112 protein-coding genes and 4 tRNA genes (1 of these 116 cut by a window edge) are annotated in these 112531 nt (G+C 70.0%); 55 read left to right on the forward strand and 61 right to left on the reverse strand.

The features are described 5' to 3' along the window. Positions 1-388: 388 nt before the first annotated feature. On the forward strand, positions 389-1432 hold the full coding sequence (locus tag AB0E90_RS41350) for a serine hydrolase domain-containing protein (RefSeq protein WP_360417778.1): 1044 nt from the start codon (positions 389-391) through the stop codon (positions 1430-1432). Between the two features lie 167 nt (positions 1433-1599). Here the strand turns inward: AB0E90_RS41350 and AB0E90_RS41355 are convergent, their stop codons facing one another. The 8 genes from AB0E90_RS41355 to AB0E90_RS41390 form a co-directional block, all read right to left on the reverse strand. Next, positions 1600-1965, reverse strand: a complete 366-nt coding sequence (locus AB0E90_RS41355) for a UTRA domain-containing protein (protein WP_360417779.1) — start codon at positions 1963-1965, stop codon at positions 1600-1602. Between the two features lie 88 nt (positions 1966-2053). After that, positions 2054-2127: transfer RNA gene (locus tag AB0E90_RS41360), tRNA-Phe, on the reverse strand. 12 nt (positions 2128-2139) lie between these two features. After that, positions 2140-2213 (reverse strand) — tRNA-Asp (locus AB0E90_RS41365). Between the two features lie 61 nt (positions 2214-2274). Further along, positions 2275-2347 (reverse strand) — tRNA-Glu (locus AB0E90_RS41370). Between the two features lie 138 nt (positions 2348-2485). Then, entirely contained in the window at positions 2486-3448 is a 963-nt protein-coding gene (locus AB0E90_RS41375; protein ID WP_360417780.1) for a MerR family transcriptional regulator, read from the reverse strand. After that, positions 3438-4046 (reverse strand): isopentenyl-diphosphate Delta-isomerase, encoded by a 609-nt coding sequence (gene idi / locus AB0E90_RS41380; RefSeq protein ID WP_360417781.1) that lies wholly within the window; start codon positions 4044-4046, stop codon positions 3438-3440. Before idi ends, AB0E90_RS41375 begins: the two co-directional genes overlap by 11 nt. Continuing rightward, positions 4043-5524: a phytoene desaturase family protein gene (crtI, locus tag AB0E90_RS41385; protein ID WP_360417782.1), complete on the reverse strand. Its 1482-nt coding sequence runs from the start codon at positions 5522-5524 to the stop codon at positions 4043-4045. Before crtI ends, idi begins: the two co-directional genes overlap by 4 nt. Positions 5525-5532: 8 nt before the next feature. After that, on the reverse strand, positions 5533-6669 hold the full coding sequence (locus AB0E90_RS41390; protein WP_360417783.1) for a polyprenyl synthetase family protein: 1137 nt from the start codon (positions 6667-6669) through the stop codon (positions 5533-5535). A 63-nt stretch (positions 6670-6732) separates the two neighbouring features. Here AB0E90_RS41390 and AB0E90_RS41395 point away from each other — a divergent pair, with 63 nt between their 5' ends. After that, positions 6733-7590, forward strand: coding sequence for a phytoene/squalene synthase family protein (locus tag AB0E90_RS41395; RefSeq protein WP_360417784.1), 858 nt, complete (start codon positions 6733-6735; stop codon positions 7588-7590). After that, on the forward strand, positions 7590-8915 hold the full coding sequence (locus tag AB0E90_RS41400) for a deoxyribodipyrimidine photo-lyase (RefSeq protein ID WP_360417785.1): 1326 nt from the start codon (positions 7590-7592) through the stop codon (positions 8913-8915). The genes AB0E90_RS41395 and AB0E90_RS41400 overlap by 1 nt, the downstream gene beginning before the upstream one ends. Before the next feature lie 111 nt (positions 8916-9026). On the opposite strand, the gene AB0E90_RS41405 is transcribed toward AB0E90_RS41400, so the two are convergent. The 3 genes from AB0E90_RS41405 to AB0E90_RS41415 form a co-directional block, all read right to left on the reverse strand. Further along, on the reverse strand, positions 9027-9539 hold the full coding sequence (locus AB0E90_RS41405) for a hypothetical protein (RefSeq protein ID WP_360417786.1): 513 nt from the start codon (positions 9537-9539) through the stop codon (positions 9027-9029). Positions 9540-9607: 68 nt separating this feature from the next. Then, complete coding sequence (locus tag AB0E90_RS41410; RefSeq protein ID WP_360417787.1) at positions 9608-10060, reverse strand: hypothetical protein; 453 nt, start codon at positions 10058-10060, stop codon at positions 9608-9610. A gap of 5 nt (positions 10061-10065) precedes the next feature. After that, on the reverse strand, positions 10066-10695 hold the full coding sequence (locus AB0E90_RS41415; protein WP_360417788.1) for an HAD family hydrolase: 630 nt from the start codon (positions 10693-10695) through the stop codon (positions 10066-10068). A gap of 23 nt (positions 10696-10718) precedes the next feature. Between AB0E90_RS41415 and AB0E90_RS41420 the strand changes: the two genes are divergently transcribed. After that, on the forward strand, positions 10719-11027 hold the full coding sequence (locus AB0E90_RS41420) for a hypothetical protein (protein WP_360417789.1): 309 nt from the start codon (positions 10719-10721) through the stop codon (positions 11025-11027). Here AB0E90_RS41420 and AB0E90_RS41425 read toward each other — a convergent pair. Both AB0E90_RS41425 and AB0E90_RS41430 read right to left on the reverse strand, forming a co-directional pair. Continuing rightward, the gene (locus AB0E90_RS41425; protein ID WP_360417790.1) at positions 11024-11413 is read right to left on the reverse strand and encodes a hypothetical protein; all 390 of its coding nucleotides are present in this window, start codon (positions 11411-11413) and stop codon (positions 11024-11026) included. The two genes, AB0E90_RS41420 and AB0E90_RS41425, sit on opposite strands and share 4 nt — an antisense overlap. Positions 11414-11475: 62 nt before the next feature. Next, entirely contained in the window at positions 11476-11892 is a 417-nt protein-coding gene (locus AB0E90_RS41430; RefSeq protein ID WP_360417791.1) for a hotdog fold thioesterase, read from the reverse strand. Positions 11893-12014: 122 nt separating this feature from the next. Between AB0E90_RS41430 and AB0E90_RS41435 the strand changes: the two genes are divergently transcribed. Then, a complete protein-coding gene (locus tag AB0E90_RS41435; RefSeq protein WP_360417792.1) occupies positions 12015-12263 on the forward strand; it encodes a hypothetical protein in 249 nt (82 codons plus the stop codon). 4 nt (positions 12264-12267) lie between these two features. Here AB0E90_RS41435 and AB0E90_RS41440 read toward each other — a convergent pair whose 3' ends face one another. The 4 genes from AB0E90_RS41440 to AB0E90_RS41455 form a co-directional block, all read right to left on the reverse strand. Beyond that, on the reverse strand, positions 12268-13524 hold the full coding sequence (locus AB0E90_RS41440) for a PrsW family intramembrane metalloprotease (protein ID WP_360417793.1): 1257 nt from the start codon (positions 13522-13524) through the stop codon (positions 12268-12270). Continuing rightward, the gene (locus tag AB0E90_RS41445; RefSeq protein WP_360417794.1) at positions 13521-14087 is read right to left on the reverse strand and encodes a hypothetical protein; all 567 of its coding nucleotides are present in this window, start codon (positions 14085-14087) and stop codon (positions 13521-13523) included. The genes AB0E90_RS41440 and AB0E90_RS41445 overlap by 4 nt, the downstream gene beginning before the upstream one ends. Positions 14088-14159: 72 nt before the next feature. After that, on the reverse strand, positions 14160-14726 hold the full coding sequence (locus AB0E90_RS41450; RefSeq protein ID WP_360417795.1) for an RNA 2'-phosphotransferase: 567 nt from the start codon (positions 14724-14726) through the stop codon (positions 14160-14162). Next, positions 14723-15502: a class I SAM-dependent methyltransferase gene (locus AB0E90_RS41455; protein WP_360417796.1), complete on the reverse strand. Its 780-nt coding sequence runs from the start codon at positions 15500-15502 to the stop codon at positions 14723-14725. The genes AB0E90_RS41450 and AB0E90_RS41455 overlap by 4 nt, the downstream gene beginning before the upstream one ends. Before the next feature lie 18 nt (positions 15503-15520). On the opposite strand from AB0E90_RS41455, the gene AB0E90_RS41460 reads away from it, so the two are divergent. After that, positions 15521-15892 carry a PPOX class F420-dependent oxidoreductase gene (locus AB0E90_RS41460; protein ID WP_360417797.1) on the forward strand — a complete coding sequence of 124 codons (372 nt, stop codon included), beginning with the start codon at positions 15521-15523 and terminating at the stop codon, positions 15890-15892. Positions 15893-15981: 89 nt separating this feature from the next. On the opposite strand, the gene AB0E90_RS41465 is transcribed toward AB0E90_RS41460, so the two are convergent. Beyond that, complete coding sequence (locus AB0E90_RS41465; RefSeq protein ID WP_014687221.1) at positions 15982-16191, reverse strand: BldC family transcriptional regulator; 210 nt, start codon at positions 16189-16191, stop codon at positions 15982-15984. A gap of 293 nt (positions 16192-16484) precedes the next feature. Then, positions 16485-17324: a hypothetical protein gene (locus AB0E90_RS41470; protein WP_360417798.1), complete on the reverse strand. Its 840-nt coding sequence runs from the start codon at positions 17322-17324 to the stop codon at positions 16485-16487. 151 nt (positions 17325-17475) lie between these two features. On the opposite strand from AB0E90_RS41470, the gene AB0E90_RS41475 reads away from it, so the two are divergent. Continuing rightward, complete coding sequence (locus AB0E90_RS41475) at positions 17476-18555, forward strand: Glu/Leu/Phe/Val dehydrogenase dimerization domain-containing protein (RefSeq protein ID WP_360417799.1); 1080 nt, start codon at positions 17476-17478, stop codon at positions 18553-18555. Between the two features lie 180 nt (positions 18556-18735). Then, positions 18736-18948: a DUF3073 domain-containing protein gene (locus AB0E90_RS41480; RefSeq protein ID WP_360417801.1), complete on the forward strand. Its 213-nt coding sequence runs from the start codon at positions 18736-18738 to the stop codon at positions 18946-18948. Positions 18949-19078: 130 nt separating this feature from the next. On the opposite strand, the gene amcA is transcribed toward AB0E90_RS41480, so the two are convergent. The 5 genes from amcA to AB0E90_RS41505 all read right to left on the reverse strand — a co-directional run bounded on the left by amcA (position 19079) and on the right by AB0E90_RS41505 (position 23715). Continuing rightward, a complete protein-coding gene (gene amcA, locus AB0E90_RS41485; protein WP_360417802.1) occupies positions 19079-19300 on the reverse strand; it encodes a multiple cyclophane-containing RiPP AmcA in 222 nt (73 codons plus the stop codon). Then, a complete protein-coding gene (amcB, locus tag AB0E90_RS41490; RefSeq protein ID WP_360417885.1) occupies positions 19269-20372 on the reverse strand; it encodes a cyclophane-forming radical SAM peptide maturase AmcB in 1104 nt (367 codons plus the stop codon). The genes amcA and amcB overlap by 32 nt, the downstream gene beginning before the upstream one ends. 136 nt (positions 20373-20508) lie before the next feature. Beyond that, positions 20509-21663 carry a phosphoribosylformylglycinamidine cyclo-ligase gene (gene purM / locus AB0E90_RS41495; protein ID WP_360417803.1) on the reverse strand — a complete coding sequence of 385 codons (1155 nt, stop codon included), beginning with the start codon at positions 21661-21663 and terminating at the stop codon, positions 20509-20511. Positions 21664-21687: 24 nt separating this feature from the next. Beyond that, complete coding sequence (purF, locus tag AB0E90_RS41500) at positions 21688-23274, reverse strand: amidophosphoribosyltransferase (protein ID WP_360417804.1); 1587 nt, start codon at positions 23272-23274, stop codon at positions 21688-21690. Between the two features lie 96 nt (positions 23275-23370). Further along, positions 23371-23715, reverse strand: a complete 345-nt coding sequence (locus tag AB0E90_RS41505; RefSeq protein ID WP_360417805.1) for a sterol carrier family protein — start codon at positions 23713-23715, stop codon at positions 23371-23373. Positions 23716-23930: 215 nt separating this feature from the next. Here AB0E90_RS41505 and AB0E90_RS41510 point away from each other — a divergent pair, with 215 nt between their 5' ends. Beyond that, on the forward strand, positions 23931-25904 hold the full coding sequence (locus AB0E90_RS41510; RefSeq protein WP_360417806.1) for a carboxypeptidase-like regulatory domain-containing protein: 1974 nt from the start codon (positions 23931-23933) through the stop codon (positions 25902-25904). Positions 25905-26019: 115 nt separating this feature from the next. Here the strand turns inward: AB0E90_RS41510 and purL are convergent, their stop codons facing one another. The 6 genes from purL to AB0E90_RS41540 form a co-directional block, all read right to left on the reverse strand. After that, a complete protein-coding gene (purL, locus tag AB0E90_RS41515) occupies positions 26020-28677 on the reverse strand; it encodes a phosphoribosylformylglycinamidine synthase subunit PurL (RefSeq protein ID WP_360417807.1) in 2658 nt (885 codons plus the stop codon). Beyond that, on the reverse strand, positions 28677-29387 hold the full coding sequence (gene purQ, locus AB0E90_RS41520; RefSeq protein WP_360417886.1) for a phosphoribosylformylglycinamidine synthase subunit PurQ: 711 nt from the start codon (positions 29385-29387) through the stop codon (positions 28677-28679). The genes purL and purQ overlap by 1 nt, the downstream gene beginning before the upstream one ends. Next, positions 29384-29626, reverse strand: a complete 243-nt coding sequence (gene purS, locus AB0E90_RS41525) for a phosphoribosylformylglycinamidine synthase subunit PurS (RefSeq protein WP_360417808.1) — start codon at positions 29624-29626, stop codon at positions 29384-29386. The genes purQ and purS overlap by 4 nt, the downstream gene beginning before the upstream one ends. Before the next feature lie 339 nt (positions 29627-29965). Continuing rightward, positions 29966-31387 carry an adenylosuccinate lyase gene (purB, locus tag AB0E90_RS41530; RefSeq protein WP_360417809.1) on the reverse strand — a complete coding sequence of 474 codons (1422 nt, stop codon included), beginning with the start codon at positions 31385-31387 and terminating at the stop codon, positions 29966-29968. Continuing rightward, entirely contained in the window at positions 31384-32742 is a 1359-nt protein-coding gene (locus AB0E90_RS41535; RefSeq protein WP_360417810.1) for an MFS transporter, read from the reverse strand. The genes purB and AB0E90_RS41535 overlap by 4 nt, the downstream gene beginning before the upstream one ends. After that, the gene (locus AB0E90_RS41540; RefSeq protein WP_360417811.1) at positions 32739-33275 is read right to left on the reverse strand and encodes a helix-turn-helix domain-containing protein; all 537 of its coding nucleotides are present in this window, start codon (positions 33273-33275) and stop codon (positions 32739-32741) included. Before AB0E90_RS41540 ends, AB0E90_RS41535 begins: the two co-directional genes overlap by 4 nt. Before the next feature lie 132 nt (positions 33276-33407). Between AB0E90_RS41540 and AB0E90_RS41545 the strand changes: the two genes are divergently transcribed. Next, positions 33408-33860: an SCP2 sterol-binding domain-containing protein gene (locus AB0E90_RS41545; RefSeq protein ID WP_360417812.1), complete on the forward strand. Its 453-nt coding sequence runs from the start codon at positions 33408-33410 to the stop codon at positions 33858-33860. Positions 33861-33895: 35 nt separating this feature from the next. Here AB0E90_RS41545 and purD read toward each other — a convergent pair whose 3' ends face one another. Further along, complete coding sequence (purD, locus tag AB0E90_RS41550; RefSeq protein WP_360417813.1) at positions 33896-35137, reverse strand: phosphoribosylamine--glycine ligase; 1242 nt, start codon at positions 35135-35137, stop codon at positions 33896-33898. 117 nt (positions 35138-35254) lie between these two features. Between purD and AB0E90_RS41555 the strand changes: the two genes are divergently transcribed. The 3 genes from AB0E90_RS41555 to AB0E90_RS41565 are packed head-to-tail and all read left to right on the forward strand — an operon-like array spanning position 35255 to position 39328. After that, the gene (locus AB0E90_RS41555; RefSeq protein ID WP_360417814.1) at positions 35255-36544 is read left to right on the forward strand and encodes an adenylosuccinate synthase; all 1290 of its coding nucleotides are present in this window, start codon (positions 35255-35257) and stop codon (positions 36542-36544) included. A gap of 4 nt (positions 36545-36548) precedes the next feature. Then, positions 36549-37523, forward strand: coding sequence for a hypothetical protein (locus tag AB0E90_RS41560; protein WP_360417815.1), 975 nt, complete (start codon positions 36549-36551; stop codon positions 37521-37523). A 53-nt stretch (positions 37524-37576) separates the two neighbouring features. Next, positions 37577-39328 carry a ParA family protein gene (locus AB0E90_RS41565; protein WP_360417816.1) on the forward strand — a complete coding sequence of 584 codons (1752 nt, stop codon included), beginning with the start codon at positions 37577-37579 and terminating at the stop codon, positions 39326-39328. A 10-nt stretch (positions 39329-39338) separates the two neighbouring features. Here AB0E90_RS41565 and AB0E90_RS41570 read toward each other — a convergent pair whose 3' ends face one another. Then, positions 39339-39761 (reverse strand): DUF3151 domain-containing protein, encoded by a 423-nt coding sequence (locus tag AB0E90_RS41570; protein WP_360417817.1) that lies wholly within the window; start codon positions 39759-39761, stop codon positions 39339-39341. Between the two features lie 42 nt (positions 39762-39803). Beyond that, positions 39804-40814, reverse strand: a complete 1011-nt coding sequence (locus AB0E90_RS41575) for an ADP-ribosylglycohydrolase family protein (RefSeq protein ID WP_360417818.1) — start codon at positions 40812-40814, stop codon at positions 39804-39806. Between AB0E90_RS41575 and AB0E90_RS41580 the strand changes: the two genes are divergently transcribed. Further along, positions 40813-42009 carry a hypothetical protein gene (locus tag AB0E90_RS41580; RefSeq protein WP_360417819.1) on the forward strand — a complete coding sequence of 399 codons (1197 nt, stop codon included), beginning with the start codon at positions 40813-40815 and terminating at the stop codon, positions 42007-42009. The genes AB0E90_RS41575 and AB0E90_RS41580 overlap by 2 nt on opposite strands. 1 nt (position 42010) lies before the next feature. Here the strand turns inward: AB0E90_RS41580 and AB0E90_RS41585 are convergent, their stop codons facing one another. Both AB0E90_RS41585 and fbaA read right to left on the reverse strand, forming a co-directional pair. Then, positions 42011-42532 (reverse strand): hypothetical protein, encoded by a 522-nt coding sequence (locus AB0E90_RS41585; RefSeq protein WP_360417820.1) that lies wholly within the window; start codon positions 42530-42532, stop codon positions 42011-42013. A 103-nt stretch (positions 42533-42635) separates the two neighbouring features. After that, a complete protein-coding gene (gene fbaA, locus AB0E90_RS41590) occupies positions 42636-43661 on the reverse strand; it encodes a class II fructose-bisphosphate aldolase (RefSeq protein WP_360417821.1) in 1026 nt (341 codons plus the stop codon). Between the two features lie 198 nt (positions 43662-43859). Between fbaA and AB0E90_RS41595 the strand changes: the two genes are divergently transcribed. The 4 genes from AB0E90_RS41595 (at position 43860) to AB0E90_RS41610 (ending at position 48844) form a co-directional block, all read left to right on the forward strand. Further along, the gene (locus tag AB0E90_RS41595; protein WP_360417822.1) at positions 43860-44039 is read left to right on the forward strand and encodes a hypothetical protein; all 180 of its coding nucleotides are present in this window, start codon (positions 43860-43862) and stop codon (positions 44037-44039) included. Positions 44040-44084: 45 nt separating this feature from the next. Then, positions 44085-45446: a 3' terminal RNA ribose 2'-O-methyltransferase Hen1 gene (locus AB0E90_RS41600; protein WP_360417823.1), complete on the forward strand. Its 1362-nt coding sequence runs from the start codon at positions 44085-44087 to the stop codon at positions 45444-45446. After that, entirely contained in the window at positions 45443-47920 is a 2478-nt protein-coding gene (locus AB0E90_RS41605; protein WP_360417824.1) for a polynucleotide kinase-phosphatase, read from the forward strand. The genes AB0E90_RS41600 and AB0E90_RS41605 overlap by 4 nt, the downstream gene beginning before the upstream one ends. A 96-nt stretch (positions 47921-48016) precedes the next feature. Continuing rightward, positions 48017-48844, forward strand: a complete 828-nt coding sequence (locus AB0E90_RS41610; RefSeq protein ID WP_360417825.1) for a DedA family protein — start codon at positions 48017-48019, stop codon at positions 48842-48844. A gap of 62 nt (positions 48845-48906) precedes the next feature. Here the strand turns inward: AB0E90_RS41610 and AB0E90_RS41615 are convergent, their stop codons facing one another. The 4 genes from AB0E90_RS41615 to AB0E90_RS41630 all read right to left on the reverse strand — a co-directional run bounded on the left by AB0E90_RS41615 (position 48907) and on the right by AB0E90_RS41630 (position 54012). Further along, a complete protein-coding gene (locus AB0E90_RS41615; protein ID WP_360417826.1) occupies positions 48907-49584 on the reverse strand; it encodes a class II aldolase/adducin family protein in 678 nt (225 codons plus the stop codon). 114 nt (positions 49585-49698) lie between these two features. Beyond that, positions 49699-50076, reverse strand: coding sequence for a metalloregulator ArsR/SmtB family transcription factor (locus AB0E90_RS41620; protein ID WP_092549981.1), 378 nt, complete (start codon positions 50074-50076; stop codon positions 49699-49701). A 57-nt stretch (positions 50077-50133) separates the two neighbouring features. Beyond that, positions 50134-50331: a hypothetical protein gene (locus AB0E90_RS41625; protein WP_360417827.1), complete on the reverse strand. Its 198-nt coding sequence runs from the start codon at positions 50329-50331 to the stop codon at positions 50134-50136. 2979 nt (positions 50332-53310) lie between these two features. Continuing rightward, complete coding sequence (locus tag AB0E90_RS41630; RefSeq protein ID WP_360417828.1) at positions 53311-54012, reverse strand: hypothetical protein; 702 nt, start codon at positions 54010-54012, stop codon at positions 53311-53313. A 407-nt stretch (positions 54013-54419) separates the two neighbouring features. Here AB0E90_RS41630 and AB0E90_RS41635 point away from each other — a divergent pair, with 407 nt between their 5' ends. Further along, positions 54420-54596 (forward strand): hypothetical protein, encoded by a 177-nt coding sequence (locus tag AB0E90_RS41635; RefSeq protein WP_360417829.1) that lies wholly within the window; start codon positions 54420-54422, stop codon positions 54594-54596. A 56-nt stretch (positions 54597-54652) separates the two neighbouring features. Here the strand turns inward: AB0E90_RS41635 and clpB are convergent, their stop codons facing one another. After that, entirely contained in the window at positions 54653-57241 is a 2589-nt protein-coding gene (clpB, locus tag AB0E90_RS41640) for an ATP-dependent chaperone ClpB (RefSeq protein WP_360417830.1), read from the reverse strand. Between the two features lie 148 nt (positions 57242-57389). Here clpB and AB0E90_RS41645 point away from each other — a divergent pair, with 148 nt between their 5' ends. The 4 genes from AB0E90_RS41645 to AB0E90_RS41660 all read left to right on the forward strand — a co-directional run bounded on the left by AB0E90_RS41645 (position 57390) and on the right by AB0E90_RS41660 (position 60954). After that, on the forward strand, positions 57390-58610 hold the full coding sequence (locus AB0E90_RS41645) for a sugar efflux transporter (RefSeq protein ID WP_360417831.1): 1221 nt from the start codon (positions 57390-57392) through the stop codon (positions 58608-58610). A 40-nt stretch (positions 58611-58650) separates the two neighbouring features. Then, positions 58651-59148, forward strand: a complete 498-nt coding sequence (locus AB0E90_RS41650) for a cation:proton antiporter regulatory subunit (protein ID WP_360417832.1) — start codon at positions 58651-58653, stop codon at positions 59146-59148. 13 nt (positions 59149-59161) lie between these two features. Next, positions 59162-60370 (forward strand): cation:proton antiporter, encoded by a 1209-nt coding sequence (locus tag AB0E90_RS41655; RefSeq protein ID WP_360417833.1) that lies wholly within the window; start codon positions 59162-59164, stop codon positions 60368-60370. A 140-nt stretch (positions 60371-60510) separates the two neighbouring features. Continuing rightward, positions 60511-60954, forward strand: coding sequence for a hypothetical protein (locus AB0E90_RS41660; protein ID WP_360417887.1), 444 nt, complete (start codon positions 60511-60513; stop codon positions 60952-60954). 10 nt (positions 60955-60964) lie between these two features. Here the strand turns inward: AB0E90_RS41660 and AB0E90_RS41665 are convergent, their stop codons facing one another. The 5 genes from AB0E90_RS41665 to dnaK form a co-directional block, all read right to left on the reverse strand. Continuing rightward, complete coding sequence (locus AB0E90_RS41665) at positions 60965-62062, reverse strand: NAD(P)/FAD-dependent oxidoreductase (RefSeq protein ID WP_360417834.1); 1098 nt, start codon at positions 62060-62062, stop codon at positions 60965-60967. A 149-nt stretch (positions 62063-62211) separates the two neighbouring features. Next, on the reverse strand, positions 62212-62646 hold the full coding sequence (locus AB0E90_RS41670) for a MerR family transcriptional regulator (protein ID WP_360417835.1): 435 nt from the start codon (positions 62644-62646) through the stop codon (positions 62212-62214). A 21-nt stretch (positions 62647-62667) separates the two neighbouring features. Further along, complete coding sequence (dnaJ, locus tag AB0E90_RS41675) at positions 62668-63870, reverse strand: molecular chaperone DnaJ (protein ID WP_360417836.1); 1203 nt, start codon at positions 63868-63870, stop codon at positions 62668-62670. A gap of 67 nt (positions 63871-63937) precedes the next feature. Continuing rightward, entirely contained in the window at positions 63938-64582 is a 645-nt protein-coding gene (gene grpE, locus AB0E90_RS41680) for a nucleotide exchange factor GrpE (RefSeq protein ID WP_360417837.1), read from the reverse strand. Beyond that, positions 64579-66462 carry a molecular chaperone DnaK gene (gene dnaK / locus AB0E90_RS41685; protein ID WP_360417839.1) on the reverse strand — a complete coding sequence of 628 codons (1884 nt, stop codon included), beginning with the start codon at positions 66460-66462 and terminating at the stop codon, positions 64579-64581. Before dnaK ends, grpE begins: the two co-directional genes overlap by 4 nt. An 831-nt stretch (positions 66463-67293) precedes the next feature. Between dnaK and AB0E90_RS41690 the strand changes: the two genes are divergently transcribed. The 3 genes from AB0E90_RS41690 to AB0E90_RS41700 are packed head-to-tail and all read left to right on the forward strand — an operon-like array spanning position 67294 to position 71856. Then, complete coding sequence (locus AB0E90_RS41690) at positions 67294-68931, forward strand: GTPase domain-containing protein (protein ID WP_360417888.1); 1638 nt, start codon at positions 67294-67296, stop codon at positions 68929-68931. Next, positions 68928-70610 carry a GTPase gene (locus AB0E90_RS41695; protein WP_360417840.1) on the forward strand — a complete coding sequence of 561 codons (1683 nt, stop codon included), beginning with the start codon at positions 68928-68930 and terminating at the stop codon, positions 70608-70610. The genes AB0E90_RS41690 and AB0E90_RS41695 overlap by 4 nt, the downstream gene beginning before the upstream one ends. Positions 70611-70644: 34 nt before the next feature. Next, a complete protein-coding gene (locus AB0E90_RS41700) occupies positions 70645-71856 on the forward strand; it encodes a hypothetical protein (protein ID WP_360417841.1) in 1212 nt (403 codons plus the stop codon). Between the two features lie 6 nt (positions 71857-71862). On the opposite strand, the gene AB0E90_RS41705 is transcribed toward AB0E90_RS41700, so the two are convergent. Continuing rightward, on the reverse strand, positions 71863-72123 hold the full coding sequence (locus tag AB0E90_RS41705) for a hypothetical protein (protein WP_360417842.1): 261 nt from the start codon (positions 72121-72123) through the stop codon (positions 71863-71865). 250 nt (positions 72124-72373) lie between these two features. Here AB0E90_RS41705 and AB0E90_RS41710 point away from each other — a divergent pair, with 250 nt between their 5' ends. The 7 genes from AB0E90_RS41710 to AB0E90_RS41740 all read left to right on the forward strand — a co-directional run bounded on the left by AB0E90_RS41710 (position 72374) and on the right by AB0E90_RS41740 (position 83717). After that, positions 72374-72823 (forward strand): hypothetical protein, encoded by a 450-nt coding sequence (locus AB0E90_RS41710; RefSeq protein ID WP_360417843.1) that lies wholly within the window; start codon positions 72374-72376, stop codon positions 72821-72823. Positions 72824-73348: 525 nt separating this feature from the next. Continuing rightward, positions 73349-74488 carry a pyruvate dehydrogenase (acetyl-transferring) E1 component subunit alpha gene (gene pdhA, locus AB0E90_RS41715; RefSeq protein ID WP_360417844.1) on the forward strand — a complete coding sequence of 380 codons (1140 nt, stop codon included), beginning with the start codon at positions 73349-73351 and terminating at the stop codon, positions 74486-74488. Beyond that, entirely contained in the window at positions 74485-75474 is a 990-nt protein-coding gene (locus AB0E90_RS41720) for an alpha-ketoacid dehydrogenase subunit beta (RefSeq protein WP_360417889.1), read from the forward strand. The genes pdhA and AB0E90_RS41720 overlap by 4 nt, the downstream gene beginning before the upstream one ends. 5 nt (positions 75475-75479) lie before the next feature. Further along, positions 75480-76949: a dihydrolipoamide acetyltransferase family protein gene (locus tag AB0E90_RS41725; protein WP_360417845.1), complete on the forward strand. Its 1470-nt coding sequence runs from the start codon at positions 75480-75482 to the stop codon at positions 76947-76949. 174 nt (positions 76950-77123) lie between these two features. After that, on the forward strand, positions 77124-77261 hold the full coding sequence (locus AB0E90_RS41730; protein WP_360417846.1) for a hypothetical protein: 138 nt from the start codon (positions 77124-77126) through the stop codon (positions 77259-77261). Between the two features lie 363 nt (positions 77262-77624). After that, the gene (locus tag AB0E90_RS41735; protein ID WP_360417847.1) at positions 77625-81866 is read left to right on the forward strand and encodes a hypothetical protein; all 4242 of its coding nucleotides are present in this window, start codon (positions 77625-77627) and stop codon (positions 81864-81866) included. A 63-nt stretch (positions 81867-81929) separates the two neighbouring features. After that, positions 81930-83717, forward strand: a complete 1788-nt coding sequence (locus tag AB0E90_RS41740; protein ID WP_360417848.1) for an NHL domain-containing thioredoxin family protein — start codon at positions 81930-81932, stop codon at positions 83715-83717. Here AB0E90_RS41740 and AB0E90_RS41745 read toward each other — a convergent pair. From AB0E90_RS41745 to AB0E90_RS41755, 3 genes are read right to left on the reverse strand one after another with little or no spacing between them, the layout of a single operon-like run. Then, positions 83714-84478, reverse strand: a complete 765-nt coding sequence (locus tag AB0E90_RS41745) for a 5-oxoprolinase subunit PxpA (protein WP_360417890.1) — start codon at positions 84476-84478, stop codon at positions 83714-83716. The two genes, AB0E90_RS41740 and AB0E90_RS41745, sit on opposite strands and share 4 nt — an antisense overlap. Continuing rightward, entirely contained in the window at positions 84474-85307 is an 834-nt protein-coding gene (locus tag AB0E90_RS41750) for a biotin-dependent carboxyltransferase family protein (protein ID WP_360417849.1), read from the reverse strand. Before AB0E90_RS41750 ends, AB0E90_RS41745 begins: the two co-directional genes overlap by 5 nt. Continuing rightward, positions 85304-85909 (reverse strand): allophanate hydrolase subunit 1, encoded by a 606-nt coding sequence (locus AB0E90_RS41755; protein ID WP_360417850.1) that lies wholly within the window; start codon positions 85907-85909, stop codon positions 85304-85306. Before AB0E90_RS41755 ends, AB0E90_RS41750 begins: the two co-directional genes overlap by 4 nt. Before the next feature lie 67 nt (positions 85910-85976). On the opposite strand from AB0E90_RS41755, the gene AB0E90_RS41760 reads away from it, so the two are divergent. Then, positions 85977-86657, forward strand: coding sequence for a hemolysin III family protein (locus AB0E90_RS41760; RefSeq protein ID WP_360417851.1), 681 nt, complete (start codon positions 85977-85979; stop codon positions 86655-86657). Here AB0E90_RS41760 and AB0E90_RS41765 read toward each other — a convergent pair. After that, positions 86633-86995, reverse strand: coding sequence for a helix-turn-helix domain-containing protein (locus AB0E90_RS41765; RefSeq protein ID WP_360417852.1), 363 nt, complete (start codon positions 86993-86995; stop codon positions 86633-86635). The genes AB0E90_RS41760 and AB0E90_RS41765 overlap by 25 nt on opposite strands. A 115-nt stretch (positions 86996-87110) precedes the next feature. Between AB0E90_RS41765 and AB0E90_RS41770 the strand changes: the two genes are divergently transcribed. Further along, on the forward strand, positions 87111-87947 hold the full coding sequence (locus AB0E90_RS41770) for an SDR family oxidoreductase (RefSeq protein WP_360417853.1): 837 nt from the start codon (positions 87111-87113) through the stop codon (positions 87945-87947). Positions 87948-88017: 70 nt separating this feature from the next. Here the strand turns inward: AB0E90_RS41770 and AB0E90_RS41775 are convergent, their stop codons facing one another. Further along, positions 88018-88290: a DUF6458 family protein gene (locus AB0E90_RS41775; protein WP_360417854.1), complete on the reverse strand. Its 273-nt coding sequence runs from the start codon at positions 88288-88290 to the stop codon at positions 88018-88020. Between the two features lie 89 nt (positions 88291-88379). Here AB0E90_RS41775 and AB0E90_RS41780 point away from each other — a divergent pair, with 89 nt between their 5' ends. After that, complete coding sequence (locus tag AB0E90_RS41780) at positions 88380-88898, forward strand: histidine phosphatase family protein (protein ID WP_360417855.1); 519 nt, start codon at positions 88380-88382, stop codon at positions 88896-88898. Between the two features lie 113 nt (positions 88899-89011). Here AB0E90_RS41780 and AB0E90_RS41785 read toward each other — a convergent pair whose 3' ends face one another. Beyond that, complete coding sequence (locus tag AB0E90_RS41785) at positions 89012-90868, reverse strand: acyl-CoA dehydrogenase (protein ID WP_360417856.1); 1857 nt, start codon at positions 90866-90868, stop codon at positions 89012-89014. A 262-nt stretch (positions 90869-91130) separates the two neighbouring features. Here AB0E90_RS41785 and AB0E90_RS41790 point away from each other — a divergent pair, with 262 nt between their 5' ends. Continuing rightward, positions 91131-91283: a hypothetical protein gene (locus AB0E90_RS41790; protein ID WP_360417857.1), complete on the forward strand. Its 153-nt coding sequence runs from the start codon at positions 91131-91133 to the stop codon at positions 91281-91283. On the opposite strand, the gene AB0E90_RS41795 is transcribed toward AB0E90_RS41790, so the two are convergent. Then, a complete protein-coding gene (locus AB0E90_RS41795) occupies positions 91280-92410 on the reverse strand; it encodes a PP2C family protein-serine/threonine phosphatase (protein ID WP_360417858.1) in 1131 nt (376 codons plus the stop codon). The genes AB0E90_RS41790 and AB0E90_RS41795 overlap by 4 nt on opposite strands. Before the next feature lie 123 nt (positions 92411-92533). On the opposite strand from AB0E90_RS41795, the gene AB0E90_RS41800 reads away from it, so the two are divergent. Beyond that, positions 92534-93070, forward strand: a complete 537-nt coding sequence (locus AB0E90_RS41800; protein ID WP_360417859.1) for a phosphoribosyltransferase — start codon at positions 92534-92536, stop codon at positions 93068-93070. Positions 93071-93077: 7 nt separating this feature from the next. Here the strand turns inward: AB0E90_RS41800 and AB0E90_RS41805 are convergent, their stop codons facing one another. After that, positions 93078-93338 carry a YciI family protein gene (locus tag AB0E90_RS41805; RefSeq protein ID WP_360417860.1) on the reverse strand — a complete coding sequence of 87 codons (261 nt, stop codon included), beginning with the start codon at positions 93336-93338 and terminating at the stop codon, positions 93078-93080. Between the two features lie 193 nt (positions 93339-93531). Here AB0E90_RS41805 and AB0E90_RS41810 point away from each other — a divergent pair, with 193 nt between their 5' ends. Both AB0E90_RS41810 and AB0E90_RS41815 read left to right on the forward strand, forming a co-directional pair. Next, entirely contained in the window at positions 93532-93702 is a 171-nt protein-coding gene (locus tag AB0E90_RS41810) for a hypothetical protein (RefSeq protein WP_360417861.1), read from the forward strand. A gap of 149 nt (positions 93703-93851) precedes the next feature. After that, complete coding sequence (locus AB0E90_RS41815) at positions 93852-94253, forward strand: YcxB family protein (RefSeq protein WP_360417862.1); 402 nt, start codon at positions 93852-93854, stop codon at positions 94251-94253. 49 nt (positions 94254-94302) lie between these two features. On the opposite strand, the gene dcd is transcribed toward AB0E90_RS41815, so the two are convergent. Next, entirely contained in the window at positions 94303-94881 is a 579-nt protein-coding gene (gene dcd, locus AB0E90_RS41820; RefSeq protein ID WP_360417863.1) for a dCTP deaminase, read from the reverse strand. Positions 94882-94970: 89 nt separating this feature from the next. On the opposite strand from dcd, the gene AB0E90_RS41825 reads away from it, so the two are divergent. After that, a complete protein-coding gene (locus AB0E90_RS41825; RefSeq protein WP_360417864.1) occupies positions 94971-95471 on the forward strand; it encodes a pyridoxamine 5'-phosphate oxidase family protein in 501 nt (166 codons plus the stop codon). A 54-nt stretch (positions 95472-95525) separates the two neighbouring features. Next, a tRNA-Gly gene (locus AB0E90_RS41830) sits at positions 95526-95596 on the forward strand. A 140-nt stretch (positions 95597-95736) separates the two neighbouring features. Here the strand turns inward: AB0E90_RS41830 and AB0E90_RS41835 are convergent. Both AB0E90_RS41835 and AB0E90_RS41840 read right to left on the reverse strand, forming a co-directional pair. Continuing rightward, a complete protein-coding gene (locus AB0E90_RS41835; RefSeq protein WP_360417865.1) occupies positions 95737-95877 on the reverse strand; it encodes a hypothetical protein in 141 nt (46 codons plus the stop codon). Positions 95878-96357: 480 nt separating this feature from the next. Further along, entirely contained in the window at positions 96358-97464 is a 1107-nt protein-coding gene (locus AB0E90_RS41840) for a hydrolase (RefSeq protein ID WP_360417866.1), read from the reverse strand. A gap of 196 nt (positions 97465-97660) precedes the next feature. Here AB0E90_RS41840 and AB0E90_RS41845 point away from each other — a divergent pair, with 196 nt between their 5' ends. Then, positions 97661-98866, forward strand: coding sequence for a helix-turn-helix transcriptional regulator (locus AB0E90_RS41845; RefSeq protein WP_360417867.1), 1206 nt, complete (start codon positions 97661-97663; stop codon positions 98864-98866). A 20-nt stretch (positions 98867-98886) separates the two neighbouring features. Here the strand turns inward: AB0E90_RS41845 and AB0E90_RS41850 are convergent, their stop codons facing one another. After that, positions 98887-99633 carry an alpha/beta fold hydrolase gene (locus tag AB0E90_RS41850; RefSeq protein WP_360417868.1) on the reverse strand — a complete coding sequence of 249 codons (747 nt, stop codon included), beginning with the start codon at positions 99631-99633 and terminating at the stop codon, positions 98887-98889. 70 nt (positions 99634-99703) lie between these two features. Here AB0E90_RS41850 and AB0E90_RS41855 point away from each other — a divergent pair, with 70 nt between their 5' ends. Together AB0E90_RS41855 and AB0E90_RS41860 are read left to right on the forward strand one after the other, a co-directional pair. Next, a complete protein-coding gene (locus AB0E90_RS41855; RefSeq protein WP_360417869.1) occupies positions 99704-100141 on the forward strand; it encodes a helix-turn-helix transcriptional regulator in 438 nt (145 codons plus the stop codon). Positions 100142-100151: 10 nt separating this feature from the next. Further along, positions 100152-100559: a VOC family protein gene (locus AB0E90_RS41860; RefSeq protein WP_360417870.1), complete on the forward strand. Its 408-nt coding sequence runs from the start codon at positions 100152-100154 to the stop codon at positions 100557-100559. Here AB0E90_RS41860 and AB0E90_RS41865 read toward each other — a convergent pair. Next, the gene (locus tag AB0E90_RS41865) at positions 100546-100938 is read right to left on the reverse strand and encodes a LamG domain-containing protein (RefSeq protein WP_360417871.1); all 393 of its coding nucleotides are present in this window, start codon (positions 100936-100938) and stop codon (positions 100546-100548) included. The genes AB0E90_RS41860 and AB0E90_RS41865 overlap by 14 nt on opposite strands. Positions 100939-101593: 655 nt before the next feature. Here AB0E90_RS41865 and AB0E90_RS41870 point away from each other — a divergent pair. The 10 genes from AB0E90_RS41870 (at position 101594) to AB0E90_RS41915 (ending at position 110319) form a co-directional block, all read left to right on the forward strand. After that, a complete protein-coding gene (locus tag AB0E90_RS41870) occupies positions 101594-102295 on the forward strand; it encodes a 4-carboxy-4-hydroxy-2-oxoadipate aldolase/oxaloacetate decarboxylase (RefSeq protein WP_360417872.1) in 702 nt (233 codons plus the stop codon). Next, complete coding sequence (locus AB0E90_RS41875) at positions 102288-103331, forward strand: 4-oxalomesaconate tautomerase (protein WP_360417873.1); 1044 nt, start codon at positions 102288-102290, stop codon at positions 103329-103331. The genes AB0E90_RS41870 and AB0E90_RS41875 overlap by 8 nt, the downstream gene beginning before the upstream one ends. A 14-nt stretch (positions 103332-103345) precedes the next feature. After that, positions 103346-104299 (forward strand): VOC family protein, encoded by a 954-nt coding sequence (locus AB0E90_RS41880; protein WP_360417874.1) that lies wholly within the window; start codon positions 103346-103348, stop codon positions 104297-104299. Continuing rightward, a complete protein-coding gene (locus AB0E90_RS41885) occupies positions 104296-105282 on the forward strand; it encodes an amidohydrolase family protein (RefSeq protein ID WP_360417875.1) in 987 nt (328 codons plus the stop codon). The genes AB0E90_RS41880 and AB0E90_RS41885 overlap by 4 nt, the downstream gene beginning before the upstream one ends. 7 nt (positions 105283-105289) lie before the next feature. After that, a complete protein-coding gene (locus AB0E90_RS41890; RefSeq protein WP_360417876.1) occupies positions 105290-105940 on the forward strand; it encodes a GntR family transcriptional regulator in 651 nt (216 codons plus the stop codon). Continuing rightward, the gene (locus AB0E90_RS41895) at positions 105937-106686 is read left to right on the forward strand and encodes a DUF1932 domain-containing protein (RefSeq protein WP_360417877.1); all 750 of its coding nucleotides are present in this window, start codon (positions 105937-105939) and stop codon (positions 106684-106686) included. The genes AB0E90_RS41890 and AB0E90_RS41895 overlap by 4 nt, the downstream gene beginning before the upstream one ends. A gap of 287 nt (positions 106687-106973) precedes the next feature. After that, entirely contained in the window at positions 106974-107939 is a 966-nt protein-coding gene (locus tag AB0E90_RS41900) for an ABC transporter substrate-binding protein (RefSeq protein WP_360417878.1), read from the forward strand. Further along, complete coding sequence (locus AB0E90_RS41905; protein WP_360417879.1) at positions 107936-108742, forward strand: ABC transporter permease; 807 nt, start codon at positions 107936-107938, stop codon at positions 108740-108742. The genes AB0E90_RS41900 and AB0E90_RS41905 overlap by 4 nt, the downstream gene beginning before the upstream one ends. Continuing rightward, positions 108739-109518, forward strand: coding sequence for an ABC transporter permease (locus AB0E90_RS41910; protein WP_360417880.1), 780 nt, complete (start codon positions 108739-108741; stop codon positions 109516-109518). The genes AB0E90_RS41905 and AB0E90_RS41910 overlap by 4 nt, the downstream gene beginning before the upstream one ends. A gap of 9 nt (positions 109519-109527) precedes the next feature. After that, positions 109528-110319 (forward strand): ABC transporter ATP-binding protein, encoded by a 792-nt coding sequence (locus AB0E90_RS41915; RefSeq protein ID WP_360417881.1) that lies wholly within the window; start codon positions 109528-109530, stop codon positions 110317-110319. Here AB0E90_RS41915 and AB0E90_RS41920 read toward each other — a convergent pair. Together AB0E90_RS41920 and AB0E90_RS41925 are read right to left on the reverse strand one after the other, a co-directional pair. Then, positions 110316-111347, reverse strand: coding sequence for a hemolysin family protein (locus tag AB0E90_RS41920; RefSeq protein ID WP_360417882.1), 1032 nt, complete (start codon positions 111345-111347; stop codon positions 110316-110318). The genes AB0E90_RS41915 and AB0E90_RS41920 overlap by 4 nt on opposite strands. Beyond that, on the reverse strand, positions 111344-112531 hold the 3' portion of the coding sequence (locus AB0E90_RS41925) for a hemolysin family protein (protein WP_360417891.1). Its footprint extends 144 nt past the window's final position; the window shows 1188 of its 1332 coding nt (coding positions 145-1332); the start codon falls outside the window, past its right edge; it ends in the stop codon at positions 111344-111346. The genes AB0E90_RS41920 and AB0E90_RS41925 overlap by 4 nt, the downstream gene beginning before the upstream one ends.

A 112531-nucleotide genomic window follows, 5' to 3' on the forward strand; every position in this document is an offset into this window, starting at 1 on the left:
GGCCAGGGATAAAACTTTTGGCACTGGCTTATCTAGCACCCTGTTGAGTTCTCAAAGAACAACCGCACCCGAAGCAATCTTGCCCTCGGGGCACTCGATCAACCTTACTAGGCCTTCTGGACCGTGTCAACCGGTATCTCCCGGTTGGTGTCCTTCTGCCCTACTACATCCCGCGGCTCAGGCGCGCAGCATGGCTGCGATCCAAAGTTCGTAGGATTTGGCAGGACGGCCGCTGCGAATCTCTCCGCTGCTTCGTCCGCGTCCCTGCCGGCTCGGAAAACATTACAGGCTCGTTCCCCGGGCTCCAAATCGGCCCCCAGTGTCCCGCATCTTCGCAGCTCAGCGCGGGTAAACCGACAATGTCGTACCGGCGGCTTACGGTTCGCTCATGCTCGCTCCAGGCTTCGAAGCAGTCGGCGAAGCGTTCGCCGCCGACCCGCGCGGCGGCTCCGCGCTGACCGTCCTGCACCACGGTCGCCCCGTGGTGGACCTCCACGAGGGTTGGCGCGACTCGGCCCGCACCATCCCCTGGGACGAGCACACGCTCGTCAACGTCTACTCGGTCGGCAAGCCGGTGATGGCGGCCGCGGTGATGCAGCTGGTGCAACGCGGCCAGGTGTCACTGCCGGCGCCGACGGCAGCCTACTGGCCGTCGTTCAAGACCACCGCTTCCGTACGGGATCTGTTGTCGCACCTCGCGGCCCTGCCGTCCTTCCCGGTCGCGAGGCCGGTCGAGGCCTGGTCCGACTGGGACCTTCTCTGCACCGACCTGGCCGAGGCGACCGCGGAATGGGAGCCGGGCACGGTGGCGGCCGAGCATGCCCTCACCTACGGACATCTGCTGGGCGAGCTGGTCCGCCGGGTCGACGGCCGCCCGCCGGCCCGATTCGTGGCCGAGGAGATCGCCGCTCCATTCGACCTCGACCTGGCGTTCGCACTGTCCGACGAGGACATTGCCCGCTGCGCCGAGCTCGAGTTCGACGCCCCCGACTGGCCGGCCCGCATGCTCGGCGCTCCCGATTCGGTTCACGCGCGAGCGGTCTCCAACCCACCGGGCGCCCGCGACCTCGCCGTGGTCAACTCCCCGCTGTGGCGCCGCGCGGCCGTCCCGGCGGTGAACATCCACGCCACGTCCATGGCGATAGCCCGCTTCTACGCCGCGATCCTGGACGGCCGCCTCCCCGACCTGGCCGTCCCACAGCACACCGGCACCGACCTGTTCCTGGAGTCCGAGGTGACATGGGGCCTGGGCGTGCAGATCGAACCCGACGGCACCTGGGGCCAGGGCGGCCTGGGTGGCAACGCCGGCTGGGCCGACCCAACCCGAGACCTGGCAATCGCCTACGTAACGCGCCGCCTGGGCGACTTCACCACCGTCGACCGAATCGAAGAGGCTCTCAAGAAAGCCGAACCCAAAACCGCGAACTTCTAAAGCAACCCCCGCCCCCGCCGATTCTCACCGTCGCGGAAGAGGGATCAAGGAGGCGGGAATGAGGGGGCGAACAGCGGACCTGGCTGGTGTCCGCTGACCTCATCCCGCCGACCCGGCGCCGTCCAGAAGCCGAAAGGCCAAGGACGGCGCCGGCGTCCCGCTTCCGGTCACCGCCTCTCAGCACGATAGGCAAGTGACAGCCGACCCTTGATCTTCTTCATCTCAGCGAGAGCACTTCCGCGTGCGATCTCGGTTGGGTAGTACGTCCCCACGAGTTCGGCCGGCTCATCGTCCAGCCTGAGCAGTTGGTGACGCGCCACCACCGGCGTGCCTTTTTCGATCCCGCAGGCGGCAGCGACTTGCGCTGGGGCTGGGGTCTCATGAACAGAGACGAGATCGCTGCTGCCAGATCGCCCGGTCCTGGCACGCGCCGCGATCCAGGGGTTCAGCCTCGTCACGATCGGGAGGCGGTCTTGATCGCAGTCCTCGAACCGATCGACATCCAGCCAATGTTCGACCTCGGCCGACGACACCCGCCGAGATGGCCGCAGTCGATCCCAGGGTCAATCAAGAGAAACAAAAAGCCCCAGACCATCGGTCCGGGGCTTACGCATTAACTCGTGGCCAGGGGCGGGGTCGAACCGCCGACCTTCCGATTTTCAGTCGGACGCTCGTACCAACTGAGCTACCTGGCCAGGTGTTGCTTGCGGTCCTGACGGGACTTGAACCCGCGACCTCCGCCTTGACAGGGCGGCGAGCACTCCAACTGCTCCACAGGACCTTGCTATTCAACTATCTGTCTTGCTCCGGCTGGTCGGTAGCTTGCGCCACTAACCTACCAGTACCCCCAACGGGATTCGAACCCGTGCTACCGCCTTGAAAGGGCGGCGTCCTGGGCCACTAGACGATGAGGGCAACTCCGCCAGTATTGCATGTCTGCTTTACATAGCGGCGTAGACCCCAACCGGGCCCCGCTTGAGGCTTGGAAAGCATACGTGATCCACCGCGTCCTCTCCAAACCGGTATCCGAAATGACTCTGACCAGGTAAAACGTCAGCCGGCCACGGCTCGGAGCAGATCGAGGGCCGGAACCAGGGCGTTGAAGTGGAGCACGCCTTCGGGCAGATCGGCAGCGGGCCAGCCGGGGCCGGCGGTCGCCAGCAGCAGGGGTGGGTGCGGGTTTGCCGCCACCCGAGCAAGTTGAGCGGGGTCTCCGGTTCGGGGCATCGACGACCAGAGGAGCACGGCGGCGGGGCCGGTGCGGATGATGGCGTCCTCGAGGGCCTGGGGCGGCACCCGGGCGCCCAGCAGCCGGCTGGGGATCCCCGCCTCGGCAAGCGCGGCGGACAGCGCCTCCAGCGGCAGGGTGTGCTGTTCCTCGTCGGCGGCGGCGAGCAGCACGCGTGGGGTCAACGAGGACGGCGGCCGGGGCACGGCGCTCAGCACCTCGGTGATGCAGCGCGAGATCAGGTGCTCGACCTCGATGAAACGCCGAGTGGTCTCGTACCGCTCGCCGATTCCCAGCAGCACCGGCATGGCGACGTCGTTCCAGGCGTCGATCACCCCGCTTTCCACGATGGCGGTGGCGAGGATGTCGCGCATCAGGGACGCGTCGAGCCGCATCGCGGCACGAGCGAGCCCTCGCGCGGCCGGCACGACGTGACCGAGCGGAATGGCAAGCCCACCGCCATCCGGCCCATGGCCAGGAAGAACGCCGGCGGCAGGAGCGGAAAGATCAGGAGCGGAAGGGCCAGGAGCGGAAGGGCCAGGAGCCAAATCCAAGGCCGCGGGTGTACGTCGAGCCCACGCGGCCGCCTCCGCCGGCGCCACTCCCCGTGACGTGAGGCGGAGCATCACCTCGAGCCGGTTGAGATCCTGGGCCGTGTATCGCCGGTGCTGCCCGGGCACGTGGCGGCTCGGCCCCAGCCCGTACCGCTGATGCCAGGTCCGCAGGGTGGTGACCGCCACGCCAAGCCGCCGCGCGACGGCGCCGGCGCTCAGCGCCTCATCGGCCACCCGACCGCTCCGGAGCATCGTCAGTAAACGCCACCGAGTGATCGGCAGCGGCAGGTTGGGAGGGGATGGCGGAGGCCAGTTGGGCGGTCACGCCCGGAAGCCAGGGCGCGAACGGCCCCGGGTCGGCCGAGATCTCGGCGAGTAGTTCCGGCACCGACACCCACCGCAGGTCGGCGACCTCGTCCGGGGCGGGCGCCGGCCGCACCCCGGCGGGCAGATCCCCGAGGAGCACGTGGTCGTACTCGTGCTCGACCCGCCCACTGGCCGGGTCCTCGGCCCGATAGGTGTGCACACCCACCTCGACCAGGTCCGGCGCGGGAAGCCCGAGCTCCTCGGCCAACCGGCGCTGCGCGGCGACGGCCAGGTCCTCGCCGGGGCCGGGATGCCCGCAGCAGGTGTTGGCCCACCGCAGCGGGAACCGGGTCTTGACCGCGGCCCGCTGTTGCAGCAGAACCCGCCCGTCGGCATCCCGCAGGAACACCGAGAACGCCCGATGCAGCCGGCCCGGAGCGCGATGGGCCGATTCGACGGTGTCCGACCCGACGGCCGCGCCGTCCGCGGAGACGAGCTCGACGACGTGCGCTTCGCGGGCGGTCACCGGCGCCCCTCGACGATCCGCGACGCGGCCAGCTTTCCGGAGATCAGCACCATCGGCACGCCGACGCCGGGCTGGGTGCCGGAGCCGGTGTAGACCACGTTCGGATAGACGGGGTGCAGGTTGGACGGCCGGAACGGGCCGGTCTGGCCGAACGTGTGCGCGGCCGCGAACGGCGTGCCGGCCGCCATCCCCTGATCCGCCCAGTCGGCCGGCGTGATCACCTGCTGCACTTCGATGCTGTCCCCGAATCCCACATATCCGCGCTTCTCCAACGTTTGGACGAGCGACGCCGCATATCGCTCGGCGAGGCCGCCCCGCCAGTTCATCGGGCCGGAGTCGAGGTTGGGAGTCGGCGCGAGCACGTAGTAGGTCTGTCGCCCGGCCGGCGCCACCGACGGATCCGTCAACGAGGGATTCGTCACCAACAGTGACGGGTCGCTCATCAACAATCCGTCCCTGATCACCTCGTCGAAGGTGCGCTTCCACTGCGTACCGAAATGGATGTTGTGGTGGGCGATCTTGCCGTACGTCTGCTTGGAACCGATGTGCAGCACCACGCAGGAGGGTGAGTAGCGCAGGTGGCGTTGCCGCCGTGGCGGCAGGAGATCGCGGTTGGCGATCGGCAGATCGGGGTTGAGCACGACGACGTCGGCGGGGATACGGGAGCCGTCGGCGGTGATCACGCCGGTGGCGCGGCCGTTGGTGATCTCGACGCGCGTGACGGTGGTGTCGTAACGGAAAGTCACGCCGTGCTTCTCGGCCGCGCCGGCGAGTGCCTTCGGAACGGCGTGCATGCCGCCCTTGGGGTGGTAGACGCCGGCGACCGAATCGAGGTAGGCGATGACCGCGTAGATCGCGAGGGCGTCGTGCGGGGCGAGGCCGGCGTACATCGCCTGGAACGAGAAGATCCGCTGGGTGCGCGGGTCGCGGAAGAACGATGCGATCTTGGGGTGCAGCCGGCGGAACCCGCCCATGCCGAGGAGTTTCAGCAGGTTGAGGTTGACCAGGTCGACCGGGGTGTCGAGGTTGCGGCCGATGAAGTGGTCGCGTTCCAGCTCCCACAACTGGCGGGCGAACTCGACGAAGCGCAGGTAGCCGTCGGCTTCGCGGGGCCCGCACACCCGGGAGATCTCCGCGGCCATCGCGACCGTGTCGGTGCGAACATCCAGAGTGGAGCCGTCGGGATAATAAGCCCGGTATGCCGGGTCGAGAGAGGTCAGCTCCAGCCAATCGGACAATCGCTCACCGACCGCGGCGAGCGGCTCCTCGATCAGCGACGGCATGGTCAGCACCGTCGGGCCGGTGTCGAACTCGTAGCCCGACAGCGACAGCCGCCCGGCACGACCGCCGGGAACCGACTCGCGCTCGACGACCGTGACCTGCCGCCCGGCCCCGGCCAGGTGCAGCGCACAGGCCAGCCCGGCGAGTCCGGCGCCGACGACCACCACGCGTTCGGTGGGACCAACAACGGTTCGCATGCCGGACATCATGCCGGGCGCTGCGTGGCGCGAACGGCCAGCTCGGTCAGAGTGCTGCGGGCCTCGGCATCCATCGGGGTGTCGGCCAGTAACGCCACCGCGGTCGCGACCCGCTCCTGGATCATGTCCTCGACCTGCGCCAGTGCGCCGGTCTCCCTGATCAGATCAGCCATTCCCGAAAGGCTTGGCCCGCCGGAGCCGTCGGCGGGGTTGACAGCTCCGGCGGGGTCCAGGGCCAGCTCCGCTCGCTGCGCGGGGGTAGCGAGCTGTCTGGCTAGCAACAGCAGGGTGGTGGGCTTGCCGGCGCGCAGGTCGTCACCGGCCGGTTTCCCGGTGACTTCCGGGTCGCCGAAGACACCGAGCAGGTCGTCGCGCAGTTGGAAGGCCTCGCCGACCAGCTCGCCGTACCGGCCGTAGACGTCATGTAGGTCGGAGTCGAGCGGGCCGGCCAGCGCGAGGCCGAACTGAAGCGGCCGCTGCACGGTGTAACTGGCCGTCTTGAGCCGGGCGACCAGCATCGCCCGCTCGGCGGACCACGCTTCCGGCTCGTGCTCGCCGAGAACGTCGAGGTATTGCCCGGCGACCGCCTCGACGCGCATGCGGTCGTAGCAGGAGCGGACCGCGAACACCGTCGCGGTCGGCAGCGGGGTGCGGGCCAGCAGCTGATCGGCCCAGACCAGGCACAGGTCGCCGACCAGTATCGCCGCGGTGGTGCCGAAGCGGCCGGCATCGCCGATCCGCCCGGCCCGGCTGTGCTGGCCGGCGAAGAGCCGGTGCGCGGTGGGCCGGCCGCGGCGGGTGGCCGACTCGTCCATGACGTCGTCGTGCACCAGCGCGAACGTGTGCATCAGCTCGAGGGCGGCCAGCGCCGGCAGCACCGGGCCGAGCGTTTCGCCCGGGCCGGTCGCCCCACGCCACCCCCAGTAGGCGAACGTGGGGCGCAGCCGCTTCCCACCTGCCAGCACCAGATCCCGTGTGGTGCGGGCGAGGCCGCCGAGGGCCGGGTCGACGGCGTCGAGCCCGATGATCTGGGCGGCCAGGAAGTCGGCGAGGGTGCCCTCGACGGCATCGATCAGGGTGGAATGCCGGCTGGCCTGGCGGGGTAATCCGCGGCGCCGGTTTCCCTCGAGCGTGTCGTGAACCACGAGACGTACCGTACCCTGGTTCTGGGGTTGCGTCGATTCGTGCGTCGATTTTGGGAGAGAAAAGTGGATCTCGCCGGTGCCTACGAGCGCTGCCGCGTGCTGCACAAACAACATGGCCGCACCTACTACCTGGCGACCCGGCTGCTGCCGGCCTGGAAGCGCCGCCACGTGCACGCCCTCTACGGCTTCACCCGCTACGCCGACGAGATCGTCGACCGCACCGAGGACCGAAAGGCCGAGCGGCTGACCGAATGGTCCGAGCGCTTCGTGGCCGGCCTACGCGGTGAGAAGGTCGACGACCCGCTGCTGCCGGCCGTGCTGCACACCATCGCGGTGTTCGATCTCGACGTCGACGACTTCGCCACGTTCCTGCGCTCGATGGCGATGGACCTGACGATCACGTCCTACGACACCTACCACGACCTGCTCGAATACATGGACGGCTCGGCCGCGGTGATCGGCACGATGATGCTGCCTATCCTCGGCTCCACCGATCCGGCCGCCGCGCGCGAGCCCGCTCGCCAGCTCGGCTTCGCGTTCCAGCTCACCAACTTCATCCGCGACATCGCCGAGGACCTCGAACGCGGCCGCGTCTACCTCCCCCGGGAAGATCTCGACCGCTTCGGCCTCACCCCGGATGACCTCAAACCCGGAAACCCTAAGGTCAAGCCACTGATTGCGTACGAGGTGAGCCGTGCCCGCGAGCACTATCGCCTGGCCGCCCCCGGCATCCCGCTCCTCGAACCGGCGTCGCAAGCCTGCATGCGCACCGCCTACCTGCTCTACGGCGGCATCCTCGCCGAGGTCGAAGCGAACGATCACGACGTCTTCACCCGCCGCGCGACCGTGCCCAACTCCCGCCGGGCCGCGGTTGCGGTGCGCAGCCTGCTCACCCGCCCCGGCACCCCGGTGGCCGCCTGATGCGAACCGCAGTCGTCCTGCTCACCCGCGACCTGCGGGTCCACGACAACCCGGCCCTCGCCGCGGCCTGCGCGAACGCCGACCGGGTCGTCCCGCTGTTTGTCCTCGACCCCGCGCTGTCCACGCTCTCGCCGAACCGGAACCGCTTCCTGCACCAGGCCCTCGCCGACCTGTGCGAATCATTGCGTGGCCGGGGCGGCGACCTCGTGCTGCGCAGCGGAGATCCGGTGGCCGAGACGATCAAACTCGCCGGCGAGGTCGGGGCGACCATGATCGGGATGGCCGCGGACGTCACGACGTACGCCAAAAAGCGCGAAACCCGGCTGCAAGAAGAATGTGATCGGCAGCGCATCGCGCTGCGCCTCTTTCCCGGCGTGACCGTGGTCGATCCGGGCACCTTGCGACCGGGCGGAGGCGGGCCGGCCTATCGGGTCTTCACCCCCTATTTCCGGTCCTGGCAGTCGGCGAAATGGCGCGACGAGGTGGCCACCCCACGTAAAATAGAACTGCCTTCGGGCCTGGCGGCCGGGCGTCTGCCGGCGATTCCCGGCGGGCATTCACCGGAAGCCGCCGAGGGCGGCGAAACCGCGGGCCGGCGGCGGCTTTCGTCGTGGTTGCACGCGATTGACGAGTACGGGGACAGGCACGACGACATGCCCGGCGATGCCACGAGCCGGCTCAGCCCGTACCTCCGCTTCGGTTGTCTCTCGCCCTTGGCCGTCGCCGAGGCGGCGAAGAAGCGCAGCGCCGAGCCGTTTGTCCGCCAGGTGTGCTGGCGCGATTTCTATTACCAGGTCGTCAACGCTTTCCCGCGAATCTCGACCGAGGCCTATCGCCCCGGCGCCTCCGACGAATGGCGAGACGATCCGGATGCGCTGAAGCATTGGCAGGACGGTCTGACCGGGGTGCCGGTCGTCGATGCCGGGATGCGGCAGTTGCGCGCCGAGGGCTGGATGCACAATCGGGCCCGCCTGATCACCGCCGCGTTCCTGACCAAGCACCTCGGGATCGACTGGCGGCTCGGCCTGCAGTGGTTCTTCCGCTGGCTGCTCGACGGGGACGTTCCGAACAATTCCGGCAATTGGCAGTGGGTGGCCGGCACCGGCAACGACAGCCGCCCTTACCGTCGCTTCAATCCGATCCGGCAGGCCCACCGTTTCGACCCCGAAGGCGTGTACGTTCGGCGCTACATACCCGAACTCAAGGCGATCGAGGGCCCATCGGTCCACGAGCCGTGGCGACTGCCCGACGAGGTTCGCAACGGTCTCGACTACCCGGGCCCCCTGGAGTCACACCGGGACGAGGCGGTGTGGCTGCGGCCGTGACCCCCGCCTGGTACGCCTGGGCGGGTCCAGCGGGGTCCGCCGGCCCGTTGCGTCCGTCTTAACGCCGGGGCCGGCGGACCCCGCGCCCGCTCAGAAGCCCGCGCCGGCCGGCTACTTCAGCGGCGGGGGTGGGATCACCTCGGTCCAGCGGTTTCGCTGGTCGGTGCCCAGTTGGTCGCAGGACATCAAGGTGCCGTCCGAGGTGTGGCCGACCGCGCCCTCCGGGGCGCATGGCTCGTCCGCCTCCACGTCTTCCTGATAGGACGGGGCCGGGGCGGCGGTGATCGTCCTGGTCGGGATCGGCTTCTGCGGCGGCGGTGGGAACTCGCTGTCCCGGGCGGGCTTGGACGTGGTCGGGCGCTTGGTGGTCGGCGCGGTGGTGCGCGTGCGAACCCCGGTGGCCGTCGCCGCCGGGTCGGCCGGGTCGAGCTCGATCGACGGCGGGATCTCGGCGGGCGGCACCGGGTTTCCCGCGGACGATATGTCCGCAGCGGCCGAAGCGGGTCTCGGATTGGCGCCGGCGAAGGCGTTGAAGGTCGCTGCGCCGGCAGCGCCCACGGCGAAGACGCCCAGCGCCACCATCGATGCCACCAGGACCGGGCGGCGGGAATGCGGTTCAGTCACCGATACACCATTACCGCGTTACACAACGTCGTCGATGGGCCGTTAGTCCAAACCAGCCCTTCGAACGACTAGGCAACCCGTAAGACCAAGTGAGCCCGCCCTGAGCCGCGGGACGCGTTGACGGTCCAGCAACCCGACCGGGGGAAGATCCACCCCGTGCCCCACTCGTCGCCGGGGCGGGTGTAGGAGCTCCCGCCGTGCGCCTCCGGGCCCCAGGCCGGTTTCCGGATGATGCCGTCGGGGCCGGTCGCGGTCATCGTCAGGTCGCCGGCGCCGGTCATCCGCCAGACGACTTTGATCTCCTGGCCGGCGACCGCCCGGCCGGCGAAGAAGAGCGCCCACAACGTCACACCGTCACCGACGCCCTGCCGCTCACCGTCCGCCGGCAGGTCAGCCGTGGACGGACACGACTGCGCAACGGTCGGCGTCGGGGCGGGCGGCGACGAGGTCGGGGCGGGCGACGGCGTCGCGGAGCAGCCCGCCACCAGGACGAGCAGCAACAGGGTGCTCAGCCGACGCACCCTGCTCACGCTAACCGGATTACCTGTTCGAGCAAGGTGGCGCAATTTGCCGCGGTCGCGGTGGGGCGGTAGGCCAGGTGGGCGGGCCACTCGCGGCCGTTGGCGACCCATCCCGTACGCAATCCGGCCGTTGCGCCACCGCCCACGTCGTTCTCCTCGTTGTCGCCCACCATCCAGCCGTCGGCGGAGAGGGGAAGGCCGGCCGCCGCGGCGGCCGTCTCGAAGATGCGCCGGTCCGGTTTGCGCGCCCCGGCGCCCTCGGAGATGGTCCAGCCGGCGACGAGCCGGTCGAGGCCGGTACGCCGCAGCTTGGACTCCTGTTGAGCCACGGCGCCGTTCGTGACTACAAAGGGGACATATCCCGCGGCCGACGCGGCGACCAGCGCCGATTCCACCGCCGGGTCGAGCGTCAGGTAGTCGACCATCCCGGCTCGCAAGTCATTAAGGATCTCTCGCTCGTCAACGCCAAAACGGGCAGCGATCCGGGCCGCGACCACCTCCCTCGGGGTGTAGCCGTTACCGTCCGCATCCGCCAGCCACGCCACGTGTGACCGGCCGAACCGGGCCTCCGCCCAGCTCTTGAAGGCCGCCGTGCGGTCAACGAGAGTGTTGTCCAGGTCGATGAGCAGCAACATCGATCGATGATAGGAGGAACAGTGTGCTGACGTTCACCAGCGCCGCGGAGCAGGCGGCGTGGAGCTTGGCCGAGGCGCTCAGCGAGAAGGGCTTCGCCGCCATGAAGACGGCGGAGGAGGCGGCCGAGGCGTTCCGCTCCGGGAAGATGGCGTTGCGGCGGCAGTTCAAGGCCCGCGGCCTGTCCGAGATAGACGCCGACATCCGCTGGTCGGCCACCACGCAGGCGAAGAAGGCGCTGTCCGACAACGAGTGGTACATGGCGCAGGCGTCGATGTACAACGAGGCGGCCGCCGCGCAGTACGCGAAAGCGCTCTACCTCAAGAAAAACTAGGCGGCGCGGTGCCGCAGGGTGGCGACCGTCGAGCCGGCGAGGGCGAGCAGGCAGTCGGGCAGCTGGCCGTCGGCGATCGCCGCGCCGAACAGGGCTTCGCCGGTGGAGATGTCGCCGTTCACATACGCGCTGACGAACCGGGCGACCCAGCGTTTGTCGTAACGCGCGTCGTCGATCCCCGGGAAGTCGAGGGTCCATGCCCCACCGATCGGCACCTGGCCGACCATGGTGGCGGCCAGGCACCAGGCCACGTCATACGCCCCGACCACGCCGGAGCGATCGACTACCGCGTCGAACGTGCCGACCACCGCGTCGCTGTCGCCGCTGAGCGCACTCTGCAGGACGAGCGCCGCGTCGTCGAACGCGTGCTGTGGTACCTCCGTCACGTGAAGAAAGGTACGTGGACCGGTCAAGGCGCGCTCGCTGACGGCTCAGCTGGCACGGAAATTCACGCTCCGCGCAGAAGACAGGTGATCCGCGCCGTGCACACCCGTTCCCCGGAGTCGTCGGTGATGACGATCTCGTAGGTGGCCATCGTGCGCCCGCGGTGCACCGGCGTCGCGACCCCGGTGACGACCCCGGAACGGGCGCCCTTGTGATGGGTGGCGTTGATGTCGACGCCCACCGCGAACGGACGGTCGACGGTCTGCCCGTGCAGCACCGCGCCCACCGAGCCGAGCGTCTCGGCCAGCACGCAGGAGGCGCCGCCGTGCAGCAGGCCGTACGGCTGGGTGTTGTTCTCGACCGGCATGGTGCCGACGATCCGCTCCGGCGAGGCCTCGGTGATCTCGATGCCCATCCGCTTGCCGAGCTCACCACCGCCCCCGCTGAAGAGGTCCTTGATGCTCTCGGCCGCGATATCCATGACGGGCAACGTTACCTGCCGGTGCGCGGCTTTCCTGCGACTTCGATCACAACGGCCGGCTCGCGCAGGTGGCCGGGTAGCCCTACTGTTCGCATGACCGAACAGCCCCTTGAGGAGATCACATGACCGAGCCGCAGGAGACCGTCGAGACGCGTGGCGACGACCGCGTCGACCTCATCGCCAACGACACCACCGGCGACGGCAAGCCGGACGTGTGGGTGTCCGACACCGATGGCGACGGCAAGCCCGACCTGTTCCAGTTCGACACCGACGGTGACGGCAAGGTCGACATCACGATGGTCGACCTCGACCAGGACGGCAACCCGGAAACCATCGTCGACGGCGACGGCGGCCTTCCGCCCGCGTCCTGAGCCCTTAAGCGCCGCCCAAGGCGGACAGCGCCACCCAGAGGACGGCGATCGCCACCAGCGTGGTGGCGACCGTGGAGGCCGTATGGCGCCACGATCGCGGGCCGGCGATCGCCTCCGGATGGCCCAGGCCGCGCAACACCTGGCGCTGCACCCGGATCTGCTCGCAACTCAGTGAGGCGGTCGGCACCTCGCGGCTCAGCTCGACGGCCAGCCGGGCCTGCGCGCGCTGCAGACGGCGTACGGCATGGCGGCCCGCGGCACCGGCCCGCTCCCCGGCGAGACGGCGGGCGGAAGCCCGCGCCGAACCCGAGCCCAGCACCTTCATCTCGCCGTCCGTGATCAGCTCGGGATCGCCGAGCGTAGCGAGCCGGGCGACGTAGTAATCCGCCTCGCGATCGTGCGCGAGCCGCACCAGCCACAAGATCAGAAGCAGCGGCGGCAGGCCCTTGAGCACCAGCACGGCGAGCAGCGCGACCGCGCCGTTGCCGAGGCCGTCGCTGAGCAGCGGCGAGTTCCACAGCGCGTGCGAGGCCCACGCGCCCAGCAGGGCCAGCGCCGCCACCCCGACGCGGCGGGCGAGCCCCCGGTCGCGGCGCACCACGAGATAGCCGATGCCGGCGCCGGCCAGCGCGCCGAACAGCGTGTGACTCCACACCCCGGCCAGGAAGCCACGCAGCAGGAACGTGGTGATCACCGGCTGCACCCGGTCGCCCTGGCCGGCCAGCGCGACCGAGCCGACCGCGAAGACGATGTCCTCGGCGATCTGGAAGCCGAGACCCACCATCGCGCCGTAGACCACGCCGTCCAGCACGCTGTTGATCTGCTGCCGGGCGATCAGCACGATCGCGACCACGCCCAGGGTCTTGGCCGCCTCCTCGACCGCCGGCGCGGCCAGCGCGGCGCCCCAGCCCGCGGCCAGTTGTGGCGAGCCGAGCTTGGCGACGAGGTTCTCCAGGGCGGTGCTGCCGGGGATGGAGACGCTGGTGGCGACCAGACCACCCCACGCGAAGGCCAGCACCAGCAGCTCGGTCGGTTCCCGCTCGAGGAAGTCGAGCTCCTGGACGACCAGCCAGAACGGCACGGCTAGCGCGGCGAAAAGCAGCACGGCAACAAGCGTCGCGATGGGGTACGCCGTGACGAAGCGGCCGGTGATCTGCACCATCCGCACCGCCCCGGCGATCAGCAACGCGGCCACCACCCAGAAAGCCGGAACCCCGGCGAGCGCCGCCGCCCGGCCCGGGCGAACCTCGTCCGCGATCACTTGGCCGTCCCGTCGATCCGCAGGGTGCGGGTGCTCGCCTCGATCTGCGGCAGGGTGCGGCCCAGGTCGAGGTCGTTGCCGCTGATCAGGATCTCGATGGTGCGGCGGTCGCCGACGAAGACCGCGTACCGTCCGCCGCGGCCGGGTGCGGTGTAACCACCCTGCAGGCCGGCCAGCCCATCCGCGGTGTCGACCGCCAGTTGGGCGCTGGCGACCTGGTAGCCGCGGTTGCCGGTGATCCGCTGACGGAGCTGGGCCGCGGCGGTCTCGAGGTCGCCCTCGAACGGGCGCACCGCGATCCGATATTGAACCGCCCCGATCCGGAAGAACACGGATCCCATCGAGTCGCCCGGGCGGGTGCCGGTGACGTCGAGGGTGGCGCCGGGCGGGGGCACGACGGTCACGCCGGCGCCGACATCGACGGCGACGCCGGCCTGCAGCGGGCGTTCGGCGGAGAGCGCGCGGTCGACGGCCGGCAGTCCGAATGCCAGTCCGGCGAGGGCGGCGACGACACCGAACGTACCGAGGAGGTTCATCAGCTCACGCCGGGTGATCCTCGCCATGCCACCACGCTAATCGGGCGGGCGGCTCGCCGGGCCGTTCGGCCACTTAGGATGGTAGATCAACCAGGAAGATTACGGATTTGTCGGTTTTAGCGAGAGGTACCCGGCCGGCACCTCGGAGGTCAGCCACACGCCGTTGTCACTGCGGTGGAACACATGCCCGGACTCAGCCATCGCCGCCGCGGCCACTTCGAAGACGGCCACCTCGGCCGACCGGCGCCGGCCGACGACCAGCGCGGTCGGCACATCCTTCGAGAGGTGTACGTGATGGCGGCTGCGCGACCGCAGACCCTCGCGGCGGATCGAGCCGACGTTGGACACCGGCGTGCCGTGGAACAGCACGGCGGGCGGATCGGCCGGAGGCAGGCCGAGATCGACCGCGACCCGGCTGGAATGCCCCTGGCTGGCCCGGATCCAGTCGGCGTCGTCGGCGCGGCGGTCGATCGCGAACCGGGACTTGTCGTTGTTCTCGACGATCACGTCGAGTTCGGCGCGGGTCAGGCCCAGCGCCCGGAGCAGGTCGGCGACCGGCACCCAGCCGTTAGCGTCGAGTCTCAGGCCGGCCGACTCCGGCCGGTGCCGCAGGACCATCGAGATCCGGCGGCTGGCCCGAACCTGTTCGCGGGTGAGTGCGGTCACGGCATCAACTCCAGAACCGCAAGGTAGTAAGGACGGTCCCGGTCATCGATCGAGACAACCTGCCAGCGGCTGCCCTTGACCAGCTCCTCCAGCTCGGCCGGCGAACAGTTCAGGTAGTCGAACCACTCGGTCGCCAGCAGCCGGTAACGCAGGCGTAGCCGCAGTTGGCCGCCGATCCGGCCGCTGTCCCGGTTACGCCGGTGATAGGCGACGTGCACCGGGTCGGTGGTGCCGTAGGGGTCGGTGCCCTGCGCCACGATCCGGGCGCCCGGGTTGGCCAGGCGAGCCAGTGCGTCGAGCAGCACCGGAGCGCGTTCCCGGCTCTCGAACAGCCCGAGGTTGTTGCCGAGCAGCAGGAACGTGTCGTATCGGGTGGTCGCGCCGGCGGCGTACGCATCAATGGTCGTGACCACCGTGTCGCGCAAGCCGCGCCGCCGGGCGATCTCGATCGCGCCGGGCGAGGTGTCCAGGCCGGTCACCGCGATCCCGCGCCGCTGAAGCTCGATCGCGACCCGGCCCGCGCCGGTGCCGATGTCGAGCACCTGGCCACGGCAGAGCTTGATCGCGCGATGGTCGTGCGGCTGCCATTCCTTCGGACCGCCCAGGTAGTGGTCGGCGGGCGCGCCGTTGATCAGGCCGTCGTCCCGCTCGATCACCTCGATGACCGGTCGCGGCACCCGGCCTCCGGCCAGCGGTCGCGGTCCGACCCCGGTGCGCACGGCATGCGCATCCCGGATCATCTCACCGAAGACGTCTCCTATCGGCGGCTGCTCCATGGTCACTACTCTTGGCTCATGCCGTCGCTGGAGCAACTCGGTTCCGAGAAGTACGTCCTGCTCACCACGTTCCGCCGAGACGGCCGGGCGGTGTCGACCCCGATCTGGGTGATGCCCGACGGCGCCGGCCTGGGGTTCTGGACCGTCCGTGACAGCGGGAAGGTGAAGCGCATCCGCAACAGCGGACGGGTCACGGTGGCCGCCTGCGACATGCGCGGCAACAACGTCGGCGAGGCGGTCGAGGCGACCGCCCGGCTGGGCGACGCTTCCGACACGCCCCGGGTCACCAAGGCGCTGACCCGCAAATATGGCCTGATGGGCCGGATGACCCTGATCGGCAGCCGGCTACGCCGTGGCGCCGACGGGACAGTAATCATTTTGGTCTCGTAACTGCTCGCCTCGAAAGACGAAGAAGGGGCGATCGCCTTCCCCAGCGCTCGCCCCTTGCATCGATCTCGTCCTTGTCGACCGAGGTCCGTTCAGTCGCCTTGACGCTGCGTGGGAATCTGCCCCTGCAGCAGGGCACGAACCTCCGACTCCCGGTAACGGCGGTGGCCGCCCAGCGTGCGGATTGCACTGAGCTTGCCGGCCTTCGCCCACCGGGTGACGGTCTTCGGGTCGACGCGGAACATCGACGCCACCTCGGCCGGGGTTAGTAGCGGCTCAGGATCGTGCGTACGCGATGCCATCGGTCACTCCTCCACAGGTACCTATAGACATCGGCCGGGGTCCCGCCGGCCGGTGCGTCTCTCATGGTCCGGCTAGTCCCCGATGTCCGACATGGGCCGAACGGACGAAGGTCCCCAGATAGACGGATGAAGCATGCCCGATTTTTACGTGTTTTCTACGCCAGATAGTGCCTCGTTTAGTCCGATTATCACGCTTCGCCTAGCATTGATTACGAAGAGTGTTCACTTCGGGAGCGTTCCCACGAGGCTTGCCCGGGCAGTGAATCATGCCCTTCTGTCCGTATTTACGCAGCTCAGTTGCAGCGTTCGAGAAGTTGCACCGCGCGCCACCGCTCGACGAGCTTCTCGTACGCCGTCGACGCTGCGTCCGCGTCGCCGCGCGACAACGCGGACAGACCGGCGGCCACCAATCCGGGTGAATCGTCCTCGGACAGGACGTCATCCGGGAGGAGGTTGACGAGGCCGCCGTAGTCGAGTTCGACCACCGACCGCGGGTGGAACTCCTCCAGCCAGCGAGTGCCTTCCTCGACCGCCTCGGTGATCGGCGCGTCCCCCAGCGACTTGCGCAGCACCGAAACGGCACGGTGCGCCCGGCGCCGGGCCTTGGAGATCTCGGTGCGGTAGCGCAGGGTGCGCCGGCCCGGCTCGAGCGCGATCTCCCGCTCCTCCAGGTCGACGAAGACGAACCAGCGCAGTGGCACGCCCCAGGTGGCGATCTGCTCGTGCACCCGGGGAACGCCGTGCTCGAGGACCTTGGCGCCACTGCGCCAGTCCTCCACGATCGCGCGAGCCTGGCCGGCCAGCACCGGCGGCACGAATGCGTCGGCCAGCACGGTGGGCACGCCATCGCGGGCATTGAGCGCCGCCTCGGCCACCCGCAGGCGCAGGTTCCACGGGCAGACCAGCAGGGTGTCGCCGGTCTCCAGCACGTAAGCCTCGTCGGGGAGGTCGGGCAGCCGCGTCCAGCCGGCCCCGAGCGCCTCGAGCACGGCGGTGCGCTGCTTGACCGGGCCGTCGACCGGGCCCAAAGCGCGGCCCTCTCGGGCGTACCGACGCCAGAAGATCTGTCGGTCGCGGTCGAACGCGGTCAGCGGTTCGTAAACCCGTAGGTACGACGCGAACAGTGACGGCACGGCGCGATCCTTTCACGAATTCGGCCCCATGGAACTTCCCGCGCGGACGTAATCCCCTTGCGGTAACCCCTACTAGGCTCGCTATGTCCGGCTTACCCCGTCGGGCACCCCGGCCTCACAAAGGCCTCGACCCAGGATCAGGAGAACAGCGATGGGCGTGTTCGACACCGACGGCACCGACGCCAGCGGGCACGAACAGGTCGTGTTCTGCCAAGACCGGCAGACCGGCCTGAAGGCGATCATCGGCATCTATTCCACCGCGCTGGGCCCGGCACTCGGCGGCACCCGCTTCTATCCGTACGAGAGCGAGGCCGCCGCCCTCGCCGATGTGCTGAAGCTGTCCCGCGGCATGGCCTACAAGAACGCCCTCGCCGGTCTCGACCTGGGTGGCGGCAAGGCAGTGATCTGGGGCGACCCGGCCCGGGCCAAGTCCGAGGGCCTGCTCCGGGCCTACGGCCGCTTCGTCCAGTCGCTGGCCGGGCGCTATTACACCGCCTGCGACGTCGGCACCTACGTGCCGGACATGGACGTCATCGCCCGCGAGACTCGCTACGTCACCGGCCGCAGCCTCGAGCACGGCGGCGCCGGCGACTCCTCCATTCTGACCGCCTGGGGCGTCTTCCAGGGCATGCGGGCCGCGGCCGAGCACACCTGGGGCTCACCGACGCTGTCCGGCCGCACGGTCGGCATCGCGGGCCTCGGCAAGGTCGGCAAATATCTGGCCGGCCACCTGCTCTCCGACGGCGCCACGGTGGTGGCCACCGACGTGAACGAGGCCGCCCTGGCCTGGGCCCGTGCGACCCACCCGCAGATCCGGCTGGTCGCCGACACCCACGAGCTGATCACCTCCGACATCGACGTGTACGCGCCCTGCGCGCTCGGCGGCGCCCTGGACGACGACACCGTCCCGGTGCTGCGGGCCAAGGTGGTGGCCGGTGGCGCCAACAACCAGCTGGCCCACCTCGGCATCGAGAAGTCCCTGGAAGAGCGGGGCATCCTCTACACGCCCGATTACGTGCTCAACGCCGGCGGTGTGATCCAGGTCGCGGACGAGATCGAGGGCTTCAACTTCGAGCGGGCCAAGCTGCGCGCCACCGGCATCTTCGAGACCACCCAGCGCATCCTCCGGCTCGCCGATGAGGAGGGCGTTTCGCCCGCCGTGGCCGCTGACCGACTCGCCGAACAGCGCATGGCGGAGGTCGGTCGACTGCGCGCCATCTACCTCGGCTGAGCGCGGTTTGTGACGTGCCGCGCGTTCCGGAGAGGAAAACCGCGACGCGCGGCAGTGTCACACGCAACCCGAGGTGCCGAAGGCGGCATCGTCCATGTACCGTAAGACCCACGAGAGATGCCTGACGTCATCGGGGCCCGCCTTCGGGCTGCCCCGAATTCTGTGCGAGGGGGTCGAGCCATGGGGCGCGGCCGTGCTAAGGCCAAGCAGACGAAGGTGGCCCGGGAGCTGAAGTACCACTCCCCGAACACCGACCTCACCGCCTTGCAGCGCGAACTGGCGGGTGCCAGTAAGTCCGACCATCACTTCGACGACGACAACGAAGAGTTCGTCGACGACGACGAGGACGACGCGGAGGACGACCAGGATTCCTGGTCGCCGACAAGGCGCTGACCTGCATCGCACAGAGCACGCGGTTGACCGCGTGCTCGCGTGTGTGTCGCGGTCACATTTCCCACGGTTCAACGAACACGGAAGCCCACGCGGGTTGGGGCCCGCGTGGGCTTCGAACTGGCACCGGCCGTCAGCGTGGGCGGTTGTTCCAGTTGTAGAACGTGGGGATGTTCTCGAAGTGGTTCCAGGCGCACACCGCCGAGCCATCTTCCTCCGGCGTGCCTTCAGCGCGCCGTGCGCGGGCCGCCTCTGCCTCCCCGATGAGCGAGGCCAGCCCGGCCCGGGTGTCGTGCACCCTTGCCGTCACCGGATCGACGTCCTCAGACGGCCGTGGGTTGGTGATCTCGGGCATGATCCAACACTCCCTCCAGTAGGCGAATCTTGCTGTTACGGCAGTGCTCGGTCTCGGTCACGTCGAATCTGCCCCGCTCGAAGTAACGGTTCGCCGCGTGGGCGCCTCCGCAGAAGCCGAAGTAGGGGCAGCGTGCACGGCAATCCTCGACGCCACGTAGGAATTCGGCGATCCATGGCGTCTCCGCCGCCCGGGCCAGGATCTCGCGCAACGGGGTGGTGAGCACGTTGCCGCTGGTGAAATCGCCGTACCGGAGGTCGTGGAAACCGGCCAGCTCGGGCGAGAGCAGCACCACCGAGCCGTCATGGGCAATCGTCGGGATCGGGTCGAGCCGGCGCGGCAGCAGCTCGTCCGCGGTGCCGTCGAGCACCGCGCCCGCGTAGCGCAGCGACCACTCCACCTCGCGCAGGTGGATGCGCGGATCGCGGCGCCAGGCGGTGACCAGCTCGGCCCAGAAGGCGGTCACGTCGGCCGGGTCGTGCCGGTTGCCCCGGAGGTTGACGCCTTCCTGCTCCTCGACGTTGATCCCGAGCACCTCGCAACCCAGGGTCAGGAAGTATTCGTACAGCTCGGCGGCGACGCCCGCACGCGGGTCGCCCACGACGCAGAGCGCCGAGAACGGGATCTCATGCCGGTGGAGCGCTTCGACGCCGCGCAGGATCCGGTCGTAGGCGGGCTTGCCGCCGCGGGTGACCCGCTCCCCGTTACGCGCCCGGGGCCCGTCCACGCTCACGCTGACCCGCATCCCGTGCTCGGCGAAGAACGCGCACCAGGCGTCGTCGATCAGTGTGGCGTTCGTCTGCACGTGGTGCTCGACACCCTCGCCGAACGGGGCCAGCAGCGCGGCCAGGTGCTCCCGGCCGGCGGCCAGCGGCTCACCGCCGTGCCAGACGACGGAGAAGCGCCCGGCCGAGGCGAAGCCGGCCACCTCGGCGGCGACGGCCTCGGCCACCTCGACCGGCATCCGCTTGTCGGCGGCGCGGAACGGGAGATAGCAGTAGGAGCAGTCGAGGTTGCACAGCGTGGTGGGCTGCATCACGACATAGGTAGGGACGCTCGAGATGCCGCGCATCCCGCTCCAGGCAGTTGTCATCTTGTGCACCCCCGTCCGCCCACGGAGTCAGGCTAGGCCGAGTGGTCCACCCCCGGGAAGCGAAGATCCGCATGCCCCGATAAATCGACGCATGCGGATAGACGCACTTCTCGTGTCAGCCCCGGGTGTACTGGCCCATCATCTGCACCTCGCCGGTGCCCTCGATAACCTCGCCCACCTGCCACGCCTCGACGCCGCGGCCGGTCAGATAGGCCATCGCCCGGTCGGCGTCGTCGGCGGAGACGACCGCGAACATGCCCACGCCCATGTTGAACGTGGCTTCCATCTCGTTGTCCTCGATCCGTCCCTTGGCCTGGATCAGGTCGAAGATCGGCTGCGGGCGCCAGGTCGAGCGGTCGACCACGGCGTCCACGTGCTCGGGGAGGACGCGGACCAGGTTGCCGGGGATGCCTCCGCCGGTCACGTGCGAGAAGGCCCGGACGTCGGTCTCCTCGATCAGGCCGAGGCAGTCCTTGGCGTAGATCTTGGTGGGGGTGAGCAGCTCCTCGCCGAGGGTGCGCTGCGAGCCGAAGTCGTCGACCACCGAGTCCAGCCGCATCCGGCCCGCGCCCAGCAGCACGTGCCGCACCAGCGAGTAACCGTTGGAGTGCAGGCCGGAGGAGCGCATGGCGATCACCGCGTCGCCCACCTCGACCCGCTCGCGGCCCAGGATCTCGCTCTCCTCGACCACACCGACGCCGGTGGCCGAGACGTCGTACTCGTCCGGGCGCAGCACGCCGGGGTGCTCAGCCGTCTCGCCACCGAGCAGCGCGCAGCCGGCGTAACGGCAGCCGTCCGCGATGCCGGCGCCGATCTCGGCAACCTTGTCCGGCACGACCTCGCCGCAGGCGATGTAGTCGAGCAGGAACAGCGGCTCGGCGCCGCAGGCCACCAGGTCGTCGACGACCATCGCGACCAGGTCGATGCCGATCGTGTCGTGGATGTCGAGCTGCTGAGCGATCACCAGCTTGGTGCCGACGCCGTCAGTCGACGAGGCCAGGATCGGGCTCTTGTACTTTGCCGTGTTCAGCCGGAACAGACCGGAGAAACCGCCCAGATCGCCCATCACCTCGGGGCGAGTGGTCTTTTTCACCTTTGACTTCAGCAGCTCCACCGCGCGGTCGCCAGCCTCGATCGAGACACCGGCCTCCGCGTACGTCACCGCACGCTTGCGAGCGCCACCCCGGCCGGCGCCGGCCGTCCACGGCCGGCGGTCGCCGCCTTCGGCGCCGTTGGATCCGGCACTGTTGCGCTCGGACACGTGCGTCACGGTTCTCCCCTTATTTTCGCAAGATCACGGGTGCTGCAGAGCGTTGCCGCCGCCGGGGCTGGCAACCAGCCGGGTGGCGGCTCGATCGTCATACTCCGACTCGAACTCGGCAACCGCTGCGGTCGCGGTCTCGTCGGAGCTGGCGGGCATCGACGCTCGCTTGCCGACGCCCTCGAGGACATGCTTCCCGATCAGATTGTCCGCCGGAAGCGGGATCGGGTAGTGGCCGTCGAAGCAGGCCATGCACAGCCGAGACTTGGGCTGCTCAGTCGCCTGGACCAGACTTTCCATAGAAACATAGCCGAGGCTGTCGGCGCCGATCGAGCGCCGGATCCCGTCGATCTCCAGGCCGTTGGCGAGGAGCTCGGCCCGGGTGGCGAAGTCGATGCCGTAGAAGCACGGCCACTTCACCGGCGGCGCGGAGATGCGCACGTGCACCTCGAGCGCACCGGCCTCACGAAGCATCCGGACCAGTGCCCGCTGGGTGTTGCCGCGGACGATGGTGTCGTCGACGACCACCAGGCGCTTGCCCCGGACCACCTCGCGCAGCGGGTTGAGCTTGAGCCGGATGCCCAGCTGCCGGATCGTCTGCGACGGCTGGATGAAGGTGCGGCCGACATACGCGTTCTTGGTCAGGCCGGCGCTGTACGGAATGCCGGACGCCTCGGCATAACCGATCGCGGCCGGCGTGCCCGACTCCGGCACCGGGATGACCAGGTCGGCTTCGACCGGATGCTCCTTGGCGAGCCGGCGGCCGATGTCGACGCGAGCCGAGTAGACGTTGCGCCCGGCGATCGTGGTGTCCGGGCGGGCGAGGTAGACGTACTCGAAGAGACAGCCCTTGGGATCGGGCGCGGCGAACCGGGTGGACCGCAGGCCGTGCTCGTCGACCGCGATCATCTCGCCCGGCTCGACCTCACGCACGAAGCTGGCGCCGACGATGTCGAGCGCCGCGGTCTCACTGGCGATCACCCAGCCGCGCTCCATCCGGCCGAGGACCAACGGACGCACACCCTGGGCGTCGCGCGCCGCGTAGAGCGTGTTCTCGTCCATGAAGACGAAACTGAACGCGCCGCGCAGGCGGGGCAGCACCTCGAGCGCCGCGGCCTCGACCGACAGGTCGGGGCGGCTGGCCAGAAGAGTGGTCACCAGGGCGGTGTCGGAGGTCGCACTGTCGACCTCGAGGCCGCGCTCGGCGACCTCACGGGCCAGCTCGGCCGTGTTGACCAAGTTGCCGTTGTGGGCCAGCGCGATCGTCGTGCCCGCCGTGGTGGCGCGGATCGTGGGCTGCGCGTTCTCCCAGTTGGATCCGCCGGTGGTGGAGTAACGCGTGTGGCCGATCGCGAGGTGGCCGCGCAGGCTCGCCAGGGTCGGCTCGTCGAAGACCTGAGAGACCAGGCCGAGGTCCTTGTAGACCACCACGCCCGAGCCGTCGCTCACCGCGATGCCGGCTGCTTCCTGGCCGCGGTGCTGTAGAGCGAAGAGCCCGAAATACGTGAGTTTTGCGACCTCTTCCTCGGGGGCCCAGACGCCGAAGACGCCGCAGGCATCCTGGGGGCCACGCTCCTGGGGATCGAGATCGTCGGTCAACCGTCCGTCGCCTCGGGGCACCTGGTTGCTCCCTGTTGATCTGCTCGAAGTTGCCGGTCTGCTCCGGTCGCCAAGTGTACGCGAGCCGACCGGGGACGGCTCGGGCTCGCGTACCGCCTACTCCTCGCCGTCCGGCGGGTTCAACGGAAGGTAATCGGTCAGATCGGTCCTGTTGCCGCTCGCTCGAAGGCGGCCGTCACGGAGCGCATCCGCCCAGCTCACACGCTCCGTGGCGACGAGCACCCAGGTGACCGGATCCGTTTCGACCACATTGGGCGGTGTGCCGCGGGTGTGCCTGGGACCAGCGACACACTGAATCGCACCGAAAGGCGGAATCCGCACCTCCACCGAACGGCCAGGTGCTCGTCGGGACAACTCGGTCAGCAGCGCTCGCACAGCGTCACGCAGCACCGGACGGTCGGGTTCGACACCGCGGTCCAGCGCGTCCAACGCCTGTTTCACGGACTCGGATCTATTGTGCGCAGGGGACACGCCGGGACAATACGACCCGCTACACCAAGATTGGTACTCGCCCCTGGGTCGCGCAATGGACGTGCGACAAGGCATAGTGGCCGACGGTGTTTTAGTCGCGGGAAGTAACCGGCACTCTAGAGAGTCCGGAATCAGACCGTGCAACCGGAAGGGCGGTGGACGTGACAACGCACCTACGAGCCCGAGTGGCCCAAGCCGGTGCGTTACTGGCGGTGGTCCTCGGCGTAATCGTCGTCGCACCCGCGGTGGCGCTGGCCGACGCTCCAGAGGTCCAGATCACGAGCCTGCCAACCGACGTGCTCTCCGGCGGCAGTGTGCAGCTGGGATTCAAGGTCACCGACAAGAACGACAACGGTGGCGGCGGTGGCGGGCAGAGCACCGCCACCATCCGGATCTCCGGCATGGCCTGTGCCGACGTGTGCAACCAGATCGCCCAGGTCAGCGGGGACGGCGGCACCGACTTCTCGGTCAAGCTGACCGCCCCCAACGTCGACGCCGGCGGCAGCAAGAACGTCACCATCTCGGTCTCCGCGACCATCAACGGCCAGACCAACAGCACTCAGCAGAGCGTCAACGTCAAGGGACCGGACAAGCCGCAGACCGTCACGTCCATCTCCGGCAAGGTGAAAGACCAGAACGGCAAGGCCATCTCCGGCGCGGCGGTCGCCATGAAGGACAGTGCCGGGCACGCGTACCAGACCACCACGAACGGCAACGGTGGCTACTCGTTCAACTCGTCCGACTCGCAGCCGATCACCCCGGGCAACATCTCGGTCGGGGCGCTGAAGGACGGCTACAACGCGGCCACCGTGCAGATCCAGGCGGCGGCCGGCAAGAGCGTCAACCAGCCGCTGACCCTTAAGTCCGTCGAGGCGACCGCATCGGCGACGCCGTCCGCGTCCGCCACGGTGGCGGCCAGCTCGGAGGCGCTCGACCCGGTGCCGCAGGACCCGACCACCGAGGACTCGGCTGCGGCCGGCGCGGACACGAAGAACACCGCGTCCGACTCGGGCAGTGGCTCCGGCTCGATGCTGTTCATCATCCTCGGCGGCCTGCTCGTCGCGGCCGGCATCGGCGCGATCGTGCTGGTCCTGATGCGCCGTAAGAACAACGGCGAGGACGGCGGGCCGGAGGACGACCCGACCGCCATGCCCACCGGTCCCGGCGGCGGCATGGTGCCGGCGAGCCAGGGCCGATTCAACGACGCGACCCGGGTTGCCTCGCCGATGGCGGCCGGCCGGGACGCGACGATGGTGGCCCCGCGATCGGCCTCGCCGATGTCCGACGCACCCACGATGCTGCAGCGTCCAGTGGTGGAGGACGAGTTCCCCGACCCGTACGGCGTGCCGGCTCCGCAACCGGGTCAGTACAGCGGTGGCGGCTGGGACAACCAAGCCGGCGGCCAGCAGCCGTACGGCGCGGCCGGTGGTCAGCAGCAGTACGGCGGCGGTTACGGTGCGGCCCCAGCCGGTGGCCAGCCGTATGGCGCTGAGCCGTATGGCGCTGAGCCGTACGGCACCGGCACCTACGGCGCGGCGGCTGCTCCGGCGCCCGCTCCGCAGCAGCGCTACGACGAGCCGACCGGCATGTACCAGCCGGCCACCGACGGCTACGACGAGTACGATCAGCACGGCGGCCAGCAGTACGGCGCGGCCGGCGGACAGTACGGCGGCGCCCAGCAGTACGGCGGCGGCGCGGCCGCGGGCGGCGCCCAGCAGTACGGCAGCGGCTACGGCGAGCAGGCCGCCCAGGGTGGCTGGGACGACGGCAACAACGGCTACGGTCCGCAGGGCGGTGCCGGCCAGTACGGCGGCGGCCAGCAGCCGCAGCAGTACGGCGGCACCGGTTACGACGACCAGGCCGGCTATGGCGAACAGGCCGGCCAGGGCGGCCAGCCGTACGGCGGCGGCGCGCAGTACGGCGCGGCCGGCGGCCAATACGGTGGCGGCCAGCAGTACCCCGACCCGCAGTACGGCGCCGGTCAGCCCGGTCAGCCCGCCGGCGGTCAGGGCGGCCAGCCGTACGGCGGCGGCTACGGCGAGCAGCCCGGTTACGACCAGCACGGCGGCTACAACGAGCAGAATCGCCACGGCGCTCCTCGCTCGCAGGAACCGTCGCAGCCCGGTCAGCGCCGGTCGCTCGACTGGATGGACAACTAGCTCACCACTGAGCGAGAAGATGGGGCCCGCTTGCGCGGGCCCCATCTTCGTCTATGGGCAGAACGATGAAAGCCGGCCAGCGTGGACGCTGACCGGCTTTATCGGTGTTCGTGGATCAGTCGGTGGCCGGCTCGATCGGCCCACCCGGCAGCGCGTCGCCAGTCGGCTCGGCGATCTCCAGCGTCACCGACCGCACCGGCTCGTCCCCATCAGGCGTGTCCGAACCGGCAGCCTCCGCGCTGGCAGCCTCCGCGCTGGCAGCCTCCGCGCTGGAGGGCGCCGCGCTGGCGGGCGCCGCGCTGGCGGGCGCCGCGCTGGCGGGCGCCGAGCCGACCGGCGCCGAGGCGCCTTCCGGATCGCCGTGCCGCCGGGCCAGCTCCGCCACCCCGCCGAACAGCTTCGGCAGCGTCGACGACCAGGCCTCGCGCACCTCGGCCAGCGGGATCTCGAACTGCTCGCGCACCTCGAGCACCGGCTCAGCGATCGTGACGCCGATCGGCGTGCAGGGCACGCCGTATTCGGCGGCGAGCGACGTGAACGCCTTGTCGTGCCCGCGCGGCACGGCCACGATCGCCCGGCTCGCCGACTCGCTGAACAGCTGGACGAACGCGGTGTTGCCGTCGTCGGCGGGCAGCGTCACCCGGGCGCCGACGTCACGACGCAGGCAGCTTTCCACCAGCGCCTGCGCGAGACCACCGTCGGAGAGATCGTGCGCGGCGGCGACGTGGCCGGCCTTCGAGGCCCGCGACATCAGCGCACCGAGCCGCTGCTCGTTCATCAGGTCGATCTTGGGCGGGCGGCCGCCGAGGTGGCCGTGGGTGACCCACGCCCACTCCGAGCCGGACAGCTCGCAGGTCGTCTCGCCGAGAAGGAACAGCAGGTCGCCATCGCCGGTCGGCGGGAAGAAACCCATCGGGACGCGACGGGTCACGTCGTCGAAGATGCCGAGCACGCCGACCACCGGGGTCGGGTGGATCGCCGCGGCGCCGGTCTGGTTGTAGAAGCTGACGTTGCCGCCGGTCACCGGGGTGCCCAGCTGCTGACAGCCGTCGGCGAGACCGCGCACGGCCTCGGCGAACTGCCACATCACCGCCGGGTCCTCGGGCGAGCCGAAGTTGAGGCAGTCGGTGACCGCGACCGGCTCGGCACCGGTGATCGCGACGTTGCGGAACGCCTCGGCCAGCGCGAGCTTGGCGCCCTCGTAGGGATCCAAGCGGGCGAACCGGCCGTTGCCGTCGACCGACAGGGCCACCCCGAGGTTGGTGCGCTCGTCGATGCGCAGCACACCGGAGTCTTCCGGCTGGGCCAGAACCGTGTTGCCCAGGACGTATCGGTCGTACTGCTCGGTCACCCAGGTCTTGTCGCACAGGTTCGGCGACGCGGCCATCCGCAGCACGGTCTCGCGCAGCTCGTCGCCGGTGGCCGGCCGCGGCAGCGTCTCGGCCCGGTCGGCCTGCAGCAGGATCAGGTCGCCGGGCTCACGGATCGGCCGGGCGTAGACCGGGCCGTCGTCGGCGAGCGAGCCGGGCGGCACGTCGACCACCACGTGGTCGTTCCAGGTGATCACCAGCCGGCCCGGGGTGCCGTCCGCCTCGGCCGAGGTGACCTCGCCGATCGCGGTGGCCCAGACGCCCCACTTCTCGGCGACGCCCAGCACGGCGGCCAGGTTTTCCGGCGTGACGATCAGGAGCATCCGCTCCTGCGACTCGCTGGCCAGGATCTCGGTGGGCGACATGGACGCCTCACGCAGCGGCACCCGCTCAAGCCACACCCGCATGCCGGTGCCGGCCGCGGCCGCGGTCTCGGTGAGCGCGCAGGTCAGGCCGGCGCCGCCGAGGTCCTGGATGCCGGCGACCAGGCCGGCGTCGTAGAGCTCGAGGCAGCTCTCGATGAGCAGCTTCTCCATGAACGGGTCGCCGACCTGCACCGACGGGCGGCGCTGCTCGGCCCCGTCGTCGAAGGTGGCCGACGCGAGCACGGAGACGCCGCCGATGCCGTCCCGGCCGGTGCGCGCACCGAGCAGCACGACGACATTGCCGACGCCGGCCGCTTCCTTGTGCTGCAGCCGCGAGACCGGCAGCACGCCGATGCTCAGCGCGTTGACCAGCGGGTTGCCCTGGTAGGTCGGGTCGAAGACGATCTCGCCGCCGATGTTGGGCAGGCCCAGGCAGTTGCCGTAACCGCCGATGCCGGCGACCACGCCGGGCAGCACCCGGGCGGTGTCGGGGTGGTCGGCCGCGCCGAAACGCAGCGGGTCCATCACCGCGATCGGCCGGGCGCCCATGGCGAGGATGTCGCGCACGATGCCGCCGACGCCGGTGGCCGCGCCCTGGTAGGGCTCGACGAAGCTCGGGTGGTTGTGCGACTCGACCTTGAAGGTGACCGCGAGCTCGTCCGAGATCTGCACGACGCCGGCGTTCTCCCCGATGCCCGCCAGCATCCGGGTGTTCGGCGGAGTCTTCTCGCCGAACTGGCGCAGGTGCACCTTGCTCGACTTGTAGGAGCAATGCTCGCTCCACATGATCGAGTACATCGCGAGTTCGGAAGCGGTGGGCCGGCGACCGAGAATCTGCCGGATCCGGTCGTACTCATCGTCCTTGAGGCCCAGATCCGTGTGCGGCTGCAGCTCGTTTGCCGTTTGGAAGGCACGCTCCACGGTGTCCGGAGCGCCGGCGAACTCGTTGATCAGCACATCGGTTGCGGCGAAGCCGGTCGACTTCTTCTCGCTCGGCGCCGCCGCGCCGCTGGTCGCCGTGTCCGGCTGCGAGGTCATTACTGGTGTCCCCCTGATTGCTGCCCGCCCGCGGTCGCCCCGGCCAGGGCGCGCAGGACGGAGGTGAAGAAGCCGAGGCCATCGAGCGACGGGCCGGTCAGCGCCTCCACGGCGTGTTCCGGGTGCGGCATGATGCCGACGACGTTGCCGGCCTCGTTGGTGATCGCGGCGATGTCACGCTGCGAACCGTTCGGGTTGCCCTTGATGTAACGCGCGACGATGCGGCCCTCGGCCTCGAGCTCGTCCAGCGTGCGCTGGTCGGCGACGTAGCAGCCCTCGCCGTTCTTCACCGGGATCAGGACCTCCTGGCCCCCGGTGAATCCGTTGGTCCACGCGGTGTCGGTCGACTCGACGCGCAGCCACTGGTCGCGGTTACGGAAGTGCAGGTGCTGATTGCGGGTGAGCGCACCAGGCAAGAGGTGCGCCTCGCAGAGGACCTGGAAGCCGTTGCAGATGCCGAGCACCGGCAGGCCGCCGCGGGCCGCGTCGATGACCGACTCCATCACCGGGGCGAAGCGGGCGATCGCGCCACAGCGAAGGTAGTCGCCATAGGAGAAGCCGCCGGGCAGCACCACGGCGTCCACGCCGTGTAGATCGGAGTCGCCATGCCAGAGACGCACGGCCTCGGCGCCGGCGAGGCGCGCGGCGCGGGCCGCGTCCCCGTCGTCGAGTGATCCGGGGAAGGTGACCACACCGATACGCATGGTCAGGCGACCTCCGCCACATTCACCGTGAAGTCTTCGATCACGGGGTTGGCGAGGAGTTTGTCGGCGATCTCGTTGACCCGATCGAGGTCGGCCTCACCGGCGAACTCGATCTCGATCCGTCGGCCGATGCGGACGGAGGAGACATCGTTGACGCCGAGCCTGGGCAGCGCGTTCGCAACCGCCTGGCCCTGCGGATCGAGGATCTCCGGCTTGAGCATGACGTCGACCACGACGCGAGCCACGGGCACTCCTGACTGATAGATGTGAGCACCGGCAGCCTACCTTGTGAAGCCCGGCACCGACCCATCGGCCGGTGTCGGCAGAGCGACGTTTGCCCTTCTGACCAGGGCACTTCGCCGGTGATCTAGAGCGTGGTCAAGATCAACCCGAGAGGGCCATCACACGGTGTTATGTGCGATCTGAGGTGTAGGCGGCGCGGCCGTTTCTACCTACTCTTCAGTACATCGATCTCCGTACGGCCGGGTGGGGGCGCCCCCGCCACCACCCGGCAGGAGCTCTCGAGCAGATTCCGCCGAGGTGCGACGTGAGGGTCGAGCTCCGTTGCGCCTCGGCGGCACGACTTACAGGATCGGGCCGGGCGCGTAGTGCGCCGCCGCGGGGTGCGCCGCCACGATCGCGGCCACCCGGTCGGCCACCCCGGCCACCTGCGAGGACGCCGCGCCCACGAAAGCCGCCCGGTCAGCCACCAGGGTGTCGATCTCGCCGCGCGAGAGCCGCAGTCGCTCGTCGCCGGCCAGCCGGTCGAAGAGGTCGTTGACCGCCGCGCCCTTCTCTCGCATCGCCAGCGCTACCCCGACCGAGTGCTCCTTGATCACCTCGTGTGCGGTCTCCCGGCCGACGCCCTTGCGCACCGCCGCCACCAGGATCTTCGTGCTGGCCAGGAACGGCAGGAAGCGGTCGAGCTCGCGGGCGATCACCGCGGGGTAGGCGCCGAACTCGTCGAGCACGGTCAGGAACGTCTGGAACAGGCCGTCGGTGGCGAAGAACGCGTCCGGCAGCGCCACCCGGCGCACCACCGAACAGGAGACGTCGCCCTCGTTCCACTGGTCGCCGGCCAGCTCGCCGACCATCGACAGGTAACCGCGGACGATCACCGCCAGGCCGTTGACCCGCTCCGACGAGCGCGTGTTCATCTTGTGCGGCATCGCCGACGAGCCCACCTGGCCCGCCTTGAAGCCCTCGGTGACCAGCTCCTGGCCGACCATCAGCCGAACCGTGGTGGCCAGCGACGACGGACCGGCGGTGACCTGAGCCAGGGCCGACACCACATCGAAGTCGAGCGAGCGCGGATAGACCTGCCCGACGCTGCTGAGCACCCGGTTGAAGCCCAGGTGGCCGGCGACCCGCTGCTCCAGCTGGGCCAGCGCGTCGAAGTCGCCGTCGAGCAGGTCGAGCTGGTCGGCCGAGGTGCCTACCGGGCCCTTGATGCCACGCAACGGATAGCGGCCGATCAGGTCGTCGAGCCGCTCGTACGCGATGAGCAGCTCCTGCGCCGCCGAAGCGAATCGTTTGCCCAGCGTGGTGGCCTGCGCCGCAACGTTGTGCGAGCGGCCGGTCAGGACCAGGTCGGAGTATTCGACCGCGCGCTCGACGAGCCGGGCCAGGGTGGTGACCACCCGCTCGCGGATCAGCTCGAGCGAGGCGCGGATCTGCAGCTGCTCGACATTTTCGGTCAGGTCGCGGGAGGTCATCCCCTTGTGGATCTGCTCGAAGCCGGCGAGGGCGCTGAACTCCTCGATGCGCGCCTTCACGTCGTGCCGGGTGACCCGCTCGCGCGCCGCGATCGAGGCCAGGTCTACGTGGTCGAGCACCGATTCATACGCCTCGACGGCGCCCTCGGGCACCCCCACGCCGAGATCGCGCTGGGCGCGCAGCACGGCGAGCCAGAGCCGGCGCTCCATCCTGATCTTTTCCTCCGGCGACCACAGGTCGGTGAGCTCGGCGGAGGCGTAGCGGGCGGCCAGCACGTTCGGGATCGTCACGCGACCGATTCTTTCACGAGCTCGTTTTCCGGCTCGGGCAGCTTGTGCGGCAGCGTGCGCACATCCCGGCTGCTCAGCTGGCCCACGAAGGCGACCGTCATCAACACCCCGGCCCCGATCAGGGCGGCCTCGGCGCCGACCGCGTGCGAGATCGGCCCGATCGCCATCTCGCCGATCGGGATCGCCACGAACGAGCCGACCATGTCGTAGGAGTAGACCCGGGCCAGCTTGTCCGCCGGGATGTGCTCCTGCATCGTGGTCTCCCAGGCCACGCCGAACTGCTCCAGCCCGGCGCCGGCGATCAGCGAGCTGACGGCCAGCACCCAGAAGTTCGGGTAGATGCCGAGCAGGAAGACCGGCACGGCCAGCAAGGCGCACGCTGCGACGCCGAAGTAGAGCAGCCGCCGCAGCCGCAACCGCAGCGCGATCAAGCCACCGATGATCATACCGGCGGTCTGCGCGGCGAGCACGAAACCCCAGGCCCGGCGGCCGAAGGTGTCGTCCGCGACGACCGGTCCGAGCACGAAGAGCGCGCCCGCCCAGGCCATGTTGGCCAGGCAGAAGCCTGCGACGACCACCCACAGCCAGGTCCGGGACCGGAATTCGGACCACCCACTACGAAGATCAAAAACAATTCCAGGGCGCTTTTCCGGTACGGCGTCGGCCGCCCCCGCCAGGCCGAAATCCTCGCTCGGCACCCCTGAGGCCACCTCCTCGGCGACCCGCTCCCCCGGGACGGCCGTCAGCGCCACCTCCGCCTTGCTCCGGGACATCGCCAGCCCGAGGCCCGCGAAGCAGACCGCCGAGAGCAGGAAGGTGATCGCGTCCACCGCGATGCCCCAGCCCGGACCGACCGCGGCGACCACGATGCCGGCCGCCGGCGCACCCAGGATGGCCGCGCCGTTCAGGAAGATCCGGCCGATCGCGTTCGCCTGCTGACGGATGTCGGCCGGCACGGTCTGCGGCAGGATCGACGCGCTCGCCGGCAGGGCCAGCGCACCCACCATGCCGTTGATCGCCGCCAGCCCGATGAGCAGCGGAATCGTGGCGCTGTGCGTGAGCACCAGAACCGCCACGACGCCCTGGGTGAGCCCGGCGGCCACACTCGAGCCGACCATCAGCAGGTTTTTCGGCAGCCGGTCGGCGAGAACGCCGCCGAAGAGCAGGAACGCGACATTGACCACCGTGCGGGCGCCGACCACGAAGCCCAGGTCGGTGGCGGAGCCGGTGAGGTCGAGGACCGCGAAGGCGAGCGCGATCGGGGCGAACGAGTTGCCGATCGCGTTGATCGTGCGCCCGGCGAGCAGGAACCGGAACGGGCGATGCCGGAGAGGGGCGGTGCTGCTGGCTTTCATTCGGACTCCATCTCGAACATGGCAGCGGTGGTGCTCGTGCGGATGGTGCCGGGGGTGCGCGGCGCCTGGGCCACGTGGTGCAGCTCGGTCAGCGCCTCGGAGACCCGGGTGCGGATCTCGTCCCACTTCTGCGGGTCGACCCAGAGCTCGGCATCGGCGAGGACCTTGCTGCTGGGCAGGAAGTGCGCGTCCCTCGTACGGCGGATCAGCTCGTGGGCGAAGGCCGCGAAGTCGGCCCGGAGTTGCTCGTCGCTGAGCGGTCCCCGGCCGAGTCGTTGCTGATGCTCGTAGGCGACGTCGTAGCGGTAGCGCTTGGCGATGCCGCCGCGAATCTTCTCCTCGCTCTCCACGAAGATCAGGCCGCCGGAGAGCAGGTTGCGTAGGTGGTAACTGGCGTTGGCGTGGGTGAGGCCGAGCTCGCGGGCAACCTCGGCCGCGGTCATCGGGGCGGCCGTGAGCAGCGACATGATCCGCAGCCGTACCGGATGAGCCATGGCGCGCAGCGCTGCTTTGTTTTCCTCTCCCAAAGACATGTTGGGGAGTCTAGACACACCGCCGCCCGACTGTCCAACAGTTGTTTGGGAGTGGCACACTGCACGAAGACGCGGCATTCTCGCTAGGGTTACTGGCGAGTAGCTAAGGCGCAGATACCGAAAGGTCCACCGATGACTGCATTCAACGTCGAGTCGCTCTCCGAGATCGGTCCCAAGGAGTTCGCTCAGCTCGTCAAGTCGACGCCGGATTCGCAGATCGCCGAGGTCATGGCCGGCGATTCGCGCACCAAGATCCTCGACGAGGTCTTCAACCGGATGCCCCAGCTGTTCCGCGCCGAGAAGGCCGGCAGCACTTCGGCCGTCATCCACTGGATCATCACGGGCGGCGCCGCCGGCGCGAGCGACACCTACGAGACGGTGATCGAGAACGGCGCCTGCACGGTGACCAACAAGGCCGAGCGTGAGCCGAAGCTCGCCATGACCATGGACCCGGTCACGTTCCTCAAGGTCGTCTCGGGCGATGGCAACCCGATGATGATGTTCATGACCGGCAAGATCAAGGCGAAGGGCGACCTGGCCCTGGCGGCCAACGTAGCCAAGCTCTTCGACATCCCGAAGGCCTGACGCGAAAAGGGGCCGGCCGTGGCCGGCCCCTTTTCTCAGATCTTGATCCGGCCCTCGAGGGCGTTCAGCGCGATGTCGGTGCGGTATTGCGCACCGTCCAGGCGGATGCCGTCGATCAGGGCGTAAGCCGATGCGCGCGCGGCGGCCAGGTCGGACCCGACGGTCGTCACGCTGAGGACCCGGCCGCCCGCGGAGACCAGGGCGCCGTCGTCGCGACGGGCGGTGCCGGCGTGGATCACGCCGGCCGCTCCGGCACCCTCGATCACGTCGCCGATGCGCGGCGTACCGGGATAGTTCGCGCTGGCCACCACGACCGTGACGGCCGCTCCGTCGTGCCAGAGCAGCGGCGGGTGCCCGGCCAGCCGGCCGGTCGCGGCCGCGTGCAGCAGACCGGCGATCGGCGTGTCCAGCAGCGCGAGCACCACCTGGGTCTCCGGGTCGCCGAAGCGCGCGTTGAACTCGATGACCTTGGGACCGTCCGGGGTGAGCGCCAGTCCGACATAGAGCAGACCGGCGAACGGGGTGCCCCGCTTGCGCATCTCGGCCAGGGTCGGCTCGACCACCTCGCGCATCACCTGCGGCACCAGATCGTCCGGCGCCCAGTCCAGTGGCGCGTACGCCCCCATGCCGCCGGTGTTCGGGCCGGCGTCGCCGTCGGCCAGCCGCTTGAAGTCCTGGGCCGGCATCAGCGGCACCGTCGCGGTGCCGTCGGTGACCACGAAGAGGGAGACCTCGGGACCGGGGAGGAACTCCTCGATCACCACCGTGCCACACTCCGCCGCATGGGAGCGGGCCTCCTCGATGCTGGACGTGACGACGACGCCCTTGCCGGCGGCCAGGCCGTCGTTCTTGACCACGTAGGGCGCACCGAGCTCGGCGAGAGCTCGATCCACCGAGTCCGGCGAACTGCACGCGTAGGACCGGGCGGTCGGCACCCCGGCCGCGGCCATCACATCGTTGGCGAACGCTTTCGAGCCCTCGAGCTGGGCAGCCGCGGCGCTCGGCCCGAAGCAGGCGATGCCCTTGGCCCGCACCGCGTCGGCCACGCCGGCCACCAGCGGCGCCTCCGGCCCGATCACCACCAGGTCGGCGGCCACTTCGACGGCCAGTGCGGCCACCGCCGCGGGGTCCGTCGCCACGACGTCATAGAGAACCGCGGCCTGCGCAATGCCGGGGTTGCCCGGGGCAGCGGCCAGGAAGTCGACGGCGGGGTCGGCAGCGAGTTCGACGGCGAGGGCGTGTTCACGCCCGCCGGAACCGATCAGAAGTACGCGCACGACCGCCGATCCTACCGGCGGGCTCCTTCCGCACATCGCACCGCAGGTCGGTCGCGTAAACTTCGGCAGTACCCGGACTTTCCCGAGTACGACTGTTCTACGGAAGGCGTCACGGAAGTGCCGGTGATCGTGTTGGTCGGCGCCCAATGGGGCGACGAGGGCAAGGGCAAGGCCACTGACCTGCTGGGCGACCGTCTCGACTATGTCGTCAAGTTCAACGGTGGCAACAACGCCGGTCACACCGTGGTGATCAAGGGCGAGAAATACGCGCTGCACCTGCTGCCCAGCGGCATCCTGACGCCGGGCGTGACCCCGGTGATCGGCAACGGTGTGGTGGTCGACCTGGCGGTTCTGTTCCAGGAGATCGACGGTCTCGAGGCGCGTGGCATCGACACGTCCCGCCTGCGGATCAGCGCGAACGCGCACGTCATCGCGTCCTACAACCGCACGCTCGACAAGGTGAGCGAGCGTTACCTGGGCGCCCGGCGGATCGGCACCACCGGCCGGGGCATCGGCCCGGCGTACGCCGACAAGATGAACCGGGTCGGCATCCGCATCCAGGACCTCTTCGACGAGTCGATCCTGCGGCAGAAGGTCGAGGCGGCCCTCTCCTTCAAGAACCAGGTGCTGTCGAAGATCTACAACCGCCAGGCGGTCAAGGTCGACGAGGTGGTCAAGGAACTGCTGTCCTACGTCGACCGTCTCCGGCCCTACGTCGGTGACACCGCGCTCGAGCTGTCCCAGGCGCTGGACGAGGGCAAGGTCGTGCTGTGCGAGGCCGGCCAGGCCACGCTGCTCGACGTCGACCACGGCACCTACCCGTTCGTGACCAGCTCGAACGCCACGGCCGGCGGCGCCTGCACCGGCTCCGGCATCCCGCCGACCCGGATCGACCGGGTGGTCGCCGTGCTCAAGGCGTTCACCAGTCGCGTCGGCGAGGGCCCGTTCCCCACCGAGCTGCACGACAAGTTCGGCGACTACCTGCGCGAGGTCGGCCACGAGTACGGCACGACCACCGGCCGCCCGCGCCGCATCGGCTGGCTCGACCTGGTCATCGGCCGGTACGCCCAGCGGATCAACGGAGTCACCGACTTCGCACTGACCAAGCTCGACAACTACGACGATCTCGACGAGATCCCGGTGTGTGTCGCCTACGAGGTCAACGGCGTCCGGCACGACGAGATGCCGATCAACCAGACCGACTTCCACCACGCGCTGCCGGTCTTCGAGACGCTGCCCGGCTGGAAGTCGGACATCTCCGGCTGCCGTACGTTCGAGGATCTGCCGAAGGACGCGCAGCGTTTCGTCGAGTTCGTCGAGCAGCGGATCGGCGCCCGCATCTCCATCGTCGGCGTCGGCCCGGGCCGCGAGGCCGTCATCGAGCGCCACTCGGTCCTGGGCGGCTGACTCGATGTTCGACGTCGTGATCCTGAGCCTGGCCGAGGGCGCGGGTCCGTCGGTGGACGCGTGCGGAGCCGGGGGCTGCGGTGGTTGCGGCTCCGTGGAAAAGGAGTCGTGCGCCGCCCCGCGCGTCCCGGTGCTGCAGTGTGCCGACGCTCTGGAAAAGGCCGGCGCACGCGTCGAGATGATCACCGCGGGCTCCGACAGCGAGATCGACGCGGTCCTGAAACGGCTCGACGGCCCACCCCGGCCGGACGGCCTGACCTGGCCCGATGTCGAGAGCAAGACCAGGCTCGTGGTGGCGAGCGCGGTCGACGGCCAGTTGCGCGCCGTCTTGCGACGGCTGGTCCGGCGGTACGCTCCGCCCCCCAGCAAACGCCCCGACGACCTCGCCACCGGCCGGACGGTTCCGGACCTGCCGCCGGTGGCCCTGCTCCCGCTCGACGCCACCAGCACCACCGACCTGGCCGCCCAGCTCGGCCTGCCGCGCACGCCGGCCGAGGTCGCCACCGCGGTCCTCCACGGCCCGGTCCGCCGGCTCGACCTGCTGCGCAACGACGGCGGCTCGGTCACCGTGGACGGCGCCCTGGTCGGCGGCGCCGACGACGACGGTCGCGCGGTGGCCTGGCGCGGCCGGATCGAGGTGGACGACAAGGTTCTCTCCGACGGCACCGACCAGATCCTGGCCTGCGCGATCGGCAACGGCGGCGGCTACGCCGAGTTCGACGGCCTGCGGCTGCTGACCGACGGCGATCCGACCGACGGCCGGGTCGAGGTGGCCGTCGCGGTGCCGAAGGTCGTCAAGCAGCGGTTCCGGCGCGGCACGAGGATGCAGATCGAGGTGCGCCGGGCCTCCGGTCGCGCGGTGTCCGTGCTGCCCCGCGACGGCGAGTTGCAGTTCCTCGACGACGGCGTGGGTGGATCGATGAACCGCAAGCGTTCCTGGTGGACGGAGGCCGGCGCGTGGGCGGTGTACGCGGGCTGACCTACTGTGCAACTCTGAGGTAGTACGGAAGTACGAACGGGAGGACGCTTCAAGTGACGGACGAGCACCCCGACCGCGTCTACGTCCCGGGGGCCGGCAACACACCCCCCGATCGGGATGTGGAACCGTTCTGGGCACCGGAGGAGCTGGAAGCCCCGGTGCACGGCGGCCGGCCCGTTCCGCACGAGACGCCTCCGGCCGTGCCGATCCCCGGTCCGGGCACCGGTGTCTACCGTCCCGATCGGCCGATGCCGGCGCCGCCTCCGGCCGTGCCGGTCCCGCCGCCCACCGTGCCACCGATGGGTCCGGTGATCTACGGCCAGGGCATCCCGGCGCAGCGTCCGCCCACCCAGGCCTGGCCCAACCTGGAGCCGGCCGCGGGCGAGCCGGCCCCGAACGAGCCACCGACGATGGCCCAGCAGGCCGAGCCGACGTCGGACCCAGGTGTTCACGGCAGCCCGGATTCGCCCTGGTCACAGCCCCCGCAGCAGCGGCCGGCGCCGCCGGAGCAGCCGCCTGCGCCACCCTCGCGTGCGACCGCCACGGTCCCGGTGCCCAACGTGCCCCGCCCCGAGACGCCCCCGCCGCCACCGCAGCAGCAACCGGCTCCTGCTCCGGCTCCGGAGAACGGCCAGATCTACCGCCCGCAGCCGCCGCAACAGCCCGGCCCAGGCCCGCAACAACAGCAGCAGCCTGGCCCGGCCCCGCAATACGGCCCGGTGCCCCCGCCGCAGCAGCAGCGCCCGCCGGCGCCACCACCCGGCCCGTACCCGCCGACCATGCAGCCACCCCAGCAGCCGCAACCCGGCCCGGCGCCGGCCCCCGGTCCCGGCCCGGCCGATCCGTTCCAGGATCTCGGCTGGATCTCCGACGGCACCCCGACGGCCGAGGAGTTCGCCCGCCGCCGCCTGGCCAAGCCGGCCGAGCCGGTCGCCACCATGGGCCCCCGGGCGATCCTCCGCAAGGGCACCGCCGGCCTGGTCAAGCTCGCGCCGAGCAAGCGCGAGCAGGAGATCAAGCAGGACGTCGAAATGGTCCGCCGCAACTTCGGCGGCCTGCGCCAGGTCACGATCGTCAACCCGAAGGGCGGCGCCGGCAAGACCGTCGCCGTGCTGCTGCTGGCGATGACGTTCGGGCAGAAGCGCGGCGGTTACGTGCTGGCCTGGGACAACAACGAGACCCAGGGCACCCTCGGCATGCGCGCCCAGCAAGACTTCCACGCCCGCACGGTCCGCGACATGATGCGCGACCTGCACCTGTTCCGCGGCTCGCAGGGCCGGGTCGGCGACCTGTCGCAGTACGTCCGCGCCCAGGGCGAGGGCATGTTCGACGTGATGGCCTCGGACGAGTCGGCAACGGCCGGCGAGATGCTGACGGCGGGCGCGTTCGCCGAGATCCGCGAGATCGTCAGCCGCTTCTACAAGCTGATCTTCGTGGACACCGGCAACAACGTGCGCGCGCAAAATTGGCAGGCGGCGATCGACGCCACCGACCAGCTGGTGATCACCATGTCGGCCCGTAACGACTCGGCCGAGACCGCCGCCCGGATGCTCGACCACCTCGAGCAGAGCGGCCGGCAGCGGCTGGTCCGGCAGGCGGTCAGCGTGGTGACGATGCCGCCGACCAGGAAAGACATCGACCTGCCGGCGATCCGGAACCACTTCGCCGCCCGCACCCGGTCGGTGCTGATGGCGCCGTACGAAAAGTTGATCGACTCCGGCGAGCCGCTGCGTTACGGCCAGTTGTCCAGCAACACGCGAGATGCCTGGCTGAAGATCGCAGCGGCGGTCGCCGAAGGTCTTTAGGCCGAACGTCTCAGGACAGGGCGTCGGCCGCGGCCGGGTCGCTGTCGCGCAGGAACTGGGCGCAGCGGGCTGCCTCGTCCGCCTCACCGATGTCGGCGGCGGCCTTCGACAGGCTGTGCAGGCAGCGCAGGAAGCCCTGGTTGGGCCCGTGCGCCCAGGGCACCGGCCCGTGGCCCTTCCAGCCGTTGCGGCGCAGCGCGTCGAGGCCGCGGTGGTAACCGGTGCGGGCGTAGGCGTACGCGGTGACCGGCTCGCCGGCCTCCAGCGATTCGGCGGCCAGCGCCGCCCAGCCGCCGCTGAACGCCGGGTGATCGGCGGCAACCGTCTTGTAGGCGTCGGTGGTGCCGGTCTCGTAGGCGGCGGCGAGGGCCTTCTCGGCTGCCTCGTCGATGGGCAGGAGCGTGGTCGCTGGCTCGGGAAGCAGATTTTGCATAACCCCATTCAACCGGCCGCACCAGGATGAATTCCCGCCGGGTCAGTCCCAGGCCTCGGCGAGGCGGGCCAGCCGGTCGGTGTACTCGATCTGCCGCCGCCACGGCGCGGGCCACGCGTCGATGCCGAGCGCCGCGCCGGCGAAGGCGCCCGCGAGGCAGGCGATCGAGTCGGAGTCGCCGGAGGAGGCCGCGCCGCGTCCGAGCACCGCCACCGGCTCGTCCGGCGAGATCAGATAGCAGTAGAGCGCGGTGGCCAGCGCTTCCTCGGCGATCCACCCGGCCCCGGTGGCCAAGCACGGATCGCCGGCGAACGCACCCCGGGCGAGCGCCGCGGCCACCCGGTCCAGCGCGGCCAGGCACTCGTCCCAGCCGACCGCGATGAACTCCTCCGGCGACGAAACGCCGGGCTGCCGCCACAGCTCACCGAGCCACTCACCCCGGTAGACGCCCCGCTGCCGACGGCAGCGATCACGCAGGGCTTCGAGCAATTCTTTCGGCGCGAGACCCCCGACAAGCCAATTGCAGGCGTACGCCGTGAGCTCGCTCGCCGCCAGCCCGGTCGGATGGCCGTGCGTGAGTGCCGCCTGCAACTGAGCCGCCCCGGCCCGCTGGTCGTCGCTCAGCCCCGGCATCAGCCCGACCGGCGTGACCCGCATGTTGGCGCCACAACCCTTCGACTCGACCTGGGTGGCCTGCTGCCAGGGCCGCCCGTCGGACAGCGCACCGCAGGCTCGCAGGCAGGTCATGCCGGGCGCCCGGTTGTTGTCGGGGCTGATCGCCCAGTCGAGGAATGCCTGCCGCAGCAGCGGCTCCAGCGCCGCGGGCGTGATCTCCGGCGCGGCCAGCAGCGATTCGCCGACCGCCAGCGCCATCTGGGTGTCGTCGGTGACCAGCGCGGGCGTGCCGGTCAGGACGACCGGGCCGCCGGGTCCGTAACGGGCCACGATCGCCTCGTAGTCCATGAACTCGGTCGGTTTCCCGAACGCGTCCCCGTACGCCAGACCGTAGAGCGATCCCGCCGCGTTTTGCACGCTGGCTACCCTACGTTGCATGCCAGGCGATCCGCTGCACCCCGTCCTGGGCGGGGAGATCCCGTTCGACGACACCGAGCTCGAGGTCGAGTCCCGCGCCGAGTTCGAGTCTCATCTGGCGCGACGCTCGCTTGCCGGCCTGGTGATCCTGGGTCTGCGGCTCGACCTCGACCCGCCCGATTTCACCGGCGTCGACGTGACCGGCACGCTCTTCGTGGGCTGCCGGCTGGCGGACGACGTGGAGATCGACCTGATCCGGCGCGGGGCGCATCTGGTGCCGCCGTTCGACGCCCGGCCCTACCCGACCCATCCGGCCACTCTCTACACTCCCGAGGACCTGTCCTTCGGGTTCGCCGAGGGCGGCTTCGCCGGGATGTACGACACGACCATCTACCAGCACTTTCTCCACCACGGCGGGGCCTCGCCGGACATTCGCGAGGCGATCGCCCAGCGGCTGCACGACGCCGGCATCGACAACGCGCTCGGCAAGGCCCTGGCCGCCTGGGTGGCCAACCACGAGGCCAAGGCGGCGGTCGGGATCATGGGCGGCCACGCGGCGCCACGCGGCTCGGCGCCGTACGAGATGGCCGCGACGCTCGCCTGGCGGCTCGCCTCGGTGGGCCGGCTCGTGGTGACCGGCGGCGGCCCGGGAGTGATGGAGGCGGCCAACCTGGGCGCTTATTTCGCCAACCGGCCGGCCACCCAGCTCAAGTCCGCGATCGAGATCCTCGCGGACGCGCCCCACTTCGCCGATCACGATCCGTACACGGCGGCGGCCCTCGCGGTCCGGGCCGCCTTTCCGGCGCCGCCGACCGCGGCCAACGACGTGGTGGGCAAGCTGCGGCACGGCGGTCTGGCCTTACCCACCTGGTTGTACGGGCATGAGCCGGCCAACCTGTTTGCGGGTCAGATCGGCAAGTACTTCTCCAACGCCGTCCGGGAGGACTCGATCCTGCGGCTGGCCCGAGGTGGCATCGTCTTCGCGCCCGGCTGGGCCGGCACCGTCCAGGAGATCTTCCAGGCCGCTACGAAGACCTTCTACCAGACCGACGGGCCGTCCGGCGCGTTCGTCTTCCTGGGCGTCGACCACTGGCGCGATCTCCCGGTCGAGGCCCTGCTGAAGCCGCTGCTGGCCCGGTCACCGCACGGCGACCAGTCCAGCCTGATCGTGGTGACCGACTCGCTGGACGTGGCGATGGCCGCCTTGTCGAGATAAGTCAGGCGATGTGCACCCGGCGCCAGTTCGTCGCCGGCAGCTCGGTCTCCGGGACGTCGGTTATCCCGTTCTCGTCCATCGCGTTGAAGACCGCGAGGCGGGCGCTCTCGAACAGGAACTCCACCGCGTGCAGGATGCGCGGCCGCCACTCGGCCACCGTGACCAGCTCGATCACGTTCACCGCCCGGAGGATCTGGCCGCGCGCCAGGCGCAGCGCCGACACCGGATCGGGCCGCCAGTCGAAGTGCTCGTACCAGTCGATCGGCACGTTCAGATCGATCTGATTCCAAGTGATCGCACATTCATCGAATTTACGGTGAGTAATCTCGACGTGCGTCTGTCCGAAGTCGAGGATCACCGGGCCGTCGGCGAACCAGCCGCGCTCGGCGACATCCCACATCAGCCAGCTTGATCGCAATTTTCGGCCGATGAGCCGCACAAACCTGGTCCGGTGGACGGCCGCGAGGGCTTCCGCGTCGTGGTGCCACGCGGGCTCATAGCCCTCGATGCCCAGCACGATCATCAACCTCCAGTGAACCGGAGGACGATCGTACCCATACCTGTGAGTAACCCTGCAACACGAAGACGGACGGTCCCACGAAGGGAACCGTCCGTCACCGAACGACTTACTTCGAGAGAGTGGTGCCGGTCGAACGGAGGTTCTCGCAGGCCTCGACGACCCGCTTGGCCAGACCGTTCTCGGCGAGCTTGCCCCAGGCACGCGGGTCGTACGCCTTCTTGTTGCCGACCTCGCCGTCGATCTTCAGCACGCCGTCGTAGTTCTTGAAGATGTGGTCGACCACGGGGCGGGTGAACGCGTACTGCGTGTCGGTGTCGATGTTCATCTTGACCACGCCGAAGTCCAGAGCGCCGTGGATCTCCGAGAGCAGCGAGCCGGAGCCGCCGTGGAAGACCAGGTCGAACGGCTTCTCCTTGCCGTACTTCGCGCCGACCGCGTCCTGGATCTCCTTGAGGACCTCGGGACGCAGCTTGACGTTGCCCGGCTTGTAGACGCCGTGCACGTTGCCGAAGGTCAGCGCGGTCATGTAGCGGCCCTTCTCGCCCAGGCCGAGCGCGGCCGCGGTGGCCAGGCCGTCCTCGACGGTCGAGTAGAGCTTGTCGTCGATCGCGGCGGAGACGCCGTCCTCCTCGCCACCCACGACACCGACCTCGATCTCGAGGATGATGTGCGCGGCCGCGGCCAGGGCCAGCAGGTCCTCGGCGATCTGCAGGTTCTCGTCGACCGGCACGGCCGAGCCGTCCCACATGTGTGACTGGAACAGCGGCGCCCGGCCGTTCGCGACCCGCTCCTTGGAGATGGCGAGCAGCGGACGAACGTACTTGTCCAGCTTGTCCTTCGGGCAGTGGTCGGTGTGCAGCGCGATGTTGATCGGGTAGGCCTTGGCGACCTCGGTCGCGTACTCGGCCAGCGCCACGGCGCCGGTGACCATGTTCTTGATGGTCGGGCCGGACGCATATTCCGCGCCGCCGGTGGAGATCTGGACGATGCCGTCGCTGCCCGCCTCGGCGAAGCCCTGCAGGGCAGCGTTGAGAGTCTGCGACGACGTCACGTTGATCGCGGGGTAGGCGAACGCGCCGGCCTTGGCGCGGTCGAGCATCTCGGCGTAGACCTCGGGAGAAGCGATAGGCATCGGTGCGCTCCTTGCTCTTTTCACACGTATGGAAGACAGAGGGCAGGACCGCGCTGTCCTCCAGCAGGCAGTATTCCGCAGCCGGAAGAGCGATGAGAAACCGCCCCGAAACTTGCTCCCGTAATCCGGTGCGGCGGTCGGTTTGCGCTCATGCTGAGGGGGCAACCGGGCCAGGACACGGCGAGAGGGGAACGCGGGATGACGTACCCGGACAACATCGACCTGGAGGTTCCGGAGGCGGACGCCGCCGAACAGCGCGCCAGCGCCCAGTTCGACGAGTACACCGACCACGCCGAACCGTCCCGCGACGTGGAGGCGCCCGAGTGGGATGCCAGCGAGCAGAGCCGAGTGGTCGACCTGGAGGACGAGTACCGCTGACAATTCGGTCGCGGTCCCGGGCCACACCGCCGGATCATGGGTGGCGTGCTGCTCACCGTGACGACCACCCGCCCGCCGGCCACCGACCTCGGCTACCTCCTGGTCAAGCATCCCGGCAAGGTCCACACCTTCGACGTGCCCACCGGTACGGCGTACGTGATGTACCCCGAGGCGACCGAGGATCGGTGCACGGCGGCGCTCCTGCTCGACGTTGACCCGGCCCGGCTGCGCGCCCAGCAGGAGTCCTTCGAGCTCGGTGCCTATGTCAACGACCGTCCGTACGCGGCCTCCAGCCTGCTCGCCGGCGCCCTCGCCAAGGTGTTCCGCAGCGCCCTGCGCGGCGCCTCGAAGGACCGTCCCGAGCTGGCCGCCGAGGCCATCCCGCTGGAGATCCGGGTGCCGGTGCTGCGGGGCACCACCGAGCTGGCCACCCGCCTGTTCGCCCCGCTGGGCTGGCAGGTGACCGCCGAGCCGATCCCGTTCGAGCCGGAGATCGGCGGCGACAGCCGTTACGTCGACCTGCGGCTGGCCGGGACGGTCCGGCTCGCGGACGCGCTCAACCACCTGTACGTGCTGCTCCCGGTGCTCGACGACGGCAAGCACTACTGGGTGGCGCCGGACGAGATCGAGAAGCTGCTCCGCTCCGGCGAGGGCTGGCTGGCCGGCCACCCGGAGAAGGTGCTGATCGCCCGCCGCTACCTAGCGCATCGCAAGCACCTGGCCGAGTCGGCGCTGTCCCGCCTCGAGGTCACCGAGCCGACCTCGGACGAGGAGGCCGAGCTGCCGGTCGCCCGCAAGGTCCCGCTGGCCGAGCAGCGACGCGACGCGATCCTGGCCGTCCTCACCGAGGTCGACGCGGCTCGTGTCCTCGACCTCGGCTGCGGTGCCGGCGCGCTGCTCGCCGCCCTGGTCAAGGACCGTCGCTTCACCGAGATCGTCGGCACCGACGTGTCCTCCCGGGCGCTCGACCAGGCCGCCCGCCGGCTGCATCTGGACCGGCTGCCGGAGCGGCAGCGTGACCGCATCAAGATCTGGCAGTCCGCGCTCACCTACCGCGACGACCGGCTCCGGGGCTACGACGCCGCCGTGCTCATGGAGGTGATCGAGCACGTCGATCCGCCGCGGCTGCCGGCGCTTGCGGCGAGCGTGTTCGGCCACGCCCGGCCGCGCACGGTCGTGGTGACCACGCCGAACGCCGAATACAACGTCCACTACGAGGGCCTGACCGGAATGCGCCACTCGGACCACCGCTTCGAGTGGACCCGGGCCGAGTTCCAGGAGTGGGCCTCGGCGACGGCCGGGCGATACGGCTATTCCGTCGCGTTCCGCCCGGTCGGCGACGAGCACGAGACCACCGGCGCACCGACCCAGCTGGCGATCTTCACCGTTACGGAGGTGACCTCATGATCGACGTACCCGAGCTGGCGCTTGTCGCTCTTGTCGGAATCTCCGGATCCGGCAAGTCGACGTTCGCCCGCACCCACTTCAAGCCGACCCAGGTGCTCTCCTCCGACTACTTCCGCGGCCTGGTCGCCGACGACGAGAACGACCAGTCCGCCTCGGGTGACGCCTTCGACGTGCTGCACTACGTGGCCGGCAAGCGCCTCGCGGCCGGCCGGCTCACCGTCGTGGACGCCACCAACCTGCAGCCGCACGCCCGGGCCGGGCTGGTCAAGGTGGCCAAGGAGCACGACGTGCTCCCGGTCGCGATCGTCCTCGACGTGCCCGAGTCGCTGGCCTGGGAGCGCACGCAGGGCCGCCCGGACCGCACCTTCGGCCGCCAGGTTCTCACCCGCATGCACCGCGACCTGCGGCGCTCGCTCGGTTCGCTGGCCCGTGAGGGCTTCCGCAAGGTGCACGTGCTGCGCGGGGCCGACGAGATCGCGGCCACCGAGATCCGCTACGAGAAGCTGTTCAACGACAAGCGCGAGCTGACCGGCCCGTTCGACATCATCGGCGACGTGCACGGCTGCCACGCCGAGCTGGTCACCCTGCTCGGCAAGCTCGGCTACACCGTTTCCGGGGCCGCTGCCACGCACCCCGAGGGCCGCACCGCGGTCTTCGTCGGCGACCTGGTCGACCGCGGCCCCGACTCGCCGGGCGTGCTGCGCCTGGTGATGGGCATGGTCGCGGCCGGCACCGCTATCTGCGTGCCGGGAAACCACGAGCAGAAGCTGGCCCGCAAGCTCAACGGCCGGCAGGTGCAGCTCACCCACGGCCTGCCGGAGACCCTTGCGCAGCTGGAAGCCGAGCCGGCCGAATTCGTCACCGAGGTCAAGAGGTTCATCGAGGGGCTGGTCAGCCACTACGTGCTCGACGGCGGCAGGCTGGTCGTCGCGCACGCCGGCCTCAAGGAGGCCTACCAGGGGCGCGCCTCCGGCCGGGTGCGCAGCTTCGCGCTCTACGGCGAGACGACCGGCGAGACCGACGAGTACGGCCTGCCGGTCCGCTATCCGTGGGCGCGCGACTACCGCGGCTCGGCGGCGGTCGTCTACGGCCACGTGCCCACCCCGGCCCCCGAGTGGATCAACAACACGATCTGCCTGGACACCGGCTGCGTCTTCGGCGGCTCGCTGACCGCGCTGCGCTGGCCGACCCGCGAGCTGGTGTCGGTGCCGGCCGCCCGGGAGTACTACGCCCCGGTCCGCCCGCTCACCGCTCCCACGGCGGAGCGACCGGACGAGGGCCTGGACCTCGCGGACGTGACCGGCCGCCGGCACCTCGATTACGGGTACGGACGGACCACCGTCGACGCCGAGAACGCGGCCGCGGCCCTGGAGGTGATGAGCCGGTTCGCCCTCGACCCGGCCACGCTCGTCTGGCTCCCGCCGACCATGGCGCCCTGCTCCACCTCGACCCTGGACGGCTACCTCGAGCACCCGGCCACCGCGTTCGCCGACCTGCGTGCGGCCGGCGTCGACCGGGTCGTGTGTGAGGAGAAGCACATGGGCTCGCGGGCCGTGGTGCGGGTGTCGCGCACCGGCGCGGGCGACGCGATCTGGACCCGCACCGGCCGGCCGTTCTTCGGCCCGGCCCTGGACCAGCCGCTGCTGGCCCGGGTCCGGTCGGCCGCGACCGGGCTCTTCGACGACCTGGACACCGACTGGCTGCTGCTCGACTGCGAGCTGCTGCCCTGGTCGGCGAAGGCCGGCGGGCTGATCCGGGAGCACTACGCCGGGGTGGGCGCGGCCGGGCGGCATGCCCTGCCCGCGGCGCTGGCCGTGCTCGACCAGGTGGCGGCCCGCGGGCTCGACGTCGGGGCGCTGCGCGACCGGATCGAACTGCGCTCGTCGGAGATCGACGGCTACTCGGCGGCCTACCGCTCCTACGTCCGGCCCACCGACGGCCTGACCGGCGTCACGCTCGCCCCGTTCGCGATTCTGGCCGGTGTCGGCACGTCGTACGCCAGCAAGGATCATGGTTGGCACCTGGCGCAGGCGGACCGCCTGGTCGCGGCAGACCCGGAGATTTTCACGCCGACCCGGCGGATGATCGTGGATCTCGGCGACGCGGCAGCCGAGGCAGCCGCCACCGACTGGTGGCTCGCGCTGACCGCGGCTGGCGGCGAGGGCATGGTGGTCAAGCCGTACGCCGGCCTGGCCGTCACCGACGCGAAGGGCCGTCTCGCGCAGCCGGGCGTGAAGTGCCGCGGCCGGGAGTACCTGCGGATCATCTACGGTCCCGAGTACACCCGCCCGGAGCAGCTCGAACGACTGCGCAAGCGCAACCTGGGCCGCAAGCGCAACCTCGCGCTGCGCGAGCACGGGCTGGGGCTGGCGGCGCTGGACCGGCTGGCCCAGGGCGCGCCGGTGTGGCGGGTGCACGAGCTGGTCTTCGCGATCCTGGCGGCCGAGTCGGAGCCGGTCGACCCGCGCCTGTGACATCGGCAGCACCTAGCGTGTTTCGGCCGTACGGATAGGTATTACACAGCAGCTGTACAGGTACCGGTCGCCATGCGGCCGGTACCCTGGCTCTCCGTGGACATCCATGCGCTTGCCGAGCCGCTCGCCTTCAACCCGCTGGACGCGACCGAGCTGATTCACACCTTCGGTCTCATCGGTGTGATTGCGATCATGTTCGCCGAGACGGGCTTGCTGGTCGGCTTCTTCTTCCCCGGCGACTCGCTGTTGTTCCTGGCCGGCGTCGCGTCCTCCCCGGTGGCCGACTCACTCTTCGGGGACAACACCCGGATCTCGTTCGTCGGCCTGCTCATCGGCGCGCCGGTGGCCGCGATCGTGGGTGCCCAGCTGGGTCACTGGCTCGGCGCACGCTACGGCCGGCGCATGTTCGACAAGCCCGAATCCAAGATCTTCAAGAAGGAGTACGTCGAGAAGGCGGAGTACTACTTCGAGAAGTTCGGCCCGGCCAAGGCCGTGGTGCTCGCCCGCTTCATCCCGATCGTGCGCACGTTCCTCAACCCGGTGGCCGGCACCCTAGGCATGCCCGCCCGGCAGTTCTTCGTCTGGAACGTCGTGGGCGCGGTCCTGTGGACCGACGGCATCCTGATCGTCGGCCACGCGCTGGCCCAGAAGATCTACGACACCGTCGGCGACAAGATCGACCACTACATCCTGCCGGTCGTCGTGGTCATCGTGCTGATCTCGCTGCTCCCGATCGCCATCGAGATGCTGCGCGAGCGCAAGCACAAGAAGAACGGCGGCGGCACGAGCGCCGGCTCGCCGCAGCCGGCGCAGGCGATCGGCGTGGTGGCCGCGGCGAGCATCGCCGGCCTGGTCGAGGCGGTCCGCGACGAGGACGACGACGACAACGGCCCGCGCACCCCGCGCTCACACCGCCGGCACTGAGCCCAAGCGTCGAAAAGGCCGGCCCGCTTCGGGCCGGCCTTTCGCGTCTTCGGATAACGGCTTCAGACAGACACCGCGGCGGAGCCGGACAGGCGGTCCAGGAACTCCTCAGGGCAGTCGCGCAGGTTGTCCAGGCGACCAGCCGCGAGAGCGCGGTAGGTCAACTGGGCGGCCTCTTCGAGATTGCGGGCCCGCTTGTGGGCCAGCTCGACCGAGTCGCCCATCACGACGCAGCCGTGGTGGCTGAGCACAAGGCAATCGGTGCCATCGGCGGCCATGGCCGCGGTCAGCGCCGCGACCTCGGTGCTGCCCGGCAGCCGGAACGGCACCGTGGAGACCCGCCTCAGGTAGAAGGCGTGGTCGGTGGTGACGATCCGGATGTGCTCGCCGAGTGCGTCGAGCAACAAAGCGGTCTGTGGGTGCAGGTGCACGACGGCATTGACGTCCGGTCGTGCCCGGTAAAGCGCCAGATGCAGGGCCAGCTCGCTGGTCGGTTCCACGCGCGACGGCGGCGGCATGCCACCGATCGCAACGGTTTCCCCGTCGTCGATCCGCACGGCCGCGAACGTGCCGCGACTGAGTCGGTCGAGCCATGACCCGCTAGCGGTCACCCAGATGGCGTCCTCGTCGGGAATCCGCGCGGACACGTTGCCGCCCGAGCCGGCCACCAGGCCGGCCTGGACCACGTCGTAGCCCACATGCGCGAGCTGATCGCGCAGGTCACCCGGAACGTAGTTCACCCATTACTCCTCGGGTCCGGGGGGTGGACTTGAGGGAGGGGACTTCAGCCTGGCGCCACGCCCCCATGACGGTGACGCCAGGCATATACCGCTTGGCTTCGCTTACGCGAGCGGTCAGCGAGCCTTCTTCGTAGCCCGCTTACGCGGCGGGGTCAGAAGGTCGGCGATTGTCGCGATCGCCGACGGGACGAGCCGGTAGTAGGCCCACACGCCCCGCTTCTCACGCTCGAGGAGGCCGGCCTCGGTCAGGATCCGCAGGTGGTGACTCACGGTCGGCTGCGAAAGGCCCAGAGGGGCCGTCAGGTCGCAGACGCACGCCTCGCCGTCCGTTGCGGACTGGATGAGGCTCAGCAGCCGCAGCCGGGCCGGGTCGGCGAGTGCCTTCAGCACTCCCGCGAGCCGCTCGGCGTCGGCACGTTCAATTGGCTCGCCGGCAAGCGGCGAGATCTGAGGCATTGTCATTTCCGCCAACGCAGTTCCCACGATCTCCATCCTTCCACCAACTGCATCGATTCTCCTGCATGTGCGCAGGAACGAACCGGCTAACTTTCAGGCCGTAAGGCCGATATCGATCACCTTCTCGGTTGATCGCGAGACGATCGGCAATCCGTACTCGCGAGCTACCTTCACCGGCGTACCGACTTCGGTCTCTGCCTCCTGCAACGCCTCAGCCGCCGTCTGGTCGCTGCCCGTGCGCGTCGGGCTCTCGATCCCCGCCCCCAGGGTGAGGAGCCCCACATTGTCCATTCGTCGATCTGTTTCGGGTTACTGATCCGTACAACTAGAGGTCCGCACCCACCTCGCCGTCGTCATCTCGCCACGCTGCGCGATCCCTCGGCCGAGGCGGCTCGGCACGAGAACTTCACGACCCGATGAAAGCACGGCACCACGCTCCGCGACGGACAATTCAGTGATGAATTTACGCAGGTCGTGGCGTGCTTCCATGCATCGAGCGTACTTGCTTCAACGAAACTCGTACCTTTCGCCCCGGCGGGGCGGAACGGAACTATTGACGCACGGCATTGGGCCCATCTGAAAAGAAACCTAACAGTCGCCCAAGTCCCTTTCGCCCCTTCCCAGACGCATCGACGCTGCTCAAAGCTCCTATGTCCGGCGTCACATGCTCGTGACAACACAGATCACCCGGACGTGGCGCTGAGAAGGTCCTGTGAATCGCGCGAACGGACGTTTACCCATCCAGCAAAAAAGACCCTCCGACCGGTTGGCCGACAACCACCCGGACAGCCGATAGAGGGACTGCACCGAAGGACAAAGTTACCCGTTCGGGTGACCCACGGCGGTCGATACGAGACACCGGTGACCTGTGACACCGCCACCGAACCCCCGAACGAGGGCCGGCTCCCGCCACCTTCCGAACGCTTCTCATACTCCTAGGACTGGCGCGCCCCCGAGGCCGGTTCCGCAAGGACCACAGTTGGCACCCTCAGACCCCCGCAAACGGGCCAGGACGACCATGGGGCTGCCGGACCTTCATCCGGCTATCGACACTCAAGATTCAGCCCCACAAGCCAGCAGGACAGGTTTTTGGCGGCCGATCTACGCACCCAAAACCCGAAATTGACTCAATCCAGATTTGGACGAGCAACCCAGCTTTTGGCGTGGGTGATCTCCTCGCAGCAGCACCCAAGCCTCCACGAGCCCACGCGAACCCAACACAGCCCAGAACCGCGTTTTGGGCTTGGGCCCCGGCCCCGCACCAACCCCAGCCCAAGACAGAGCCGCAGCCTCATCCGGTCGATCTCTTTGTGCGTGGCCGGGGGTTTGGGGGCAGAGCCCTCAAGGTCTTGCGCCACCAGCAGGGGCTGGACCGCTCACAGAGAGGCCCGGCGCCGCGCGCCCGTCGGAGGACAGGCCGATCAGCGCAACCAGGCCCTACTCCATCGGCCGAGACCAGTATTCGTTCTCGTTCTTCGCCTCAGGCGCAGCAGCCGCTCCCCGGGAGGGCGCCCTCGGGCTGGTCGTGGCATCCGTCCCGCTGGACGAGCCCTCAGCAGGTGCCGCGGCAGCCGCACCATTGACGGACGACCCCGACTGAGCCTCAGCGGCAGGGCCACCAGACGTCGAACTCGACGGGCCTTCCCCCGCAGGAGCACCAACGGCCGGCCCAGGCTGCCCTTCACCGGCCGAACCACCAGACGGGATCGAGCCCGACTGACCGCCGGCAGCAGGCCCACCCACGACAGAACCAGCGCTACCCGAGCCCGACTGACCATCAGGCGAAGAACCAGAACCGCCGCCCCCCGGCGGAGGCGTAGCGGGCGCCGACGGCCGCCCCCAAAGAGCGGCCTGCTCGGCCCCGGGCGGCGGCGGATAGCCAGGCCCATAAGCGACGGGCTGACCGGGGTAGGGCGGAAATCCGGGCTGCCCCGGATGAGGCGCCCCTCCAGGAGCTTGCTGCCCAGGATAGGAAGGAACACCGGGCTGGCCCGGGTAGGGAGAAACGCCAGGCTGGCCCGGGTAGGGAGGGACGCCAGGCTGACCGGCGTAGGGAGGAGCGGCAGGCTGGCCCGGATAGGGCGCAGGACCGGTCGCCGGCCCCGGGTAAGGCGAGGACCCAGGAGCACCCGGCCCCGGGTACGGCGCCCCCGGCTGAGGCGACCCCTCCGACGCCGGCTGCCCCGGATAGGGCGGAAGCCCAGGCGCCGGCTGCCCCGGCTCACCCTGCGGCGCATACGGCCCGGCATACCCCGGAGGCAACGGCGGGTAAGGCCCAGCGGCAGGCGGCGCGGAAGCCGCCCCGTACCCCCAAGCACCTGTCCCATAGGCAGGCGGCCCATAGCCACCCGCCGCAGCCGGAGGCTGCGCGTAACCGCCCGCCGCGGGCGGCGCGGAGGCCAGACCGTAACCACCCGGCGCAGGCGGCGCAGAAGCCGGCCCGTAGTCACCCGGCGCGGAGCCAGGCCCGTAACCACTTGGCGCGAAGGCCGGCCCGTAACCACCAGGCGCGGGCAAGTAACCGCCCGCAGGCGGAGCGGATGCCGGCCCGTAGGCCGGCGGCGCCGAAGCCATCCCCGACCCATACCCCGAGCCCATCGGGTACCCAGCCGGGTAGGGCGACCCGTATTGCGGCACCACCCCAGCCGCAGCAGCACGCCGGAAGAAAACCCGCGGAGCGGCAAGTACGAGAGCGGCCACGATGAGATAGGCCAAAACCTGGGCCGACCCGAGCGTGATGTTCACTCCGAGCCACCCACTCGGATAAGCGTCAGTGAGCTGCTGCCCGACCGACGAGGAAACCGCCGCCCCACCGCGCTCGACGCCAAGGGTCACGAGGGTGCCCACCCCGGCGAGAGCGCCGACGCCACAGACGACGAGCGTTGCGATCCGGGCCGCGCCGCTGCCCCGCCGCAGCGCGATGCCGAGCACCACGAACAGCGCGAACAGGATGACGGCCAGAACCATGGCGACGCCCGCCCCGAGCCAGACGACGCCGACGTAGTTGTCGGGGTCGACTCCCCCGTCCCCGAGACCCGCGGTGACGTCCCGGAACCGGCTCACGGTTCCGGGCGCCACCGACACGGTCGCGATCGCGTAGATCAGCCCGATCCCCGCCATCACCCAGAGCAGGAGGGCGGCGGCGGACACCGCCGGCGGTCGCCCGGCCGGCGACAGAGGCGCCACGGCAGGCGGCGGCGGTAGAGCTGGGTACGACATCGACGACTCCCCACGGTGATCCGTTGGCCCGAACCTACCGTGTGGGGCGGTTCAGGACGGGTTGGTGGGCGGATTGGGTGGTTGCTGCGGGGGCTGTTGCTGCCCGGGGTAGGGCGGGATGCCGGGGTTCTGCTGGCCGGGGTACGGCGGCTGGCCGTACGAACCGGGCGCGGCCGGCGGCGGGTAGGCCTGACCGGGGTACGGCGGGTAGGCCACCTGCTGGTCCCACGCGCCGGCGACCGGCTGCTTGCGGAAGAACTCGTTCGACGCGGGCAGCGCCAGCAGGATGAGCACGGTGAGGAGGCTGATCAGCACGATCACCGTGACAGTGATGCTCAGCGGGGTGTACCAGGACGGGATGGCGTCCTCGATGGCTCGCTGCACCTGCGAGCTGGAGGGTCCGCCGGAGGTGGTGTCGTTCTCCAGTGAACTGGAGACGCCGCTGAAGCCGAGGCCGAGCCCGACGCAGCAGAGCGCGATGCCGCCGATCACCCAGGTGGTGATGCGGGCGGGGTTCTTGCCACGGCTGTCGAAGTAGCCGAGAAGAGCGAATCCGGCACCGAGCAGCAGGTTGACCACCGCGCCGATGGTGTAGGAGGCCTTGATGATGGTCGATCCGGAGTCGGCCAGCGAGGTGTTGGCGTAGACATCCGTGAGCGCATCGGAGACCGGGCCGATGATGGTGAACGCGATGATCGCGTTGATGACCTCGAGGACGGCCACCAGGTAGAGAAGGTAGGACGCGGCCGTCACGGTGCCTGGTCGCGGCCGGGAAACGGGTGCCGGGCTGGGTCCGGAATAGCTGGGAACGGTCACGAATCCCCCAATCTTGATCCATCACGGTATCGGGCCGGGTCCACATCCGCGACCGCCTGCGCTGACCACCCCGCTGTGGCAACATCGGGCGACGATGGCCGAAATATCCGGATATAGGTCGCTCGATCAGGGGGCGACAGGGGCCGATCGAGGCCCATACACTTCCATCCGTGGCGCCGACCTGGCAGCAGAGACCTCCGGGGACGCCACCTGCCCGCACGAGTCGCCCGCCCCGCCAACCAGGCACCGGGGCCGAGGCAGACCGCAGCCGGGCGCCAATCCCATTACGCCGGCCGCGTGACCACACCGCGGCTGCCCCAGACTTAAGGACCGGTGAGTCCCACATGCCACACGCCGACACGTTGACTGTCGTCCATCATGACGACACCCGCACCCGCTTCACCGACGTCCGGTACCAACTACACCGCGACGGCATCCGCATCTGGTCCGACGAGGGCGAACACCACGTCACCGACGTACTCATGACGCAGGCATATCGGCAGCGGGAGGCGACCAACTAGGCGCACGCACGACGAAAGGCCCCGGGGTTTCCCGGGGCCTTATCGCATTTCAGGTCTCAGCCGCGAGTGACCGACAGGCGGTCCTTGCCCTCGCCGAGGTCGACCGCGACGGTGTCGCCGTCCCGGATCTCGCCGGCCAGCAGCGCCTTGGCCAGCAGGTCACCAATCGACGACTGGACCAGCCGGCGCAGCGGCCGGGCGCCGTAGATCGGGTCGTAACCGTGCTCGCCCAGCCACTCCACCGCCGCCGGGGTGACCTCGAGCCGCAGCCGCCGCTCGGCCAGCCGCGAGCGCAGCCGCCCGAGCTGGATGTCAACGATCGACGACAGGTCTTCCTTGGTCAGCGCGTGGAACACCACGATGTCGTCGAGCCGGTTGAGGAACTCGGGCTTGAAGTGCGCCCGCACCACGGCGAGCACCTCGTCGCGCCGTTCCTCGTCACCCATGGTGAAGTCGGCGGCCTGCGATCCCAGGTTCGAGGTGAGCACCAGGATCGCGTTGCGGAAGTCGACCGTGCGGCCCTGCCCGTCGGTGAGCCGGCCGTCGTCGAGCACCTGAAGAAGCACGTCGAAGACGTCCGGGTGGGCCTTCTCCACCTCGTCGAGCAGCACCACGCTGTACGGCCGGCGGCGCACCGCCTCGGTGAGCTGGCCGCCCTCCTCGTACCCGACGTAGCCGGGTGGGGCGCCGACCAGCCGGGCCACCGAGTGCTTCTCGCCGTACTCGCTCATGTCGATGCGGACCATCGCCCGCTCGTCGTCGAAGAGGAACCCGGCGAGGGCCTTGGCCAGCTCGGTCTTGCCGACGCCGGTGGGGCCGAGGAAGAGGAAGCTGCCGGTCGGGCGATCGGGGTCGGCGATGCCGGCCCGGGCCCGGCGGACGGCGCCGGCCACCGCGGCGACGGCTTCGCGCTGACCGATGACGTTGGCGGCCAGCGATTCCTCCATGCGCAGCAGTTTGGTGGTCTCGCCCTCCATCATCCGGCCGGCCGGGATTCCGGTCCACGCGGAGATGACCTCGGCGATGTCGTCGGCGCCGACCTCCTCCTTGACCATCGGCGGCTCGGTCTTCTCCTCCTCGTCGGCGGCCGCGGCGCTGCCGAGCTCCTGCTCGAGCGCCGGGATCTCCTGGTATTGCAGGCGGGAGGCCTTTTCCCACTCGGCGTCGCGCTGTGCCCGCTCGAGCTCGGCCCGGGCCTCGTCGAGGCGCTTCTTCAGCTCACCGACGCGGTTGAGGCCGCCGCGCTCGCGCTCCCACCGGGCGTTGAGCGCGGTCAGCTCCTCCTCGCGGTCGGCGAGGGCACGCTCGAGGTTGGCGAGCCGGTCACGGGAGGCCGGGTCGGTCTCCTTCGCCAGGGCGAGCTGCTCGATCCGCATCCGGTCGACCTGCCGCTGGAGCTGGTCAAGCTCGACCGGGCGGGAGTCGATCTCCATGCGCAGCCGGGAGGCGGCCTCGTCGATCAGGTCGATCGCCTTGTCCGGCAGGAAGCGGTCGCTGATGTACCGGTCCGACAGCGAAGCCGCCGCGACCAGGGCCGCGTCGGTGATCTGCACGCGGTGGTGCGCCTCGTAACGGCCCTTGAGCCCGCGCAGGATGCCGATCGTGTCCTCGACGGTCGGCTCGCCGACCACCACCGGCTGGAAGCGCCGCTCGAGGGCCGGGTCCTTCTCGATGTGCTCGCGGTACTCGTCCAGCGTGGTGGCGCCGACCATGCGCAGCTCGCCGCGGGCCAGCATCGGCTTGAGCATGTTGCCGGCGTCCATCGAGCCCTCGCCCTTGCCGGCGCCGACGACCGTGTGCAGCTCGTCGAGGAACGTGACGACCTGCCCGTTCGAGCCGCGGATCTCCTCGAGGACGCTCTTGAGACGCTCCTCGAACTGGCCGCGATATTGAGCGCCGGCCACCATCGCGCCGAGGTCGAGCGAGACCAGCTTCTTGTCGCGCAGGGTCTCCGGCACGTCGCCGGCCACGATGCGCTGGGCCAGGCCCTCGACGATCGCGGTCTTGCCGACGCCCGGCTCACCGATCAGCACCGGGTTGTTCTTGGTGCGCCGGGAGAGCACCTGCACGACCCGGCGGATCTCGGTGTCCCGGCCGATCACCGGGTCGATCTTGCCGTCGCGCGCCAGGGCGGTCAGGTCGACGCTGTATTTCTCCAGCGCCTGGTAGGTCTGCTCGCCGTCGGGGGTGGTCACCCGGCGCTCGCCCCCGCGCACCTGCGGGAACGCGGCCACCAGCGACTCCTCGGTGGCGCCGACGCCCTTCAGCGCGCGGCTCACGGCGCCGCCGCCCCGGGCCAGGCCGGCCAGCAGGTGTTCGGTCGAGACATATTCGTCGCCGAGCGGCTGGGCGATCAGCTCGGCCTCGCCGATGGCGTTCACGAACTCGCGCGACAGCGAAGGCTCGGCGGTGCTGGACCCCCGGGCCGACGGCAGTTGCTCGATGGCACGCACTGCGGCACGGCGGACGTCGGCGGGGTTGGCCCCGACCGCGCGCAGCAGCGCGGGGGCGGTGGATCCGCCGGTGTCCAGCAGCGAAAGCAACAGATGCCACGGCTCGACCGTGGCGTGCCCCCGCCGGCCCGCGTCGGCGACCGCCCCGGTGATGACGTCTCGGCTCTTGGTGGTCAAACGTTCGGCGTTCATGTGCTCCCCTGAAGCTCAGCAGACTTGAGCCTACGACACTCAACCTTAAGCGTGGATGACCGTGTCGACAACGCCAACCGGAGATCTGTCGTGATGCCCGCCACGACGCCGCCCGAGCAGGACCTTCACCGCCGTAACGTTGCGCTACGTGCTCCGCCGGCTTCTCCCGCTCGCCCTCATCTTCATCGTGGTCGGCCTCGCGACCTCGTTCGTCGGCCCCTACCTCGCTCTCTTCCTGGCCGACGGCCTCCATGCCGGGCCACTTGCCACGACCGCGTTCCTGGTCGTCGCGCCGATCTCCGGCGTCGCCATCTCGTGGCTCATCGGGCGAGCCTCCGACCGGTGGCCGATCCGGCGGCAACTGCTCATCGGCGCGGCGCTGGCCGGCGCGGCCGGCACCGCGCTGACCGCGCTCTTTCAGAACTACTGGGCGGTGCTCGCGGTCACCGTCTCCCTCACCGCGGTTGCCGGGGCACTCTTCCCACAGAGCTTTGCGTACGCCCGCCAGGTGCTCCAACAGCGCGAGCCGGGCCGGGCCGCGTTCGGGATCAGCGCGCTCCGCACCCTCTTCTCGGCCGCCTGGGTGGGTGGGCCGCCACTGGCCGCGATCGTGCTGGCCGCGCACGGCTTCGGCTGGACCTACGGCCTGGCCGCGGCCCTGTACCTGCTGGGCGCCCTGATGATCGTGCTCTGGCTGCCCCGGGTGCCGCAGCCGGCCGTGGGCACCGCCGAGGTCGAGACGCACCGCGCCGCCGCCGTCCGCCCGATCACCCTCTTCCTGATCATCGCGAGCTTCACCGCGGTGACCACCGCGTCGACCCTCAACGTCCAGGCCATGTCGCTGTTCGTCAGCGACGACCTGGGCGGCTCGATCCGCCAGGCCGGCCTCGTCCTCGGCGTCTGCGCGGCGCTCGAGATCCCGATGATGCTGGCCCTCGGCGCGCTGACCACCCGGATCCCGGTGCGCCGGCTGATCTTCGTGGGCGTGGCCTGCGGGGTGGCCTACCACTCGATCGTGGTGGTCGCGACCAGCGTCTGGGTGCTGGTCGCCGCGCAGGCGCTGCAGGCCATGGTCATCTCGACGGTGGGCGCGCTGAGCATCTCCTACGTGCAGGATCTGATGCCGGACCACCCGGGGCGGGCCACCACGATGGTGACCAACACGTTCCCGATCAGCCAGATCCTGGCCGCTCCGCTGTTCGGGCTGGCTCAGCACTTCGGCTTCCGTCTCGCGTACGGGATGAATCTCGGGCTTTGCGTTCTTGGTCTGATCCTGCTGATCGCCAGCGGGCGCATGCGTCCGGCCGAGGCTGAGGCGGAGTCGGCTGCTGATCAATTCTCCGGTGCAGAACCGGCATATCACCCATAGTGGAAGGGTGCACGCCTCCGAGTCCGTTACCGTGGTCGGCGTGCGTGTACGGGTGGAACAGACTCCGCTGCCGGGAATCGGTGTCCGCCACGATCTGGTGACCTCCTCTGGTCGTACGGTCGGGGTGGTCTCTCATCGCAACGGCCGCCGCGACCTGGTGTTGTACGACGTGGATGACCCGGATTCGTGTCTCGCGTCGATACCGCTGACCGACGGCGAGGCCGAGGCGCTCGCTGACGTGCTCGGCGCCTCCCTGATGCTCGGCCAGCTCGCCGGTCTGCGTCAGCAGGCGGCCGGGCTGCTGACCGAGCAGATCGCGCTGCCGGCCGGCTCGCCGTTCGTGGGCCGCCGCCTGGGTGACACCCGGGCCCGCACTCGCACCAGCGCGTCCATCGTGGCCGTCCTGCGCGACCGTGAGGTGATCGCCTCACCCGGCCCGTCCTTCACCTTCGAGGCCAACGACGTGGTGGTCGCCGTCGGCACGCGCGATGGCCTGGACGGCGTCACCGCCATCCTGGCCGGCGAGCACGACGACTAGGTCTTTGTAGGAAATGCACAGTACGACGATCCTCCTCATCGAGGTCGGCGCGCTGCTCTTCGCGCTCGGCATGCTCGGCCGCATCGGCCGCACGATCGGCCTGTCGCCCATCCCGCTCTACCTGCTCGCCGGGCTGGCCTTCGGTCACGGCGGTGTCATCCCGCTCTCGGCCAGCGAGGAGTTCATCCAGGTCGGCGCGGAGATCGGGGTGATCCTGCTGCTCGTCATGCTCGGCTTGGAATACTCCGCCACCGAGCTGGTCGGCAACCTGCGCGCCGCCGCCCCGGCCGGGGTGATCGACGCGCTGCTCAACGCGCTGCCCGGGGCCGGCTTCGCGCTCCTGCTCGGCTGGGACTGGCAGGCCGCCCTGGTGCTGGCCGGCATCACCTGGGTCTCCTCCTCCGGCGTGATCGCCAAGGTGCTCGCCGACCTGGGCCGACTCGGCAACCGGGAAACCCCGGTGATCCTCTCGGTGCTGGTCATCGAGGACCTGGCGATGGCGTTCTACCTGCCGCTGGTCACCGCCGTGCTGGCCGGGGTCGGCCTGGTCGGCGGGGCCAAGGCGCTGGCCGTCGCGGTGGTCACGGTGATCGCCGTCCTGGTCGTCGCGATCCGCTACGGCAGCACGATCAGCAAGTTCATGTCGGTGAACGACCCGGAGGCGCTGCTGCTCAGCGTGCTCGGCCTGACCCTGTTCGTGGCGGGCGTGGCGGCCGAGCTCAAGGTCTCCGCCGCGGTCGGCGCGTTCCTGGTCGGCATCGCGCTCTCCGGCCCCGTCGCCCACCACGCCACCCAGATGCTGGAACCGCTGCGCGACCTGTTCGCCGCGGTGTTCTTCGTGTTCTTCGGCCTGTCCACCGACCCGGCCGACATGCCGCCGGTGCTGCTGCCGGCGCTGGGCCTGGCCGTGCTGACCATGTCGACGAAGATCCTTACCGGTTACCTGGCCGCCCGCCGGGTCGGCATCGCGCTGCCTGGTCAGCTGCGCGCCGGGCTCGGCCTGATGCCGCGCGGCGAGTTCTCGGTGGTCATCGCCGGCTTGGCGGTGGCGTCCGGGGTGGAGCCCAAACTCGCGCCGCTGGCGACCGCCTACGTATTGATCACCGTTGTCACCGGGCCGATGCTCGCGCGGCTGCCCGATTACCAGTGGTTCAAGAACATCGTCAGGCGCCGGATGGCCCTCCGTCAGCGCCGAACGGCCCCTGTTCCCGCAGGTGAGTGACCTTAATTACGGTCAAGACTGCGCAAAGCTACTGACCAGTATCCGATTGTGATGCCGCAACACTTCCGTATGAACTTTCGGCGCGCTACCGTTCCGCCTCGACAACTACGTGTTAATCGGACTTTCTGGTGGGCGGCGACGTGACGGTGCGTGAGTCGACTTTCTACGGGTTCGCAAACCCGGTAGATCCCCGACCCGAGGAGATGCAGGCCTGGGCTTACCACCCCGAGGCCGTGCCGATCGATGCCATGCCGGGCGACTGGGACCTGCTGATCTCCGGCGACGTGCTCGCGCCCACTCTCTTCGAACTCGCGATGGACAGGCAGTGCCCGGCGCGCCGGTTCGCGCTGCACTGCATGTATATCTACGCCGCCGACGGAGTCCGGCAGAACGCAACCGGCCTGCGCAAACGTCGCCTCAAGAAGTTCGTCGAGCGGGCCGAGGAGGTCGGCGACGAGCCGATGGCGATCTGGGCCCACAACTGCCGCGTCCTGATGAGCCGGCCCGAGACGTTCGACTACTCCGACTGGATCGAGGGTGGCCTGGTCCGCCACCCCCGCCGGCTCGGGATGTTCGGCCGCTGACCGCCGGCTCTCAGCCGGCTGCGAAGGACATGAACATGTCGGCCAGGCGGCGAGCGCCGTTCGGCCGGAACAGGTCGACCAGGTTCGACGCGGACTCCTCGGCCGCGGTGCGGGCGCGCGGGAACATCGCAGCCTCGTAAGCGCCGAGCGCGGCCTCGGCGTCTTTCGGGTGCGCGACGATCGCCTGCGCCAGCTCGGCGCCGTCCTGCATGGCCAGGTTGGCGCCCTCGCCGGCGAACGGCGACATCAGGTGCGCGGCGTCGCCGACCAGCGTCACCCCGGGCACCCGCGACCAGCGGTGCCCGACCGGCAGGGCGTAAATCGGCCGGGTGATCAGCTCGCCCTCGCTCTCCGCGATGATGCCGCGCAGGTCGGGGTGCCAGTCGGCGAAGAGGCCGACCAACTCGTCGCGAGTCACCGCGCCGTCGGCCCAGCCGGACGGCTGCTTCACCGCGACGTACGCGCAGATCTCGTCGTTCGGCTCGCGGTGGGCGAGGATGCCACGCTCGTCGTCGAGCGCGAAGAGCATGCCTTCGCCGCAGGCCGCGGCGAGTCGCGGGTGGCCGGCCGCCACATCCGGGATCCGGATCTCGACGAACGACAACCCGGAGTAGACCGGCTGGTCGGTGGAGACCAGCGGCCGGATCCTCGACCACGCGCCGTCCGCGCCGACCAGCAGCTCGGTGACTTCGGTACGCCCGTCGGCGAAGGTCAGCTCGTGCCCGCTGTCGACCGGCCGCACCCCGGTGACTCGGAAGCCCCAGCGGACGGCGCCCTCCGGCAGTGCGTAGAGCAGCAGGTCACGCAGCGCGCCCCGGTCGATCTCCGGCCGCTTGTCGTTGCCCTCCTCCTCGAGCAGCACGGCCGCGTGCTTGTCCAGCACCCGGGTGGCGTCGCCGCCGGTCAGGACGTGCCGGCGGAACTCGTCGAACAACCCGGCCGATCGCAGCGCCATCTGCCCCGACTCCTCGTGCATGTCGAGCATGCCGCCCTGGTGCCGAGCGGTCGGCGAGGAGTCCAGGTCGTAGACGACGGACTCGATCCCGTGCACGTCCAGCACCCGGGCCAGGGTCAGCCCGCCCAGCCCAGCTCCGACAATCGTGATCATCTCGGTCTCCTCTCGACCGGGCATTCAGCCCATCACCGTTTCGCCGCTCACCTGCTGGCTTCCGAGATTACACGAACATGTTCGTAGCGAACATGTTCGTGACGCCACAAAAATAGCGGCCCCTCCGCGAAGGAAGGGCCGCCGACTGACTACTTGTCGGAAGACCGGCGCGGCCGCCAGATCACCAGTGCGGTGGACGGCGCTTCCTGCCGGACCAGGTCGCGGCTGGAGTAGGGACTCTCCATCCGGGCGATCCGGGTGTACGCGTCGTCGAGCTGCTGCTCCAACTCGGCCACCCGGTGCTGCAGGTCGGCCACCAGCTGCTCCAGGCCGATGATGCGCTTGATGCCGGCCAGGTTGACGCCTTCGTCCTGGCTCAGTTTCTGCACCTCGCGCAGCAGGGCCACGTCGCGCTCGCTGTACCGGCGGCCGCCACCGCCGGCCCGGCCGGGCTGAACCAGCCCGAGCCGGTCGTACTGGCGCAACGTCTGCGGATGCATCCCGGCCAGCCGTGCGGCCACCGAAATGATCAGGACCTTCGCGTCGGAGGCCTGTTCCACGGAGATGTGGATCTCTTCATACATATGCCACCTCCCGATAGGGCTCTAACCGCCTCGGCGCACGCGCGCCTCGAGCCGGTCCCGCCCAGCCGGCGGGGTCAGTTTCGCGAAACGCTCCAGCGCATCGCGCGCTTCCCCCGTGACAGCATCCGGCACCTGAACCTCGACCGTGACGATCAGGTCGCCGGGTGGTCCGTCCTTGCGGGCCACGCCCTTGCCCCGGGCCCGCAGCTTGCGTCCGCTCGGGGTGCCGGGTGGCACCCGCATGGTGACCGGACCGTCCAGCGTCGGCACCCGCAGGTCGGCGCCGAGCACCGCCTCGGCGATGCTGATCGGCAACGTCAGGGTGAGATCGTCGCCACTGCGCCCGAACAGGTCGTCCGGACGCACCATGACCTGCACGTAGAGGTCACCGGCCGGACCACCGCGGTCGCCCGGCTCACCGCGGCCGGAGAGCCGGATGCGCTGGCCGTCGGCCACCCCGGCCGGGAACCGGACGTTGATCGTGCGGGCCTTGGTGACCCCGCCCGTGCCCCGGCACTCGGTGCACTTCTCGTCGACGATCGTCCCGGCGCCCTGGCACTCCTTGCACGGCTCGCTGAAGCTGAACGAGCCCTGGTTGCGGGAGATCAGGCCGCTGCCGTGGCACTGCGGGCAGGTCCGCGGGGAGGTGCCCGGCTTCGCCCCGTTGCCGTGGCAGGTGTCGCACGCGCCGGCCGACCGCAACGTCAGCGGCAACGTGGTGCCCCGCACGGCCTGGGTGAAGTCGAGCGTCACCTCGGTCTCCACGTCGCGGCCGCGACGAGGGCCGCGACGGGCCGCGGCACTGCCGCCACCCGGGCCGCCACCGGAAAATATCGAGCTGAATATGTCGGAGAAGCCGGCCCCGCCGAAGCGCCGGTCGCCCGGGCTGCCGGCCCCGGCGCCCGCACCGGAGAACCCGCCGAACAGGTCGGACGGGTCGAACTGCTGGCTGCCGCCGGAGCGAGCGCCCCGGCGGAACGCGCCCGAGCCGAACAGGGAGCGCATCTCGTCGTACTCTTTGCGCTTCTTGTCGTCGGACAGCACGTCATAGGCCTCCGAAGCGGCCTTGAACTTCTCCTCCGCCTCCCGGTTGTCCGGGTTGCGGTCGGGATGCAGATCGCGCGCCAGCTTCCGGTACGCCTTCTTGATCTCGTCGGATGAGGCGGACCTGTTCACGCCCAGAACGGCGTAGAAGTCCTTTTCGAGCCAGTCCTTCGAGCTCATCGCGTCCACCTCCTCCTAGCGGTAGTCCCGCCCACCGCGGCGCGGTGAGCGGGACGAGCCTGTGAGATCACTCGGGGTCGGCCACCGCGACCAGGGCCGCCCGCAGCAGCCGCTCGCCCAGCGTGTAACCCCGGCGCATGACCTCGACGCAGGTCGGTTCGGTGACGTCGGCCGACGTCAGGTGCGCGACCGCCTCGTGCCGGTTCGGGTCGAACGAGTCGCCCTTCTCGCCGAACGCGGTGAGACCGAGCTTGCCGGTCACCGCGGTCAGCTGTTCCGCCACCGAGGCGAACGGGCCGACCAGATCGCCGTGCTCCCGGGCCCGGTCGATGTCGTCGAGCACCGGCAGCAGCGCGGTGAGCACCGCACCCGTCGTGAGCTCGGCGGCCGCCGACCGGTCGCGGTCGACCCGCTTGCGGTAGTTGGCGTATTCGGCCGAGACCCGCTGCAGGTCGTGGGTCCGTTCGTCGAGCTCGCCGCGTAGGGCCTCGAGCTCGGCCCCGAGCGCCGGGGACGCCGCCGGTGCGACGGCTTCCACGGGCTCGGCACCCTCTTCCGGCTCGGCGGCCCGGTGAGCACCGCCAGTCGCCTTGTCCGCGGCCTCGGCGGCGACTTTCGCCTTCGCCTCGGCCTTGGCGTCGATCTTGCGGCGGTCCCGGATGACGACCCGCTCGGTCGCCTGACCGTCGTTCTCGTCGTCCGCGGCAGTCACTTCTTGTCGTCCTCCACGATCTCGGCGTCGACGACGTCGTCGGCACCTCCGGCGGCGGAAGCGGACGGGCCGGCACCGGCCGGGTCGCCCGGCGCCTGGGTGCCGTCGGCACCCGGGGCACCGCCGGCGGCGGCCTGCGTTCCGTCACCCTGCGAGTAGAGCAGAGAGCCGGCTTCCTGGGAGACCTGCGAAAGGTGCTCGTGGGCCGACTTGATCTTCTCGATGTCGGAGCCACCGAGCGCGCCACGCAGCTCGCCGAGCGCCTCGCCGATCTTGGACTTGCTGTCCTCGGGCAGCTTGTCGCCGCTCTCGGCCAGGAACTTCTCGGTCTGCCACTGCAGCTGCTCGGCCAGGTTGCGGGTCTCCGCGTCCTCGCGGCGCTTCTTGTCCTCGTCCGCGTGGTCCTGGGCGTCGCGCATCATGCGCTCGATGTCGTCCTTCGGCAGCGCGGAGCCGCCGGTGATCGTCATCTTCTGCTCCTTGCCCGTGCCCAAGTCCTTGGCGGACACGTGCACGATGCCGTTCGCGTCGATGTCGAAGGAGACCTCGATCTGCGGGACGCCGCGCGGGGCCGGCGCGATGCCGCTGAGCTCGAAGGTGCCGAGCTTCTTGTTGTAGGCCGCCATCTCGCGCTCGCCCTGGAAGACCTGGATCAGCACGGACGGCTGGTTGTCGTCAGCCGTGGTGTAGACCTCGGAGCGGTGCGCCGGGATGGTCGTGTTGCGCTCGACCAGCTTGTGCATGATGCCGCCCTTGGTCTCGATGCCCAGGGACAGCGGGGTGACGTCGAGGAGCAGGACGTCCTTGACCTCACCCTTGAGCACGCCGGCCTGCAGAGCGGCACCGACCGCGACGACCTCGTCCGGGTTGACGCCCTTGTTGGGATCCTTGCCGGTGATGCCCTTGACCAGCTCGGCAACGGCCGGCATGCGGGTCGAGCCACCGACCAGGATGACGTGGTCGATGTCGGCGAGCTTGACGTCGGCGTCCTTGATCGCGGACTCGAACGGGCCCTTGCAGCGGTCGAGGAGGTCCTGCGTCATGCGCTGGAACTCGGCCCGGGACAGCGACATGTCCAGGTGCAGCGGGCCGTCCGGGCCGGCCGTGATGTAAGGCAGGTTGATGCTGGTGGTGCTGGCCGCGGACAGCTCGATCTTGGCCTTCTCGGCGGCCTCGCGCAGACGCTGCAGCGCCATCTTGTCGGCGCCCAGGTCGATGCCGTGCTCACCGCGGAACGTCTTGACCAGGTGGTCGATGACCCGCTGGTCCCAGTCGTCGCCGCCCAGGTGGTTGTCGCCGGAGGTCGACTTGACCTCGATGACGCCGTCGCCCAGCTCGAGCAGCGAGACGTCGAAGGTGCCGCCGCCCAGGTCGAAGACCAGAACGGTCTGCTCCTTGGAGCCCTTGTCCAAGCCGTACGCCAGGGCGGCGGCGGTGGGCTCGTTGACGATCCGCAGGACGTTGAGGCCGGCGATCTCGCCCGCCTCCTTGGTGGCCTGGCGCTGAGCGTCGTTGAAGTACGCCGGGACGGTGATTACCGCGTCCGTGATCGTCTCGCCGAGGTACGCCTCGGAGTCGCGCTTCAGCTTCATCAGGACCCGCGCCGAGATCTCCTGCGGGGTGTACTTCTTGCCGTCGATGTCGATCGACCAGTTGGTGCCGACCTCGCGCTTGACCGAACGAATCGTCCGGTCCGGGTTCGTCACCGCCTGACGCTTGGCGACCTCGCCGACGAGCACCTCACCGTTACGGGCGAAGGCAACGATCGACGGAGTCGTCCGGGAGCCCTCCGCGTTGGCGATGACGGTGGGCTCGCCTCCTTCCAGAACGCTGACGCAGGAGTTCGTGGTGCCGAGGTCGATGCCGACCGCACGTGCCATGGTGGTCCTCGCTTCTTACAGAGCTCGGTTCGATAACAAGGTTGAGTGGAACCGACTCAATGATGCCACGGGCATGCTCATCGTCAACTCGAACTTGAGCGAAGCCGACGCAACTGCGCGACGCATCGATCCCTGCAGTTCGGTAGATACCTGTCCGGTCACGGCATACCGGTACCTGTTGTCCTGCATGCATAGATCGGGCACTCTTTAGCCGTGACGACGCACGGTGACGCGGTCGGTCCATCGGCCATTTCCGCCGTGGACTCCGCCGCGCAAGAGCCCGAGGGATCGGACGAGAAGGGCCTGACGAGCACGGTTTCGGCCGATGCCGGTGACAACTCTGATCCTACGGAAGCCGTCGTGTCACGTCAGTCACATCGTGATCCGGAGGACGAGGCGCCCACTGAGGCTGCCGAGCCGGTCGCCGAAAGTGACCCGGAAACCAAGATCGAGTTACCGGACGATGTCGCCGAGGAGCCCGCGGCCTCGGAAAACCCGGCGGTAACCGAAAGTTCATCCGACTCCGAGGCCGTTCCGGAAGAGACAAAACGGACGCCCGAGGAGGCCAAGCCGGACCCTGAACCGGAGCCGACCGCGGAAATCGAGGCGGACCCGGAACCCGAGGCCGTCGAGTCCGTCGTCGAGCCCGAGGCCGCCGTCGAGCCCGAGGCCGCCGTCGAGCCCGAGGCCGCCGTCGAGCCCGAGGCCGTCGCTGAGCCGGAGCCCGCGCCCGCGCCGGTGCCTGTCGAACCGCCGCCTGCGGTCGGTCGGCTCGCCACCGCGCTGAGCAACCTGCGCGCGGCGATCGGCGGCGCGAACTACCCGCTGATCATGCCGTCCGCCGAAGAGGCCCGGCGGATCGGCGCCTCGCTGGTCGCCCAGCTCGACGACTACCTGCTGCCCCGCCTCGCCCGGCTCGACGCGCCGCTGCTCGTGGTCGTCGGCGGCTCCACCGGGGCCGGCAAGTCCACCCTGGTCAACAGCCTGGTCCGGGCGCCGGTCAGCACGGCCGGCGTGCTCCGCCCGACGACCCGCTCGCCGGTGCTGGTCAGCAACGCGTCCGACCTGCAATGGTTCCGCCAGGGTCAGCTGCTCCCCGGGCTCGTCCGCACCCCGGAGTCGAGCGCGGACCCCCGTACCCTGCAAATTGTCTCTGCGCCGGTGCTCGGCGCCGGGCTTGCGTTCCTCGATGCTCCCGACATCGACTCGGTGGTCGAGGGCAACCGCAAGCTGGCCGCTCAGCTGCTCGCCGCCGCCGACCTGTGGTTGTTCGTGACCACCGCGGCGCGGTACGCGGACAACGTCCCGTGGGAGCTGCTCACCACGGCCCGGCTGCGCGGCACGGTGATCGCCCTGGTGCTGGACCGCGTCCCGCCGGAGGCGGCCGCCGAGATCACCAACCACCTGCGCGAGATGCTGGCCGCCCGCAACCTGGGCGCCGCGCCGTTGTTCGTGCTGCCCGAGACGACGCTCGACGGGCAGGGACTGATCGCGGAGGATGTGATCGGGCCGCTGCACGACTGGTTCAAGCAGCTCGCGGCCGACTCGAGCGCACGCTCGGCGGTGGTGCGCCAGACGCTGGACGGTGCGCTCGGCGCGCTGGTCCCGGCGGTGGCCGGGCTCGCCGACGCGGCCGACGACCAGGCTGTGGCCGCGCGGGCGCTCGACGAGCGGATCACCATCGCCTACCGCAACGCCCGGCAGACCGTGGTCGAGGGGCTGCGCGACGGCCGGCTGCTGCGCGGCGAGGTGCTGGCCCGCTGGCAGGAGTTCGTCGGCACCGGCGAGTTCATGAAAACGCTGGAAAACCGGATCGGGCAGCTGCGCGACAAGGTGATCTCGGCGGTCACCGGGCGCCCGCTGCCCGGTCGCAACCTGCAGACCGCGCTGGAGTCGCAGCTGGTCACACTGCTGCGCGGGGTGGCGACCGACGCGGCCGAACAGGCGTACGCGGCCTGGCAGGCCCACCCGGCCGGCGCCGCCCTGCTGGAGCCGTCGTTGCAGCGCCCGTCGGAAGGGTTGCCGCAGAGCGCCGACCGGCTGGTCCGCGACTGGCAGCAGTGGGTGCTGGGCCTGGTCCGTGAGCAGAGCTCGGAGAAACGGGTGATCGCGCGCGGCGCCGCCTACGCGGTGAACGGCGCCGGCCTCGCCGTGATGATCGCCGTCTTCACCTCGACCGCCTTCATCCCGACCGGGCTCGAGGTCGCGGTCGGCGCCGGCACCACGGTGGCGGCGCAGAAGGTGCTCGAGGCGATCTTCGGTGATCAGGCGATCCGCGGGCTGGCCAACCGGGCCCGGGAAGATCTGCTCTTCCGGGTCGGCGAGTTGCTCGACGCCGAGGCGGCGCGGTACACCGAACGTACGGCGGCCACCGGCCTGGACACGGCTCCGGCCATGGATCTGCGCCGGGCCGCCGCCGAGGTCGAGGACGCCCGGGCGGAACTCGCGTTGACGGGGAGCGCGACATGAGTTTGGTTGAGAAGGTGCGCGGGGTTCTGACGAGTACGGACGGGCGGATCGACGCCCAGGAACTGGTGCAGCGGCTGGAGTCGCTGTCCAAGTTCCTGCGCCTGGTCGATCCCTATCTGCCCGATGCCGACCTGGTGGCGGCACACACCCTGGTCGAGCGGGCCGGCACCCGGCTCGCGCTGTCGCGTGACCACACCGTGGTCGCGCTCGCCGGCAGCACCGGTAGCGGCAAGTCGAGCTTGTTCAACGCGCTGGCCCGGCTGAAGCTGTCGCCGGTCGGCGTGCGCCGGCCGACCACCGGCGCCGCGCACGCCTGCGTGTGGGGACCGCTCGAACCGGCCAACCAGCTGCTGGACTGGGTGGGTGTGCTGCCGCGGCAGCGCTTCATCCGGGAGAGCGCGCTGGACGGCGACGACGAGGTCGCCCTGCGCGGGCTGGTGCTGCTCGACCTGCCCGACTTCGACTCGATCGAGCGCAGTCACCGGCTCGAGGTCGACCGGCTGCTCGGCCTGGTCGACGAGGTGATCTGGGTGGTCGACCCGCAGAAGTACGGCGACCGGATCCTGCACCAGGCCTATCTTTCCCAGTTCAGCACGCATGCCGGCGTCACCATCGTGGTGCTCAACCAGGCCGACCGGCTGTCCACCCACGACACCGAGGTGGTGCTCGGCGACCTGCGCCGGCTGCTGGAGGAAGACGGTTTGTCCGGCGCCCCGGTGCTGGCCACCTCGGCCAAGCAGCCCGGCATGCTGGCCGAGCTGCGCGAGACCTTGGAGAAGACGGTCGCCGACCGGCAGGCCGCGCTGCGCCGCCTGGCCGGTGACCTCGAGTCGGTCAGCGAGCCACTCACCACGATGATCGGGCCGCCGGCCGCCGAGGACGAGGTCGACCGGGCCACGGTCCGGCAACTCACCGAGGCGCTGGCCGCCTCGGCCGGGGTCGGCGCGGTCGCCGACGCCGCCGCCGGCTCCTATCGGCACCGGGCCGCTGCCGCCACCGGCTGGCCGGTGCTGCGCGGCCTGGGCCGGCTGCGGCCCGACCCGCTGCGCCGCCTGCACCTGGGCGCCAAGCCGAAGACCGACTCGGTCTCCACCGACATCGTGCCGCGCACCTCGCTGCCCGAGGCCGACGCGGCCCAGAAGTCGGCCATCGGGCTGTCGGTGCGGGCGGTCGCCGGCCGGGCCGCGGCGCCGTTGCCGCCGGTGTGGGCGTCGGCGCTGACCAACGCGTCCCGCTCGCGTCTCGGCGATCTCCCCGACGCGCTCGACCGGGCGATCGCCAAGACCGACGTGGGCGCCGACCGCACACCGCTGTGGTGGCGCGGCGTCGGCCTGCTGCAATGGCTGTTCGTCGCGGCCGCCGTGGCCGGCCTGGGCTGGCTCATCATCGGTTACGGGATTCGCATGCTGGCCCTGCCCGAACTGCACTATCCGAAGCTCGGCCAGGCGCCGCTGCCCACGCTGTTGCTGCTCGGTGGCCTGGTCGCCGGGGTGCTGCTCTGGTTGCTGCTCAAGCCGCTCGTCGAGTGGGGCGCCCGGCGCGCCCGGCACCGGGCCGAGCAGCAATTGCGGGCGGGCGTCACCGATGTCGCGCGGGAATACGTGGTGGCGCCGGTTCGCGAGGTGCTGAACGCGTACGCGCAGGCAAGGGAAGCGTTGACCACCGTTCGTTCGGAGTAGTCACCGGGCGGCGCTGTCCCGGTACGCTCGCGATATGCCGGCAACCCAGAGTCCGTACGAGGCGGTGCTGCACGCGGCCCGCGACGTGGCGAAGCTCGACTGCGCGCTGGACGCCGAGATGCTGGGCACCGCGCTGCTCGGCAGCGTCTATTCGGTGGCGCAGACCGATCGAGCCGCGGCCGTCCGTGACTTCGTCAGCGAGTTCCTCTCGGCCACCACCCGACGCCGGACAGCCGCGGCCACCACGATTCGCGAGGTGTTCGCCGCCCTGGTGCCCGACGCGACCGGGGCCGCCCAGGTGCGGCGGGGCGCGCAAGCACCGTCGTGGGCGGCGCAGCTGGGCCGGGTCCGGCCCACCGGCTGCTATGCCTACGGGGATGTGTACGGCGATCAGACGTCCTATCTGGTCACGTTCGCCTACGAGGACACCGACGACGGTGGCCCCGAGCACGCGGTCGTCGCCCTGGTCGACCACAACATCGGCATCACCAAGGACGTCTTCGTTGGCTCGCATGCCGCACGCATCCTCGAGCAGGTGCGCGAGATGTGCGCCGGCGACGAGCTGACCTGGTTCCGCGAGGAAGATCCGGGCCGGCTGCGCGACGAGGTCGACCGCTACCTGGCGGTCACCGACGGCCTGGGTGACCTGCCGGCGGACGGCTCGCTGGCCACCGACCGCGCCCTGGCCGCGGCCCGGCTGGCCCTGCTGCCGACCGCCAGCACCCCGCCGCTGTCCGAGCCGCTGATGCCGAACAACTCGGAGCTGGTCCGCGACTTCCTGGGCAGCGCCGAGGCGGCCCGCTTCGGCCTGGACAAGCTGGACGCCGACGACGAGGTGGCATCCCTGCACTTCTGTCTGAGCCTGCTGCTCGACCACGCCGCGAGCCTCCCTGGCGGCGCGCCGCTGCGCTGGAGCCCCGCGGTGGCCGGCCTGTTCCTGCTCGACTGGGTGCACCGGCGGGCCGTCCTCGACATGGACGACGCCGCGATGCTTCCCCGGGTGACCCGCGCCTGGTCGGCTTACACGACCCGGCGCCGGGCGCTGCCCGAGTCCGCCGCCGCCCAGACCAGCGACATGGTCGAGGAGATGATCCCAGAGTTCGCCCGGCTCTACGCGACCGGCGAGCGCCGCAGCCCGGCCACTGCGGCCGTGGCCCAGCTGATCTCCGAGGGCGTCGACCCCGACGACACCGAGGCGATCGAGGCCTGGATCGAAGCGAACCGATACCGCCTCGACGAGCCCTGACCGGCCCTACCAGTGGCCGCTGAGGTCCTCGGAGGTCTCGGCGTGGTGCCGGCCCACGCGGGAGCTGCGGCGCTGGGCCGGAGTCTCGTCGGCGTGGTGCTGGCTGCCCGCCCAGTGGGCGCCGCGGTACGAGTGACCGGCGATCTGGTTGTCCTCGCTGCGCGCCTCGGGGATGTGCCGGCGGTTGTGCGTGGCCGGCCCGGCCGGGTTGGCGTGGCCGCGCTCGAGGATGCTGGCGGGGCGGACGTTGCGCGGGCGTTCGGTCACGGTTGACCTCCGGCTGTGTTCGGACCGGTCGGGCGACCGGTGACTGGCGGTGGAGCGCTCTTCGCAGGGGCGGTGCCGCGACCGGTGGGGCCGGTGGTGGTGGGTCGTGGGAGCGCCGCATTTGCCGCGCTCGTGGCAGTAGGGGCGGGTCGCCCAGGCCGGCGGTTCCTCCCGCGGCTCGGGCACGGAGTCATCGTCCGAATCGGACGGTTCGGACGTTTCGGACGGCTCAGACGGAAGCACTCCCGGCTTGCCTGCCTTCCGGCCACCTAACGACGGCAAACCCGGCAAAGGCTTCATACCCGGCAATGCTGGAAACGCGATCATCGACGGATCGTCCGGCCGCGATCCCTTGTCAGAACCGGACGGCGCATCCCGGGGAACCTTGCGCGATCGAGACCCGGACCCGGCCGTGGACGGCCGCGACTTGCGCTTACCGGCCTCGCCCATCAGCCGCCCGGTCCGCACGGCGGCTTCAGCCCCGTCCGATCCGCCCTGCGCCGACGGCGGAAGCCCCGACGACGGCCGATCACCATCGAGGGGCGACGACCCGATGACCGGTCCCGGCGAGGCCGGCGGCAGCACCGGAATGTCCATCGTGTCGGTCTTTCCGTCGGCCAGTTCGTTCGACCCGGCGGTGATCGCCGCCAGCGTCGGCACCGATGCCAGCCCGACCAGCATGGCCACGATGAGGACATAACGCCGGGTTGGCCCGGAAAAGCCGGAATCGGCCCGGTACACGCCGTTCAGCCGTTTCCGCATGACCTTGATCGGCGGCACAAGGTCGTCGTCCGGGTGCTGCGGCACAGCCGTCCCCTCCCCTGGCACAAGTGATCAACATGGATCCGTCTCGGTCACAGGGATGAACGAAGCGGGCTGATATCCGCAGCGGCGAAACTGGCCCATTCGTACGGTAGTGACCGTACGAAAACCCCTTAATAGGACAAATATGGGCAGCGATGTAACGGGGAAATTTCCCGACTGTGATCGAGCCGACCTGTAACCGGGCTCACGTTCTCTGTCAGGATGAAGGCGACGGCACCGCCGCCGTCGCCTTCCGCCGATCTAGCGGGGCGAGGTGGGCGCCGTCACTCCCCGGCGGGGTCTCGGCCCGCGCCGAAACGCCGCGCGGCAACCTCACCCAGGTCAGGCGCGGCGACCCAGCGGTTCGCCGCGCGGACGGGCAACCCCCGCCGCGGGCGCAGAGATGAACAGGGAGACACGGATGGCGAACGGCGATCGCGAAGCCGGAGCTGACGCTCCGGTCGGCGGCTTCGTCCAACTGCTCACCCCCGACGGGGAACGCGTCGACAGCGTCACCACGGCGGACGGCATGACCTACTCGGTGGATTTCACCGACGCGGAATATAAGGAGCTCTACCAAGACCTGGTGACGGTCCGGCGTCTGGACGCCGAGGCCACCGCCCTGCAGCGCCAGGGCGAGCTGGGCATCTGGGCGAGCCTGCTGGGCCAGGAGGCGGCCCAGGTCGGTTCGGGGCGGGCGCTGCGCAAGCAGGACATGGCTTTCCCGACCTACCGCGAGCACGGTGTCCTCTACACCCGCGGAATCGACCCGATCATGCCGTTCGGCCTGTTCCGGGGCGTCGACCAGGGTGGCTGGGATCCCAACGAGTTCAAGTTCAACACCTACACGATCGTGATCGGCTCGCAGACGCTGCACGCCACCGGTTACGCCATGGGCATCACGATGGACGGCAAGATCGGCGCGCCCGACGGTGAGGCCGTGATCGCCTACTTCGGTGACGGCGCGACCAGCCAGGGCGACGTCAACGAGGCCTTCGTCTGGTCCGGCGTCTTTCACGCCCCGATCGTCTTCTTCTGCCAGAACAACCAATATGCGATCAGCGAGCCGCTGGAGCGCCAGACCCGCATCCCGCTCTACCGCCGGGCGGACGGCTACGGCTTCCCCGGTGTGCGGATCGACGGCAACGACGTGCTGGCCAGCTTCGCGGTCACCCGAGCCGCGCTCGACCAGGCGCGCAACGGCCAGGGCCCGACCCTCATCGAGGCGTACACGTACCGGATGGGCGCGCACACCAGCTCCGACGACCCGACCCGCTACCGCATCGCCAGCGAGGTCGAGTCGTGGAAGGCGAAGGATCCGATCGCCCGGGTCAAGGCGTTCCTCAGCAAGCAGCAGATCGCCGACGACACGTTCTTCGCCGAGATCGACGAGAGCGCCAAGAAGCTGGCGCTCGATCTTCGCGAGCGGGTGCTCGCGATGCCCGACCCTGAACCCGTAACCCTGTTCGACAACGTCTATCCGAATGGATCGCCCGAGGTCGACGCCCAGCGGGCGGAGTTCGAGCGGTACCACGCGTCGTTCGAGGGGAGCGCCAACTGATGAGCGAGACGATCACCCTTGGCAAGGCCCTCAACCACGGCCTGCGCCGCACGCTCGAGAACGACCCGAAGGTCGTCATCATGGGCGAGGACGTCGGCAAGCTCGGCGGCGTCTTCCGGATCACCGACGGCCTGCAGAAGGACTTCGGCGAAAATCGGGTCATCGACACCCCGCTGGCCGAGTCCGGCATCATCGGCACCGCGATCGGTCTCGCCATCCGCGGTTACCGCCCGGTCTGCGAGATCCAGTTCGACGGCTTCGTCTTCCCGGCCTACAACCAGATCGTCGCCCAGGTCGCCAAGATGTTCTACCGCTCGCTCGGCAACGTGCGGCTGCCGATCGTCATCCGCATCCCGTTCGGCGGCGGCATCGGCGCGGTCGAGCACCACTCCGAGTCGCCCGAGGCGCTGTTCGCGCACGTTCCCGGCCTCAAGGTCGTGACCTGCTCGAACCCCGCGGATGCGTACACGATGATCCGCCAGTCGGTCGCCTCGGACGACCCGATCGTCTTCTTCGAGCCGAAGCGGCGCTACTGGGAGAAGGGCGAGGTCGACCTTGACGCCGACCTCGGCCAGGCGTTCCCCCTGCACCAGGCGCGCGTGGCAAAGACCGGCACGGACGCGACGATCCTCGCGTACGGGCCGATGGTCCGCACTTCTCTCGACGCCGCCATCGCGTCGGCCGAGGACGGCCGCAACCTCGAGGTCATCGACCTGCGCTCGCTCTCGCCGCTCGACATGGCAACGGTCTACGCCTCGGTGAAGCGCACCGGCCGGGCCATCGTGGTGCACGAGGCCCCGGGCAACCTCGGCCTCGGCAGCGAGCTGGCCGCCCGGATCACCGAGGAGTGCTTCTACTCCCTGGAGGCGCCGGTGCTGCGAGTGACCGGCTACGACGTTCCCTACCCGGCCGCCCGGGTCGAGGAGGAATACCTCCCCGATCTCGACCGGGTGCTCGACGCCGTCGACCGTTCGTTCGGCTGGTGACCCGGATGTCACGGATCAAGGAATTCCCCCTGCCCGACCTCGGTGAGGGCCTGACCGAGGGCGAGATCCTCGCCTGGCTGGTCAAGGTGGGCGACACGATCGAACTCAACCAGCCGATCGTCGAGGTGGAGACGGCGAAGGCAGCCGTCGAGATCCCGGCGAAGTGGGCCGGCGTCGTCACCCGGATCTTCCACGAGGCCGGCACGACGGTCGAGGTCGGCGCGGCCATCGTCGCGATCGACACCGATCCCTCAGCCGGTCCACTGCCGGCCGACGACCTGCCGGTCCCCTCCGCCGAGTCACTCGCGGCGGTCGAGATCGCGCCGGCCGAAGGCGCCGTCGAGCCCGGCCTCATCGGTGGTCCGGCTCCGGGCGGCCGCACGGCCGTCCTGGTGGGTTACGGCCCGAAAAACACCACGGCAAAGCGACGACCCCGATTGGGTACGCCGTCGTCGCCCCCGGCCAGCGTGGGCACTCCCCCGCCTCCGGCGGCTGCCGCAAGCCCGGTGGCCGCGCCCGTGGTGCGCCCGACGGTGCCCGAGCCAGCACCGCCGGCACCCACGACCGCACCGCCGAACGGCCGCGCCGCCGGTCCGGTGCTGGCCAAGCCGCCGGTCCGCAAGCTGGCCCGCGATCTGGGCGTCGACCTGACGACCATCTCCGGCACCGGGCCGATGGGGTCGGTGACTCGGGATGACGTACATCAAGCATCGGCCGCACCGCAGGCCGCAGGCCAGGTCGTCGCCTCCACCGCGCCGGTCTTCGACGCCTCGCGTGAGCAGCGCATCCCGATCAAGGGAGTCCGCAAGCTGACCGCCGAGAACATGTCGGCGTCGGCGTTCACCGCGCCGCACGTCACCGAGTTCCTGACGGTCGACGTGACCCGTTCGATGAAGGCCGTGGCCAAGCTGAAGGGCCGGCGCGAGTTCGCCGACCTGCGAGTTTCGCCGCTCCTGTTGGTGGCCAAGGCGGTGCTGCTCGCCGTCAAGCGTCACCCGATGGTCAACTCGACCTGGTCCGCCGGGACGAACGAGATCGTCGTCAAGGACTACGTCAACCTCGGCATCGCGGCGGCCACCGAGCGGGGTCTCATCGTTCCCAACATCAAGGACGCCGGGCGTCTCACGTTGCGGGAGCTCGCCGAGGCGCTGAACACACTCGTGCAGGTTGCGAAGTCCGGCAAGACGCCTCCGGCGGACATGTCGGCCGGCACCCTCTCGATCACCAACGTCGGCGTGTTCGGCGTGGACACCGGCACTCCGATCCTGCCCCCGGGCGAGGCGGCGATCCTGGCGTTCGGTGCGGTCCGGCCGACGCCATGGGTGCACAACGGCAAGATCAAGATTCGCCAGGTGACAACACTCGGGCTCTCCTTCGACCACCGGATCATCGATGGCGAGCTGGGCTCGAAGTTCCTGAGGGACATCGGCGAGTTCCTCAACGACCCCGAGGGCGCATTCTTGTCCTGGACGTGACACACCGTCGAAATTAAGGCAACTGGTTTTTTCGACCTTTGATCGTTAGGCAGGTGTGCGCGATCACCCCCTAAATCGTTGGCATCTCGTCTCGCTGTGAGCGATAGTTGGCATTGCAGCGAGACGAGCACCAAAACGAGGCCCGATTCGGGCCGAAGGGGATGAAACCGCATTATGAACATCGCCGACCGGATGCGCCGCCGTCGGATGATCAACCGGGAGAACCGCGCGATCGACCGCGCCTGGCAGTCCGCTCCCACCCAGGCCATGCGCGACGAAATCGCCATGATGGCCCAGCGCAGGCCCTTCTGACCTGAGCCCGCCCCCCACCCCACCCGGCCGCCCCCGAGCGGCCCGGAGGCGAAATTTTCACGGCCCGCCCGGAACCTTCCGGGCGGGCCGTCGCATGTTTGAAGACAGTCTTAAAGATCCGTTCGTCGTCCCCTTCCGGACGTACACCGGGATTCCTCCTACCGCTCCGGCCCGGTACGGTTGGGCACGGTTCCCTGTCGGCTCGGCCGGTCGGGGTGGGAACCGGGGCCTCCAAACGGCGTAGATTGCGACGCCGGGTCCCGCACGGCCTGGCCTTCGAGCTGGGCACGGCAGATCCGGTGCGATGGCCGGTGAGTCGCGTCCGTGCAAAGCTGGCACGGCCGCATTTACGAGGAGGCGCTCATGACGTCCGAGGGGCAGTACGCCGGTACTCAACCGGCCGAGGCCACGTCGGGCGGGCCCCAGTCGGACGGCTTCCCGCCGGACTCCGACGGTCGGCGGATCGCCGGCCGGGCCTCGGCTCCGCCGCCCACCGACGGTTTCCCCAGCTCGTACGCTCCGCCGCCGCAGGCCACGCCGAACGGCGGCTCGCCGTTCGTGGTGCCCGCCGTGCGCACCTTCGGGTCCGGCTCCGAGTCGGCGGCCGCAAGCCCCGCCCGGCCGACCGGCACGCCATACGGTTCGGCCCGCGTGCCGCAGTCCGACGAGGAGCCCCAGCGGCCCGCCTCGCCGTACGGTTCGGTCTCGCCCAGTGCCGCCGGCTCCTACGGCTCGGCCTCCCCGCAGGCCGCCTCGTCACCGTTCGCCCCACCGGCGCCCGGTTCGCCCACCGAGAACGGTTCCGGCCCGGCCGCCCCGTTCGGCGCCCCGGCCGCCGGCTCCTCGCCGTTCGGCTCTCCGGCTCCGGCTCCGGCTGCCGCTCCGTCCCCGTTCGACAGCGCGCCGCCCGCCGCCGGCTCTTCCCAGTTCGGCAGTTCGGCTCCCGCCGCCGGCTCCTCGCCGTTCGGCAGTTCGGCCCCTGCCACCGGCTCCTCGCCGCTGGGCACGGCCCCGTCGTCCGGTCCGAGCGCGAGCTTCGTGCCCGCTACCGGCAACGCCCCCGAGCCGCCGCGCTCGGCGTGGGCGCCGCAGCAAGCCGCGACCGGCGACGGCCAGTTCCCGCTTCCGCAGCGCACCCCCGCGTCCGTCGACCCGGGCACGATCGGCGAGTTCGACGGCTTCGCGGCCGCCGCCGCGCGCAACGCGTCACCCGAGCAGTCGCCGGCCTCCGGGGCCGACCCGTCCACCGCCCGCCCGCCCGGCGTCTCCGCGTTCGGCGGTCAGCGCTCCCGCGTGCCCGGCGCTTCTCTGTCCGGCCTGGCCGACGCCCCGGCGCCCGACCCGACCGCGCGCCCCGGCGACAGCAACGGATTCCCCGCTGCCCGCCCCGGCGACGGCGGTTTCCCCAGCGCGCTTCCGGGCGACAGCGGGTTCCCGGCGGGGCGCCCCGGCGACCACGGTTTCCCGGCCGCGCGCCCCGGCGACGGCGGTTTCCCGGCCGCGCGACCGGGCGATGGCGGCTTCCCGTCGGCCCGGCCCGGCGACAGCAGCGGCTTCCCGTCATCCCGGCCCGGTGACGACGGGTCGGCCGAGGGCAGCGCATTCCCGCTGCGATCCGGTGGCGCGACCTTCCCGACCCGCCGTGGCGAGAGTGGCGGTTTCCCGCTGCGCGGCGCGATCGCTTCGGCCGCCGAGTCGGAGCCGGAGTCCGGGGCTCAGCCGCCCGCACCGCACACCGACCTGCCGATCCGCAGCCAGCAGGCGCCGTTCGGCCCGCCGTCGGGCACGGAGCAGGCGGCCGGTTCGTTCAGCGCGTTCGGCAGCTCCCCGGCCGACGAGGCCGCACACCCATACGGCCGCCCCGCCGAGTCCGACCACCCGTACGGCCGCCCCGCGGAGGCCCAGGCCGACCAGTTCGGCCGCCCCGCCGAGGCCCAGGCCGACCTGTACGGCCGCCGGCCCACCGTGAACGGCCAGGACGACCCCTTCGGCCGCCCCGCAGATGCCCAGGCCGACCAGTACGGCCGCCGGCCCGGCGCCGACGATCAGGCCGACCCGTTCGGCCGCCCTGGGGAGGCGCAGGCCGACCTCTACGGCCGCCGGCCCGCGGCCGACGACCAGGCCGACCCCTTCGGCCGCCCGGCCGAGGCGCAGGCCGACCCTTACGGCCGCCGGCCCGCCGCCGACGACCAGGCCGACCCCTTCGGCCGTCCCGCCGAGGCGCAGGCCGACCTGTACGGCCGCCGGCCCGGCGCGGAGCAGGCGCCGGCCGAGCCCGAGTCGGCCCGCGGTGGGCTGCCCGACCCGTTCGGCCGCACCAACTCCGCCGGCGCCGCGTTCGGCAGCGCCCCGGAGACGGCAGGCTCGCCGTTCGGCAGCGCGAAGCCCGAGGCGTCGACCTACGGCTCGGCCCGCCCGGCCTCCCCGTTCGGGCCCGCCGACGGCGGCTCTCAGTACGGCTCGGCGAAGCCCGCCTCCGCGGCGCCGTCGTCCGACGACAACTCGCCGGAAGCGCCGACCTATGGCACCGCACGGCCGGCATCCGGGGCACCCGCCTTCGACGGCAGCTCGCCGGAAGCGCCGACCTACGGCACCCCACGGCCGGCATCCGGAGCACCCGCATTCGGTGGCAGCTCGCCGGAGGCGCCGACCTACGGCACCGCACGGCCCGCCTCCGCGGCGCCCGCATTCGGTGGCAGCTCGCCGGAGGCGCCGACCTACGGCACCGCACGGCCCGCCTCCGGGGCACCGGCATTCGACGGCAACTCGCCGGACGGCGCGCCCTTCGGCGCACGGCCGGCGGGTCAGTTCGGGCCGGGCAACGACGGCGACCAGAGCGAGTTCGGCTCGAACCCGCCGGGCAGCACGTTCGGCTCCGCCCGGCCGGCCGACGAGGCCTCGCCGTTCGGTTCCGGCCGGCCCGCGACGCCGTTCGGCGACGACCAGCCCCCGTTCAACCCGGCCGCGCCCGCCTCGTTCGGCGGTAGCGAGGCAGCGCCCTTCCGGCCGGCCTCCCCGTTCGACGGCGAGTCCGCCAACGGGGCCCGCCCGGTCTACGGCTCCGCCCGTCCGGCCTCCCCGGCCGGACCGGACGAGGGGTCCGACAGCCACGCCATGTACCGACGTCCCGACGGCTCCGAGCCCAGCGGCTACGCCCAGCGGGTTCCGGGCGCCTCGTTCGGTGCGCCGGGCAACCCGGACAACCGTTCGGTGCCGACCCCCCGCGACCCGTCCGAGCAGTCCGCCCCCGCGGTCGGCTCGGCCCGTCCGGTGACGGCCAGCGCGTCGGTTCCGACGACCAATCGCAGCGCCCCGGTCGACCCGGCCGAACTGCCGCCGCCGACCGCCGCTCCGCAGGCCCGCGTCTACGGCCGGCCGGCCCCGGCCGAGTCGGAGAACGACGAGCCCGCCGACGAGCCGGGCTTCCCGGCCCCGGTCGAGCTGCCGTTCGACGACATCCGGCCCGCGGCCGACGACAACCGCTCGGCGTTCGACGACATCCGTCCGGCCTCCGACGGCTACGGCGCGCCCGCTGCCGGTACGCCCGGCCAGTTCGGATCGCCCAGCACGCCCGGCCAGTTCGGCACGCCCGGCCAGTTCGGCACGCCCGGCCAGTTCGGCTCGCCGGCCCCGTTCGGCTCGCCGGCCGGCGCTCCGGATGCCTTCGACGAGCCGACCAGCTTCGGTGCGGCCGCCGCTGGTGCGCCGGCCGGGTTCGACTCACCGGCGTACCCGCAGCGTCCGGGTGACCACAGCGGACCCGGCAGCGAGCCGGGGGTTTCCGGCCCGGCGCCGCAGTCGCCGGCCCGCGCTTCCGCACGTGCCTCGGCCAGCGCCCGGGTAGCCCCGCCCACCCCCGCGAGCCCAGCCGGCCCGCCCGCCCAGTCACCCCCGGACCACGCAGGATTCGGTCAGCTGGGCCAGCCGGGCTTGGGTCAGCAGGGTCTGGGCCAGCAGGGTGGACAGCAGGGTCTGGGACAGCAGGGCTTTGGCCAGCCTGGTCCGGAGCAGCCGCGCAACCTGCCCCCGTTCGCCGAGTTCACCAGCCCGGCGCCCGCTTCCGGTGGTGGCTACCCGTCGTACCCGCCGCCGGCCGGACCGGGCAACGAGCACTACGGCGAGATGACCACCGACATCGCCGGCCGTGGCAACGACCTGTACGGTCCGCCGTCCGGCTTCCCGATGGCGTCCTCGCCGGAGACCTCCGGCGCGGCGAGCCGGGCCACGGTCACCCCGCCGAGCCCGGACGACACGACCAGCTGGCCTGGCCCCGACAAGGCGGCCAAGCCGGAGACGCCGCACGTGCGGATGCTTCCGATCCTGGTCGCGGTCATAGTCGGCGCGGTGCTGCTGCTCGGCGTCGTGTTCGGCATCGTCTACCTGGTGGCCGGCAACAAGAGCGAGACGTTCAGCGTCAGCACCGGCGAGTGCGTGAAGCGTGACAAGACCGCCGCGGTGAAAGCCGACTGCAGCGACGCGTCCTCGTTCCAGGTGGTGTCCATCGTGGACGACAAGTCGAAGTGCACCGACCCGGGCCAGCCCTACGTGGTCAACCCGACCAGCGACGGCAAGAACCAGGTCCTCTGCCTGAAGCCGCACAGCTGACCTTGATGTCATTCTGACCACCTTCGTGCCGTGCCAGGGAGACCGGTGCGGCACGATGGTGCGATGACTGCGCGTGTGCGGGCTCCCGAGTTGCGGGGCCGAGGCTGGCTGAACACCGGCGGCCGGGATCTGACGCTTGCCGACCTGCGCGGCAAGATCGTGGTCCTCGATTTCTGGACCTTCTGCTGCATCAACTGCCTGCACGTCCTCGACGAGCTGCGCCCGCTGGAGGAGCGGTTCGGCGACGCCGTCGTGGTGATCGGCGTGCACTCGCCGAAGTTCGAGCACGAGCGCGATCCGCAGGCGCTGGCCGCCGCGGTCGAGCGTTATGGCGTGCATCACCCGGTGGTCGACGACGGCGACATGCACCTCTGGCAGCAGTACGCAGCGAAGGCGTGGCCCACGCTCGCGGTGATCGACCCGACCGGCTACCTGGTGGCGTCGATGGCCGGCGAGGGGCACGCCGAGGGCCTGTCCCGCCTGATCGACGAGCTGATCGTCAAGCACGAGGCGGACGGCACCCTGCACCGCGGCGACGGGCCGTACGTTCCGCCCGCGGCCGCCGACACGCTGCTGCGCTTCCCCGGCAAGGCGATCGAGCTGCCGAGCGGAAACCTACTGGTCTCGGACTCGGCCCGGCACTCGGTGGCCGAGGTGACCGCGGACGGCGAATCGCTGGTGCGCCGGTTCGGCAGCGGCGAGCGCGGCGAGCCGTTCAACGAGCCGCAGGGCCTGCTGCTTCTGCCGGCCGAGGTCGCCGAGCGGGTCGGCTACGACGTGCTGGTCGCCGACACGGTCAACCACCAGCTCCGCGGCCTGCGGCTGACGACCGGCGAGATCTCCCTGGTGGCGGGCTCCGGCAAGCCGTGGCGCTCGGCCGTCGACGGCCCGCAGGAGGCGCTCGCCGCCGACCTGTCCTCGCCGTGGGACCTGGCCTGGTTCGACGACAAGGTCATCGTCGCGATGGCCGGCATCCACCAGCTGTGGTGGTTCGACCCGCAGGAGAAGACCGTCGGCGTCTACGCCGGCACAACCGTCGAGTCGCTGCGCGACGGCGCGATCCCGGACGTGTGGATGGCCCAGCCGTCCGGTTTGTCGGCCTACCAAAGCCGCCTCTGGATCGCCGACAGCGAGACGTCGGCGCTGCGCTACATCGAGGCCGGTGTCATGCACACCGCGGTCGGTCAGGGCCTGTTCGACTTCGGTCACGTCGACGGACCGGCCAAGGAGGCGCTCCTGCAGCACCCGCTCGGGGTGGCCGCGCTGCCGGACGGTTCGGTGCTGATCGCGGACACCTACAACGGGGCGATCCGCCGCTACGACCCGATCGCGGACACGGTGTCGACGGTCGATTCCGGTCTGAACGAGCCGAGCGGCATCGTGGTGTCCGGAGTCGGCGACGTCATCGTGGTCGAGTCGTCGGCGCACCGGCTGACCCGGTTGGCGCCCGGCGTGGTGAAGACGGTGGCCGGCGAGCGGCACAAGACCGAGCGCCCGCCGTCCGCGGTGGCGCCCGGCCCGCTGACCCTCGACGTGATCTTCACGCCGGCGCCCGGCCAGAAGCTGGATGCCCAGTTCGGCCCGTCCACCCGGCTCGAGGTGTCGGCCTCCCCGCCGGAGCTGCTGCTCGAGGGCGCCGGCACGACCACCCAGCTGACCCGCGCCCTGGTGATCAACCCGAACGTCCCGAAGGGCGTGCTGCAGGTGGTCGCCCAGGCCGCCACCTGCGACGTCGACGTGGAGTTCGCCGCCTGCCACCTGACCCGCCAGGACTGGGGCGTCCCGGTCGTGGTGACCCCGGACGGCCCAGCCCGGCTGCCGCTGGTCCTGCGCGGCATGGACGAAAGCTAGCCCGCGGGCCAGGTCACGAACGGCGCGACCTGGCGGCCGGCCTCGGTGAGGCCGGCCCGGACCCGCGCGGCCAGCTCCACCGCACCGGGTGTGTCACCGTGCAGGCAAATGGACGTGACGGCGCACGGCACCAACTCGCCGTCGGACGTCTCGACCTGGTGCGAGACGGCCATCCGCACGGCCCGGGCCACGACGAGTTCCGGGTCGTGGACGATCGCGCCGGCCGCCGACCGGGGCACGAGCGTCCCGTCACCCTGGTAGCCACGATCGGCGAAGCCTTCGCCGACGACGGTGAGCCCGGCCACGGCGGCGAGCCGGGCCAGCGACGATCCGGGCTGGCAGAGCACCGGGAGCGCCGGGTCGTAGGCCCGCACCGCCGCGACCACGGCCGACGCCTGCCCCTCGTCGACCGCCGCGGTGTTGTAAAGCGCCCCGTGCGGCTTGATGTAGTCGACCTGCCCGCCCGCGACCCGGCAGAAGGCCTCGAGCGCGCCGATCTGATAGAGGATGTCGTCGCAGAGTTCGCCGAGGTCGTAGTCGATCCGCCGGCGGCCGAAGCCGGCCAGGTCGCGGTAACCGACCTGCGCCCCGATCGCCACACCGCGCTGGACGGCCGCGACACATATTCGGTGCATAGTGGACGAATCACCGGCGTGGAAGCCGCACGCCACGTTCGCCGAGGTCACGATGTCGAGCAGAGCCTCGTCGTCGCCGAGAGTCCAGCGACCGAAGCCTTCGCCAAGATCTGCGTTCAGGTCAATCGATTGCACGGAATCGCACCGTAGTCCCCGGCCGCGCCTGCGCGAGCGGCGACACGTCGTCGACCACTCCGATCACCGGATAACCCCCGGTCGTGGGATGGTCGGCCAGGAAAATCAGCGGCTGCCCATCGGCCGGCACCTGCACGGCGCCCAGCACCACCCCCTCGGACGGCAATTCGCCGGGCTCGGTGCGGGTCAGGGCGCTGCCGGCCAGCCGGCATCCGACGCGGTTGCTGACCGGCGAGACGGTGTACGCCGCGGCAAAGAGCTCGCCGGCCACGAACCAGTCGTCGCGCGGCCCCAGCCGTACACCCAGAAGCAGCTCATCGGCCGCCCCGGCCGGACCCACCGCAGAAAGCCCGGGTGACACCCCGGCCGCGGCCCCGAGGGGCAGCGTCATGCCGTCGCTCAGCTTCGGCGGTCCCAGGCCGGAGAGCGTGTCAGTGGAGCGGCTGCCGAGCACCGGCTCGACGTCGATGCCGCCCTCGACCGCGAGATAGGAGCGCACCCCGGCGGTGGCCCGCCCGATGTCGAGCACCGCCCCGGCCGGCACGTCGATCACCGCACCGGCCACGTCGATCTTGTCGAGTCGCAGCCGGGCGACCGCACCGGTAACCGCGACCCGGGCCGCCACCTCGAAGCGGAGTGCGCACCCCAGCAGGGTCGTCTCCAGCCCGGCCGCTTCCGGCGGGTTGCCGGCGAGCGCGTTCGCCCGCCGCAGCGCCGCCTGATCCAGCACACCCGACCGGGGCACGCCGAGGTGTGCGTATCCCGGTCGGCCGAGATCCTGCACGGTGGTGAGCGGCCCCGGCCGCACCACGGTGATCACGCGGGCACCAGGCGGACGCGAGTGCCGGGCGTGAGCAGGGCCGGCGGCTCCGCGCGTACGTCGAACAGCTCTTGATCGGTCTGCCCGACCAGTCGCCAGCCGCCCGGCGAGGCCGTGGGATAGATGCCGGCGTAGGGACCGGCGAGGCCGACCGCACCGGCCGGCACGCGAGGCCGCGGAGCGGCGAGCCGGGGCACCGACCACTCGGCCGGCATCCCGCGCAGATAGGCGAAGCCAGGCGCGAAGCCGCAGAACGCCACGACGAGCTCCGTCTCGACCAGCCGGTCGATCGCGGCGGGCACGGTGACGCCCCAGAGATCGGCGATATCGGGCAGATCTTCGCCGTCGAATGTGGTCGAGATCTCCACGAGCCGTTGTGCCTCTTTTCCCGCGATCTCTGGTTCCGGCCATTCGGCGATCAACTCCGCCGTTCCCGGCGCAATGCCGTCAAGGAGGATGGTTCGGGCGCCGGGCACGATGTCGACCACACTGAGCTGGCCGGACTCCCGGCGACGCCAGAAATCCGCGCGCCAGGCCTCGACCTGATCCCCGTCGCGACACTCGATCAGCAGCGCCGAGGCGCCCGCCGGCCGTAATCTCATGTCGCTCATCCTGCCGTGAGTAGCTTCACTACCAGTGAGTAACTTACGGTGCCGTAACCTAGGAGCCGTGACGACTAGCGCCCCGTTCCGGATGCAGCCGACGGACCTCGGGAAACCACGTCTGCGCGGCCGCCTTCATCAATACGCCTTCTTCGTCGCCGTCGTCGGCGGCATCGTGCTCAGCTCGGTCGCGCTCACCCGGCCGGGCATCGCACCGTTCCTGAGCTGCCTGATCTACAGCGTCACGGTGTGCGGCCTGTTCGGCATCAGCGCGCTCTACCACCGGCGGGCCTGGAGCGAACGCGGCTTCCAGATCATGAAGCGGATGGATCACTCGATGATCTTCGTCTTCATCGCCGGCACCTACACGCCCTTCTGTGTCGAGCTGCTGCACCCGGGCAAGGCGACACTGATGCTCAGCCTGATCTGGGTCGGGGCGCTCGGCGGCGTGGCACTGAAGGTGATCTGGCCGGACCTCCCGCGCTGGGTGGGGGCTCCGCTCTACGTCGCGCTGGGCTGGGGCGCGGTCGCCATCCTGCCCGACGTGCTGCACCGCGGCGGCGTGGCCTGCCTGGTGCTGCTGGCCACCGGCGGCGTGATCTACACGGTCGGCGCCGTGTTCTATGCCCTACGCCGCCCGAACCCGTGGCCGAGCGTGTTCGGCCACCACGAGTTCTTCCACGCCTGCACGCTCGTGGCGGCGATGTGCCACCACATCGCGGTCTACTTCGCGCTGTACGCGTCGTAGTTCTCCCGGGCCGCCTGCACGTCGTCGATGTGGGCCTCGGCCCACTTCTCCAGCCCCTCGACCAGCGCGTAAAGGCTCTGCCCGAGTGACGTGAGGGCGTAGTCGACCCGCGGCGGCACCACCGCGTGCACGGTCCGGGTGATCAGGCCGTCGCGTTCGAGACCGCGCAGGGTCTGGGTGAGCATCTTCGGGCTGACGCCCTCGATGCGTTTGGCGAGCTCGGTGTAGCGATGCGGGCCGTCGGCGAGCATCACCACGATCAGAACGCTCCAGGTATCGCCGATCCGGTCCAGGATCTGCCGGCTCGGGCAATCCTTGGCGTACGCGCTGGTCTCCACGCCTTCCACTATCCCTCGGGTAAGTACTGCACTTCAAGGTGCCCACTATCTATTGGGAAGTGACTCTCCAGCTGCGGCGTTGTGGTTTTTCGAACCCGTCGAGAAGGAGCTCACCATGACCATCGTCGTCACCGGCGCCACCGGCCACCTCGGCCGCCTCGCCATCCAGTCGCTGCTCGCCAAGGGCGTACCGGCCGCGGACATCGTCGGCCTCGGCCGTCAGCTCGACAAGATCGCTGACCTGGGCGTGACCACCAAGCACGTGGACTACGAGGACGTCGACGCGCTGACCGAGGCGTTCACCGGCGCCGACAAGGTGCTGTTCATCTCCGGCAGCGAGCCCGGCAAGCGCGTGCCGCAGCACACCAACATCATCAACGCGGCCAAGAGCGCCGGCGTCGGCCTCATCGCCTACACCAGCATCCCGCGGGCCGACACCACCGACATGAAGCTGGCCGAGGAGCACCTGGTCACCGAGCAGCTGCTGGCCGCGTCGGGCGTGCCGCACGTGCTCCTGCGCAACGGCTGGTACATCGAGAACTACTCGATCGAGCAGGCGCTGGCGCACGGTCTGGTCGGAGCGGCCGGCGACGGGCAGATCTCCGCCGCGACGCGCGCCGACTTCGCCGAGGCCGCGGCGTCGGCCATCGTCGGCGAGGGGCACGAGGGCAAGGTGTACGAGCTGGGCGGCGAGCCGTTCACGCTGACCGAGCTGGCCGCCGAGATCTCCCGCCAGTCCGGCCAGACCGTCACCTACACCGACCTGTCCCCGGAGAAGTACGTCGAGGTACTGGTCGGCGTGGGCGTGCCGCAGCCGTTCGCGGAGATCCTGGCCGACTCGGACCGGGCCGCCGCCGGTGGCGCGCTGTTCGTGCCGCGCACCGACCTGGAGGCGCTGCTCGGCCGCCCGGTGACCCCGCTGGCGACCGCGATTCAGACCGCCCTGGCGTGAAAAATGCGCAACGCCGGCCGTGCCGCCTAGGGGGAGGGGCGGTCGGCCGGCGTCGCGAGTCTGTCGTGGATCAGTAGCCCGGAGGCGGCGGCACGTCGTCGCGCCGGGTCTCCCGGTATTCCGCGGCGTAGCCCGGTCCGGCTACCGGCTGGGTCGTCTGCCGGGTCACCACGGTCCGGCGACGGCTGTTCCAGAAGTAGAGCGTGATGATGAGGCCGATCAATCCGGCAACCATCAGGATCCATCCAATGATGTTAATGTCCAGCCCGCTGATGTCAGCGTTGACGGCGAACGCCAAGATCGCCCCCACCGCCAGCAGGAAGATACTTCCGCCGATGCCCATCGCCGCTTCTCCTTGATCCTCACTGAGGTCAATGCGTAGAACGGTGTGTTACCCCGGCGATGCAATTCTCAATCAGGCAAGCTGTCCACATGAGCGCACGGACCCTCGTCATCCTCCGGCACGCCAAGGCGGAGACTCCCGGCGAGCAGCCCGATTTCGACCGCCGGCTGACCACTCGAGGGGAGACCGACGCGGACGCGGCCGGCGCCTGGCTCGCCGACGAACGCATCCACCCCGATCTGGTGTTCTGCTCGTCGGCCGCGCGCACCCGGCAGACCTGGCAGGGCGTCTCGATCGCGCTGGCCCAGGCGCAGTCCGGTCAGGTTTCGCCCGAGGTGCGCTACGAGAAGGACCTCTACGCCGGTGGCCGGACCGAGGTGTTCGACCTGCTCCGGACGGTCCCCGACACGGTCCGCACGGTTTTGCTGGTCGGGCACAACCCGACTATGTCCGAGGTGTCCGTCCTGCTCGTTCCGGACGAGCAGTGGGACGGCCGGCAGGTCGAGCTGCGCACCTCCGGCCTGGCCGTGCACCGCGCCGAGGGTCTGTGGTCCGCCACCGAGCCCGGCTCGATGGCCCTGGTCGAGCGGCACACGGCCCGCGGCTGACGACGAAGGCCGGCCCGGACATCCTTGTCCGAGCCGGCCTCAGCCGTTTTCAGGAGAGTGGGAAAAGCTCTACCGGTTTCCTTCTGGGGTTTTCCGCCGCGGGTCAGCTCAGCTCAGAACACGTCCTCGGACAGGTCCATCAGGTCCAGAACGGTGTTCTCAATGATGCGGCGGTCGGAGCCGACGCGCGGCAGCACTTCGCGGACGAAGAACCGCGCGGCCGCCACCTTGCCCTCGTAAAAGTTCTTGTCGGCGGCCGAGACCTCGGTGCCGAGCGCCTTCAGGGCCACCTCGGCCTGGCGCAGCAGCAGCCACGCGAGGACGACGTCACCGAGGGCGAGCAGGATCCGGCGGGAGCTCAGGCCCACCTTGTACAGCTCGCGGGTGTCGCCACCCTGCACCGCGGCCAGCCAGCCCATGGCCGCGCCGAGGATCTGCTGCATCTCGCCGAGCGCCTTGCCGAGGCCGAGGCGCTCCTCCTTGAGCTGACCGTTGCCGGCCTCGCTCGTGACGAACTCCTGCATCTCCGCGGCGATGACCGCCAGCGCCTGACCCTGGTCCTTCACGATCTTGCGGAAGATCAGGTCGAGGCTCTGGATCGCGGTCGTGCCCTCGTACAGGGTGTCGATCTTCGCGTCCCGCACGTACTGCTCGAGCGGGTAGTCCTGCAGGAAGCCGGAGCCGCCGTAGGTCTGCAGCGACTCGTGCCCGAGCAACTCGTACGCCCGCTCGGATCCGACGCCCTTGACCAGCGGAAGCAGGAAGTCGTTGACCTTGCTGGCGGCCTTGGCCGCCTCGACATCGCCGGCCGCCTGCGCGATGGCCACCTTGTCCTGCCAGGTGCCGGTGTAGACGACCAGCGCGCGCAGAGCCTCGGAGTACGACTTCTGCAGCATCAGCGAGCGGCGTACGTCCGGGTGGTGGGTGATCGTGACCCGCGGCGCGGCCTTGTTGTCGTTCTGCACCAGGTCGGCGCCCTGAACGCGGTTCTTCGCGTACTCCAGGGCGTTCAGGTAACCCGTCGACAGGGTCGCGATCGCCTTCGTGCCGACCATCATCCGGGCGTACTCAATGATCATGAACATCTGCCGGATGCCCGAGTGCACCTCGCCCAGCAGCCACCCCTTGGCCGGGGTGCCGTGCTCGCCGAAGGTCATCTCGCAGGTGTTCGAGGCCTTGATGCCCATCTTGTGCTCGACGTTGGTGGCGTAGACGCCGTTGCGCTCGCCGAGCTCGCCGGTCTCCGCGTCGAAGTGGAACTTCGGCACGATGAACAGCGACAGGCCCTTGGTGCCCGGACCGCCGACACCCTCGACGCCGACCGGGCGGGCCAGCACGTAGTGGATGATGTTGTCGGTCAGGTCATGCTCACCCGAGGTGATGAAGCGCTTGACGCCCTCGATGTGCCACGAGCCGTCCGGCTGCGCGATCGCCCGGGCACGGCCGGCGCCCACGTCCGAGCCCGCGTCGGGCTCGGTGAGCACCATGGTCGAGCCCCACTGCTTCTCGACGAAGAGCTTGGCCCACTTCTTCTGCTCCTCGGTGCCCTCCTGCTCCACGACGTGCGCGAAGGAGGGGCCGGACGAATACATCCAGACCGGGGCGTTGGCGCCGAGCACCATCTCGGCCAGCGACCACCACATCGCCCGCGGGGCGAGCGTGCCGCCCAGCGAGGAGGGGAGGTCGAGGCGCCAGAACTCGGCGGCCATCCACTGCTCGAACGACTTCTTGAACGACTCCGGCAGCGGAGCCGTGTGGGTCACCGGGTCGAAGACCGGCGGATTGCGGTCGGCATCGACATAGCTCGCCGCAAGATCCTCGGTCGCGAGGCGGTTTACCTCGGCCAGGACATCACGCGCGGTGTCGGCGTCGATCTCATCGAACGGCGCCTGGCCGAACGCACGATCAGCCCCGAAGACCTCGAACAGGTTGAACTGGAGGTCCCGAAGGTTGCTCTTGTAGTGAGTCATAGTGCTGGCCCCGCTCTCCGAACGACGCGAGTGAAAACGCGAGTTACCCGTCAGTAACTCCCACTGTATTACCCATCGGTAGGAGGGGACAAGCCGCGAGGCGTTCTGTGACCAAAGGCCTTATCGCACATCCAGCCCGGCCGATCAGATGGGCGGGCATACAGCCGTTCGGCCAGAAAGAGTTGGTCGACGTATCGAGGTGTCTCGTGGGTCGTTGCATCAGATAGAGAGACGTCGCCGCACGGACCCAAGAGGGGGCCCCATGTTCGCCGCGATCAAGAACCTGATTCCCGAGCCTCGCCAGGCGGACCAGCCACGCCACTACGTCGGACGGCACCGCAAGGCGGAGGCCGTCCCGGTCGGACCGGGCCCGGTCGACAAACCGGTCGAAGCGGCCGAAACCGCCGCTGCCTAACTGCCGGCGGCGCCGACCTCCCAGCTAGGCATGGGGATGGTCGCGCCGTCGTCAGGGCCGGTGTATTCCAGCAGCACCAGAGCGATGTCGTCCTCGAGGCGGCCATGCACCCAGTCGATCAGCGCGGTCTCCAGGGACGCCAGCCCATCGCCGACCGTGCCGTGTCCGAGCAGACGCCACGCCCGGTCCGCGGTCGGGAAGAACTCGCCATCCCGGCGCGCCTCGCCCAGCCCGTCGGTGAACAGCAACAGCCGATCGCCCGGCTCAAGCCGCTCGACCCGCACCTTCACGTCCGGCATGAAGCCCAGCGGAGGAGCCGGCGCCGGCGGTTCCAGCGGAATGACCTGGCCACGGCGCAGAAGCAACGGCGCCGGATGTCCACAGTTGACGATGGTGAGCGTGCCGCCCCGCTCCTCGACCAGGGCCGCCGTCACGAAATCCTCGTCGCCGACGCTGCGGGCCACCGCCCGGTCCAGGTCGGCCACCATCGTCTTCAGATCGGCCCGTTCGTAGGCCACGTGGCGGTAGGAACCGAGCACGATGCTGGCCAGCCGGACCGCGTCCAGCCCCTTGCCACGCACGTCGCCGATGATGATGCGCACGCCGTACGGCGTATCCAGCGCCTCGTAAAGGTCGCCACCGATGTCCGCGGCCGCGGTCGCGGAGATGTACCGGCCCGCCACCGACAGGGCCCCCACCTGCGGACCGACCGGTCGCAGCACCGCCTGCTGGGCCACCGCCGCGAGCCGCTGCAGCTCGGCGATCCGGTTGTCCTGCCGCTGCCGGACCGTCGCCACCGCCGCCGCGATGCCGGTGGCCAGCATGATGCCGACGATCGTGACGAGCCCGGCCATCCCCTGGGAGCCGTCCGACGTGCCCACGAAGACCATCCCGACGACCGTGGCGAGCACCCCGACGACCAGCACGGTCTGCCAGAACGCGAACACCGCGGCGAGGAAGGGGACGGCCGCGAGCAGGCCGACGAAGTGCGCCTCGGGCCCGTCAGCGACCTCCACCGCGGACACGACGGCGAGCAGCACAAGGGCCGCGCCGAAGCCGGCGCGGGAACCTGGGCTCAGCGGGCGTCGGCCCGGCGAAAGAGTAGGCATGGTTACGCGGAACAGCATGCCCGATCAGAGCCCGTCACTGCATCAACTTGACCCGTAGTCTGACTCGGTTCTGACCACCTGTTACTCCCGTGTCGTCCTTTGTCGCCCGGTAGGACCGAATAACGGTGACAGGATGTCCGCATGGCAGTCGATCTAGGTGATCGCCTCCGGTCCGCGTTCCGCTGGACCGATCCTGGCGACGGCTCCGGATATCTGGTCAGCAACCGCTCCGGCTGGTGGCGGGATCCGGTGATCCTTTCCGGCCTCGGGGACGCGCTCGGCGACCTCTTCCGGTCCGCTTCGCCGACCGTGGTCGTCTCGCCGGAGGTCACCGGTTTCCTCCTGGGTCCGTTGGTCGGGCGAGCGCTCGGGGCAGGCTTCGTGGAGGCCTACCGGGCCGGCGTCCGCCGGCACATCGCCGAGCCGATGCAGTGGGTCAAGGTGCCCAGCGATCATCGCGGCGACGAGCAACTTCTGGGTGTACGGGAGGGGTTGATCCGGGCAACTGACCGGGTGCTCGTGGTCGACGACTGGGCGGCCACCGGCGCACAGATCCGGGCCCTGCGCGATCTGCTCGGCAGTGCCTACGTCGGGGCCGCCGTGATCGTCGACGAGTGCCCGCCGGCGGTCGCCGCTGAGCTGACCATTCGCGGACTACTCAGCGGCGACGACCTCTAGGCCCCCGCTAGGCCAGTTTGCCGAGACTCGGCCGGAACCCGGTGGCGGTGTATTCCGCGAGGCCCCGCTGGATGTACGGATCGCCGGCCATCAGCTCCAGCGCCTCCGCCTCGGTGGTCGCGTCGATCATCACCAACCCGCCGACCGGCGGGTCCTGGCGCCCGGCGACGACCAGTTTGCCCTGCTGGACGAGACCGTCCAAAAAGGCCAGATGCTCCTCGCGGGCCTTGTCGACCTCGTCGAGCGGCACCAGATACCTCGAGATCATCACGTACACGGTGACGCTCCTCTCCCGCCTTACCTACGGCCCCAATCGTACGATCCAGGAATGAACGAGTTCGGGCGCTACGGCATCTGGGTGTCCAGCCGGCATTGGCCGGCGTCGCATCCGAGTCCCTCGGCCAGCAGTACGTGAAGGCCCTGTCCCGGCTGCGCAACTCCCTCACCGAGAGCTGCCCGACGTGCCGCCGGACGAGCGCATGATCGCCGCCCTCGGCCCGAGACCCCGGCCCGCGGCACGCGAGCTGACCGCCGGCGCCGACCACCTGGCCGTCCAGGTCCTCCCGGCCGACCCCGCCGACCACCTCCCCCGCTCCGAGTGGCGCCGGCTGGCCGAGATCCTGGGCATCTGAGGTTCCGGCCCGGCAGACTTCACTCGCCGAGCGGCCGATATCTGGGCAAGGGTTGGAAAAGTTACATTTCGGTTGTGCTTTTGCAGATCACAGTACGGCCGGATGCCCGGCTCATCGCGTCGGCGGTTCGGCGTGGCCTTCGACCCGTCGTGCTGACGGCTCGGGGGCTCGGCTGGGCCGCGATCGCCCTGGCGCTCATGCTCGAGGTCGTTCGCGGCGGCAGTTACCTCACGCTGGTGCTGGTCGGCGCGCTCATCGCGGTCGGCGTCCCGATGCTGCTGATCAACGCGGGCACGCGCAGCGCCCTCGAGGACAGCGACCTCACCACCTACGAGATCACCGACGGCGGCGTCGCCAGTTCCAGCCTGGCGAGCCGGCATGCGTACGCCTGGAATGCCTTCCGTGACGTCGAGGAAGCGCCCGGCCAGCTGATCTTCCGGCACAGCCGCACCCGCTTCCTGCCCGTCCCGACCGGCACCCTCAGCCGACCGCAGATCGAGCAGATCCTGGGCACCGCCGCTGGTCACGGTCTGCGGGTCCGGCGCGCTTAGCGCGCCGGCTTCACCCCGATGGCGTACGGCTGGGGCAGTGCTTTGCTCGTCAGGCCGTTGGCCAGATACGGAAGTTCTGCGCCGAGCGGGACGGTGTCGGGCCGCGTTGTCCCTGGTAGCGGGAGCCGTAGACGGCCGAGCCGTAGGGGTGCTCGGCCGGGCTGGACAGCCGGAAGATGCAGAGCTGCCCGATCTTCATGCCCGGCCACAGCTTGATCGGCAGGTTGGCCACGTTGGACAGCTCCAGCGTCACGTGCCCGGAGAAGCCCGGGTCGATGAAGCCGGCCGTCGAGTGGGTCAGCAGACCGAGGCGGCCGAGCGAGCTCTTGCCCTCGAGCCGCCCCGCGAGCTGCTCGCCCAGCGTGATGACCTCGAGCGTGGAGGCGAGCACGAACTCCCCCGGGTGCAGCACGAACGCCTCACCGTCAGGCACCTCGAGCTCCGCGGTGAGATCGTCCTGCTGCTCGGCGGGGTCGATGTGGGTGTACAGATGGTTGTTGAACACCCGGAAGAACCGGTCCAGCCGGACGTCGATGCTGGACGGTTGCAAGAGCGCCGGATCGAACGGCTCCAGGGCGAGATCGCCCGACTTGATCTCGGAGACGAGGTCACGGTCGGAGAGCAGCATCGCAACACCATACCGACCTGCTGGTTGGCCAGATTTGTCCGGGCGTGTTTGTTCGGGCGTGTCGAACATATGTTCGATATGATGTTCACATGGCTTCCTGGTCCGAATTCGCGTCCGCCGACCCCACGTTGGCGGCAGCCATCCGCGCCCTCTTCGAGCAGTACGGTCCCGGCCTCGCCTACCTGGCCACGGTCCGTCCCGACGGCGCGCCACGGCTGCACCCGGTCTCCCCGGTGTTCACCGACGAGGGCCTCTATTGCTTCGTCGTCGCGTCACCCAAACGAGGCGACCTGGCCCGAGACGGCCGCTACGCCCTGCACTCGTTCCCGCCCGAGGAGTGCGACGACGAGGCCTACCTGACGGGCCGTGCAGCCCGAGTCCAAGACCCGCTGGTGATCGCCACCCTGTCCGAGGCCCTGCGAGCGTCACCGGCAGTCGACTGGCACCTGTACGAGCTCCACCTCGAAACCGCAACACTGCGCCGCCACGGCCCAGCCGGCGCCATCCCCTTGGCCGCAGCCCCCGCCACCGCACCGCTGTCCCACACGTGGAAGGCCGAGTTATCGCCACAGTTGGCCTACGCCGGCTGAGGCGAGCCGCTCACTCCACAGCCCTAACCCATCAGGTACAGTGATCCCCGCTACGCGGGTGTAGTTCAATGGCAGAACATCAGCTTCCCAAGCTGACAGTGCGGGTTCGATTCCCGTCACCCGCTCGTCTCCGAGGAGCCCCTGTCCGCAAAGTGCGCGGACCAGGGGCTCCTCGCATATCTACCTGGGGGCCGAGCCCCCAGACCCCCACGGTGCGGTGGTCGCCCGAAGCGCATCGAACCGGCCGCATGCCATTAACGTGCCATTAGCTCGCCTCGGCAGCCGTTCCACGGCCGGTGGCCGGCCGCTCGGTCGGGCGGTTGCCCGGCTTGCGCCGGGCCGACTTGACCGCCTTGTCGATCGCGCTGGCGATTCCCTGATCGGCCTCCCTGCTGGCCCTCGTCACAGCCGGTGGCGTGAATCTGTGAGTCACCGGCAGGAGTGATATTGGGTGTCGCTCACGCTAGGCAGCGCTGGATCATTGTCCGTCATGAGCGAGGAACAGGCCGCCGAGCAGAAAGAGCTGCCCATCGTGCTGCTTGAGGGACCCCGGGCACGTGCGCTCGCGGACCTGGGCGCAGTTACCCAAGATCTCAAGTTCGTTACTGCTCGGCCTGAGATCTTGGAGACCCGCCAGGGTGGACGCGTAACTGACCGGCGCTGGGGCTCTCAGGAGCCCATCCGAGCCGGCCAGATTCGTCCGCGTGAGACTCACTCAGTGGCATCCAGGCCGCGCCGCCGGAGTCCGGGCGGTTGGCGTAACTGACCGCCCGGATAAGGCGCTCACGCTCCGGGAAGCGGAGCGGATGCCGTGATCGACAGCGTGGAAATGCTCGCCGAGGCGTTGATCCGCGATGCCGGTGCCCGAGCCGGTCCGCGAAGGGGCTCATGAATTGGTGGAGGTGGGTGGGGCGGTGGGCTGCCAGATCACCTCTGGGTAGGCGGGTGAGGGGGCGCTCATCAGCGGGGCCGGGCGGTGGCGCAGGGTTCGGTCCAGGAAGGCGGCGGCGTAGGCCCTGGTGATCTCGGCGCAGCGGGTACCTGACAGGGGCTGGACCGGGAGGCCGGCCTGGTCGGCCAGGACCGCGTAGTCGGTGAAGGAGCCGTGCTCGGTGCCGGTGACGGTCACCCAACGCCGCCAGCCGGTCAGGTGCTGCCAGGTCGTCAGCCAGGTGTCGTCCTCGCTCGTCACGCTGTGCTGTTCGGTGCCCAGCATCAGGAACGGCCTGTTCAACGGCGTGGTCACCGGCGGGAAGAAGGTGCCGTCCATGTTGATGCCGGCGTCGAAGCGACGATCGCTCAGCATGACCTCGGCGGCGCTGCTGCCACCGATCGAATGGCCGGCCACCGCCACTCTCGCCGAGTCGACGTGGACACCGGCGGGCAGCCGATGGGTGGTCAGTTCGGTCAGGGTGAACGACAGGTCGGCGGCCCGGTTTCGGGTCACATCCACGGTGACACCCTCGTCGAGCAGCGTGCACGCCAGGCATTCGGTGACCCGGCCGTCGGGGAAGGTGATCGCGGCCGCCTCGTAGTTGTGGTCGACGCCGGCCACCACGTAGCCGCGGCTGGCCAGGTCCTCGGCCAGGGCGGTGAGCGAACTTCGGGGGAACGAGAAGCCGGGTGAGAGCAGTACCAACGGCCACCCGTGCCGGTTGGCGCGGGCAGAGACACCCACTCGGGCGTACGTCCGGACCGCGGTCAGCGCGTCGGACGGGACGCCCTCGACCTCCAGTTGGTCGAGGATCAGGGCCGATTCCACCGGCGTCGCATACAGATCGGGAGTGCCGCCCCCGCCAGCCGCCGGGTACCACAGCGAGACCATTAGCTCCCGGCGCTCGGTGGGCACCCAGGCGTCGGCCCGGTGCTTGTCCACCAGGTGCAGGTCGGCCACCCCGACCGGAAACGGTCCGGTGGGCGCGGGCAGAGCCAGATCGGGCAGCTCCGGAGTCGCATGGGCCGGAGTCGGCAGGACCAGGACTGCCGCAGTCATCAGCCCGAGTGCTGTAGACCAGCGCCGAAGCCCCTGGGTTCGCATCATGCATTCCTCCCCGTCGATTTTCGGCCGAGTCTGGCCCGCGGGCCGACCGAGGCACATCAGGGAGGCCCCCCATGTCCTCCCGGAGAAGACGACGCCGGTGGTACAAGGACGGACCACTTAGCGGGGTCGCGGGGCTAGCGTCGGATGCATGAGCTCACGACGGGGCGCCGACCCGGTGGTTGGCGAGCGGATTCGCGCTCGTCGGCTGCTTCGCGGGTGGAGCGTTCGGTATGCCGCCAGCCGGGCCGGCGTTTCGCACGCCACTTGGAGTCGGATCGAACGGGGGCTGCAGGCGGCGGATAACCGGTTCATGCTGGCGGATATCGCCGGGGCGCTCGAGTGTGCGCCCGCCGACCTGGCCGGCACCGGGGTGCCGGCTTCCGACCGAGCCGTTGCGGCTGCTCAGGCCGGGGTGCTCGGGCTGCGCCGGGCCCTCATCGACATCGACCTGAGTGAGCCGCCGGGTGGGCCCGCGCCGTCGGTCGACGAGTTGGGTCGCAGCGTCGCGCTGGCCGATGATCTGCACAATGCCTGCGATTACGCCGGCGCCGCCCGTCTGCTTCCCGAGTTGCTGCGTGATCTGCACACCGAGACGGCGGGGCCGAACCACGCCGAGGCGCTGCGGCTGCTCTGCGATGCCACCCATATTGCCTGCTCGGTGCTGCGCAGCCTCGGGCATCCCGCCGACGCCTGGCTGGCCGCGGAGCGGTGCCGTGACGCGGCCGAGGCGGCCGGCGACCCGGTGCTGCGGGGGCACGCGGCGTACGCGCTGGCTCGGTCGGCCATCGCCTGCGGGTCCTACCAGCGCGGACAGACGCTGGCCGAGCGGGCCGTGGACGACCTGGGCCGGCATCTCAGCCGGCCCGGCGGACCGGAGGTGGTCGGCTCGTTGCACCTGGTCGCCGCGCTGGCCAGCCGGTGCCGGCATCGACTCGACGACAGCCGGGACTGGTTGGCCGAGGCCACCGCGCTGGCCCGTCGCACCGGTGAGATCAACACGATGGGCATGTTCTTCGGCCCCACCAATGTGGACATCTGGCGGATGAGCATCGAGGTCGACGACGGCGACCCGGACCAGGTCGTGGAGATCGCCCGGCGCACCCACCCGGCGGCCATCCCGGCCGGCGTCCGGCAAGTTTTCTACTATGCCGACACCGCTCGGGCCCTGGCCCGCATCGGCGGCCGCGATCGCGAGGCGATCCGCTTCCTGCTCACCGCGGAACGGATCGCGCCGCAGCACGTGCGCACGTCGGCCGAGCTGGCGGAAACCATCCGGGTCCTGCTCAACCGGTCGCGCCGGCAGGCCGGCGGCACCGAGCTGCGCGGCCTGTCCGAACGCATCCAGGCCAACTGAGGGTCAGTCCAGGCTGAGAGTCAGTCCGGGCGCCGGCCGCCCAGCTCGGTGATGCGGTCCCGGTCCGGCGTCAGCGGTGTGCCGGTGCGGGCCGCCGACGCCACCGCGCTTATCGCGTAGGCGACCAGGTCGGGTGCGTCGGTCGGAAGTTGGTGGCCGGAGTTCTCGGCGACGATCACCGGCGCATGCCATTGCTCGGCCAGCAGGTGCTGGCTCACATGCCACAGGTCGTCCAGCGCCGGGTGTGGGATGGCCTCGAAGTTGGGGATCCACCAATGCCGCCGGCGGGTCAGGACCACCGCCGGAACGTCGAGCGGCTCGGCCCGCAGGATCTCCACGTGACCGGCGACCACGTCGATCTCGGTCGCGCCCGCGCTGTCGCCGTCGACGAAGAACCTGGTTTGCGGCCACGTCAGGCTCTGCGGGAGGGACGCGTCGAGGAACACCAGGCCGGCGACGCGATGTGGGTAGCGGTGTGCGAACACTCGCGCGATCGAGCCGCCGATCGAGTGGCCCACCAGCACGAACGGCTCGGTCACGCGGTGCCGGTCGAGCAGGTCGGCCAGTTCGTCGGCGAAGGCGGTGAACGGCAGCGCCGGGTTCGGGGCCGGGCGGGGTGGTGCGTCTCCGCAGCCGGGACGGTCGTAGGTGAACACGGCCGCGCCGGGGAGCCGGTCGACGATGGGTTTCCACGAGTCGCCGCCGTAGCCGAGGGCGGCCACGAACACGATCAGGGGCGGATCGCCGGCCCGCATACTGATCGTCACCTATGCGATGCTAAACGTAACCGCGGAGATCGGCTAGCAGCGGGAGCAGGGAGAGTGCACCCTGTAAGGCGTGACTGCCAGATCCGAGGCCCGGCTGAAGGATCTCGTCCTGCTGCGCCGGGTGCGAGACCGCATCGACCGGGAGTACGCGCAACCACTCGACGTGGAGGCGCTGGCCCGCGGCGTACACATGTCGGCCGGTCATCTCAGTCGGGAATTCCGGGCCGCGTACGGCGAATCCCCGTACAGCTATCTCATGACCCGCCGGATCGAGCGGGCGATGGCGCTTTTGCGCCGCGGAGATCTTTCTGTCACCGACGTCTGCTTCGCGGTCGGCTGTTCGTCGCTCGGCACGTTCAGCACGCGCTTTTCCGAGCTCGTCGGCATGTCACCCAGCGTCTACCGCCGGCGGGCCACCGAGGACGCCGCCGGCATCCCGGCCTGTGTCGCCAAGCAGATCACCCGGCCGATCAGGAATCGAGAAGCAGCCCGCGCCCGCACCACCTAACGTGACCGGCATGAGCATCATCATTCGTCACACGTTCCTGCCGGCCGACGACCCGGAGAAGTCGCTTGCCTTCTACCGGGACGCGCTGGGGTTCGAGGTCCGCAACGACGTCGGGTACGGCGACATGCGCTGGATCACGATCGGTCCGGAGAGCCAGCCGCAGACGTCGATCGTGCTGCACCCGCCGGCCGCCGACCCGGGCGTCACCGACGACGAGCGCCGCACGATCGCCGAGATGATGGCCAAGGGCAGCTACGCCAGCATCGTGCTGGCCACCGAGGACCTGACCGGCACGTTCGACCGGGTGCAGGAGACCGGCGCCGAGGTGGTCCAGGAGCCGATGGACCAGCCGTACGGGGTGCGCGACTGCGCCTTCCGCGACCCGGCCGGCAACATGGTCCGGATCAGCCAGATCTGACACTGCCGATTTCCACGAAGACGTTGTCGATCTGGCCGGCGAACTGGTCGTTGCCCTGGGCCGGCCCCTTGCCGCCGATGCGCAGCGGTTCGGCGTTGGCGATCGCCAGCGGGGGCGGGACCCGCACCCACGCCCGGTCCTCGCCGTCGACCGACAGGGTCAGGCGGCCGGCCGCGCGCGTGCAGGCCAGCGTGTGCCAGCGGCCGTCGGCCACGTCCAGCCAGGGCTCGGCTCGGTAGATGCCGCCGAGGCGGCCGACGATCACGCAGCTCGGGTGGCCCCGGCGGTGGTCGACCTGCAGTTTGAACTGGCTCACCCCGCCGACCGAATACCCCTTCTGCAGCACGTTCGCCCCGTCGGCCAGGTCACCGCGCGTCATCAGGACCGATGCGCCGTACCGCAGCGGCCGCGTGCCCGGATTGAGGCTGTCGTCCCGCAGTCCCTCGAGGATTGCCCGTGGGCAATCCGCTTCCCTGGTCAGGGTGCATCGGTCCGGGTAAGCGACGGCCAAACCCAACCCTTGCGGTACGAGTCGGAGCGCTCCCCCGTTCTGGCCGAGCGGGCGTAGCTGGTGTCCGCCGTTCACATCGGTGATCGGCTTGTGAACCCCGCCGTCGAAGGTGTATCGAAGAGTGACCGGCCCGGTGGCGACCCCGACGCGGCGCGGGGCAGCCTGGACCGGGGAAACCGGCGGTGTGACCGCAAAGGTGGCCGGCGCGTGAGCGAGCCCGGCGACAAGAAGCAGGAGCGCCCCCGCGAAGGGTACGAGCCCGCGCCTGATGCAAGACATGCGGCTATTGTCCGCATTGTCGAAGCAATGCTGGTGAACGACCAGTTGAAACGGAAGAAAACCCCCATAAGGGGTAATCGCCGTCGGTCGCCTTGGAAACAAGATCGTCGCCAAAGTTGTCGACAATCTGACTCTGCGCCGTGGGACATCTGGAACGGCTCAAGAATGCTGTCACCGCGATTGTTGACAATCTGCCCCCGCGTCATAGGCTGAAGGCCGCGTACGAAGCCAAGGGGAGGCCCGCATGAGGACCGTCGTTGTCACCGATCCACCTCGGGCGGACATCGAGTCGGCACAGACCCTCGGTGAGTACGGCGTGGCCACCGTGCACGAGGCCCTCGGCCGGGTCGGTTATCTCGGCCCCGAGTTCCGCCCCGCCTGGCCCGGCGCCAAGATGGGCGGCACCGCGGTCACCGTGGTCTGCTGGCCCGGCGACAACCTGATGATCCACGTGGCGGTCGAGCAGTGCCGGCCCGGCGACGTGCTGGTGGTGGCGACCAACTCGCCGTCCACCGACGGCCTCTTCGGCGAGCTGTTCGCCGGGGCGTTACGGCACCGCGGGGTGCGCGGGGCGGTGCTCGCCAGTGGCGTACGCGATGTGGCTGATCTTCGGGAAATGGGTTTTCCGGTGTGGTCCCGCGCGATCAGCGCGCAGGGTTCGGTGAAGGCGACCGCCGGCGCCGTGAACGTGCCGATCGTGATCGGCGGCCAGACCATTCACCCGGGCGACGTGGTGCTCGGCGACGACGACGGCGTGACTCTCGTGCCCCGCGCCGATGTGCCGCGTGCGCTGACCGCCGCCAAGGCCCGCCTCGACAAGGAGGCCGCGACCCGGGCCGCGTTCGCCGAGGGCGAGCTCGGTCTCGACCGTTACGGCCTGCGCAACCGCCTGCCCGAGCTCGGCATCGAGTACGTCTCCTATGAGGAGTACGTCAAAGGTGACTGATTACGACAGCACCGGCGTGCGATGCATGATGCTTCGCGGCGGCACCTCGCGCGGCCTGTATTTCGAGGCCGCCGACCTTCCGGGCAACGTCGAAGAACGCGACGACCTGCTGCTTCGCCTGATGGGCACACCCGATCCGCGGCAGATCGACGGCCTGGGCGGTTCCACCTCGCTGACCAGCAAGGTCGCGGTGATCTCCCGTTCGGCCACCGGAGACGCCGACATCGACTACCTGTTCCTGCAGCTCGGCGTGGACGAGCCGACCGTCACCGACAAGCAGAACTGCGGCAACATCCTGGCCGGGGTCGGGCCGTTCGCGGTGGAGCGCGGCCTGATCGCCGCAAAAGCCGACGAAACGAGCGTCCGCATCCGAATGGTCAATTCGGACAGTGTCGCCGTCGCTACCTTTGCCACCCCCGAAGGCCGCGTGGAATACCGCGGCGACGTCGCGATCTCCGGCGTCCCTAGCACCGCATCCCCGGTCCTGCTGACATTTCCCGAAAAGTCGGACAGACTGCTGCCTACCGGCCGCGTCCGCGACGAAATCGACGGCGTCGAGGTGACCTGCGTCGACAACGGCATGCCGGTGGTTCTCGCGACGGCCGAGTCGTTCGGCCTGACCGGTTACGAGTCGCACGAGCAACTGGCCGCGGACCAGCCGCTGCTGGAGCGGATCGACGCGTTCCGCCAAACCGCCGGGCGGCTGATGGGAGTCACCGGCACCTCGGTGCCCAAGACCGTCCTGCTGGCGGCGCCTCGCGACGGCGGCCAGCTGTCCACCCGGTCGTTCATCCCGGTCCAGCCGCACACCTCGATCGGCGTGCTGGGCGCGATCAGCGTGGTCACCGGCATGCTGCTGCCCGGCGCGGTCGGCCACGAGCTCACCGCCGACTGGCCCACGTCCCGGATCGACGTCGAGCATCCGACCGGCCACCTGCTGGTCGATGTCGTGGTGAGCGACGGCGCGGTGGTCCGCTCCGGCGTCGTCCGCACCGCTCGCAAGCTCTTCGACGGCATCGCGTTCCCCCGCGCCTAGGCCCTGGAGAAACCATGAGGCATCAGATCGCGCACCTCGCACACATCGAGATCCGCACCCCGGTCCTGGACGAGAGCGTCGCGTTCTTCACCAACTACCTCGGCCTGACCCCGAACGGCGAGGCCGGCGACTCGGTCTTCCTGCGCGCGTGGGACGACTACGAGAACATCACGATCAAGCTGACCGCCCACTCGACCTCGGGGGTGGGCCGCACCTATCTGCGCGCGGCGTCACCCGGCGCCCTCGCGGCGCAAATTGAACAAATCGAGTCAACCGGCCGCGGCATCGGCTGGCAGGACGGCGATCCCGGTTACGGACCGACCTACGTCTTCACCGACCCGGACGGCCACGAGTTCGGCGTCTACTACGAGAGCGAGTGGTTCCGCCCGACCGGCGACCTGAAGCCGGCGCTGAAGAACCAGGCCCAGGCCTATCCGGCGCGCGGCGTCAGCGTGCGCCGCCTCGACCACATCAATTATCTGGGTGTCGACGTCGAGGCCAACCGCGACTACCTGCGCGACACCCTGGGCGCGCTGGTCACCGAGCAGATCGTGCTCGACGACGGCAGCATCGCCGGCAGTTGGACCACGTTCACCAACAAGGGCTACGACGCCGTCTACACCCGCGACCGCACCGGCACCACCGGCCGGCTGCACCACATCGCGTTCGCGACGGACACCCGCGAGGACATCCTCAAGGCCGCCGACATCGCCCTTGAGCAGGGCGTCTTCATTGAGACCGGCCCGCACAAACATGCCATTCAACAAACCTTCTTCCTGTACGTCTATGAGCCCGGCGGCAACCGCATCGAGCTCTGCAACGCCGGCGCCCGCCTGGTGATCGCCCCCGACTGGCAGCCGGTGAACTGGACCGAGGCCGAGCGCCGCAAGGGCCAGGCCTGGGGCCTCAAAACGATCGACTCGTTCCACACCCATGGCACTCCACCCGTCGAAGGGGCGCACCTGTGATCATCGACTGCCACGGGCACTACACGACCGTGCCGCAGGCGCACACCGACTGGCGTAAGGCGCAGCTGGCCGGCGAAACCGCTCCCGCTTACCCGGTGATTTCCGACGACGAGATCCGCGAGTCGATCGAGGGCAGCCAGTTGCGGTTGATGCGCGAGCGCGGCGTCGACCTGACGATCTTCTCGCCGCGCGCCTCGGCGATGGCCCACCACGAGGGCACCGAGGAGACCAGCCGGCAGTGGGCGGCGGCCTGCAACGACCTGATCTACCGGGTCACCCAGCTGTTCCCGAGCAGCTTCGCCGGGGTCTGCCAGCTGCCGCAGTCGCCCGGCGTGCCGATCGCCAACTCGATCGGTGAGTTGCGCCGCTGCGTCGAGGAGCTCGGTTTCGTCGGGTGCAACCTCAACCCCGACCCGAGCGGCGGCCACTGGAACTCGGCGCCGCTGACCGACCGCAGTTGGTACCCGTTCTACGAGGCGATGGTCGAGCTGGACGTGCCGGCCATGGTGCACGTGTCGGCGGTGACCAACCCGAACTTCCACGCCACCGGCTCGGCCTACCTCAACGCCGACACCACCGCGTTCATGCAGTTCCTGCAGTCCGACCTGTTCAAGGATTTTCCCGACCTGCGGATGATCATTCCGCACGGCGGCGGCGCGGTGCCGTACCACTGGGGTCGTTTTCGGGGTTTGGCCGACATGCTCGACCGGCCGCCGCTGGCGGAGAGCGTCATGCGCAACGTCTTCTTCGACACCTGCGTCTACCACCAGCCCGGCATCAACCTGTTGTTCGAGGTCATCGACCTGGACAACCTGATGTTCGGGTCGGAGATGGTCGGCGCGGTGCGGGGTATCGACCCGACCACCGGGCATTACTTCGACGACACCCGCCGCTACGTCGAGGCGTTGGGCCTGTCGGAGGACGACCGCGCCCGGGTCTTCGAGGGGAACGCCCGCCGGGTCTACCCGCGCCTGGGACTTTAGGGGGAGCATGTCTGCCGACGCCGCGCTCGACAAGGCCCGGGACGGGTTGCGCACCGCGATCCTGAGCGGTGAGTACCTTCCGGGCGAGCGCCTGGTGGAGGCCCAGCTCTGCGAGCGGCTCGGGGTGAGCCGCTTCAACGTGCGGGCGGCCATCCAGGAACTCGCCGCGGACGGCCTGGTGAAGGTCGAGCGCAACAAGGGCGCGCACGTCCGGAAGGTGTCGATCGACGAGGCTGTCGAGATCACCGAGGTGCGCATGGTGCTCGAGGGCCTGGTGGCTGCGCGAGCCGCCGCCAAGGTGACGGACGCGCAGGCCAGCGAGCTCGACGAGATCGGGCTGCTGATGCGGCGGGCGGTCAGCGCGGGCGAGTTCCGCCGCTACAGCGATCTGAACTCGCGGCTGCACAGTCTGGTCCGCGGCATCGCCGGGCACAGCACGGCGGACGGGATCATCGAGACGCTCCGCGGCCAGTTGGTCCGGCATCAGTTCATGCTCTCGCTGCACCCCGGCCGGCCGGCGATCTCGCTGCCGCAGCACGAACGGATCATCGAGGCGATCCGGGAACGGAATCCGAAGGCGGCGGAGGACGCGATGCGCGCGCACATCGCCAGCGTCATCGAGGCCCTCCGCGACATGGACGCAGGGGAGGCACGATGAGGATCGCGGTGCTCGGCCTCGGTGAGGCCGGCGGCCTGATCTCGGCCGACCTGGCGGCGGCAGGCGCGGACGTACGCGGATACGACCCTCGGGTGGAGGCGCCGCCGGGGGTGCTCAATCTGAAGAGCGCCGCCGAGGCGTGCACCGGCGCCGGCCTCGTGCTCAGCCTCAACAGCGCGGCCGACGCACCGGATGCGCTGGCCGAAGGGCTGCCGGGCTGTGCGCCGGGCACGATCTGGGCCGATCTCAACACCGCTTCGCCGGCCGAGAAACTCGCGCTCGTGGATCAGGCGGCCGGCCTCCGGCTGGTGGACGTGGCGATGATGTCCCCGGTGCCGGGCCATGGCCTTCTGGTCCCGATGACCGCGAGCGGGCCGGACGCGGCCGCATTTGCCGAGGCGATCACCCCATTCGGCGCCGCGGTCGATGTGCTGGACGGCCCGGTCGGCTCGGCGGCCACCCACAAGCTGTTGCGCAGCGTTTTCTACAAGGGACTGGCGGCGGCCGTGCTGGAGGCGACCGCCGCGGCCCACGCCGCCGGTCTGTCCGACTGGCTGCGCGACAACATCACCGCAGAGCTGATCAAAGCGGACGCGGCGACGCTGGAACGCCTGCTCACCGGCTCGAAGACGCATGCTGTGCGGCGGATCCACGAGATGGAGGCGGCCGAGCGCCTGCTCGACGACCTCGGGGTGCCTGCTCGGGTCACTCGGGCCAGCCGGGACTGGCTGACCGACCTCACATAGCCATTCCGAAGCAGTGTTGTCACGATTGTTAACAATCTCTGCGCGGGTCGCCGACCTGTGCCATCTGCCGCTTAGCATCAGCTCCGCTAACGCTGGGCAAAATCGTTGACAATCCTGTAACCGAGGCTCTAGCGTTCCTGCAAGTGGCTCGGGACACACTGCGCCCCTCGGGCGGGACATTGGTCTACGTAACTGTAGATCCTTTGTCCTTGCGCTCAGTACCAGTCAATTCCGCCCACCGGAAACATCCGGTCCGGTTTCGATGACGTAGAGGTTGCTGAGAAAACATGTTGAGAACACGGCTCATCGCATTGCTTGCCGTCACTGCCCTCGCCGCGAGTGCGGCCGGCTGTGGTGGCTCCGACGATTCCTCCGACAGCGGCACCTCGGGCAGCGGTCCCGACAAGGTCAAGGTCGGGGTCATCCCCATCGTTGACGTGGCGCCGATCTACCTCGGCAAGGCCAAGGGCTTCTTCACGAAGCAGAACATCGACCTCACGCTGGAGCAGGCCCAGGGCGGCGCGGCAATCGTGCCGGCCGTCGTCAGCGGTCAATACCAGTTCGGCTTCAGCAACGTGGTGTCGCTGATGATCGGCCAGTCCAAGAACGTGCCGATCAAGGCGGTCGCCAACGGCAACAACGCCACCGCCGACGCGGCCAAGGACTTCAGCGGTCTGCTGGTCAAGGACCCGGCCATCACCCGCCCGAAGGACCTCGAGGGCAAGACGGTCGCCACCAACACGCTGAAGAACATTGTGGACACCACGGTGAAGGACCTGGTCCGCAAGGACGGCGGCGACCCCTCGAAGGTCAAGTTCGTCGAGATCGGGTTCCCCGACATGGCGGCCGCGCTCGACGCCGGCCGGGTGCAGGGCATCTTCGTGGTCGAGCCGTTCCTGACCTCGGCGACGGCCAAGGGCTGGAAGCAGATCGGCTCGTTCGCGGCGGTCAGCCCGAACCTGCAGATCTCCGCCTACTTCACCTCGTCTCAGCTGATCGGCGAGAAGGCCGACCTGGTCAAGCGCTTCACCGACGCCATGAAGGAGTCGCTGACCTACGCCGACGCCCACCCGGACGAGGTGCGCCAGATCGTCACCACTTACACGACGATCAAGGCGGAAGCGGCGGCGGCCATGACCCTGCCGAAGTACTCGGCCGACATGGACAAGACGTCGCTCGACACGATGAGCAACCTGCTGGTCCAGGAGGGCCTGCTCACGACCCCGGCCGACACGGCGAAGCTGTTCCAGTGACGACCCCGCTCAACCCCCTGCGCAGGGCCGGAGACTCTCCGGCCCTGCTCGGGCTCGTCGGGATCCTCGGCTTCGGCGCGCTGCTGGAGCTGCTGCCCCGCATCGGCGCGCTGCCGTCGGAATACTTCCCGCCCACCAGCAAGATCATGGTCGCGCTGATCGACGAGTTCGGCCGCGGCGCTTTCTGGCGAGCGGTCGTCGGCACGGTCACGACCTGGCTGATCGGTCTCGCGATCGCGGTGGTGGCCGGCATCCTCCTCGGCATCCTCATCGGATCGGTGCCGGCGCTTCGGCTCGCCACCGCGTCCACCATCGAGTTCCTCCGCCCGATCCCCTCGGTGGCGCTGCTCCCGCTGGCGATCGTGCTGTTCAGCGCCCCGGTCCGGTCGATCCTGCTGCTGGTCGTCTACGCCTCCTTCTGGCAGGTGCTGATCCAGGTGCTGCACGGCGTCACCGACGTCGACCCGGTGGCACGCGAGACCGCCGCCTCCTACCGGCTCAACCGCTGGCGCCAGGCGCGCTACCTGGTCTGGCCGACCACGCTGCCGTACGCGATGACCGGCATCCGCCTCGCCGCCTCGGTGGCGCTGGTCCTCACCATCACCGGTGAGCTGCTGATCGGCGGAACGAAAGGCATCGGCGAGGAGATCGCCGTGGCGCAGAGCAGCATCGCGGTGCCGTCGATGTACGCGCTGATCGTCGTCTCCGGTCTCATCGGCCTGATCGCCAACCTCGCCACCCGGCGCGCCGAGCGCCTGGTGCTCGCCTGGCATCCTTCGGTCCGACGGGAGCTTCCACTGTGAGCCGCGCCCTCGGCCGCGCCGGCCTGCTGCTCGGCCTGCCGGTGATCCTGCTGGTCACCTGGTGGTTCGCGAGTGCCGGCAGCAAGAGCTTCTACCAGCCGCCGCTGGAAACGATCATCAAGGTCTTCCCGGACACCTGGACCGGTGCGCGCTTCAAGAGCGACGTGCTGCCCAGCCTGATCCGGCTCTTCATCGGGTACGGCCTGGCCGTGTTCCTCGGTGTCGGCCTCGGCGTCCTCATCGGCGCCAACCGCCGGCTGCGCTCGCTGGTCGAGCCGGTCCTCGAGTTCCTCCGCGCGATCCCGCCGCCGGTGCTGGTGCCGATCCTGATTCTCGTCGCCGGCATCGGCAACCCGACCAAGGTGCTGGTCATCGTCATCGGCGGCATCTGGCCGGTGCTGCTGAACACGGTCGAAGGCGTGCGCGGCGTCGACGAGGTGCTCGCCGACACCTGCCGCACCTATCGCATCGGCGGCTGGCTCCGGCTGCGCACCTTCATCCTGCGCGGGGCGAGTCCGCAGATAGTGGTCGGCGCTCGCCAGGCGCTCTCCATCAGCATCATCATGATGGTCATCGGTGAACTGCTCGGGGCCACCAACGGCCTCGGCTACACCGTCGTCGAATTCCAGCGCGGCTTCCAGATCCCCGAGATGTGGAGCGGCGTGTTCGTCCTGGGCCTGCTCGGCGTCCTGCTGTCGCTGGCCTTCACCCTCGTCGAGCGGCGAGTCCTGAGCTGGTACCACGGCGCACGCGCTGCCGAGCGCAGCGGCAATTAAGGGGTTTCGATGCTGGAGATCAATGCACTCCGCAAGGTCTACGGCGGTCACGGCCGCGAGGTCGAGGCGATCGGCGACATCACGCTGACGGTGGCGGACGGCCAGTTCACCTGCGTCGTCGGGCCGTCCGGTTGCGGCAAGACCACGCTTCTCCGCTGCCTCGGCGGCCTGCTCACGCCGACCTCCGGCGAGGTCAAGGTCGCGGGGCAAACGGTCACCGGGCCGCCTGACGGCTTGGCGATCGTCTTCCAGGAGTACGGGCGGAGCCTGTTCCCTTGGCTGCGGGTCGCCGAGAACATCGAGCTCCCGTTGAAGTCCAAGGGAGTCGGCAAGACGGAACGCCGGCAGATCGTCGACGAGTCGCTGGACGCCGTCGGCCTCGGTGACGCCGGTAAGGCGTACCCCTGGCAGCTCTCCGGCGGCATGCAGCAGCGCGTCGCGATTGCCCGCGCGATCGCCTTCCAGCCCAAGGTCCTGCTGATGGACGAGCCGTTCGCGGCCGTCGACGCGCAGACCCGGGCCGACCTGGAAGACCTGGTCCGCACGGTGTGGCAGCGGTTCGGCATGACCCTGTTGTTCGTCACGCACGACATCGACGAGGCGGTCTACCTGGGCCAGCGAGTGGTGGTGCTGTCCGCATCACCGACCCACGTGCTGGAAAACCTGGACATCGACCTGCCCGACGAGCGCGACCAGCTCAAGACCCGGTCCGAGGCGCGCTTCGTCGAGCTGCGCACCCACGTCTACGCCCGCATCCAGGAGGCGAAGCACGCCGGCGGCGCCAAGCGGGTGCGGGCCTAAGCTTTTGCGGGTACGCCGTGGGCCGGTTCGCCGACCACGGCGTGCACGACGTCGTCCAGCGTGATCACGCCGAGCGGCCGTTGCCCGTCGCTGACCAGCACGATGTGCAGCCGGTCGCGGCGCATCGCGAGCAGCAGCTCGGCGAGCGTGCGGTCCGGCGGGACGGTTGCCAGCGGCCGGATGATCTCGGCCGGGATCGGCAGGCGGCGCTGCCCTGCGGCGTACCCAAGAATGTCCTTGACGTGCACGAAGCCCAGCACCCGCCGGGTTTCCCGCTGAACCACCGGGAAGCGGGATCGGCCGGTGCGGGTGGCCACCGCCTCGATGGTCGCCGGTGAGACGTCGTCGGCTACCGTCGTCACTCCCGACCACGGCCGCAGCGTGTCGGTCGCGGTGCGGGTGTTGAGGCCGAGCGCGGCGTGGATGCGGGCGTATTGCTCGGAACCGAGCAGGCCCTCGCTGCGCGCCTGGGTGACCATGCCGGCCAGCTCCTCGGCGGTGAAGACCGTCTTCACCGCGTCGGTCGCCTCGATCTTCCACAGTTTCAGCACCGTGCGCGACGCCCAGCGCATCGCGTTGAGCACCGGCTTGGTGCCGATGCAGAAGGCCAGCATGAACGGGCCCAGGATCAGCGCCGAGCGCTCGGGACCGGCCAGCGTGATGTTCTTCGGCACCATCTCGCCGACGACCGTGTGCAGGAACACCACCACGGCCAGGGCCAGCACGAACGCGACCGGGTGGATCGCGTCCTCGGGCAGGCCGATGGATCCGAACGGACCCTCCAGCAGGTGCGCGAGAGCCGGCTCGGCGAGGGCGCCGAGGCCGAGCGAGCAGATCGTGATGCCGAGCTGGGCGCCGGCGATCATCAACGGGATCTGGCTCATCGCCGAGAGTGCCCACTGGGCGCGCCTGGAGGTGGCCGCGAGCGGTTCCAGGGCGGTACGCCGGGAGGCGATCAGGGAGAACTCGCCGCCCACGAACAGGCCGTTGCCGAGCAGTAGCAGAACCGTGACCAGAATCTTGATCATTCGGCGGGCTCCGGCGGCGCCACGACCCGGACCTGTTCGACCCGGTGCCGGTCGACCTCCATCACGGTGAACTCCCAGCCCTCTTCCTCGAGCGACTCGCCGACCACCGGGATGTGACCGAGCCGGGAGAGCAGAAAACCGGCGAGCGTCTCGTACGGGCCCTCGGGCAGCGCGAACCCGGTCTGCTCCATCAGCTCGTCCTCCCGCAGCAGGCCGTCGACCAGGAACGTCTTGCCACCACCCGGCGCCGTCAGCCCCTGCGCGCCGGCCTCGGCCACGTCGGTGTCGTATTCGTCGGTAATCTCCCCGACCAGTTCCTCGATCAGGTCCTCCACGGTGACCACGCCGTCGGTGCCGCCGTATTCATCGACCACGATCGCGAGGTCGGCCTCGGCCGCCCGCAGGACCGCGAGCACCCGGTCGAGGCTGAGGCTCTCCGGCACCCACACCGGCTCCTTGGCGATGGTCGCGACGCGGGTCGCGGCCCGCCGCTCGAGTGGCACGCCGAGCGCGTCCGGCACCCCGACCACCCCGGTGACCACGTCGATGGTGTTCTCGTAGACCGGGAAGCGGGTGTGCCCGGTCTCGCGCGCCACCGCGATCAGGTCGGCCACGCTCGCCGTGGTCTTGAGCCCGACCACGTCGACCCGGGGAGTCATCGCCTTGGCGGCACGCTTCTCGCCGAAGCGGATCGTGCGGCGCATCAGCGTGGCCGTCTCGGTCGGCAGCGCGCCGGCCCGGGCGCTGATCGCGGCGAGCAGGCCCAGCTCCTCGGGTGAGCGGGCGCTGGCCAGCTCCTCCTGCGGCTCGATACCGATCCGGCGGACCAGCCAGTTGGCCGTGCTGTTCAGGCCGCCGATCGGCCACTTGAAGATCGTCGAGAACGTGCGCAGCGGCGCGGCGGTGGCCAGCGCGACCCGCATCGGCCGGGCCAGCGCCGCGTTCTTCGGCACCAACTCGCCGAAGAGCATCGACAGCAACGTCGCCACGATCAGCGCGAGCGCGTGCGTGATGCCGTCGGTGGCGTCCCCGGCGATCGGCTCGACCAGCGGATCGAAGAGCTTGGAAAGAGCCGGCTCGGCCAGGTAACCGGTAAGAACCGTGGCGAGGGTGATGCCGAGCTGGGTGCCGGAGAGCTGGAAGGAAAGCCCGTGCAGCACATGCTGAACCGTCCGGGCCCGCCG

The organism is Actinoplanes sp. NPDC026619 (genome assembly GCF_040638295.1).
GTDB lineage: Bacteria > Actinomycetota > Actinomycetes > Mycobacteriales > Micromonosporaceae > Actinoplanes.

Coding starts and splice junctions, on each gene's coding strand:
- AB0E90_RS41350 (WP_360417778.1), top strand. CDS start 389: ATGCTCGCTCCAGGCTTCGAAGCAGTCGGCGAAGCGTTCGCCGCCGAC.
- crtI (WP_360417782.1), bottom strand. CDS start 5,524: ATGCGAACCGTTGTTGGTCCCACCGAACGCGTGGTGGTCGTCGGCGCC.
- AB0E90_RS41400 (WP_360417785.1), top strand. CDS start 7,590: ATGCGAACCGCAGTCGTCCTGCTCACCCGCGACCTGCGGGTCCACGAC.
- AB0E90_RS41415 (WP_360417788.1), bottom strand. CDS start 10,695: ATGTTGCTGCTCATCGACCTGGACAACACTCTCGTTGACCGCACGGCG.
- AB0E90_RS41430 (WP_360417791.1), bottom strand. CDS start 11,892: ATGGATATCGCGGCCGAGAGCATCAAGGACCTCTTCAGCGGGGGCGGT.
- AB0E90_RS41435 (WP_360417792.1), top strand. CDS start 12,015: ATGACCGAGCCGCAGGAGACCGTCGAGACGCGTGGCGACGACCGCGTC.
- AB0E90_RS41445 (WP_360417794.1), bottom strand. CDS start 14,087: ATGGCGAGGATCACCCGGCGTGAGCTGATGAACCTCCTCGGTACGTTC.
- AB0E90_RS41455 (WP_360417796.1), bottom strand. CDS start 15,502: ATGGAGCAGCCGCCGATAGGAGACGTCTTCGGTGAGATGATCCGGGAT.
- AB0E90_RS41460 (WP_360417797.1), top strand. CDS start 15,521: ATGCCGTCGCTGGAGCAACTCGGTTCCGAGAAGTACGTCCTGCTCACC.
- AB0E90_RS41465 (WP_014687221.1), bottom strand. CDS start 16,191: ATGGCATCGCGTACGCACGATCCTGAGCCGCTACTAACCCCGGCCGAG.
- AB0E90_RS41475 (WP_360417799.1), top strand. CDS start 17,476: ATGGGCGTGTTCGACACCGACGGCACCGACGCCAGCGGGCACGAACAG.
- AB0E90_RS41480 (WP_360417801.1), top strand. CDS start 18,736: ATGGGGCGCGGCCGTGCTAAGGCCAAGCAGACGAAGGTGGCCCGGGAG.
- amcA (WP_360417802.1), bottom strand. CDS start 19,300: ATGCCCGAGATCACCAACCCACGGCCGTCTGAGGACGTCGATCCGGTG.
- amcB (WP_360417885.1), bottom strand. CDS start 20,372: ATGCGCGGCATCTCGAGCGTCCCTACCTATGTCGTGATGCAGCCCACC.
- purL (WP_360417807.1), bottom strand. CDS start 28,677: ATGACCTCGCAGCCGGACACGGCGACCAGCGGCGCGGCGGCGCCGAGC.
- AB0E90_RS41535 (WP_360417810.1), bottom strand. CDS start 32,742: ATGAAAGCCAGCAGCACCGCCCCTCTCCGGCATCGCCCGTTCCGGTTC.
- AB0E90_RS41540 (WP_360417811.1), bottom strand. CDS start 33,275: ATGTCTTTGGGAGAGGAAAACAAAGCAGCGCTGCGCGCCATGGCTCAT.
- AB0E90_RS41545 (WP_360417812.1), top strand. CDS start 33,408: ATGACTGCATTCAACGTCGAGTCGCTCTCCGAGATCGGTCCCAAGGAG.
- AB0E90_RS41560 (WP_360417815.1), top strand. CDS start 36,549: ATGTTCGACGTCGTGATCCTGAGCCTGGCCGAGGGCGCGGGTCCGTCG.
- AB0E90_RS41570 (WP_360417817.1), bottom strand. CDS start 39,761: ATGCAAAATCTGCTTCCCGAGCCAGCGACCACGCTCCTGCCCATCGAC.
- AB0E90_RS41580 (WP_360417819.1), top strand. CDS start 40,813: ATGCCAGGCGATCCGCTGCACCCCGTCCTGGGCGGGGAGATCCCGTTC.
- AB0E90_RS41575 (WP_360417818.1), bottom strand. CDS start 40,814: ATGCAACGTAGGGTAGCCAGCGTGCAAAACGCGGCGGGATCGCTCTAC.
- AB0E90_RS41585 (WP_360417820.1), bottom strand. CDS start 42,532: ATGATCGTGCTGGGCATCGAGGGCTATGAGCCCGCGTGGCACCACGAC.
- fbaA (WP_360417821.1), bottom strand. CDS start 43,661: ATGCCTATCGCTTCTCCCGAGGTCTACGCCGAGATGCTCGACCGCGCC.
- AB0E90_RS41595 (WP_360417822.1), top strand. CDS start 43,860: ATGACGTACCCGGACAACATCGACCTGGAGGTTCCGGAGGCGGACGCC.
- AB0E90_RS41605 (WP_360417824.1), top strand. CDS start 45,443: ATGATCGACGTACCCGAGCTGGCGCTTGTCGCTCTTGTCGGAATCTCC.
- AB0E90_RS41620 (WP_092549981.1), bottom strand. CDS start 50,076: ATGGAGATCGTGGGAACTGCGTTGGCGGAAATGACAATGCCTCAGATC.
- AB0E90_RS41625 (WP_360417827.1), bottom strand. CDS start 50,331: ATGGACAATGTGGGGCTCCTCACCCTGGGGGCGGGGATCGAGAGCCCG.
- AB0E90_RS41635 (WP_360417829.1), top strand. CDS start 54,420: ATGCCACACGCCGACACGTTGACTGTCGTCCATCATGACGACACCCGC.
- clpB (WP_360417830.1), bottom strand. CDS start 57,241: ATGAACGCCGAACGTTTGACCACCAAGAGCCGAGACGTCATCACCGGG.
- AB0E90_RS41655 (WP_360417833.1), top strand. CDS start 59,162: ATGCACAGTACGACGATCCTCCTCATCGAGGTCGGCGCGCTGCTCTTC.
- AB0E90_RS41665 (WP_360417834.1), bottom strand. CDS start 62,062: ATGATCACGATTGTCGGAGCTGGGCTGGGCGGGCTGACCCTGGCCCGG.
- AB0E90_RS41670 (WP_360417835.1), bottom strand. CDS start 62,646: ATGTATGAAGAGATCCACATCTCCGTGGAACAGGCCTCCGACGCGAAG.
- dnaJ (WP_360417836.1), bottom strand. CDS start 63,870: ATGAGCTCGAAGGACTGGCTCGAAAAGGACTTCTACGCCGTTCTGGGC.
- dnaK (WP_360417839.1), bottom strand. CDS start 66,462: ATGGCACGTGCGGTCGGCATCGACCTCGGCACCACGAACTCCTGCGTC.
- AB0E90_RS41690 (WP_360417888.1), top strand. CDS start 67,294: ATGCCGTCCGCCGAAGAGGCCCGGCGGATCGGCGCCTCGCTGGTCGCC.
- AB0E90_RS41695 (WP_360417840.1), top strand. CDS start 68,928: ATGAGTTTGGTTGAGAAGGTGCGCGGGGTTCTGACGAGTACGGACGGG.
- AB0E90_RS41700 (WP_360417841.1), top strand. CDS start 70,645: ATGCCGGCAACCCAGAGTCCGTACGAGGCGGTGCTGCACGCGGCCCGC.
- pdhA (WP_360417844.1), top strand. CDS start 73,349: ATGGCGAACGGCGATCGCGAAGCCGGAGCTGACGCTCCGGTCGGCGGC.
- AB0E90_RS41725 (WP_360417845.1), top strand. CDS start 75,480: ATGTCACGGATCAAGGAATTCCCCCTGCCCGACCTCGGTGAGGGCCTG.
- AB0E90_RS41730 (WP_360417846.1), top strand. CDS start 77,124: ATGAACATCGCCGACCGGATGCGCCGCCGTCGGATGATCAACCGGGAG.
- AB0E90_RS41735 (WP_360417847.1), top strand. CDS start 77,625: ATGACGTCCGAGGGGCAGTACGCCGGTACTCAACCGGCCGAGGCCACG.
- AB0E90_RS41740 (WP_360417848.1), top strand. CDS start 81,930: ATGACTGCGCGTGTGCGGGCTCCCGAGTTGCGGGGCCGAGGCTGGCTG.
- AB0E90_RS41755 (WP_360417850.1), bottom strand. CDS start 85,909: ATGAGATTACGGCCGGCGGGCGCCTCGGCGCTGCTGATCGAGTGTCGC.
- AB0E90_RS41770 (WP_360417853.1), top strand. CDS start 87,111: ATGACCATCGTCGTCACCGGCGCCACCGGCCACCTCGGCCGCCTCGCC.
- AB0E90_RS41775 (WP_360417854.1), bottom strand. CDS start 88,290: ATGGGCATCGGCGGAAGTATCTTCCTGCTGGCGGTGGGGGCGATCTTG.
- AB0E90_RS41780 (WP_360417855.1), top strand. CDS start 88,380: ATGAGCGCACGGACCCTCGTCATCCTCCGGCACGCCAAGGCGGAGACT.
- AB0E90_RS41785 (WP_360417856.1), bottom strand. CDS start 90,868: ATGACTCACTACAAGAGCAACCTTCGGGACCTCCAGTTCAACCTGTTC.
- AB0E90_RS41790 (WP_360417857.1), top strand. CDS start 91,131: ATGTTCGCCGCGATCAAGAACCTGATTCCCGAGCCTCGCCAGGCGGAC.
- AB0E90_RS41795 (WP_360417858.1), bottom strand. CDS start 92,410: ATGCTGTTCCGCGTAACCATGCCTACTCTTTCGCCGGGCCGACGCCCG.
- AB0E90_RS41800 (WP_360417859.1), top strand. CDS start 92,534: ATGGCAGTCGATCTAGGTGATCGCCTCCGGTCCGCGTTCCGCTGGACC.
- AB0E90_RS41805 (WP_360417860.1), bottom strand. CDS start 93,338: ATGATCTCGAGGTATCTGGTGCCGCTCGACGAGGTCGACAAGGCCCGC.
- dcd (WP_360417863.1), bottom strand. CDS start 94,881: ATGCTGCTCTCCGACCGTGACCTCGTCTCCGAGATCAAGTCGGGCGAT.
- AB0E90_RS41825 (WP_360417864.1), top strand. CDS start 94,971: ATGGCTTCCTGGTCCGAATTCGCGTCCGCCGACCCCACGTTGGCGGCA.
- AB0E90_RS41840 (WP_360417866.1), bottom strand. CDS start 97,464: ATGACTGCGGCAGTCCTGGTCCTGCCGACTCCGGCCCATGCGACTCCG.
- AB0E90_RS41845 (WP_360417867.1), top strand. CDS start 97,661: ATGAGCTCACGACGGGGCGCCGACCCGGTGGTTGGCGAGCGGATTCGC.
- AB0E90_RS41860 (WP_360417870.1), top strand. CDS start 100,152: ATGAGCATCATCATTCGTCACACGTTCCTGCCGGCCGACGACCCGGAG.
- AB0E90_RS41865 (WP_360417871.1), bottom strand. CDS start 100,938: ATGACGCGCGGTGACCTGGCCGACGGGGCGAACGTGCTGCAGAAGGGG.
- AB0E90_RS41870 (WP_360417872.1), top strand. CDS start 101,594: ATGAGGACCGTCGTTGTCACCGATCCACCTCGGGCGGACATCGAGTCG.
- AB0E90_RS41880 (WP_360417874.1), top strand. CDS start 103,346: ATGAGGCATCAGATCGCGCACCTCGCACACATCGAGATCCGCACCCCG.
- AB0E90_RS41890 (WP_360417876.1), top strand. CDS start 105,290: ATGTCTGCCGACGCCGCGCTCGACAAGGCCCGGGACGGGTTGCGCACC.
- AB0E90_RS41895 (WP_360417877.1), top strand. CDS start 105,937: ATGAGGATCGCGGTGCTCGGCCTCGGTGAGGCCGGCGGCCTGATCTCG.
- AB0E90_RS41900 (WP_360417878.1), top strand. CDS start 106,974: ATGTTGAGAACACGGCTCATCGCATTGCTTGCCGTCACTGCCCTCGCC.
- AB0E90_RS41915 (WP_360417881.1), top strand. CDS start 109,528: ATGCTGGAGATCAATGCACTCCGCAAGGTCTACGGCGGTCACGGCCGC.
- AB0E90_RS41920 (WP_360417882.1), bottom strand. CDS start 111,347: ATGATCAAGATTCTGGTCACGGTTCTGCTACTGCTCGGCAACGGCCTG.